The sequence below is a fragment of the Pseudomonas sp. S2_A05 genome (assembly GCF_054668485.1).
This window is the reverse complement of the sequence record NZ_CP162775.1, coordinates 2294958-2408362: the sequence shown is the minus strand read 5'-3', so window position 1 is coordinate 2408362 and position 113405 is coordinate 2294958. Positions and strand designations below refer to the sequence as shown.

The window sequence follows — 113405 nt, the reverse complement described above, 5'->3', positions numbered from 1 at the left end:
GAAAGTCCAGGACAAGTACTTCGACTTTGACGTGTACGGCCATTAATACGCCGTGAAAAAAAGTGGCCCCGTTTGCGCGGTGGCCACTTTTTTTATGCTTTTTTATTTATGGAAATTCTCTGTGGGAGCGAGCCTGCTCGCGAATGCGGTCTGACATTCGATATTGTCATCGTCTGACCTGACGCATTCGCGAGCAGGCTCGCTCCCACAGGGTTTTACGTAACCCAGCTATTCAGGAGTTTTTCATGCAACGCATCGACCACGTTCTGCCCTGGAGCCACTTGGGCAGCGAGCGCTCCCTCAGCGTGTTCCGCTACGGCGCCGGCAGCCGCAAGGTGTATATCCAGGCCAGCCTGCACGCTGATGAACTGCCGGGCATGCGTACCGCGTGGGAACTCAAGCTGCGCCTGAACGAACTGGAACGGCAGGGCCGTTTGCAGGGCGTTATCGAACTGGTGCCGGTGGCCAATCCGATCGGCCTGGATCAGCATCTGCAAGGCAATCACATGGGCCGCTTCGAATTGGGCAGTGGCAAGAACTTCAACCGCGCGTTCGTCGAGCTCAGCGCCCCGGTGGCGGCACTGGTTGGCGAGTGTCTGGGCGCGGATGCCGAGGCCAACGTCGCGCTGATTCGCCAGGCCATGGCTCAAGTCTTCGAAGAATTGCCGGCGCCGGCCTCGCAACTGGAGGCCTTGCACCGCTTGTTGCTGCGCCACGCGTGCGACGCCGACATCACCCTCGATCTGCATTGCGACTTCGACGCTGCGATTCACCTCTATGCGCTGCCGCAACACTGGCCGCAGTGGCAATCGCTGGCGGCGCGGCTGAAGGCGGGCGTGGCATTGCTTTGCGAAGACTCCGGTGGCAGCTCGTTCGATGAGTCCTGCTCGACGCCATGGTTGCGTCTGGCCAAAGCATTCCCGCACGCGGCGATTCCGGCGGCGAATCTGGCGACGACGCTGGAGCTGGGCAGCATGGGCGACACCCGCGTCGATCAGGCTCAGGCCAACTGCGAAGCGATTCTGGGCTTTCTCGCCGAGCAGGGTTTCATCAGCGGTGAGTGGCCGGCGGCGCCGAGCGAATGTTGTGAAGGTCTGCCGTTCGAAGGCACCGAATACCTGTTCGCCCCGCACCATGGCGTGGTCAGTTTCTTGCGCAATGCCGGCGAGTGGGTAGAGCAGGGCGATGCGCTGTTCGAGGTTGTTGACCCGTTGCAGGATCGCGTGACCACCGTGCGCGCCGGCACCAGCGGTGTGCTGTTCGCGATTGATCGCGGGCGTTATACCGAGCCGGGGATCTGGCAGGCGAAAGTGGCGGGGCGGGTGCCTTTTAGAACCGGGAAGCTCACCAACGACTGATGGCTCTTCGCTGAATTTGCTGACCCCATCGCTGGCAAGCCAGCTCCCACAGGGTTGCGGTTGATCCCAGATTTTGTAGACGCCGTAATTCTTGTGGGAGCTGGCTTGCCAGCGATAGCGGCATCAGCCGCACCACAAAATTTGGATCCTCAGCCGAGAATGTTAGGCTCCCCCGCGAACCCGACACTCTGTGAAGGAACGCTGCAATGCTGAAATTGTTCGCCCTGCTGACCCTGCTCGCATCCACCGCCGTTCACGCGCAAACCACCCTGCAATCCGATCTGCCACTCAAGTACCTCGAACAGGTCCACGCCGACGCTGAACCACGTCCGCTGGTGATTTTCCTGCACGGTTACGGCAGTAACGAGGCCGATCTGATCGGCATGAAATTTCAGCTGCCGGCGCAGTACAACTACCTTTCCGTGCGCGCGCCGATGACGTTGGGTGAAGGACGTTTCCAGTGGTTTCGCAAGAAAGGTGAAGGCGCCTACAACGGCGAGACCGATGATCTGAAGGTCAGCGGCCAGAAGCTGCGCGACTTTATCGCCCAGGCGGCGAAGAAATATCACGCCGCGCCGGACAAGGTGTACCTGATCGGCTTCAGCCAGGGCGCGATGATGAGCTACGAAGTGGGCCTGCGCGCGCCAGCGGTCGTGGGCGGGTTTGCCGCGTTGAGCGGGCGCTTGTTGCCGGTGCTCCAAGCCGAACTCAAGCCTGGGCAAGCGCCGCTGCCGCTGCGCATTTTTATCGGCCATGGCACCGCTGATGATCCGGTGCCTTACCGTCACGGCACCGAGGCCAACGCGCTATTGCAGAAACTCGATTACCAGCCCGAGTTTCACGCTTATCCGGGCGTCGGCCACAGCATCAGTGCGGCCGAATTGCGCGATCTGAATGGCTGGTTGCAGCGGCTCAATCCTTGACGATGGCTTTGATCAAGGCATCGTGAGCTTTCTTGTCGCTGGCGCGGGAAATCACCTGCACCAGCGCCATCTTCGTCCCCGAGCCGGCCAGCAGCGTGGTGTTCAGGGTTTGGCCACCGCCCTGAGTGGCGGTGCTGTCAACCTGACGCAGCCCCAGGCCGGTGCCTTTCTGGGTCAGGCTTTTCTCGCTGAGCTTGTTGAAGTCCGGCAGGGCCTTGCGCTGATCGTCGATGAAACTCGACACGCTGCCGTCGAGAAACTCACCGTCGTTGTCCTTGACGTTCTGCCCTGCGGGAATCTGGTTTTCGGCGGCGATGACCACGGTCTTGGTGGTCTGGTTGGTGTACATCGTGCCCTTGGCACCGCTCGGGCTGGCGGGCAGCGGGTCGGCGACAAAGCCTTTGGGCAGGACAAAGGCAAACTTACCGTCGAGCAGCGAGACCTTCTCGGTTTTGACTTTTTCCTTGGCGGCGTGCGCGTTGATCGCGGCGAAACCAGCGACGGCCGCCAGCATCAGGACGACGGCTTTTTGCTCAACAATGACATGTGAATCTCCGGTGAATGGTCGCGCGAGGCGGGCGATCATCCCACGGAGCGTGCCGGCCGTTCCAGCGCGATTCGTCCGGGCGGTTATTGCGCTTGCGCCTTGGCCACTGGCCGCGCCAGCAGACGCCGGGTCACCCCGAGCATCGCCACCGACACTGCCACTCCCACTGCGAAGCCGCTGAGGCCCATGGTCGGCAGCGTCAAGGCCGACACCAGGCAGAACGCCGAGAACGAATACATGCCGGTCGCCGTTGCGCGTAATAACGCAGCGGTAAACGCCGGGCCGCGGGTTTGTTGCGAGAACACCGCCATGACGCTGCCGAGCACCGGGAACACCGCGAGAAGGCCGCTCCAGCGTTCGCCGACGGTGCTGGCGAGCATCGTCACCACCAGCGTCAGCGCCGCACCGGCGATCATCCGCCAGATCAGTTTGTCCGATTTCGGTGCTGGCCCGTGCAACACCGGCTGCACCTCGGGGAACAGATAAGGCGAAGCGAGCAGTGCCACCGCTGCCGCAATCACCGAGAACGGTAAGGACGCCGGGATCACCGACAAGACCGCCGCCAGCGCGGCCCAAACCGCCAGTGAAATGGTCAACGCCCACGGCCAGTTCGCCCGCTGCGCCACCTGCGCATAAGTGATGCAGAAAGCGATCATCGCGAACATTGCCGACAGCGCCGCCACCGCCGATTGCGCGGCAAACTGCGGCCCTTGTTCAATCGCCAGAAAGAACAGAATCGGCCCGACCACTACCGGCAATCCTGACAGCCACCCGGCCACGCTCGGCCCCCAACGTTTGCCTGCCAGGGAAATCAGCAGGAGAAAACCGGGTATCAGCAGCAGTTTGAGGATCAGCACGCGGGTGTCTCCATCGGGTCAGGATGAGCCACGTTAGCACTGCCGATTAAAGATTGCTGCCTATGTTCGCAGTTTTTGTATACAAAAATTCAGGCGCGAATCCGGCTATGCTTTGATCATCAGAATGCAGCGGAGACGATACGGCGATGAACAGAACACCCAAGCTCGTACGTGGCTGTTGTGGCATCGGCTTGTGGGCACTGTTGCTGACGCCGACGTGGGCCAATTGGCAGGACGCTGTGCCAGGGGCGCAAATCATCGGCAGTGGCGATTTCAGCGTGTTCGGCTTCGATTTTTACAGCGCGCGGTTGTGGAGTGCCGTGCGGCCTCTGGCGGACGGCCAGCCGTTTGCTCTGGAGCTGATCTACCGGCGCAACATCTCGCGAGACGATCTGGTCAGCACCAGCGTCGATGAGATCAAACGCCTGGCCGGTCCCCGGGTCACTTCAGCGCAATTGGCCGGCTGGCAGGCGCAGATGCAGCAATCCTTTGTCGACGTTCAGGCCGGCACGCGGATTACCGGCGTGTATCTGCCGGGGCAGGGCGCGCGGTTTTTTGTCGGGCAGAAGCTCCAGCATGAGATCGAGGATCCGCAGTTTGCCAAGGCGTTTTTCGATATCTGGCTGGATCCGCGAACACGCAGTCCCGAGTTGCGCGAGCAGTTGCTGGGGGTGAACCCATAGGTTCAGTGATCTTTGCGCTTCAAGGCATCAGGCGAAACGACTAAGCTGCCGGGCTCCCGTTTTTGTTTCTGGATGTGTGCGTGAAATTCAGTCTGCCCAAAATCGCCACCGCGCCGTTTTGCCCGCCGGAAGTGGCTGGCAGTGTTGCGGTTGATCCGACTGCCTCGTTCTTCAAACGTGTGCTGCGTTTCGCCGGTCCCGGTTTGCTGGTGTCGATCGGCTACATGGACCCGGGCAACTGGGCGACCGCGATCGAGGCCGGTTCGCGTTTTGGCTACAACCTGTTGTTCGTCGTGTTGCTGGCCAGTCTGGCCGGTATGGTGGTGCAGTGCCTGTGCTCGCGGTTGGGCATCGCCACCGGGCGCGATCTGGCGCAGCTGTCCCGCGAGCGCTACAGCACGCCGACCGCGCGCCTGCAATGGATACTGGCGGAGATCTCGATCATCGCCACCGACCTCGCCGAAGTGCTTGGCTGCGCTCTCGCATTTCACTTGCTGCTCGGTTGCTCGCTGACCTTCGGCATCGCTCTGACGGCTTTCGACACGCTGCTGGTGCTGGCCCTGCAGAACCGGGGATTCCGTCGTCTCGAAGCGATCATGCTGGTGCTGGTCGCGACCATCGGTGTTTGTTTTTTCGTCGAATTGTTGTTGATCAAACCGTACTGGCCAGACGTGGCGCTGGGCTTCAAACCCTCGCTGTCCGCCATCAGCGATGCCGCGCCGCTGTATCTGGCCATTGGCATCCTCGGCGCCACAGTGATGCCGCATAACCTTTACCTGCACACCTCGATCGTGCAGACGCGGATGATCGGCAAGGACCTGGCGAGCAAGCAGGACGCGGTGAAACTCGCGCGTATCGACACCATTGGTTCGCTGGCCCTGGCGCTGCTGGTCAACGCGGCGATCCTGATTCTCGCGGCGGCGGCGTTTCACCAGTCCGGACACACCGATGTGGTCGATATTCAGGACGCGTATCACCTGCTCGACCCGCTGGTTGGCGGTGCGCTGGCCAGTGTGCTGTTCGGCGTGGCGCTGCTCGCGTCGGGGCAAAGTTCGACCTTCACCGGGACCATCGCCGGGCAGGTCATCATGGAGGGCTATCTGAACCTGCGCATCCCGTGCTGGCAGCGGCGTTTGATCACTCGCGGGCTGGCGCTGATTCCGGCGTTCATCGGCGTCTGGCTCATGGGCGATAACGCGATCGGCAAGTTGCTGGTGTTGAGCCAGGTGGTGTTGAGTCTGCAGTTGCCGTTTGCCCTGTTCCCACTGATCCGCATGACCAACGACAAACGGCTGATGGGGCCGTTTGTGAATCGCTGGCCCACGCGGGTGCTGGCCTGGGGGCTGTTCGTGTTGATCAGCGGGGCGAACAGCTGGTTGATATTGCAGTGGGCGGTTTGATCGCTGAGTTGCGGTGACTGGCAGGGCCTCTTCGCGAGCAGGCTCGCTCCCACAGGTTTTCGCGGGCGGCCACAATTCAGCTGGCCAGCCGACGAGGGGTCATCCATCAACTTGTTTCGCGGCGGGCGAGCCTATACTGTATATGCACACAGTAAAGAGTCCGTGCCATGCAAATCATCGACAAGCTCAGCATCCTCGCCGACGCCGCCAAGTACGACGCCTCCTGCGCCAGCAGTGGTGCGCCCAAGCGCAGCTCCGAGGGCAAGAGCGGGCTCGGTTCGACGGATGGCATGGGCATCTGTCACAGCTACACGCCGGACGGGCGCTGTGTGTCGTTGCTGAAAATCCTGCTGACTAACTTCTGCCTTTACGATTGCCAGTATTGCGTCAACCGCCGTTCCAGCGATGTGCCGCGTGCGCGCTTCACCCCGGAAGAAGTCGTGACGCTGACCATGGATTTCTACCGGCGCAACTGCGTCAGCGGCCTGTTTCTCAGCTCCGGGATCATCCGCTCGGCGGACTACACCATGGAGCAACTGGTGCGCGTGGCGAAGTTGCTCCGTGAAGAGCATGAGTTTCGCGGCTACATCCATTTGAAGACCATTCCCGAAGCCGATCCTGCTTTGATCGAAGAAGCCGGGCGTTATGCCGACCGTCTCAGCGTCAACATTGAATTGCCCACCGATGCCAGCCTGCAGACGCTGGCGCCGGAGAAGGACATCACCTCGATCAAGCAAGCGATGAACACCATCTACACCGGCGTGCAAACAGTGTTGAACGAGCCGCGCTCGGCGAAATTCGCCCCGGCCGGGCAGAGCACGCAATTGATCGTCGGTGCCGATGACACCGACGACAGCACCATCCTCCAGAGCGCCCAGTCCCTGTACGGCAACTTCCGTTTGCGCCGGGTCTATTACTCGGCGTTCAGCCCGATCCCCGACAGCCCGAAAAGCGTACCGCTCGCCGCGCCTCCGCTGATGCGCGAGCACCGTTTGTATCAGGCTGATTTCCTCCTGCGCAGCTACGGCTACAGCGCTGACGAATTGCTTAAAGGCCCGGGCAATCTGGCGCTCGATATCGACCCGAAGCTGGCCTGGGCGCTGGAAAATCGCGAAGTGTTTCCGCTGGACCTGAACCGTGCCGACGCGACGTTGATCGCGCGCATCCCCGGCATCGGCTTGCGCACCACCGAGCGCCTGGTCGAGTTGCGTCGCCAGCGCCGCATCCGTTACGAAGACGTGGCGCGGATGCGCTGCGTGCTGGCCAAGGCGAAGCCTTTCATCATCACCAGCGATTACCACCCGCAACAGGCGGAAGTCACCAGCCACATGCTCTATCAGCAATTGCGCGACCGACCGATGCCGCAGCAGATGGGGTTGTGGGGATGATCAGTCTCGATTGTGACGATCTGTTCGACACATGGCGCCAGCAGGCGCGCTGGTTGCTCAGCCATGAAATCGATCCGAGTCTGGTGAGCTGGGCGGCGGAAGGGGCGGGCGATCTGTTTGCCAGTGATGAACAGGTGCCCGAAGGGCAGGGGCCGTTTCAGGCGCGTATTCCCCGCGCGCTGCTCGCCACCCTTGAGCAAGCGGCGCGCTATCGCGGCGAACAGCGCTGGAGCCTGTTGTATGAAGTGCTCTGGCGCGTCAGTCACGGCGACCGCACGGCGATGATGGCCGGCGACAAACTCGGCAGCGAGTTGCAGCGGCGCATCAAGCAGGTCAGCCGCGAGGCCCATCATCTGCATGCATTCGTGCGTTTCATCGAGCGGTCGAAGGATCTGCCCGGTCCACAATACGTGGCGTGGCATGAGCCGGCGCATGACATTCTGCACAGCGCCAGCGAGCACTTTATCGGGCGCATGGGCCAGCATCGCTGGTTGATCGCCACACCGCGTGACGGCGTTTATTACGACGGTGAGCAATTGATTCACGAGCGGCAGTGCCCGATTGAGTGGCAGCAACTGGCGCAGAACGTCGACGATCCCCACGGCGATTTGTGGTTGACCTACTACAGCCACATCTTCAACCCGGCGCGGTTGAACCCGAAGGTCATGCAAGGGCATCTGCCGGTGCGGTTCTGGAAGAATCTGCCGGAGGGGGAGTTGATACCGGGATTGATCACCCAGGCGCGGATGGGCAAGCAACAGAATGGGCAGGCGAGCGGGATTGCTGATCGACTTGGTAAACGGATTGCCTTGAAGAGCGAAAAGCCTACCCTCACCCCAGCCCTCTCCCGGAGGGAGAGGGGGAGCCGACCGAGGTGTTCTTGCGAACTCCATCGACCTGAATGGCCGAGGTGAACGCGATTTTTGAAAAGCGCACAAGTCGGCTCCCTTTCCCCCTCGCCCCCTTGGGGGAGAGGGCTGGGGTGAGGGGGTGACGTTTTTCAATACGACACCAGAGCCCAGCCCTACAAAAAAGCCCCCCACCAATCACTCGGTGGAGGGCTTTGAGCATCAGCAGTCGTCAGATCAAACCTTGACGATCCAGCCCGCTGGCGCTTCGATGTCGCCGGTCTGCACGCCAGTCAGCTCTTTGTAGAGCTGCTGGGTTACCGGGCCTACCTCGGTTTCGCTGTGGAACACATGCAGGTGGTCGTTGTAGCTGATGCCGCCAATCGGCGTGATCACCGCAGCGGTACCGCAGGCACCGGCTTCCTTGAAGTCCGACAGCTTGTCGATCAGCACGTCGCCTTCAACCACTTCCAGGCCCAGACGCGATTTGGCCAGTTCGATCAGCGACAGGCGGGTGATGCCTGGCAGGACCGATGGCGAGTTCGGGGTGACGAACTTGTTGTCGTGGGTGATCCCGAAGAAGTTTGCCGAACCGACTTCTTCGATCTTGGTGTGGGTCATCGGATCGAGGTAGATCGCGTCGGCGAAGTTGGCTTTCTTGGCTTTCGAGCCCGGCATCAGGCTGGCAGCGTAGTTGCCACCGACCTTGGCCGCACCGGTGCCTTGCGGGGCCGCGCGGTCGTAGCTGGAGATCTGGAAGTTGTGCGGGGTCAGGCCGCCCTTGAAGTAGGCGCCGACCGGGATGCAGAAGATCGAGAAAATGAATTCGGGCGCGGTGCGTACGCCGATGTTGTCACCGACGCCGATCACGAACGGGCGCAGGTACAGCGCGCCGCCGGTGCCGTACGGCGGGATGAAACGCTCGTTGGCGCGAACCACGGCTTTGCAGGCTTCGATGAACTGCTCGGTGTCGACCGTCGGCATCAGCAGACGCGCGCAGCTGCGTTGCATGCGCAGGGCGTTCTGGTCCGGGCGGAACAGGTTGATCGAGCCGTCCTTGCAGCGATAGGCCTTCATGCCTTCGAAGCACTGCTGACCATAGTGAAGGGCGGTGGAGCCTTCGCTGATGTGCAGGACGTTATCTTCGGTCAGGGTGCCTTTGTCCCACTCGCCATCGCGAAAGTACGACAGATAGCGCTTGTCGGTCTTGATGTAGTCAAAACCCAGCTTGTCCCAATTGATGCTTTCGTTACCCATGACACCCTCTATCACTGAACAACCGCCGAAACGGTTCAAGGCTTCTGACGTTTTTTTGGATGGGCACAACAATACTTCATTCTTGAGCGGTTTCGCAGCCCGGACTATCGGATGACACTCAGATAAATAGTGTTGCCCTCAAGAATTCGCGAGCAGGCTCGCTCCCACATTTGAAATGCATTCCCATTGTGGGAGCGAGCCTGCTCGCGAAGGGGCCATCACTGCCACCGCACATCACAGATGCAGCGCATGCCCCAGCGCCCGCAACGCCGCTTCCTGCACCGCTTCGCCCAAGGTTGGGTGCGCATGAATGGTGCCGCCGATGTCTTCCAGTCGCGCGCCCATTTCCAGGCTCTGCGCAAAAGCCGTCGACAGTTCGGAAACCCCAACGCCCACCGCTTGCCAGCCGACAATCAGATGATTGTCGCGACGTGCGACCACGCGCACGAAGCCGCTTTTCGATTCCAGGGTCATCGCCCGGCCGTTGGCGGCGAACGGGAAGCTGGAAACGATGCAGTCCAGCCCGGCAGCCTTGGCCTCGTCTGGAGTTTTGCCGACCACCACCAGTTCCGGGTCGGTAAAGCACACGGCGGCGATGGCGGTCGGGTTGAACTCACGGCTCTTGCCACTGATCAGCTCGGCAACCATTTCGCCCTGAGCCATGGCGCGGTGGGCCAGCATCGGTTCGCCGCTCACATCGCCAATGGCGTAGACGTTGCGCATGCTGGTCTGGCAACGGCTGTCGTTCTTGATCGCCGAACCGTTCATGTCCAGATTCAGCGCTTCGAGATTAAATCCCTGCGTATTGGGTTTGCGGCCGACGGCAACCAGTACCTGATCGGTTTCCAGATTGAGGGTTTCGCCTTCGGGATCGCGCACCTGCAACGTGCCGTCGAAACCGAGCACGCTGTGCTTGAGGTACAGCTTCACGCCCAACTGCTTCAGCGCGTCGTGGACCGGTTGTGTCAGCTCCGCGTCATAGGCCGGCAGAATCCGGTCCTGCGCCTCGACCACGCTGACTTCGGCGCCGAGCTTGCGATAAGCGATGCCCAGCTCCAGGCCGATGTAACCACCGCCGACCACCACCAGACGTTTCGGCACAGACGTCGGTGCCAGCGCTTCGGTGGAGGAGATTATCGGCCCGCCAATCGGCAGGATCGGCAGGTTGACGCTGGTCGAACCGGTGGCCAGCACAAGATGTTCGCACTGGATGCGCGTATCGCCGACTTCCACGGTTTTGCCGTCGATGATTTTCGCCCAGCCATTGATGACCTGGACCTTGTTTTTCTTCAGCAGCGCGGCGACGCCAGTGGTCAGGCGATCAACGATGCCGTCCTTCCACTCGACGCTTTTGCTGATATCCAGGGTCGGCGCGGCAACGCTGATGCCGAGCGCCGAATGCTGGCTGTGATGCTGCGTCTGATGAAACTGCTCAGCCACATGAATCAGCGCTTTCGACGGAATGCAGCCGATATTCAGGCAGGTGCCGCCCAACGATTGGCCTTCGACCAGAATGGTCGGAATACCCAATTGCCCGGCGCGGATCGCGGTCACGTAACCGCCGGGGCCGCCGCCGATAATCAGCAGCGTGGTGTTCAGAGATTGCATTCGGGCTTACTCCACAAACAAGGTAGCGGGTTGTTCGAGCAAGCCACGAATGGCCTGAATGAAGAGCGCCGCGTCCATGCCGTCGACCACGCGGTGATCGAAGGAGCTGGAGAGGTTCATCATCTTGCGGATCACCACTTGGCCTTTGACCACCATTGGCCGTTCGACAATTTTGTTCACGCCGACAATGGCCACTTCCGGCAGGTTCAGCACCGGCGTGCTGACAATGCCGCCCAATGCGCCGAGGCTGGTCAGAGTGATGGTCGAACCGGACAGCTCATCGCGGCTGGCCTTGCCATTGCGCGCGGCGTTGGCCAAACGCGAAATTTCCGCGGCGCTGTCCCACAGGCTGCGCGCTTCGGCGTGACGCACGACGGGCACCATCAGGCCGACATCGCTTTGCGTGGCGACGCCGACATGCACCGCACCGAGGCGAGTGATGACTTGCGCTTCGTCATCGTAACGGGCGTTCATCTGCGGGAAGTCGCGCAGGGCGACGACCAGCGCGCGAACGAGGAACGGCAACAAGGTCAACTTGCCACGGCTGGCGCCATGTTTTTCATTCAGATGCGCGCGCAGTTCTTCGATTGCGGTGACGTCGATTTCCTCGACATAACTGAAGTGCGCGGCACGCTGAGTAGCATCTTGCATGCGCTGGGCGATCTTGCGGCGCATGCCGATCACTTGAATCTGTTCTTCGTCGTGGCGCTGGGCATAAGCGGCAGCGGCCGGCGCCGAAGCGTTCGACTGACCTTGCGCCAGATAGGCTTCAAGGTCTTCGTGCAACACGCGACCGGCCGGGCCGGAACCGCGCACCAAGCGCAATTGAATGCCCAGATCCAGCGCATGTTTGCGCACGGCTGGCGAGGCTAGCGGGCGTTCATCCGCTTCGCGAGCGACCATCGGGCCCTGGCAAACGGCAGCCGGACGTGGTGCGGCGGCTGCGGCGGGTTTGCTTTCGACAGCGGTCTCAACTTTCGGCGCAACCGGTGCTTCTTTGACCGGCGCGGGTGCGGCGGACTCTTTAAGGTTGCCAGCACCTTCAACCTCGATGCTGATCAACACACTGCCAACCGCCATGACTTCACCCGGCTGACCACCGAGCGCAATCACTTTCCCGTGCACCGGCGACGGAATATCGACCATCGCCTTGTCGGTCATCACATCCGCCAGCACCTGGTCTTCAACCACCAGATCGCCAACCTTGACGTGCCACTGCGACAGTTCTACTTCTGCGATGCCTTCGCCGATGTCCGGCATCTTGATAACGTGCGTGCCCATTCAGACCTCCATGACCCGTTTCAACGCCGCGCCCACGCGGGACGGCCCTGGGAAATACGCCCACTCCTGCGCGTGCGGGTAGGGCGTGTCCCAACCGGTGACGCGTTCGATCGGCGCTTCCAGGTGATGGAAGCAATGCTCTTGCACCAGCGACACCAGCTCGGCGCCGAAACCGCAGGTACGGGTGGCTTCGTGAACCACCACGCAGCGGCCGGTTTTCTTCACCGACTTGACGATGGTTTCCAGGTCCAGCGGCCACAGGCTGCGCAGGTCGATGACTTCGGCATCGACGCCGGATTCTTCGGCAGCGACTTGCGAGACGTAGACGGTGGTGCCGTAGGTCAGCACGGTCACGTCCTTGCCCGGGCGAGTGATCGCGGCGACGTCCAGCGGCACGGTGTAGTAACCGTCCGGCACCTGGGCTTGCGGGTGTTTCGACCACGGGGTTACCGGGCGGTCGTGGTGGCCGTCGAACGGGCCGTTGTACAGGCGTTTCGGCTCAAGGAAGATCACCGGGTCATCGTTTTCGATGGAGGCGATCAGCAGGCCTTTGGCGTCGTACGGGTTGGACGGCATGACCGTGCGCAGACCGCAGACCTGAGTGAACATCGCCTCGATGCTCTGGCTGTGGGTCTGGCCGCCGTAGATGCCGCCGCCGCAAGGCATGCGCAGGGTCATCGGTGCGGTGAATTCGCCAGCCGAGCGATAACGCAGACGCGCCGCTTCGGAAATGATCTGGTCGGAGGCGGGGTAGACGTAGTCGGCGAACTGGATTTCGGCGACCGGGCGCAGTCCGTAAGCGCCCATGCCGACAGCCACGCCGACGATGCCGCTTTCCGAAATCGGTGCGTCGAACACCCGCGAGGTGCCGTACTTCGTCTGCAGGCCTTCGGTGCAGCGGAACACACCGCCGAAGTAACCGACGTCCTGGCCGAAGACGACGACGTTGTCATCACGCTCAAGCATCACATCCATGGCCGAGCGCAGGGCCTGGATCATGGTCATGGTGGTCGTGGTCATGGCGGTTTCCAACTGAATATTGTTGTTGTGATCGTTCATGTCAGATCCCCAACTGCTGACGCTGGCGCTTCAAGTGCTCCGGCATCTCTTTGTAGACGTCTTCGAACATGGTCGCGGCGCTTGGAATCTGACCGCCGGCGAGGGTGCCGTACTGTTCGGCCTGTTTCTGCGCGGCAATCACTTCGGCTTCAAGTTCAGCGCTGACGGCGGTGTGCTCTTCCTCCGACCAGTGACCGACCTTGATCAGGTGCTGTTTCAGACGCGCGATCGGATCGCCGAGCGGGAAGTGGGTCCAGTCATCGGCAGGGCGGTATTTCGATGGGTCGTCGGAGGTCGAGTGCGGGCCGGCGCGGTAGGTGACCCATTCGATCATGGTCGGGCCGAGGTTGCGCCGGGCGCGTTCGGCAGCCCAGGCGGAAGCGGCGTAGACCGCGTAGAAGTCGTTGCCGTCGACACGCAGCGAGGCGATGCCGCAACCGACGCCGCGTCCGGCGAAAGTCGTGGCTTCACCGCCGGCTATGGCCTGGAAGGTGGAAATCGCCCACTGGTTATTCACGACATTGAGGATCACCGGCGCGCGATAAACGTGGGCGAAGGTGAGGGCGGTGTGGAAGTCCGATTCGGCGGTGGCGCCGTCACCGATCCACGCCGAGGCGATTTTCGTATCGCCCTTGATCGCCGAGGCCATGCCCCAACCGACGCCCTGAATGAATTGGGTGGCGAGGTTGCCGGAAATGGTGAAGAAGCCAGCGTCCTTGACCGAGTACATGATCGGCAACTGGCGGCCCTTGAGCGGATCGCGCTCGTTGGACAGCAACTGGCAGATCAGGTCGACCAGCGGCACCTCGCGGGCCATGAGAATGCTTTGCTGGCGGTAGGTCGGGAAGCACATGTCGTCGATGTTCAGCGCCAGAGCCTGAGCGCTGCCGATGGCTTCCTCGCCAAGGCTCTGCATGTAGAACGACATCTTTTTCTGCCGCTGGGCGACGACCATGCGGTTGTCGTAGATGCGCGTCTTGAGCATCGCGCGCATGCCTTTGCGCAGGATCTCGACCGGCACGTTTTCGGCCCACGGGCCGAGGGCGTTGCCCTGATCGTCAAGCACGCGAATCAGGCCACGGGCGAGGTCGGCGGTATCGGCAGGTTCTACATCGACAGGAGGTTTGCGCACCGTACCGGCATCGGTCAAATGCAGGTAGGAAAAATCGGTTTTGCAGCCGGGACGGCCCGAGGGTTCAGGGACGTGCAGGCGCAGCGGTTCATACGCTTGGGTCATGGCTTCTACGCTCGATCTTGTGAATTTCTTGTAGTGAGCTGGCAGTCATTCCCGGGTAGGGGAAATCTTGTCCTACAACAATCATAGGCGTGGCCAAGAAGAATATTTCTCTGTGTTTCGTTGCGCTGGCGACCATTTGCAGATAGAAATTCTGCATAAACATAAAAAACAGGTGGTTTTGTCTCATGCGCAAACTGGACCGTACCGACATCGGCATTCTCAACAGCCTTCAAGAGAACGCGCGGATCACCAATGCCGACCTCGCCCGTTCGGTGAACCTGTCGCCGACGCCATGCTTCAACCGGGTCAAGGCCATGGAAGAATTGGGTCTGATTCGCGAGCAGGTCACGTTGCTGGATGCCGATCTGCTGGGGCTGCATGTGAATGTGTTCATTCACGTCAGCCTGGAAAAGCAGGTGGAGGAAGCGCTGCAGCACTTCGAGGAGGCGATTTCTGATCGGCCGGAGGTGATGGAGTGCTACTTGATGGCGGGTGATCCGGATTATCTGATTCGCGTGCTGGTGCCGAGCATCCAGTCGCTGGAACGCTTCATGATGGATTTTCTGACCAAGGTGCCGGGGGTGGCGAACATCCGATCGAGCTTTGCGCTGAAGCAGGTGCGTTATAAGACCGCGTTGCCGTTGCCTGCGAACGGTTTGACGTTGGGGACGTGAAGATCAAAACATCGCAGCCTTCGGCAGCTCCTACAGTTGCACCGTATTCCAAATGTAGGAGCTGCCGAAGGCTGCGATCTTTTGACGTTAAAGTTTGTTGAGCGGAATCTTCAGGTAAACCACGCCGTTGTCTTCCGCCGTCGGCATATTCCCCGCCCGTACATTCACCTGGATCGCCGGGAGCAGCAACGTCGGCATGCCTAACCCAGCGTCACGTGTCGTGCGCATCTCCACGAACGCCGCTTCATCGATCCCGTCATGCACATGAATATTGCTTTTGCGCTGTTCGCCGACAGTGGTCTGGCACTGCGAGGCGCGGCCTTCGGTGGGTAATCGTGGCAAACGTAAAGCTTCACGCTCGCCGGAAAAGCCAACAGCTTCTGGATCGACTTGAACAATTGCTGCGCATTGCCGCCAGGGAAATCACAGCGCGCGGTGCCGACATCGGGCATGAACAGCGTGTCACCAACCAGGATCTGCTCGCCGTCGACCAGGTAGGCCATGTCCGCTGGCGTATGGCCGGGGACGTGCAGGGCGGTGGCCTTGAGGTTGCCGATCATGAATGACTCGTTCGGCGCGAACAGGTGATCGAACTGCGAGCCATCGACGCAAAATTCCGGCTCCAGATTGAACAGCGCCTTGAACACATTCTGCACTTTGCTGATCGATTCACCTATGGCGATCTTGCCGCCCAGTTCTCGACGCAGGTACGGCGCGGCAGACAGGTGATCGGCGTGGGCGTGGGTTTCCAGTAGCCATTGCACTTGCAGCCGATGCACACGCACGAAAGCGATGATCTTGTCCGCCTGCGCCGTGCCGGTGCGCCCGGCGGCGCCATCGTAATCGAGCACCGGGTCGACGATCGCGCACTGGCCGCCGTCGGCTTCGTAGACCACGTAGCTGTAGGTCGAGGAGGCGGGGTCGAGGAACGCTTCAATCAGGGCGGGCATGGCGAAAACCTGTGCTGGGTAATTTCGGGTTGCAACACTTTATGTAAAAACATAATGTTCGCAGCTTAAGTGACCTTCAAGGCCTCGTGCAAATGCAATCCAGTCTGACCGAATGTGAAGTCGCCCAACTGCGCGCCTCGGCGTCCAAAGCCTGCGCGTTGCTCAAAGCCCTGGCCAATGAGGATCGCCTGTTGATCCTCTGTCAACTGACCCAGGGCGAACGCAACGTCGGCGAACTGGAAAAAATGACCGGCGTACGCCAGCCGACGCTGTCCCAGCAACTGGGCATCTTGCGCGATGAAGGCCTGGTCGCGACCCGCCGCGAAGGCAAATACATTTTCTATGGCCTGGCCAGTCACGAAGTGATCCAGGTGATGAAAACCCTCTCGGGGCTGTATTGCGGAGCGGTACTCAAGAGCTGGGAACAGCCATAAATGCCAGCCCTCACAAACATCTCCTGTGGGAGCGAGCCTGCTCGCGAAGGCGGCGTGTCAGCCGACGAATAGTTGACTGAGCCACCGCTTTCGCGAGCAGGCTCGCTCCCACATTGGTTGTTGTGGTGAGCCAAAAAAATCCTTGCGTGCAGCAAAAGGAACAAGCAATGAACGATCAACACTGGGGCCTATCCATCAGTGCGGACATCGTGGTCATCGGCGGTGGCACGGCCGGCATCGGTTTTGTCGCCAGCCTGCTCAAGCGTGACCCGCAGCTCAAAGTCACCGTGATCGAACCGAGTTCACAGCACTACTATCAACCGGCGTGGACGCTGGTCGGCGGTGGCGCGTTTGACGTGAAGGACACGGTCAGGCCGATGAGCAAAGTCATGCCGCGTCAGGCGACGTGGATTCAGGCCAGTGTCAGCGCTATCGACCCGCAAAGCCGCCAACTCACCCTCGACGACCAGCGCACCGTCAGATATCAGAACCTGATCGTCTGCCCCGGCCTGCGCCTGGCCTGGGAGAAAATCGAAGGCTTGCGGGAAAGCCTCGGTCAGCACGGCGTCACCTCCAACTACAGCTATCAACACGCCCAGTACACCTGGGATCAAGTGCAGAAACTGCGCGATGGCCGGGCGCTGTTCACCCAGCCGGCGATGCCGATCAAATGCGCCGGCGCGCCGCAAAAAGCCCTGTACCTGTCTTGCGATTACTGGCGCAAATCCGCTGTGCTGAAAGACATCAAGGTTGAATTCAATCTCGCTGGCGCTGCGCTGTTTGGCGTGCCGACCTTCGTGCCGCCGTTGATGAAGTACATCGAACAGTACGACGCGCAACTGGCGTTCAACTCGAATCTGGTCAAAGTCGACGGCCCGGCGAAAACCGCCTGGTTTGACGTCAAGGACGCCGATGGCAATGTCAGCCGGGTCGCGAAAACCTTCGACCTGCTGCACGTCGTGCCGCCACAAGTCGCGCCGGATTTCATCTCACAAAGTGCGCTGGCCGATGCCGGCGGTTGGTGCGAGGTCGATCCGCACAGCCTGCAGCATCCGCGTTATCCAGACGTGTTCGCACTGGGCGATATCTGCGGCACCAGCAATGCGAAAACTGCCGCAGCGGTGCGCAAGCAGGTGGTCGTCGTTGCGCAAAATCTGCTGGCCGCGCGCAAACAACAGCCGCTGCCGCTCAAGTACGACGGCTACGGTTCCTGCCCGCTGACGGTGGAGAAGGGCAAGGTGATCCTCGCCGAGTTCGGCTATGGCGGCAAACTGCTGCCGACCTTCCCGCTGGACCCGACCGTGGCCCGCCGTTCGGCATGGTGGCTGAAGGCGACGCTGCTGCCGTGGTTCTACTGGCACGGCATGCTCAAGGGCCGCGAGTGGCTGACGCGTCTGTCCAGGATCGACTGAGAAAACCCCTATGTTGCTGGCAAGTCTGTTTGGCGTGGTGATGGGGTTGGTCCTCGGCCTGACCGGTGCGGGCGGCGGGATTCTCGCGGTGCCGGCGCTGGTGCTCGGGCTCGGCTGGACGATGACGCAAGCGGCGCCGGTGGCCTTGTTTGCGGTCGGCAGCGCGGCAGCGGTCGGTGCGATCGATGGTTTGCGCCATGGCCTGGTGCGTTACCGCGCGGCGCTGTTGATCGCCGCGTTGGGCGCAGTGTTTTCGCCGCTGGGGATCTACTTCGCGCATCAGTTGCCGGAAAAGATTCTGATGATTCTGTTCAGCCTGCTGATGGTCCTGGTCGCCTGGCGAATGTTCAGAAAGGACCGTCAGCAAGCGGGGCCGAGCGATCACGGCCACGCCAGTTGGGGCCAGAAAAACTGCATGCTCAACGAGCAGACCGGGCGCTTCGACTGGACCGCCAAATGCACCGCCACTCTGGCTGCACTGGGCGCGATTACCGGCGTGGTTTCGGGTTTACTCGGCGTCGGCGGCGGCTTTCTGATCGTGCCGGCGTTCAAGCAACTGACCGATGTGCAGATGCGCGGCATCGTTGCGACGTCGTTGATGGTGATCAGTCTGATTTCCGCGATCGGGGTGATCGGCGCGTTTCATGCGGGGGTGCGTATCGACAGTCAGGGCGCGGCGTTCATCGTTGCCAGCATCGTTGGCATGATCGTCGGTCGCAGGCTGTGCGCGCAGGTGCCGGCGCGGGCGTTGCAGGTGGGGTTTGCCAGTGTCTGTCTGGTGGTGGCGGGGTACATGCTGGTGCGGGCGTGAAGATCAACAGATCGCAGCCTCGTTGCACTCGACAGCTCCCACAGGGGTATGCGATTCCTGCAGGAGCTGCGATCTTTTCAGCGGGTTACAACACCAGGTGCGGCAGCCACAGCGAAATCGCTGGAACGTAGGTCACCAGCAGCAGCACCAGGAACAGCACGCCATAGAACGGCAGCAGCGCTTTTACGGTGCTTTCGATACTGACCTTGCCCACCGCCGAGCCGACGAAGAGCACGGCGCCCACCGGCGGTGTTATCAATCCGATCCCCAGGTTGACCAGCATGATCATGCCGAACTGCACCGGATCGACACCGATGCCCATGATCACTGGCATCAGGATCGGCGTGAGGATCAGAATCAGCGGCGCCATGTCCATCACCGTGCCCAACAGCAGCAACATCACGTTGATGCACATCAGGATCACGTAACGGTTGTCCGACAGGGTCAGGAACAGCGTGGTGATCTTCGCCGGGATCTGCATCAGGGTCATGATATAGCCGAAGCTGGCGGCGAAACCGATCAGGATCATCACAATGGAGATGGTGCGCACCGTGCGGTGCATCAGCTTGGGCAGTTCGCTCCATTTGTAGTCGCGGTAGATGAACATGGTCACGAAGAATGACCAAAGTACCGCGATGGCCGCCGATTCAGTGGCGGTGAAAATCCCTGAGAGAATGCCGCCGAGGATGATCACCATCGCCATCATGCCCCACAGGGCTTCGCCGACGATCTTCAGCGCCTGGCGCATCGGAATCACTTCGCCCTTGGGGTAGTTGCGCTTTTTCGCGAAGATCAGGCACAGCACCATCAGGCAGGCGCTCATCAGCAGGCCCGGGACGATGCCGGCCATGAACAGCGAAGCGATCGACACCGTACCGCCAGCGGCCAGCGAGTAGAGCACCGAGTTATGGCTTGGCGGGGTCAGCAGGGCTTGCACCGAACCGCTGACGGTCACGGCGGTGGAGAAGTCCCGTGGATAGCCCTTGCGTTCCATTTCCGGGATCAGCACCGAGCCTACCGACGCGGTGTCGGCCACCGAAGAACCGGAGATCGCGCCGAAGAACGTCGAGGCAACGATGTTGACCAGTGACAGGCCACCACGGACGAAACCTACCAGCACGCCGGCACACGCCACCAACCGCCGGGACATGCCGCCCTCGGCCATGATCGCGCCGGCCAGGACGAAGAACGGAATGGCCAGCAGCGAGAATTTGTTCACCCCCGAGGCGACCTGGATCATCACCGCCTGGAATGGAATGTCGATCCACCAAGCGCCGATCAGCGCAGCGGCGCCCAACGCGTAGGCGACCGGCATGCCGATCAGGATCAATACGATAAAACTGCCCAGCAGAATCAGAGCGTCCATTAAGCGGCACCTTCACTTTCTTCAACCAGGTCGAACTGCACGACCCGCCGTTTGCTCTGGTCACCGAGCAAGAGTTTTTCCAGAACAAAAATCAGCGTCAGCAGGCCGCCCACGGGGATCGGCAAATACGTTACGCCAACGCGCAGATCGGGCAGGGCGGCCATGAACTGGTTCCAGGTGGAGATGCACAGCTTGGTGCCCCAGATGGTCATGAAGATGCAGATTGCCGCCATCAGCAGTTGCGAAAAAATCGCTGCTGCGGATTTCAGCTGCGGTGGCATGCGGTCGGTGAGCATGGCCACGGCCATGTGCGCACCGGCGCGGTAACTGGCGGCGGCGCCGATGAAGGTGAACACCATCATCAGCAGGATCGCCGTCGGCTCTGGCCAGCTGGAGCCGGTGCCGAGCACGTAGCGGGCGAAGACGCCCCAGGGAATCATCAGGGAAATCGCCAGGACGGAAAGGCCGGCGACCCAGATGCACGTCATGTAGATCTTGTCGTTGATACGCAGCAGCAGATTCTTCATCGGGTTCCACCGTAACCGGGCGCGCCTGAACCGCTGGCGCGCCGGGCCTTTTTCATGAGTACGGAGCGGGAGGTGTTACTGAACGGCTTCGATCTTTTTGATCAGATCTGCGTACTTCGCACCGTACTTTTCACGTACCGGAGCGGTGGCGTCGTAGAAGGGTTTCTTGTCAACGGTGATGAACTCGACGCCGGCGGCCTTGAGTTTTTCTTCACTGGCGGCGGACTTCTTGTCCCACAACACGCGTTCTTCAGCCTGGGCAGCCTTGGCCGCCGTTTTCACCATCTTCTGTTGATCCGGAGTGAGTCTTTCCCAGGTGATTTTCGACATCACGATCGGCTCTGGCAGGATCAGGTGACCGGTCAGGCTGTAGAACTTGGCGTTCTGGAAGTGGTTGTGTTCGAGCAGGGTCGGCGGGTTGTTTTCCGCGCCGTCGATCACGCCGGTTTGCAGGGCGCTGAAGATTTCGCCGGTGTCCATGGCGATGCCGTTACCGCCCATGGCGTTCATCATGTCGATGAACATCGGGTTGCCTTGTACGCGGATTTTCATGCCCTTGAGGTCTTCGAGCTTGCGCACCGGTTTCTTGGTGTAGATGTTGCGCGTGCCGCCGTCCATCCACGCCAGGGCCACCAATTTGAATTCGGAGTTGGTGATCTTGTCGAGAATCTCATCGCCCACCGGGCCATCGATGACGTTACGCATGTGTTGCTGGTCCCGGAAAATGAACGGCATGTTGAACACGTTCACATCCGGCACCACGGGGCCGACGATACCCAGGCTGACCCGGGACATCTGTATCGCGCCGACTTGCATCTGCTCGATGACTTCCTTCTCGGAACCGAGCACTCCGCCCGGGAAGTACTGGAAGGTCAGCTCGCCGTTGGTTTCCTTTTCAAGCGTTTTGCCCATGCTCTTTTCGGCCACCACAGTTGGGTAACCGTCTGGATGAATATCAGCGAATTTGAGTTTCATATCTGCCTGAGCGCCACCAGCAAAGGTGAACATCAGCGGGAGTGCAGCGGCGAGCAAGGTGCGTTTGAAGTTCATGGGGGGTGAGTCTCCAGTCTTGTTATTTTTGTGTTCAAGGCGCAGCGGTGCAGCAGAGGGTCTAAAGCAAATCGTTGAATTGCGGTTCGGCGAGGCCCTTGACGCCTGGCTTCAGGGCGAACACGCCGCCGGCCAGGGATTGCGGATCGTGGTCATCGCCGGGGCGAATCGAGGCGACAAACAAGGTGTCCAGGTTGCTGCCGCCGAAGGCACACATGGTCGGTTTCTTCACCGGTACTTCCAGTGAAAAATCCAGACGACCGTCCGGGGCGAAGCGGTGAATCAGGCCGGCGTCGTTGGCGCAGATCCAGTAGCAGCCTTCGGCATCCACGGCAGCGCCATCGGGGCGGCCGGGGAAGTGATTCATGTCGACGAAGATTCGGCGATTCGATGGCGTGCCGGTCTCGGTGTCGTAATCGAAGGCCCAGATCAGTTGCACGTTGGGGTGCGAATCCGACAGATACATGGTTTTGCCGTCGGGGCTGAAGGCGAGGCCGTTGGGTACGATGAAGCCATCCAGCTGCGCTTCGATCACGCCAGTCTGCCCGGCGCCGTAGCGATAGAGCCGGCCTTCAGGCGCGTTCTGGCCCATATTCAGCACCATGCTGCCCGCCCAGAAACGACCTTGGCGATCACAGCGACCGTCGTTGAGGCGCATGTCCGCGCGGCTGTGCCCGACGGTGGCGAGCAATTCGCTGTCGAGGCTGCCGTCGCTGTGCGGGTGCAGGCGATAGAAACCGCTTTCCATGCCGGCGACCCAGCCGCCACTGCGGTGGCGGCTGATGCAGGCGAGCATTTGCGGGGCTTTCCACGAGGCGACGTGCCCGGTGTCAGCGCTCCAGCGTTGCAGCCCGCCGTTGGGAATATCGACCCAGTACAGGGCGTTTTCCTGCGGCACCCAGACCGGGCTTTCACCGACCGCGTTGCGGGCGTCGACGATCAATTCGGCTTGCATACTCATTCCCATGGTTTTTATTGGAGGGGGATCAAGTCGAGCGATCAATCGCCAAACGGGCCTGCTGCGACGAAGGCGCCGCCCTGATAGATCCGCGCCGGATCATCGTCGGCTGGCATCGGTTGCGCTTCGACCTTGTCGCGGAACACTTCCGAGGTGTCCTTGGCTTCGAAACCGAGGTGGCTGGCGTAGCGGTTGTCCCACCAGACGTCTTTGTTGGCGGACATGCCGTAGACCACGGTGTGGCCGACATTTGGGGTGTACAGCGAGCGTTCGAGCAGTTGCGTGAGATCGTCGAAGCTCAGCCAGGTGTGCATCATCCGGCGGTTCTGCGGTTCGGGGAACGAGGAGCCGATGCGGATGCTGACGGTTTCGATACCGTAGCGATCGAAGTAGAAACTGGCCATGTCTTCGCCGTAGGACTTGGACAAGCCGTAGTAACCGTCGGGGCGGCGTGGAGATATGGCGTCGAGTTTCTCGTCCTGTTTGTAGAAACCGATGACGTGGTTGGAGCTGGCGAAGATCACCCGCTTCACACCGTGCTTGCGTGCCGCTTCGTAAATGTGGAACACGCCGCAGATGTTGGCGCCGAGGATTTCTTCGAACGGCCGCTCAACCGAAACGCCGCCGAAATGCAGGATCGCATCGACTCCTTCGACCAGTTGATGCACGGCTTGCTTGTCGGCGAGGTCGCAGAGCACGACTTCTTCGTGGTCATCGACGGCCGGGGCGAGGGCTGCAATGTCGGACAGGCGCAGCACCTTGGCATAAGGGCGCAGGCGTTCGCGCAGGACTTTGCCCAGGCCTCCGGCGGCACCGGTCAGCAGCAGGCGATTGAAAGGAGCGCGGGGGTAGAGGTAGACGTCATGGCAATCCCTGAACACATTGTTATTAGGTTTGTTGTAGGTTGTCGTATGACTGCGCTGAAGTATCGGTAGGGTTTCCGGATCTTGTCAACGCGACTTTTGGTGTAGATGACGGAAGGGGCGATTCATTTTTTCAACACCCGATACCTGCCTTGCAATGCAATCCCCTTGTGGGAGCGAGCCTGCTCGCGAAGGCGTTGTGCCAGTCAGAACAAGTCGACTGGTCCGGCGCTTTCGCGAGCAGGCTCGCTCCCACAGGGCAAACCGCCAACCGTTACAACAACGAAATCGGATAGCTGATAAAGATCCGGTTCTCGTCAAATTCGTTGGTGCTGAAGTCCCGGCGAATGGTCGCGTTGCGCCATTTCACGTTGAGGTTCTTCAGCGGGCCGCTCTGCACGGTGTAGGCCAGCTCCGATTCGCGGCCCCATTCCTTGCCGTCGTTGGTGGTGGCGGTGTGTACGTTATCGCCGCTGATATAGCGGTTCATCAGGGTCAGGCCAGGCACGCCCAGCGCAACGAAGTTGTAGTCGTGACGCACCTGCCAGGAGCGCTCTTTGGCGTTGTCATAACTGGCGTTGTAACTGTCGTTGGCCAGGGTGCCGCCGCTGGTGCCGTTGACGCGCATCCAGGCATCGTCGCCGGTGAGTTTCTGCAGGCCGACGTAGAAGGTGTTGCCACCATATTTCGCCGAGAGCAGGGCGAACGCGGTCTTGTTGTCGAGGTCGCCGGCCTGAGCGCTGCCGTCTTCCTTGCCGGTGAAGAAACCGAGGTTAGCGCCCAGCGTCCAGTCGCCCATCGGCTGGCTGTGGCTGAGGTTGAAATACTGCTGCTGATAGATGTCGGTGAGCTCGGCGTACCACACGCCGACCATCGTGCGTTTTTCGTTGAAGCTGTATTCGCCGCCGCCGAAGTTGAAGCGATCGGAGGTGAATGCACCGCGGCCGTTCATCGACATGTCTTCCATGCTCGCGTCGTTGCGCGGGCTGTTGCCACGGAACTGGCCGCCGTAAACGGTCAGGCCGTTGATCTCGGTGGACGTGATCTGGCCGCCGCGAAAGGTCTGCGGCAGGGAGCGGCCGTCGTCGGAGCGCAGGATCGGCAATACCGGCATCCATTCGCCGACCTTCAATTCGGTCTTCGAGACTTTGGCTTTCAGCGCCACGCCGAGGCGACCGAAATTGTCGGCCGGGCGACCGTCATCATGAATCGGCAACAACTGTGTACCGCCAGTGCCTTTGCCGCCATCGAGCTTTTGCGAATACAGCCCGAGCACATCGAGGCCGAAGCCGACGGTGCCTTGGGTGAAGCCGGATTTGGCGTCGAGAATGAAGCTCTGTGTCCACTCTTCAGCCTTGCCCTGCGGATAGGCCGGGTTGACGAAGTTGCGGTTGAAGTAGGCGTTGCGCAGGTTCAGCGTGGCTTTGCTGTCGTCGAGGAAGCCTTCGGCATCAGCGCTCATGGGCAGGGCCAGGGCTAGGCTGCTGCAACCGATCAGGCTGAGGGTCGAACGCGGCTTGAAATGGGCAAAACGTGAAGGGCGGACGGAATTGCGGGCGAGTGGGCTCACTGTGACGCTCCCTGGATCGTTTGTTGTTTTTATTATTTGTCATACGTCGTCGTACAACATCGATGCGGATATTTCCCAGATTTTCAGGGATTGTCAACTGGAAGTTATACGATGACCTCCCGTGCGACGCCGAACCCATGTGGGAGCGAGCCTGCTCGCGAATGCGGACTTTCAATCAATGAAGTTGTCGACTGACACAGCGCTTTCGCGAGCAGGCTCGCTCCCACAGGGTTCCTTGGTGTCTGTCGAGTCGTGTGTTGCCCGTGAAATTGCGGCAAACTTCCCTCACCCCCAGCACCAGGCCGCTCCATGGATAAATACGCCCCGCGCAACTGGCAACCCCACGAAAAGCCCAGCCTGCCCGGTTCTCCGTCGACACCGCTGCACTCCACGCCCAAGCGCCTGGCGTACGCGGCGGTTGGCGTGCTGGTGGCGGTGACCGGTGGATTAGGCAACTCGCTGGTGGTTGCCAACCTGCCTTACCTGCAAGGCTCGCTCGGCGCGACCACGGCGGAAATGGCCTGGTTGCCGGCGGCGTATGTGATGACCAACGTGTCGATGAACCTGCTGCTGGTGAAGTTTCGCCAGCAATTCGGCTTGCGCGCGTTCACCGAAGTGTTTCTGGTGCTGTATGCGCTGGTGACCTTCGGCCATTTGTTCGTCAACGATCTCAACTCGGCAGTGGCGGTGCGGGCTGCCCACGGCATGGTCGGTGCGGCGCTGAGCTCGCTGGGTCTGTATTACATGGTGCAGGCGTTCCCGGCGAAGTGGCGGCTCAAAGCGTTGGTACTCGGCCTCGGCACGTCGCAACTGGCGTTACCGCTGGCGCGGCTGTTTTCCGAAGACCTGTTGCAGATCGCCGAATGGCGCGGTCTGTACCTGTTCGAATTGGGCATGGCCCTGCTGTCACTCGGCTGTGTGTTGCTGCTGAAGCTGCCGCCCGGTGACCGCTTCAAGACCTTCGAAAAACTCGACTTCCTGACCTTCGCCATTCTCGCCACCGGTGTGGCGTTGTTGTGCGCGGTGCTGTCGCTGGGGCGCATCGACTGGTGGCTGGAGGCGGACTGGATCGGCGTGGCGCTGGCCTGTTCGATCGCGCTGATCATTATGGGCCTGGCCATTGAGCACAATCGCAGCAACCCGATGTTGATGACCCGCTGGCTGGGCAGCGGAACGATGATTCGCCTGGCGCTGGCGGTGACCCTGATTCGCATGGTCACCTCGGAGCAATCCACCGGCGCGGTCGGCTTCATGCAGAACCTGAACATGGGCTATGAGCAGTTGCACAGTCTGTATGTGGTGATGCTGATCGGCAGTATCGCCGGGCTTGCCACCAGCGCACTGACCATCGACCCCAAACACTTGCTGATGCCATTGATCATCTCGCTGGCGCTGATGGCCACCGGTTCGGTGATGGACAGTTTTTCCAACAACCTGACCCGCCCGCAAAATCTCTACTTCAGCCAGTTCCTGCTGGCGTTCGGCAGTACGTTTTTTCTCGGCCCGACCATGGTCTTCGGCACGCGTAACGTGCTGACCAATCCGCGCAACCTGGTGAGTTTTTCCGTGCTGTTCGGGATCTGCAATAACCTCGGCGGACTGCTCGGCGCGGCGTTGCTCGGCACTTTTCAGATCGTGCGGGAGAAGTACCATTCCAGCCACATCGTCGATCATCTGGTGATGTCCGACCCGTTGGTGGCCGCGCGGGTGCAGAGCGGCGGTTCGGCCTACGGCGGTTTGCTCGCCGACCCGAGCCTGCGCAATCTGGCCGGCATGCGCAGTCTCGCCAATGCGGCGACACGCGAAGCGAACGTGCTGGCCTATAACGATGTCTTCATGCTGATCGCGGTCATTGCCGTCCTGACCATGATCTGGCTTTCGATTCGCGCGTTGTGGCTGATGAGCACCACCAAAGCCATTGAACCGACACCTTCCGTACCACCCAGCGGTGCCACTTCTTCATGACCGAACCGACCACCACAACTACCAATGCCATTGCCGCCACGCCTGAAGGTGAGGCGCCGCCATCGTCACCCAATACCGCGCCGCGTTCGCTGCGGGTGCGGATCATTTCTTCGCTGGGCTTTGCCGCAATCGCCATCGTCGGTGTCCTGATCGTGCTGTATGCGTGGCAACTGCCGCCGTTCAGCAGTGCGGTCGAAACCACCGAAAACGCCTTGGTGCGCGGGCAGGTGACGATCATCGGCCCGCAGCTCAGCGGCTATGTGTTCGAGGTGCCGGTGCAGGACTTCCAGTACGTCAAGGCCGGGGATCTGCTGGTGCGTCTGGACGACCGCATTTATCAGCAACGCCTCGACCAGTCCCTGGCACAACTGGCAGTGCAGAAGGCCGGGCTGGCCAACGTCGTGCAGCAACGCAACAGCGCTGAAGCGACGATCAAATTGCGCCAGGCGGTGTTGGCCGACAGCCAGGCGCAGTTGCGCAAGAGCGAGGCCGATCTGCGGCGTAATCAGGAACTGGTGCGCGACGGCTCGGTGTCCAAACGCGAGTTCGACGTGACCCTTGCTGCCAACGCGCAGAGCACGGCTTCTGTGGCGCAGGCCAAGGCCAATCTGGAAATTGCCCGGCAGGATCTGCAAACGGTCATCGTCAATCGCGGCTCGCTGGAAGCCGCCGTGGCCAGTGCTGAAGCAGCGGTGCAACTGGCGCGGATCGATCTGTCGAACACGCGGATTGTCGCCCCGCGCGACGGCCAGCTCGGGCAGATCGGCGTGCGCCTCGGCGCCTACGTCAACTCCGGCGCGCAGTTGATGGCGTTGGTCCCGGACCAGAAATGGGTGATCGCCAACATGAAGGAAACCCAGATGGCCAACGTACGTGTCGGGCAACCGGTGCGCTTCACCGTCGACGCCTTGAACCACCGCAGATTCACCGGCCATGTGCAGCATATTTCGCCGGGCACCGGCTCGGAATTTGCCTTGCTGCAGGCCGACAACGCCACCGGCAACTTCGTCAAGATCGCCCAGCGCGTGCCGGTGCGCATCACCATCGATCCCGATCAGCAGGAAGCAGAACGCTTGCGGCCGGGGATGTCAGTTGTTGTCAGCATCGACACCGCCGCCGGCGACACCCAACCCCACTGATCAATGCATAACCCTGTGGGAGCGAGCCTGCTCGCGAAAGCGTCGTATCAGTAACATTTCTTTATCTGACACACCGCTTTCGCGAGCAGGCTCGCTCCCACAGGATTAGTGCTCACGGGGCTCTATTCATTCGGGCGAGGGGGTGACCCGGCAACTTTTGCGGTTGCGAATCTGCTCGTCGCTGGGCCTCTCGCGGACGAATTCGAAGCGCGGTTCGCCTTCGCTGTAATGCACCAGCCAGCCCCATTCCAGTTCGCTTTCGTCCTGTCCGGGATGTGGTGGCCGGGCCCACCAGGGTTCTTTGCTGAGGATCTCGCGCATGGCAGCCTCCGGTTGATGGCAATCCCTGAACTATAGCTTCCTGTCGCGAGTCGTCAGAACAGGCTGTGTAGAATCTGCGTGATCATGACGAACAGGGGGCAGGGCAATGATTGATGGGGTGCGCAAGGATGAACCTGCAAAGCGGCTGTTCTTTGCCCTGGATTGCCCGCCGGCGCAGCGCAAGGCAATCGCCCAGTGGCGCGCGGAGCTGGGCCTGCGCAGCGGCAAACCGGTGCCGGCGGATAACTTTCATCTGACTCTGCTGTTCCTCGGTGCGGTGCCGTTGGCGCAGATTCACGGCGTCTGCGAAGCAGCGGGCAGTGTGCGTATTCCGGGCGAAACGTTGCGTATTGAGCTGGATCGCTTGCAGGTCTGGCATCGCGCCGGTGTGCTGTCGCTGGCGCCCGAGCAGGCACCGCCGGCGCTGTTGCGCCTGGTTTACGCGCTGGAGCAGGCGATGCTGCCGTTCGGTTTTGAACAACCCACCCACGAGTTCCGTCCGCACTTGACGCTGGCCCGCGAGTACCGCGCGCCGGAGCCGGAAGCGCGCACGCCGCCGGAGTTCTTTCTGCGCCCTGAACGCTTCGGCTTATTCGAATCGCACAAGGGCCGCTATCGAGTTGTGCAGGACTGGCCGCTGATCTGAACGGACAAAAAAAGGCGCCCGAAGGCGCCTGCAAATTCACCCGAGCCGAGGGAGCCGGGTGAGGCCGTTCAGATCAGGGTGCAGCGGTGGTAAGGCGCTGCGTGAACGGAAATCTGGCAATGTCCGAATTCGATCGAAAACCTGTGGGAGCTGGCTTGCCAGCGATGGGGCCAGCGCATCTAGCGTCATCGTTGTCTGACCCACCGCCATCGCTGGCAAGCCAGCTCCCACAGGGTTTATCAGTGTTGACTGGTGTTTTTATTTACCGAGCTTCACCCGCGTCCAGCCGCGCGTCATGATCCGCTGCGTGGCAATTGGCTGATCCGGCACTGCATACAACGTCGCCATCACCGCTTGCGACGGATACGAGCCCGGTTCGTTGCGGATCGCTTCGTCCACCAATGGCGTGGCCGCTGCGTTGGCGTTGCTGTAGCCGATGCTGTTGGTGACTTCGGCGATGATGTCCGGGCGCATCAGGAAATCCATGAACAGGTAGGCGTTGTCGACGTTCGCCGCATCACGGGGGATGGCGACCATGTCGTAGAAACTGCCGGCGCCTTCCTTGGGAATGCTGTAGTCGATCACCACGTTGTTGCCCGATTCCACCGCGCGGGCCTTGGCCTGCAGGACGTCGCCGGAGTAACCGACCGCCACGCAGATGTTGCCGTTAGCCAGATCGGAGATGTACTTCGAGGAATGGAAGTACGCCACGTAAGGGCGGATTTTCATGAACAGCGCTTCGGCTTCGGCGATGTGCGCCTTGTCCTTGTCGTTCACCGGATAGCCCAGGTAGTGCAGGGCGGCCGGGAGCATCTCGGTCGGCGAATCGAGGAAGCTGATGCCGCAGGCTTTGAGTTTTTCCGCGTTCTCCGGTTTGAACAGCAAGTCCCAGGAGTTGGTCGGGGCGTTGGCGCCGAGCACTTCCTTGACCTTCGCCGGGTTGAAACCGATGCCGATCGAGCCCCACATGTACGGGAACGCATGCGCGTTGTCCGGATCACTGGCGGAAGCGTTTTTCAGCAATACCGGGTTGAGATTCTTCCAGTTCGGCAGCTTCGACTTGTCCAGCGGCTGGTAGACGCCGGCTTTGATCTGCTTGGCCAGAAAACTGTTCGACGGCACGACGATGTCATAGCCGGATTTGCCTGCGAGCAGGCGCGCTTCAAGGGTTTCGTTGCTGTCGAAGACGTCGTAGGTCACGCGAATGCCGGTCTCGTCTTCGAATTTCTTCACGGTGTCCGGCGCGATGTAATCGGACCAGTTGTAAACACGCAGCACCTTGTCGTTGGCCTGGGCGCCCATGACCATCGCGCCCATTAAGGACAGTGTCAGCAGAGTCCTGCCAAACATTTTCATCGGTACAACTCCCTTCTTCTTATTCAAAAACACAAAAGCTCGGTGCACTTGAACCTTGTGGCGAGGGGATTTATCCCCGCTCGGCTGCGTAGCAGTCGCAAAACCTGAATACGGAGTCTTCAGGTAGAACTGCAGGGGCCGCTTCGCAGCCCAACGGGGATAAATCCCCTCGCCACAGTTGTTCATCGGTGTTGCTCAGGCAGTCGCCGTTGCCGGTTGCTGCCACGACTCGTTCGCGGTCTGATCCATCGCTTCCTGAATCGCCCGTTTGCGGTTGGCCTCTGCCTTGCGGCCGAAATACCAGACGAGGAAAGTCACCAGCGATACCGCCAGTAGAATCAGGCTGGCCACGGCGTTGATCTCGGGTTTAACGCCCAGGCGCACCGCCGAGAACACTTCCATCGGCAGCGTCGTCGAGCCCGGCCCGGAAACGAAACTCGCCAGCACCAGATCGTCCAGCGACAAGGCAAACGACATCATTCCGCCGGCGGCCAGCGACGGCGCGATCATGGGAATGGTGATCAGGAAAAACACCTTGAATGGTTTGGCGCCGAGGTCCATCGCCGCTTCTTCGATCGACAGATCCAGCTCGCGAAGGCGCGCGGAGACTACCACCGCGACATAGGCTGCACAAAACGTGGTGTGGGCGATCCAGATGGTGACGATGCCGCGCTCCTGCGGCCAGCCGATCAGTTGCGCCATCGCCACGAACAGCAGCAACAGCGACAGACCGGTGATCACTTCCGGCATCACCAACGGCGCGGTCACCAGACCACCAAACAGCGTGCGGCCCTTGAAGCGCGTCACCCGCGTCAGCACGAACGCCGCCAGCGTCCCCAGTGCCACAGCGGCAATCGCGGTGTAGCAGGCGATCTCCAGCGAGCGCAGCACCGAGCCCATCAGTTGCGTGTTGTCGAGCAGGCCGACATACCACTTCACTGACCAGCCACCCCACACCGTCACCAGCTTCGAGGCGTTGAACGAGTAGATCACCAGAATCAGCATCGGCAGATAAATGAACATCAAGCCGAAGATCAGCATGAACTTGGAAAAGTTGAAGCGTTTCATCCCCGTGCCTCCATCTCTTTGGCCTGGCTGCGGTTGAACAGCAGAATCGGCACAATCAGGATCAACAGCATCACCACCGCCAGCGCGGAAGCCACCGGCCAGTCGCGGTTATTGAAGAACTCCTGCCACAGCACGCGACCGATCATCAGCGTCTCCGGGCCACCCAGCAGTTCCGGAATCACGAACTCGCCGACCACTGGAATGAACACCAACATGCAGCCCGCGATGATGCCGTTCTTGGCCAGCGGCACGGTGATCTTCCAGAAGTTGTTGAAGTTACTCGAGCCCAGATCCTGCGCGGCTTCCAGCAGGCTGTTGTCGTGCTTGACGAGGTTGGCGTAGAGCGGCAGAACCATGAACGGCAGATAGGCGTAAACCACACCGATATAGACGGCAGTGTTGGTGTTGAGGATCTCGATCGGGTGGTCAGTGAGTCCGGTCCACATCAGAAATCCGTTGAGCAACCCGTTGTTGCTGAGGATGCCCATCCACGCATACACGCGGATCAGGATCGCCGTCCAGGTCGGCATCATGATCAACAGCAGCAGGACGTTTTGCGTTTCCTTGCCGGTCTTGGTGATCGCGTACGCCATCGGGAAACCGATCACCAGGCACATCAGCGTGCTCAATGCCGCGACCTTCAGCGAGCCGAGATATGCCGACAGGTACAGCTCGTCTTCGCCGAGCAGGGTGTAGTTGCCGATGTTCAGCAGCAGCTGGAATTTCTGTTCGGCGAAGGTGTAGATCTCCGAGTACGGCGGGATCGACAGCGCGGCTTCCGAGAAGCTGATCTTCATCACCAGAAAGAACGGCAGCATGAAGAACAGGAACAGCCAGATGAACGGAATGCCGATCACCAGTTTTCGTCCGCTGGGCACCAGGCGCAAGAATTGCTGATTGAAAGTTCTCATGAGCGCAGCACCACGCCGCTGTCGTCTTCCCACCAGACGTAGACCTTGTCGTCCCAGGTCGGCCGCGCGCCACGCCGCTCGGCATTGGCCATGAACGACTGGACGATCTTGCCGCCGGGCAGCTCGACGTAGAACACCGAGTGGCCGCCGAGGTAGGCGATGTCATGCACCTTGCCTTCGGACCAGTTGTAGCGGAACTCCGGCTGGGTGGTGCTGACGAGCATTTTCTCCGGGCGGATGGCGTAGGTGATCGACTTGTCCTGCACCGAGGTGCTGACGCCGTGACCGACATAGATCTTCTGCTGCAAGTCGGGGCTGTGAATGATCGCGTGGCCTTCCAGATCTTCCACCACAGTGCCGTCGAAGGCGTTCACGTTGCCGATGAATTCGCAGACCATGCGGCTGACCGGCGCTTCATAAATGTCCACCGGGCTGCCGATCTGCGCGATCCAGCCCAGGTGCATGATCGCTATGCGCTGGGCCATGGTCATGGCTTCTTCCTGGTCGTGGGTGACCATGACGCAGGTCACGCCGACGCGCTCGATGATCTCCACCAGCTCCAGTTGCATCTGCGAACGCAGCTTTTTATCCAGCGCGCCCATCGGCTCGTCGAGCAGCAACAGTTTCGGCCGTTTGGCCAACGAGCGGGCGAGGGCCACGCGCTGACGCTGGCCGCCGGACAACTGGTGCGGGCGGCGCTTGGCGTATTGGGTCATGTGCACCAGCCGCAGCATTTCTTCGACGCGGGCATCGATTTCGCTGGCCGGCAAACGATCCTGCTTGAGGCCGAAGGCAATGTTCTGCGCCACGGTCATGTGCGGGAACAGCGCGTAGGACTGGAACATCATGTTGATCGGCCGCTCGTACGGCGGCATGTCGGTGATGTCCACGCCATCGAGCAGAATCCGCCCCTCGGTCGGCCGCTCGAAACCGGCGAGCATGCGCAGCAGCGTCGATTTGCCCGAACCGGAACCGCCCAGCAGCGCGAAGATTTCGCCCTGATGGATCTCCAGGGACACATCGTCCACGGCCACGGTTTCGTCGAACTTCTTGGTGACACGATCGACTTTCACCAGCACCTTTTTCGGTTGCTGATGACCTTCGAGTGCCTTGCGGTAAGTGCTGGAGGCGTTTGCCATGTGAAACTCCCAACAGGTGTCGTGTGCCTGGCCAATGTGGCCGGGCTTAAGTGGATTGCGGAACGGTCCGGAATGCCTGTCAGCTGGCGCAGAACCTGTGGGAGCGAGCCTGCTCGCGAATACGGAGTGTCAGTCGACATCATCGTTTGCTGATACACCGCTTTCGCGAGCAGGCTCGCTCCCACAGGGGATATGCGTTGACCTGAGTGGCCTTTGTCCGTACCGATCCGGCTTGTTCGGCGCCGCCGTCCTGGCTGCCTGGGTCGTACTTGTTGTTATTACGGGTGTCGCTGTTCACGAATGACGGATGTGCGCAGGCACACCCGACGTCCGTGGGGGCAGTAAATCGTTATGGATTCTTGGGTTGAGTCAGCGTTGGTTGCGCTTCGCCGCCCGTTGCCGGCACGCTGCGCCGAACGTCTGGAAAATCTTCAGGTAGTTCGGGTTGTCCAGCACTTGCCATTCCGGGTGCCATTGCACGCCGAGGGCGAAGGTCGGGCTGTGCTCGACCGAGATCGCCTCGATCAAACCGTCCGGCGCCACGGCTTCAGCACGCAGGCCGGGAGCGAGGCGGTCGATGCCTTGGCTGTGAATCGAATTGACCTGAAATTTGTCGGGCAGCCCCAACGCTTCGAACACGCCGCCAGCGATCACGCTGACCGCATGGGCCGGTGCATATTGCACGGCCACATCCGGGCTGTCGGCTTCGCGGTGGTCGAGCATGCCGGGCAGCTCATGCACCTTTTGATGAAGGCTGCCGCCGAACGCCACATTCATCTCCTGGAAACCACGGCAGATGCCGAGCACCGGAACGCCCGCCGCGATGGCTGCACGCAATAAAGGAAGGGTGGTGGCGTCGCGGGCCGGATCGTGATCCGTGCCGGGGGCGCTGGCCGGGCCTTGATAGTGGAAGGGCTCCACGTTCGAGGGCGAGCCGGTAAGCAAAAAACCGTCGAGTTGACCGAGCAGGTCTTCGATTTCAGTCAAGTTGCCGAGGGAAGGAATGACCACTGGCAACCCTTCAGCGCCAACGCTGACAGCACGTACGTACTTGTCGCCGCTGATGTGATAGGGGTGCAGGCCAATCTGTTTGACGCACGCAGTAACGCCGATCAATGGCTTGAATGCCATTTTTATTCACCTCGAAGTCTGTCACTTGAACGAGCTTTTCCGGAGCTTAGCCTCGTTGATTTTAATTAACAACTGTCATGTAAAAAATTCTAAACGCCGTTCATCAAATCGCTTAGGTTTACCGGGATTTTCCGGCGGATATGGCTCGAGAGTGTTAAGAAAAGCCCGAAAAATAAAGGCTGCAGGGCAGGGTGTTCGCTATTGACTTCACTTTGCCTTTCGGATTGACTGGCTGCGCAACACGGTGGTGAACATAATAATTAACAGCTAAATAGGTGCATCATGTCGGTCCCTCTGCGTACCGTTCAACTCAACGAAGCCAACGCATTCCTTAAGAAATATCCTGAGGTTTTGTACGTCGACCTTCTGATTGCGGATATGAACGGTGTGGTGCGCGGCAAGCGCATCGAACGCACCAGTCTTCATAAGGTGTACGAAAAAGGCATCAACCTGCCGGCGTCGCTCTTTGCGCTGGACATCAACGGCTCGACGGTGGAAAGCACCGGTCTGGGCCTGGATATCGGCGATGCCGATCGCATCTGCTACCCGATCCCCGGCACCCTGAGCATCGAGCCGTGGCAAAAACGCCCGACCGCTCAACTGCTGATGACCATGCACGAGATCGAAGGTCAGCCGTTCTTCGCCGACCCGCGTGAAGTACTGGCCAACGTTGTGCGCAAATTCGACGACCTCGGCCTGACCATCTGCGCGGCGTTCGAACTCGAGTTCTACCTGATCGACCAGGACAACGTGAATGGCCGTCCGCAATCGCCACGTTCACCGGTATCCGGTAAGCGTCCGGTGTCGACCCAGGTTTACCTGATCGACGATCTCGACGAATACGTCGATTGCCTGCAAGACATCCTTGAAGGCGCGAAAGAGCAGGGCATCCCGGCGGATGCCATCGTCAAGGAGAGCGCCCCGGCGCAGTTCGAAGTCAACCTGCATCACGTCTCCGACCCGATCAAGGCGTGCGATTACGCGGTCCTGCTCAAGCGTCTGGTGAAGAACATCGCCTACGACCACGAGATGGACACGACTTTCATGGCCAAGCCTTATCCGGGCCAGGCCGGCAATGGTTTGCACGTGCACATCTCGATTCTGGACAAAGAAAGCAACAACATCTTCGCCAGCGAGGATCCCGAGCAGAACGCCGCACTGCGTCACGCGATCGGCGGTGTGCTCGAGACCCTGCCGGCGCAAATGGCGTTTCTCTGCCCGAACGTCAACTCGTACCGCCGCTTCGGCGCACAGTTCTATGTGCCGAACTCGCCGAGCTGGGGCATCGACAACCGCACCGTGGCCGTGCGCGTGCCGACCGGTTCAGCGGACGCCGTGCGCATCGAGCACCGCGTCGCCGGTGCCGATGCCAACCCGTACCTGCTGATGGCGTCGGTGCTGGCCGGTATCCACCACGGGCTTACCAACCAGATCGAGCCAGGCGCCCCGGTCGAAGGTAATAGCTACGAGCAGAACGAGCAGAGCCTGCCGAACAACCTGCGCGACGCCTTGCGCGAGCTCGACGACAGCGAAGTCATGGCGCGCTACATCGACCCGATGTACATCGACGTATTCGTCGCGTGCAAGGAAAGCGAGCTGGCCGAGTTCGAGAACTCGATTTCTGACCTTGAGTACAACTGGTATCTGCATACGGTCTGAAGATCAAAAGCCCCTCACCCTAACCCTCTCCCGGAGGGGAGAGGGGACTGACCGCGTCGTCTGGAGATATCCGGCGACCTGAACGATCCAGTCGATGATGGATTCGGCAAAGATTTTTCAGGTCGGCGCAGTTACCAGACATCCCCCGATCGGTCCCCTCTCCCTCTGGGAGAGGGCTAGGGTGAGGGCAGCGATTCCCGGCCAGACAAAGCAACCAGACCAACCCCCAAATTCCCCCTTGTCGAGCTCAAAACAATGACCACAATCCGCAACGACTGGGAACAACGCTTCCAGTCTCTGTCCATCGAATCCCGCGCCTTCATCAACGGTGAATATCGCCCGGCGATCAGCGGCGACACCTTCGAATGCCTGAGCCCGGTCGACGGCCGCTTTCTTGCCGCCGTCGCCAGCACCGATGAAGCCGATGCCAACCTGGCCGTCGAAGCCGCGCGCCAGTCCTTCAACTCCGGCATCTGGGCGAAAAAAGCCCCGGCCGAGCGCAAGCGCGTGCTGATCCGCTTCGCCGATCTGATCCTGCAGCACCAGGAAGAACTGGCACTGCTGGAAACCCTCGACATGGGCAAGCCGATCAGCGATTCGATGAGCATCGACATCCCGGCGACCGCCAACGCGATCCGCTGGAGCGCCGAGGCCATCGACAAGATTTACGACGAAGTCGCCGCCACCCCGCACGACCAACTTGGCCTCGTCACCCGTGAGCCCTCGGGTGTGGTCGCGGCGATCGTGCCGTGGAATTTCCCGCTGATCATGGCCAGCTGGAAGTTCGCCCCGGCGCTGGCGGCGGGTAACTCGTTCATCCTCAAACCTTCGGAAAAATCACCGCTGACCGCCATCCGCATCGCGCAACTGGCGCTGGAGGCGGGCATTCCAAAGGGCGTGTTCAACGTGCTGCCGGGCTACGGCCACACCGTCGGCAAGGCACTGGCGTTGCACATGGACGTCGACGTGCTGGCCTTCACCGGCTCCACGGCGATCGCCAAGCAACTGATGATCTACGCGGGCCAAAGCAACATGAAACGCGTCTGGCTTGAGGCTGGCGGCAAAAGCCCGAACGTGGTGTTCGCCGACGCACCGGATCTGCGCGCAGCTGCTCAAGCGGCGGCCAGTGCCATCGCCTTCAACCAGGGCGAAGTCTGCACTGCCGGCTCGCGTCTGCTGGTCGAGCGCTCGATTCGCGAACAGTTCATCCCGCTGCTGGTGGAAGCCTTGCAAGCCTGGAAACCGGGGCATGCACTGGATCCGGCGACCACCGTCGGCGCCGTGGTCGACCAGCGTCAACTGGACAACGTCCTGCGCTACATCAGCATCGGCCGCGAGCAGGGCGCCGAGTTGATTGCCGGCGGTCAACGCACCCTCGAAGAAACCGGCGGCCTCTACGTGCAGCCAGCGATTTTCGACGGCGTGACCAATGCGATGACCATCGCTCAGGAAGAAATCTTCGGCCCGGTGCTGTCGCTGATCACCTTCGACACTGCCGAAGAAGCCCTGCAGATCGCCAACGACAGCATCTTCGGCCTCGCCGCCGGGGTGTGGACCAGCAACCTGAGCAAGGCGCACACCTTCGCCCGCGGCCTGCGCGCCGGCAGCGTCTGGGTCAACCAGTACGACGGCGGCGACATGACCGCGCCATTCGGTGGCTTCAAGCAATCGGGCAACGGTCGCGACAAATCGCTGCATGCGTTCGACAAGTACACCGAACTGAAAGCGACCTGGATCAAGCTCTGACTCTTTTACAGCGGCGGCCGCCCCTGGTTGGCGGCCCTCGGAGAAACCTATGAAACAGCAACACGTAAACAGCTACTACGCCGCCACCCGCAACGAAGTCATCGACTTCCCGATTCTCGAAGAAGCGCTGGACTGCGACGTCTGCATCATCGGCGCCGGTTATACCGGCCTGTCCTCCGCGCTGTTCCTCAGCGAAGCCGGCTACAAAGTCACGGTGCTGGAAGCGGCGAAAGTCGGCTACGGCGCCAGCGGTCGCAATGGCGGCCAACTGGTCAACTCCTACAGCCGCGACGTCGATGTCATCGAAGAGCGCTACGGCGACAAGACTGCAGAAATCCTCGGCAGCATGATCTTCGAAGGCGCCGATATCATTCGTTCGCGCATCAAGGATTACGACATCAAGTGCGACTATCGCCCGGGCGGCATCTTCGCGGCGATGAACAAGAAACAACTCAATGGCCTGGCAGAGCAGAAGCGCAACTGGGAACGCTACGGCAACCGCAATCTGAAGATGCTCGATGCAGCGGATATTCGTCGCGAAGTCGGCTCCGACGCCTACGTTGGCGGCTTGCTGGACATGCAGGGTGGCCACGTTCATCCGTTGAATCTGGCGCTAGGAGAGGCCGCTGCCATCGTGCGTTTGGGCGGCAAGATCTACGAACAGTCGGCGGCGGTGGAAATCACCTACGGCGAGCCGATCAGCGTGCGCACCGCCAAAGGTCTGGTCCGCGCCAAATATTTGCTGATTGCCGGCAACGCTTATCTGCCGCAAGGCCTCGACAATCGCGTCACCGCGAAAAGCATGCCGTGTGGTTCGCAGATCGTCGTCACCGAACCGCTGACCGAGCAGCAGGCGCGCAGCCTGATCACCAATAATTACTGCGTCGAGGACTGCAACTATCTGCTGGATTACTACCGCCTCACCGCTGACAACCGCCTGCTTTACGGTGGTGGCGTGGTGTATGGCGCGCGGGAGCCGGACGATATCGAGCAGCTGATCCGGCCGAAGATCCTCAAGACCTTTCCGCAGCTCAAGGACGTGAAGATCGACTACCGCTGGACCGGCAATTTCCTGCTGACCATGTCGCGCATGCCGCAATTCGGCCGCATCGAAAAGAACGCCTACTACATGCAGGGCTACAGCGGCCACGGCGTCACCTGCTCGCACCTGGCCGGCAAACTGATCTCGGAAATGATCCGCGGCGACGCCGAACGCTTCAACGCCTTCGCCTCGCTGCCGCACATGCCAATGCTCGGCGGCCGCACCTTCTCCGCACCGCTTACCGCGCTTGGCGCCGTCTACTACTCCCTGCGCGACCGTTTCGGCGTCTGACTTACTTCCCGGCGGCGGTCCGAAAGACCTCGTCGGTTTTTCACTTATGCAAAACCACTGATGTCCACTGTGGGAGCGAGCCTGCTCGCGAAGAGGCCATATCAGGCGACATCGATTCGCCAGACACTACGCTTTCGCGAGCAGGCTCGCTCCCACAGTGGCTGTATTGCCAAGGCCAACAGGACTTTTGCCGCACCATCCATCGAACCTGCTGAGCAACACCGGCAAACGTGATTTAATAGCCGCCTTTCACGGTTCCGGGACACGGGAGCAACGTGATCCGCGCGACCTGCGCGTCACCCGCCACCCACCCCCATCGCCCTTAAGTCGCTCTTACATAAGGCTGTCATGGATACGGGTTCTCGACTCAAACTAGTACGCGAAAGCTACAAACTCTCCCAGCGCGAGCTCGCCCGGCGTAGCGGCGTGACCAACGCGACCATCTCGCTGATCGAACAGAACCGCGTCAGCCCCTCCGTCAGCTCGCTGAAAAAGCTGCTCGAAGGCATACCGATGTCCCTGGCCGACTTCTTCACCTTCGACCAGCCCCCACGCGAACACCAATACGTATTCCGCGCCAACGAACAACCCGACCTCGGCCGCCATGGCCTGCGTCTGCTGCTCATCGGCGCTTCCGTGCCTAGCCGGCAGATGCGCCTGCTCCGCGAACAATACGCCCCCGGCGCCAGCTCCGGCGAAGAGCCGATCGTGCATGCCGAAGGCGAAGAGTGCGGGCTGGTCACGCGCGGCACGGTGGAACTGACCGTGGACGGGCAGGTGAGTGTGCTGAGTGCCGGGGATGGTTATTACTTTCCGACGACGTTGCCGCATAAGTTTCGCAATATCGGGGCGGATGAGGCGGAGATTATTAGTGCGAATACGCCGGCGAATTTTTGAAAAGCCTAAAATATTGACGGCGGATGGTGATTATCCAATATCGCCATGCGGTTTCTTAGCCTGCCTCGTCCCAGCGTTTGTAATGTTGACGGTGATCGCTGGCGCTTTGCGTAGAAAAATTCTCCGGTTATATCCTTTCTTAGGGATTGATTATGTCTAGATCTCAAATGGAGCTTGAGCTGATTGACGAGCTTTCAGGTTATAAGAAAAAAATCATTGCTGATGCGGGCAAGGCTTGGGAGAGTTGCGACTTTACGGTTAGCGAGCCCAATCTGGTAAGAAGCTTTGCAATGGATCAAGGTAAGGGCGTTGACTATCTGAACTCTACTTTAGCTTCGAATTTCAATTTGGCTCAGAATCGTTATGTTTTAAAATTTGCCGCCGCATTTACACATCAGCGGCCTTATGTCAGGCGTAAGAGTTCGAACGTTCAATTGCGAAAAGGCACAAACCCTACGGAACAATGCGAGCTCGCTGACTTGGGTTTTATATCTGTTTTTGTCGATTGCAATAAAACTGTGATCGCGTCTCGCTCGACTTTTTTTCAAGCTAAAAAAGAGGAGTGCATCGATAACTTAACTCAGCAATGGCTTTACGATTTTGACGACGGCTTTGAATATAGACACTCCTCCTTTTGGGAATTGACCAATTGCGTTTCTCCGATACGGGACTTTCCGGATTGGAGTGAGGGCCGTTCCACTGCCTTCCAATATTTGCTTCTTCTAGACAGTAAGAAGGTAAGGGTGCGATTAAGCCCTTGGAAAGTGGATCATACGCATGATTTTGGCTTCTTTTTTTATCGGTTATTGACTCTCGGAGCCGGCGTGTCTTATCTGCCCGCAGACAGTAAAGCAGGGGGGTTTTCATCTATCGTCAATGATGTCTTGCGCATGGCATCTGGTCATATGGCAGGCAAGGGTCGAGGTAGTATAGATCTAGATAAGGTTGTCGATTTTTTCAATGATTTTAGAGAGCATGAAAAGTATTTTGCTGACTCGCCGTCTGGGGAAGGGTTTCCGATGTTCATTGCGATAATGCAGGATACTGACCGCAGGTTGAAGGCTGAGAATTGATGGCTGGTTTCACAATAAGCAAAGGGTGACACGATTCAATATGAAAAGTGATCTGTCACCCTAGGGAGCGGTTACGTGGGGTAGCTTTCGTTTGATTTTTGTGGATCTAAATCTCTCGAGCGTGGAAAAATTAACTTGCTTCGATAGTAGAGAACACGAGTCAAACTAGAGAATCAAACCCCCGACGCTCAATCACCCGAAACACATCACTAACATCCTGAACCATGATCCTGGCGATGTTGGTGACGGTGTTGATGTCGTGTTCGGCATAGTCGGGGAGGCTGGTGCAGGCGATGAGGTCGAGGTATTTGAGAACGGCGTTGAGGCGTTCGGAGAGACAGGCGTGGAGGTCGCGTAGCGGTGCGTCTTCGTTGATGAGGAGGACAGGTTGCTCCGTGGCGGGGTGAGACATGTGTGAATAGTGGTGAAGTGGCGGATGGTTCATCGGAACACCTTTAGCTCATTAGGAATTTGCCACCGCTCGCTGCGAAACGAGGTGGGTGGCAGCTATGCGCGGGTTCGCAGACCGAGGAGCTAAGACCCGGCAGACCCGAAGGTCTCCCACGCACAGCCGCCATTAAATGAAGCACAGGCATGCTGCCGGGCCGTATTTTGCCGGGTGTGAACTTAACTCGCTAGGGCTGCGAAACCCTTTCGCCAACTGAGGTCGGCGACGGGTTCACTTTAGGCAGTGATTTCGCCTGTCGCAACCGGCCTGTAGGACGCAGAACCGCTGCTTGTAGCGACCGGGCTTCTTCAACCTTTTATAAGGAGTCAGCGTAATTTGGGCCGTATAGCGTTGCTAACGAAATGGATTAACCATTATTGATCCCGGTTCGCAGCCCATCAGTCGCAAGCTCCCTCGCCAAGCGGTGCGTTTTCCTACGCATTTTTCAGAATTTGAAGTTTGTGGACATTGCCATTCGTCAGCCCCTCTGCATTTTCGCCGCTCGCCTGATTCCAATGCATACCTTACCCCCGCAAAGGAACCGCCAACATGCGCCCAGTCAAACTCGCAGCACTGACGCTAGCCACGCTGTTATCCGCCACCTCGCTCTACGCGACAGCCGCCAGCGACACCCCGGCACCCACCGCCAACGACGGCAACAGCCAGACCAACCCGAGTGCGCCGGAAGATATTCATTCCAACGGTGCCACCGTGCCCAAAGGCACACAGGGCAACACCACCAACAATGACGGCTCTACACCTTCGGGTTCCAAGCCCAGTGGTTCGAAGCAATCGAACGACAGCGGCACCAGCAGCGGTGCTGGTCAAGGTTGAAGCTGTTTGCAGATACAGCAAGCCCGGCATCAAGCCGGGCTCTCTGTCAGGCAATCCTCGATGACCGAGGTTACTTAGCCTTCCAGTTCCCGCCGCTGTTTTCACAATCAATCTTCGCCTGCGCCAAGTGCTCACCGTTGTAGTAATACGTGGTGACTTTGGCGTTGTCGGGCATGTTCAGCGGTTTGGCGCTTTTGTCTTTGCTGGTCGAGTGCGGGTTGGCCAGGGATTCCTGGGTGAGGCGGGCGGTGCAGGTGGCCTGGTAGTGGTCATCGCAGCGATCGACTTTTTTCTTGGTGGCGTTGAGGGTGTCCTTGCTTTCGTTGCTGCAGGACCAGTTGATGGAGTCCACGGGCATGCCTTCGTATTCGTAGCAGCTGTGGGTTTCCACCGCTGGCACCGAGGCGCTGGAGGAGCGGGTCTGCACGTCGCAGCCTTCGGCCATGACACAGGTGGGGATGATGGCAAACGTGGCGATCAGGAGCAGCAGTCGGGTTTTCATCGGCAATTCCTCTCCAATGGCGCCGCGTCTGATCGGTGATTTGGCGCTTGTCTGGTTTCGAGGTGGCGAGGGCGGGCAAGGTTCAATCGGTTTGCGCTGAGCGATCTTCGCGTACACTGCGCAACAATCAGAAACATACAGCGCAGGATTCGATTCCCATGGCCCAAACCCTCGAACGCGCTATCGCCATTGCCGCCACGGCCCACACCGGGCAGGTGGACAAGGGCGGGGCGCCGTACATTCTGCATCCGCTGAAAGTCATGTTGCGCATGAATACGCTGGAAGAACGCATCGTCGCTGTGCTGCACGATGTGGTCGAGGATTGTGGGGTGAGTCTGGATGATTTGCGCGGGGAAGGATTCAGCGAAGAGGTGCTGGCGGCGATTGCGGCGGTGACCAAAGTGTCCGGTGAGTCCTACGAGGATTTTGTCGACCGCGCCGCGCAAAACCCGATCGGCCGGGTGGTGAAGCTGGCGGATCTGGAAGAGAACAGCGATATCTCGCGGATCGCCTCGCCGAGTTGGGAGGATCTGGAGCGGATCGAGAAATATCGGCGGGCGATTGCACGCTTGCGTATGTAAGACGTATTGGATTCTTGTGGGAGCGAGCCTGCTCGCGAAGGCGATAGATCAGTTATTTATCTGTGACTGGCAGGACGCTTTCGCGAGCAGGCTCGCTCCCACAAGTGGAATGGTGGTGTGTCAGATAAATAGCCAGGAAGGCGAACCATGAAATCCATTGTGTGCTTGTTGATTGCGGCTGGTTTTGGCGCGTTGTTGCAGTTTGAAGGCGTACCCCACGGCTTGCTGCTGGGCTCGATTGTCGTTACCGCGTTGTTTGCCAGCAAAACCGGCATCGCCCCGGCAACTCCTTATGGCTTGGGCTACATCCAGGTCACGCTGGGCATCGCCACCGGGCTGATGTTCGAAGCATGGGACAGCGAAACGGCGACGACGATGCTGCCCAGCCTTGGCGTGTTGCTGATCTGCCTGACCGTACAAATTGCACTCGCCGGATGGTGGCTGACACGCGGTGCCGGATGGAATCGCACCAATGCACTGCTGGCGGTGTATCCCGGCGCATTGGCCGCAGTGTTCGATTTGCTTGAGTCGGAAAAGGCTTCGAGCAAAGTCATCATCGTGCATCTGATGCGGCTGCTGTTGATCACCGTACTGGTGAGTTTGCTCATTCCCGGGCAAGCAGCGGTGGCTGAAGTGGCCAGCGATCCGTTGACCACAGGCATGGCGCTGACCGCGTGCTCAGTCATCGCTTTGAGCGTATTGCTCGGCCGCCTGTTGTTGCTGGTCGGCGTCCCGGCACCATTCATGCTTACCGCGATTCTCATAACCGCTGTATTTGTGAAGTCGGGATGGCTGCACGGTTTTCACATGCCGGAGTGGAGCCTGAACCTGGCCGCACTGATTCTCGGCGTGCGCATCGGCTCACGTTTTCAGGGACTCGGCATCGCAGAGCTGGCGCGGCATGGGCGCACGGCGTTGGTCTCGGTGGGTTTGATGATCGTCGTTGCAGCGGTGTTTGCCGAGGTGGCTGCGCGCTGGCTGGGCGGTGATCCGCTGTCCCTTTGGCTGGCGTACATGCCGGGCGCGATCGAGACGATTGCGATTGTCGCGTTTGGCGGCGGGCTGAATGTGGTGTTTATCCTGACGCATCATCTGAGCCGGATGGTGCTGCTGCATTTTGCCCCGGCGTTGTTGGTGCAGGTCAGGCGTGGCCCAAGGCAATCGCGAACGACACGACGATCATGCAGGCGAAGGCGAAATTGAGATTCATGGGCTGTTCATCCTGAGCTTTTGAGAGTGGGGCCATTGTGAACAGGCGCAACGCAAAGAAAAAATTCGCCGTGTTGATTCCAATGATCGAAAGCATTGATAGCCGCTGCGTTTGTATTTGCCCGAGACTTTCGCTAGTGTCGCTGAAACCTGCAACTACAAGCACAAACAGGCACAACCATGCACGATCACTCCATCGCTGAATTGCCGTCCCTGCGTCGGCAGAAAATCCTTTTGCTTCTCGAACGTGACGGCAAGGTCATGGCTTCCGAGCTGAGCCAGCATTTCGCGGTGTCCGAAGATACTATCCGCCGCGACCTTGCCGAACTGGACAACGCCGGGCTGGTGCAGCGCGTGCATGGCGGGGCGTTGCCGCGACCGAAGGACTCGGGCAAGGATTACTTCACGCGTCTGGATGAGACCGACGAGGTCAAGGTGCGCCTGGCGCAATTGGCGGCGCAGCACATCGAGGACGGGCAGATTGTGCTGTTCGATTCCGGCTCGACCACCTTGCAGGTGGCGCGCGCGCTACCCGCCAACATCCGCATCACCGCCGTGACCGCTTCCCCACTGACGGCGATTGCCTTGTCCGAATATAAAGGTGTGAAAGTGATTCTGGCGGGTGGTGAATTGAATCCGCATTCGATGTCGGCCAGTGGTCAGGAAGCGCTGCGACTGTTGGCCGGAATCAAGGCGGATCTGGCGATTACCGGGGTGTGTGCGATTCATCCCGAGGTCGGGATTACCTCGCTGCATTTCGATGAAGTGCCGATCAAACAGGCGATGCTAGACAGTGCAGCGCGGGTGATTGCAGTGACTACGGCAGACAAGCTGGGTGCGGTGGAGCCGTTTGTGGTCGCGCCGTGCACGCGCCTGCATAGGTTGATTACCGAGCGGCATCCCGGGTCGGGGAATGTCGAGGATTATCGGCGGTTGGGGATTGTGGTGGAGCAGTTGCCGGATTGAATTTTGTGTGGGGTTTGAGGGCCTCTTCGCGAGCAGGCTCGCTCCCACAGGGTGTTGTGTCGTGCACAAATCCAATGTGGGAGCGAGCCTGCTCGCGATAGGGCCAGTGAATTCAGCGCAACCGCTCAAGCATCTGGTAATACCACATCCCCGCCGCCAGCAACGGATTGCCCAGCAGGTCGCCCATTGGCACGCGGATGTGCTGGCACGCGGCGAAGGTGTCGAATTGCTCCATTTGCCCGGTGATCGCGCGGCTCATGATCTCGCCCATGATGTGCGTGGTGGCGATGCCATGTCCCGAGTAGCCTTGGCAATACCAGACGTTGTCCGAGAGCTTGCCCAGTTGCGGGATGCGGTTGATGACGATGCCCATCGCGCAGCTCCACTGGTAATCGATCGGCACGCCTTTTAGCGCCGGGAACGTGCGTTCGATACACGGGCGCAGTTCCGCAGCGATGTCGCGCGAATCCTTGCCGCTGTAGTTGGCGCCGCCGCCGAACAGCAAACGGCCGTCGGCGGTGAGCCGGTAGTAATCGAGGACGAAGCGGCAGTCGTACACGGCGAGGTCTTCGGGGTTGATCTGTTGCGCCAGATCACCGAGCGGCGCGGTGGTGACGATGCCGCCCATGGCCGGGAAGATCTTGCCCTTGAGCTGACCCGGTTCGAGCTTGTGATAGACGTCACCGGCGAGCATCACCTGATTGGCGTCGATCTGACCGTGAGCGGTGCGCACGCCGGGTGTGTCGCCGTGAATGATCTCCAGCACTTCACTGTTTTCGAAGATCTGCGCGCCCAGGCTTTCGGCTGCGCGTGCTTCGCCAATGCACAGGTTGAGCGGGTGCAGGTGCATGTTGCGGGTGTTCTTGATGGCGCCGTGGTAGAGCTCGCTTTGCAGCAGGTCGCGAACCTGGCTGCGGTCGAGCAGGCTCACTTCATCGCCCAATCCGCGACGCACGGCTTCGTCGTAATCCTTGCGCAGATCGACCATGTGGCTCGGCTTGTACGCCGCGTGCAAGTGGCCGTGTTTGAGGTCGCACTGGATCGCATATTTCTCGACGCGCTCGCGGATGATTTCATGCCCGCGCCAGCGCAGATGCCAGATGAAATCGTCCACGTCATCGCCCAGTTTTGCACGCATCTGCTTGCGCATCGCGCCGTCGCCGGAAAGGCTGCCGGTAACTTGCCCGCCATTGCGCCCGGTGGCGCCCCAGCCGATCTTGTGGCTTTCGACGATGGCGACTTTCAGGCCTTTTTCCGCCAGCTCGACGGCAGTGGCGACGCCAGTGAAACCGCCGCCGATGATCACCACATCGACTTTGTGCCGGCCTTGCAGGGTCGGGTAATCGGTGTCGTGGTTGAGGGTGGCGGTGTAGTAGGAATTGCAGCGAATGGTCATGTCGGGGTCCACAAAAAATTCAGGTTCGAAGTGCATTCCCTGTGGGAGCGAGCCTGCTCGCGAAAGCGGTGTGTCAGTCACCCAAAATGTTGAATGTGATGACGCCTTCGCGAGCAGGCTCGCTCCCACAGGTTCGGTGTTGGATCTTTAAGCCTCGGTCAGATACCACCGCCAATCCTGCTCACCCACTTCAGCCATGAACTGCCGATACTCGGCACGCTTTACCGCCAGATACACCCCAAGGAATTCCTGCCCCAATGCCTCCCGTGCCCACGTGGAATTTTCCAGCGCCTGCAACGACGTCAGCCAATCGGTCGGCAGCAGTTCTTTCGCCTGGGCATAACCATTGCCCTCGACCGGTGCCCCCGGATCCAGCTCTTCACGAATGCCACGATGAATGCCGGCGAGGATCGCTGCCGCTGCCAGATACGGGTTGGCGTCGGCGCCGCAGATGCGGTGTTCGATGTGTCGCGTAGGGGCCGGGCCACCGGGTACGCGCAGGCTGACCGTGCGGTTGTCGACGCCCCAGGTCGGCGCCAGTGGCGCATAGCTGTTGGCCTGGAAACGCCGGTAGGAGTTGGCGTTGGGGCAGAACAGCAGCAGCGAATCGAGCAGCGAGGCGAGCATGCCGCCAATCGCCGTGCGCAACAGTGGTGTGCCGGCCGGGTCTTCAGAAGCGAACAAATTACGCCCCTCGGCATCGGCCAGGCTGACGTGCATGTGCATGCCGGTGCCGGCCAGATCATCGAACGGCTTGGCCATGAACGTCGCCTGCATGCCGTGCTTGTGCGCCACGCCTTTGACCAGACGTTTGTAGCGTACCGCCTGATCCATCGCCTCCAGTGCGTCGCCATGTTCGAGGGTGATTTCGACCTGACCCGGCGCGTATTCGGAGATCGCCGTGCGCGCCGGAATGCCGTGCAGTTTGCACGCGCTGTAAAGGTCGGCGAGAAACGGCTCGATCTGTTCCAGCTCGCGCAAACCGTAGACTTGCGTGTGTCGCGGTCGCCCGCCGTCAGCGTCCCGCGCCGGTTGCGGGCGGCCGTTGTGATCGCGTTTGGCGTCGAGCAGATAGAACTCCAGCTCGCAGGCCATGATCGGGTGATAACCCTCGGCCTTGAGCCCGTCGATCACCTTGATCAGCAGGTGCCGAGGGTCAGCGATGCTCGCCGGCATGCCCTCGCTCGGGTGCATGCTGACCTGCACCGCAGCGGTTGGAATCTGTCGCCACGGCAGGCGCACCAGACTGCCTTGCAGCGGATAGGCGCGGCAGTCGATGTCGCCCACATCCCAGACCAGCCCGGAGTTCTCGACGTCCTCGCCTTGTACAGTCAGACCAAGGATGGTGCTCGGCAGCGGTCGGCCGCTTTCGTACACGGCGAGCAGTTCTTCGCGATGCAACAGCTTACCGCGCGGCACGCCGTTGGCGTCGAGGATGAACAGTTCGATCATGTCGATATCGGGGTTCTGTTCGAGGAACAGGCGTGCGTCTTCGATGGCTGCGAATTTCATGGCAAATCACTCACGGTGGCGCCGCACAGGCGCGCAGATTCGGCCGGACACGACGCGACAAAATGGCGTAAGTGTCCCGGCAGGGATATCAGGAAAATCGGGAAATTGACTGTCGCGGTTTCAGCTCACGCGATCAGGCAGGAATGGCGATATCCGGCGGGCGTGCGGAGTGACGCAGCTTGGAGCGGCGCAGGGCCATGGGCAGATTGACGATGCGGTTCATACGCGGCCCCTGTTGCAGTGGGCGCGTACAGCAGAGACGTGCAACCTTTGAGGTTGTTGTGGTGACGTACTCATAACGCGTGTTTCCGTTGGCGGAAAGCGTCGGCGGCAGGGCAGGCCCGGCGACCGGTGTGCCCGGATAGTAAGGGGGAATTCGCGCGCGTGTAAACGGAAGATTCGTCGGTGGCGCTTTCCACCGTTTGGGCTAATTGACCGAGTTGCCTTTTTCGCGAGCAGGCTCGCTCCCACAGGAGAATGCATTGCAACTGTGGGAGCGAGCCTGCTCGCGAATGGCCGCACCTCGGTCCCGAGCGGACGCGCCGGGCCATCTCGTTGTTTGCCGCTGAGCCATTCAGCGCAGCACGTAGTCGTCCGGCTCCGGCGCGGGGGGCAATGGCGAGACGCCCAGTTCGTACAGCACATCGCGCTCCAGGGTGCGCACCAGTGCATCGGTCGGCAGATCGTTTTCATCGCGCCCGAACGGGTCTTCGAGTTCATCGGCAATCGCGTCGAAGCCGAAAAAGGTGTAGCTGACAATTGCCGTGAACAGCGGCGTCAACCAACCCAGCGATTGCGCCATGGCGAACGGCAGCAGCAGGCAGAACAGGTAGATGGTGCGGTGCAGCAGCAGGGTGTAAGGGAAGGGCAGTGGTGTGTTCTTGATCCGGTCGCACACCGCTTGGGCCTGGCTCAGACAGGTCAGGTGATTGGCCAGCAATTGATAACGCCATGGCGACAGCACACCGGCCGTTTCCAGCTCGGAACACTGGCGCCCGAGCTGATGAAGGATCTGTCCGCAGTGATCCGGCGCAGCCCCATCGATCGGTGGGCTGACCCAGTCGGCACTGGCCTGCTCCTCACTGTCTCCACGCAACCGCGCATTCAACGCGTGGGCGAAACCGCACAGGTTGCGCAACAGTTGCCCACGCAGGCGGGTGTCATCGAGGCCTTGGGTTTCGCGCATCACCGCGCGCACCCGCAACAGCACCTCGCCCCAGGCCTTGCGCCCCTCGTACCAACGGTCATAACAAGCGTTGTTGCGAAAGCTCAGGAAAATCGACAGCGACAGGCCGAGCAGGGTGAACGGTGTCGAATTGATCTGGGCGAAGTAGCTCGGCACCAGTAGTTCGATCAGCACAATCGCCGCCGCCAGCAGTGTCAGCATCAAAGTGCGCACGGCGATGCGCTTGGCGATCGAGCCTCTGAGGGTGAACAGCACGGCGAACTGATTGGGTCTCGGTCTGACGATCATCTCGCGGTCCCGGTTGCGCGGCGAATCAGCCGCCGGTCATGTTCATGAAACGCACCACTTGCACGTCGTCGTTGACTTCGAAATTGTGTCGATACGGCTTGAGTTTCATCGCCTCGATGATCGCGTTTTCCAGGCGTTCCGGGTGGCCGGGATGGGCGCGCAACACCGCTTTGAGGTCCATCGAATGCTCGTTGCCCAGACACAGCAGCAAGCGACCTTCGACGGTCAGGCGCACGCGGTTGCAGGTACCGCAGAAGTTGTGGCTGTGCGGCGAAATGAAGCCCAGACGAATGTTCGGCGCCTCGGCCACGCGCCAGTAGCGCGACGGCCCTTGCGTCGATTCGGTCGAGTCGATCAGCGTGAAGCGTTCGGCAATGCGTTCGCGCACTTGCGCGCTGGAGTAGAAGGATTCGGCGCGGCTATGTTCGGCGATCGCGCCCAGCGGCATCTCTTCGATGAAGGAAATATCCAGATCACGCTCGATGGCGAAACTGACCAGATCGTTGATCTCGTGATCGTTGCGGCCCTGCATCACCACGCAATTGAGTTTGGTACGGGTGAAACCGGCGGCACGTGCGGCATCGATGCCGTCGATGACCTGCGCCAGATCGCCGGTACGGGTCAGCTCTTTGAAGCGCTGCGGATCGAGGCTGTCGAGGCTGATGTTGAGACGCTTGACCCCTGCGTCGAACAGCGGCCTGGCCAGTCGGCCCAGCTGCGATCCATTGGTGGTCAGGCACAGCTCGCGCAGGCCGGGCAGGGCGGCGATCTGTTCGCAGAGTTGCACGACGCCGGGGCGGATCAGCGGCTCGCCACCCGTGAGGCGGATCTTGCGCGTGCCGAGGGCGACGAAGCTTTGCGCCACCTGGAACAGCTCTTCGAGGGTGAGGATCTGCTGGCGCGGCAGGAACTGCATGTCCTCGGCCATGCAATAGACGCAGCGAAAATCGCAGCGGTCGGTCACCGACAGACGCAGATAATCCACGCGGCGGTTGTGACCATCGATCAATTCACGCTGTGTCATGGGCTCGCCTCATGGATGTGGAGCGCCGTCAGCGGGCGCAGATCGCGCAGGGTAGGCTGCGTTCGCCATGCCGTCCAATCACTCTGGCTGACCGAGTGATTGACGGCGTCGATGATGCCTTACGGTGCGCCAAACATTGCCGTCCAGTAAATGCCGGCGTTGCTTTTCGGATCGGTCGCGTAAGCGGCGCCCAGTTCCTGATATTGCGGATTCATCAGATTGGCGCAATGCCCGGGGCTGGCGAGCCAGCCGTCAACGACCTTGCCGACGGTGTCTTGCCCGGCGGCGATGTTCTCGCCGACCAGTTGCCCACTGTAACCGGACAGTTCGGCGCGGTCGCCCGGCGTGCGGCCGTCGCGGTCCTTGTGGTCGAGGTAATTGTTGTTGGCCATGTCGCGGCTGTGATCCTGAGCGACAGTGCCCAGCGTGGCATTCCACGCCAGCGGTGCTGCCGCCGCGAAGGACTGGCCGCCGCACTGGCGCGCCTGGCTGCGCGCGGTATTGAGTTGCGCCAGCAGCTTTTGCCCTTCGCTTTGTGCATCGCCGAGTTTCGCCGTCAGCAACGGCCGCGCGAGGACGATGCGCCAGTCGCGGTCAACGCGGTTGACACCGATATCGACAAACTGCGGATCGAGCACCACCTGACAGAAGCTTTCCTGAATCGCCTTCATTGCTGACGCCGCATCGCGCGGGCCGTTGAGGGTGATCGCCTGCACGTTGACCATCGGGTAGTGGGCGCTGGTCATGGCCTGCTGCAGATCAACCGCGCCGCTGGCCGGCAGGCGCAGCCGTGGATCGGCCGACAGCGGTGGCAACTCGTTTGACGCCTGCGTGCCGCAACGCTGGGGCTGGCTGCGATAGCTGTTGATCGACTCGATCAATTGCAGTTCATCGGCGGCCAGCGCCGAGGTGGCGAACACCACGCCCAGCGACAATGCGGCACTACGCAAAACGGACGGCATGAAGCGCATGGAAATCTCCCTTGAGCTGAATGCGCCCATGATGCGCGAAAGGCCCCCGGTGAGTGAATGTGTTTTTCTTTGCGGCGGATTTTTTCTGCGCTGGTGTGGCCGCGCATTTGCTCGCTACACTCTGCGAAGACCCCGCAAACCGGGCGTCTCACCGACGTAACATCTTGCCCCGGGCGGGCGCTGACGGAAGAATCGACATGGGATCGAAAGGCTTGGCGGGCGGTTTGTTGTGGATCTTTTTGACCGGCGCGGCATGGGCCGGGGCGCAGGCGCCGATCGAGGCCAAGGCCGAACAGAAAGCCGAGATGCTTGAAGAGAAAGCGGCGGATAAAGTCAGCGCTGCTCCGGCGCCGAAATCCGAGGCCATCACCCCCACCGAAGCGCAGGCGGTAGACCCGGCCGGTGCCGCGCCGCTGGACGATCCGCTGACCTGTCTGGCGCGCAGTATTTACTGGGAAGCCAAGGGCAAGGACACCCCGGAAATGGAAGCCGTCGCCAGCGTGGTGATGAATCGCCTCGGCCATGACGGCTTTCCCGACACGGTATGCGCGGTGGTCAAGCAAGGTTCGGAAAGCGGCAATTGCCAGTTTTCCTGGTGGTGCGATGGCAGGCCCGATCAGGTCAAGGAAGACGCCGAATACGCGCTGGCCAAGGAAATCGCCGGCAAGGCGTTGAACCGTCAGCTCAAGGACCGCACGCGCGGTGCCCTGTATTTTCACGATCGCGGCGTGCACCCGAGTTGGGCCAAGGCCTATCGCAACACGGCGCAGACCGGCAGGTTCCTGTTCTACAAACCCGCCGGAGGCGACGCGCGTTAACTGGCGTGGGTGTTGAGAATGCTCGCCACCTGCTGCGGCTGGCAGTTCAGATACGGTGACTTCTGCAACCAGCGTTGATCCGGATACCAGGAAAACATGAACTGGCCGTTCTTCAGGCGATCGATCACCTGTTTGGCGATCTGCGGCCGCACGGCGGGGCAACCCTGACTGCGGCCGATACGCCCCTGACGCTTGCTCCACAGCGGGTTCACGTAACTGGCGGCATGAATCACGATCGCGCGATCGCGGGCCAGATCATTGAAACCGGGCTCCAGACCGTCCATGCGCAGCGAGTAGCCGTGAGTACCTTCGTAGCTTTCCTGAGTGCGGAACAGGCCGAGGCTGGACTGATAACTGCCTTCGCGATTGGAAAACTGCGTGGCGAAGTTTTCCCCGGAGTTGGAACCGTGGGCAACCAGATCGCGCAGCACCAGCTTCTTTTTGCTCAGGTCGAAGATCCACAGGCGGCGTTCGGTGGACGGTTGCGAATAATCGATGATCGCCAGATGCCGCGAGGGTTTCGCGCCGTTGTTGACCGCGCATTGCATGGCGTTCAATGCACCTTTGAGCGCTTGGGGATTGAGTTCCGGCGCGGCGTGGGCGAGGCTGTTGTAGAGAACCGGCGATGGCTTGCCGGCGGCAAATACTGGGCTGGTCACGGCGACAAGGGTCGCGGTGCTCAACAGAAGTCGGCGCAAAAACGTCAACATTTTATAAAGTGTCCTCAACTTGCTACATAAACGGCACTTTGGCTCCTGACTCCCAGTCAATACCCGCAGGCTCGCGGTTCGAGCCTGACTGTTCAGCGCACCTGATGTAAGGTTGACCGTCATCTGGACGGCCATGGATTGGAGTAAAGCAGTTGTTCAAAAAGTACGCATGCTACTTGAGCATTTGTTTGCTCGCTGCGCCGTTTGTCGCTTGCGCCGATGAGCCGCTGCCCCCGCTCGAAACCCTGCCGACGCCTGAAACGCAATTGCCGGTCGAGCCGCGCAGCCCGTTGCAGGCAGTTTTGATCAGCCTGGCGCAGTCGTGCCCGGCGATCGCTCCGCGCCTCAATGGCCCGGCGTTGAGCCAATTGCAGGCGTTTTATGAACAGCAGGACTGGATGCCGGTGTGGGCGAGTGAGTCCGCACGCTTGCCGGCATTGCGCGCGCAATTGCAGCTGTTGGCCGATGATGGGTTGAATCCGAATCGCTACGCCGTGGCCACTACGCCGCCGCAGGACGGCGAGCTGTGCGCCGACATCGACATCAGCCGCAACTACTTGCAGGCCTTGCAGGATCTGCATTACGGCCGTCTGTTGCAGTCGCATTTCGAACCGCTGTGGCGTGTCGACGGCCCGCCGACCGATCGTCAGGCGCAATTGCTCAGCATTGCCGTGCCGGGCATGAACGATATCGCTGCGGCGTTCAACCTGGCGCGTCCGCATCTGCCGCAATATCAGAGCCTGCGTCAGCTGTATGCCGCGCAACGCTTGCAAGCCTTGCCGCAATGGCAGCCGGTGGGCAACGGCCCGTTGCTGCGTCCGGCGATGGAAGACCCGCGCGTGCCGGAACTGGCCCGTCGTCTGTACAGCGAAGGCTATCTGCCACACGCACTGGTGCCGCCGGACAACGCCTACGATGACGTGCTGGTGGAGGCAGTGAAGCACTTTCAGGCCAGCCATTCGTTGCAAGCTGACGGCGTGGTCGGGCCGGGCACCATTGCCGAGCTGAACATCAGCCCGCTGACCCGCCGCGATCAGCTGCGCGTCAATCTCGAACGTTTCCGCTGGATGGCCCAGGACATGGAGCCCAGTGGTCTGGTGGTCAATGTCGCCGCCGCTGAGCTGACGCTGTATCAGGGCGGTCAACCGGTGTGGCAGACCCGCACCCAGGTCGGCCGCGCCGAACGCCAGACACCGCTGCTCAAATCCCGCGTCACCCGCCTGACGCTGAATCCGACCTGGACCGTACCGCCGACTATCTGGAAGGAAGACAAGCTGCCGGAAATCCGCAAGGACCAGACCTTCCTCAGCCGCCAGAATCTGCAAGTGCTCGACGCCAACGGCCAGCCTCTGGCGGCGGCGGATATCGACTGGGACAACCCCGGCAACATCCTCCTGCGCCAGGACGCCGGCCCGCGCAATCCGCTGGGGCAAATGGTCATCCGTTTCCCCAACCCGTTCTCGGTGTACCTGCACGACACTCCGAGCAAGGCGCTGTTTGAAAAAGGCCCACGGGCGTTCAGCTCCGGTTGCGTGCGCGTCGAGCACCCGCTGCAACTGCGCGATCTGCTGCTGTCCCCGGCGGAAAAAGCCCGTACCGATACTTTGCTGGCGACCGGTACCACCCATGAATTTCGCCTGTCGGCGCCAGTGCCGATCCTGATGACTTACTGGACGGCGCAAGTCGACAGCAGCGGCCAGGTGCGTTATGCGCCGGATATCTACAGCCACGACAGCGCATTGCTGGCGGGGCTGGATCGGGCGCATTGAGTCCGGCACCAGCACGGCAGTCAAAGATCTGAGTTCGATGAGTGATTTCAGGTCGACGAATCCCGTACAGACACCTCGGTCAGTCCCCTCTCCCTCGGGAGAGGGCTAGGGTGAGGGGCCGATTTCAAGCCGAACCCATTACTCAAAATCTCACCGCCTCAGCTCCTCCACCAACCACGGCAAAAGCTCCTCACACGACCCTTCAATCTTCAAATCCAGCAAATCATCCGCCCGGGTCTTGCCCAGATTGATCGCCATCAACGGTTTGCCACGCTCGGCGATCACCCGACACAAGCGAAACGCCGAATACGCCATCAACGAAGATCCCACCACCAGCAACCCCGCCGCATTCTCGGCGGCGGCCAGCGCGCGTGCCGCTGTCGTCGGCGCCACGTTCTCGCCGAAGAACACCACATCCGGTTTCATCCGCTCACCCGCGCAATGCGGGCACTGCGGTACCCGGAAGCGCGCTTCAAATGCCGGGTCGAGCAAGGTATCGCCATCCGGCGCCTGCACCGCATCAACACCACTCAGGTAGGGATTCTGTGCCTCCATCTGCTGCTGGATCGCATCGCGCTCGCTGCGTTGCCCGCAATCCAGGCACAGCACCCGATGCAGACTGCCATGCAGCTCGATCACATCCTGGCTGCCGGCCTGATCGTGCAAGGTATCGACATTCTGCGTGATCAAATCGCTGATCCGGCCGCGCTGCTGCAACGTCGCCAGCGCCTCATGCGCCGCGTTCGGTCGGGCCTGACGGACGCGCGGCCAACCGAGCATGGCCCGCGCCCAATACCGCCGGCGTGATTCCGGGGCGGCGAGAAATTCCTGATACATCATCGGCTGCCGCCCGCGACGCACGCCGTCACTGTCGCGATAGTCCGGAATGCCCGATGGCGTGCTGATGCCGGCGCCGGTCAATATCAGCAAGTTATCATCGGCCATGGCCTGCAACAGCGTATCGAGATGTTCGCGGATCGGGCTATCGAGCATGCTCAGCACTCCAGAATGGGCAGTGCCCCGCAGGTTAGCACGCGATCCGTACGGGTTACTTGCGCGCCTCCAGTATCAGGTTGAAAGGCGTTTGCGTGGCGCGGCGGAACTGCTTGAACCCGGCCTCGACAAAGACTTTGCGCAGGCGCATTTCCCCAGCCTGCGCACCGAGCCCGAGGCCGACTTCCTGGGACAGCGAATTGGGCGTGCAGATAAACGTCGAGGCGGCGTAGAACAGGCGCCCGACCGCGTTGAGATTGTCGTCCAGTTTGTCGTTGGCGAACGGTTCGACCAGCAACACCGTGCCATCACCTTTCAGCGACTCATAAGCGTGGCGAGCGGCGCCGACCGGGTCGCCCATGTCGTGCAGGCAGTCGAAAAAGCAGATCAGGTCGTAGTCGCCGCCGGGATAGTTTTTCGCCGTGCCCTCGAAAAATCTGGCGCGATTGCCCACGCCACCTTCTTCGGCCCGTTGCGTGGCGACGGTGACTGACGGCGCATGGAAGTCGAAGCCGACAAACTGCGATTTCGGAAACGCCTGGGCCATGATCACCGTCGAGGCGCCGTGGCCGCAGCCGATGTCGGCAACTTTGGCGCCGCGTTCCAGCTTCGCCACCACGCCGTCGAGCGCCGGAAGCCATTCGGCAATCAGGTGACCTTTGTAGCCGGGGCGGAAGAAACGTTCGGTGCCGCTGAACATGCACGGATGGTGATCGCCCCACGACAAGGCGCCATTGCCGCGCATGGCCTTGACCAGTTTGTCCTTGTCATGGAAAAACGACGCCACAACGCCGAGACCGCCAGCAACGTACACCGGCGAATCCTCTACGGCCAGCGCCAGTGCCTGTTCTTCAGGCAAGCGAAATTGACCGTCAAGGTGTTCCATATAGCCCGATGCGGCATGGGCGCTGAGCCATTCACGCACCAGGCGCGGATTGCAGGTGGTTTTGGCTGCGAGGGCTTCGGGGCTGATCGGTTGGCTGTCGGCCATCGCCCGGTACAGACCGAGTTCTTCGCCGACAATGACATTGGCCAGCATCGCCGCGCCGCCCATGTCGTTGACCAGTTTGCCCATGAATTCGTTGAGCTTCGCCTCATTCATCACGTGTGCTCCTGAAACAGGATCACCGTCCGGCGGCGTTGAATGTCGAGGCAGGCGCCACCGGGCGGTGGTCACGGATTGGGGCAGGGCACAGCAGACGTCCTGCGGCCCCCTCGACTGGGTAATGAATGAGTCTAGTCGGTGTTTTTCTCAGCGTGGCAGCGGCAACTTCAGTTCAGCGCACAACCCGCCACCTTCACGATTGCTCAACAGCAGCGAGCCACCCAGCGCCAACGCCAATTGCTGGGCGATCGCCAACCCGAGCCCGGTGCCGCCGGTATCACGATTGCGCGAGTTTTCCACGCGGTAGAACGGTTCCAGCACCTGCGCCAGTTCGGCCTCGGCGATGCCCGGGCCGCGATCGAGGACTTTCACCGACAGGCTGTTGCCCTGCGCTTCGACCTGCAATTGCGCGGCGCCGGCGAATTTCAGGGCGTTGTCGGTCAGGTTCACCAGCACCCGGCGCAGGGCCTGCGGGCGGGTTTCGATTACCGCTTTGCTTTTGCCGCCGAGCTGCACGTCCTTGCCCATGTCCTGATAGTCGAAGACCAGGCTGTCGAGGAACGAGTCGAGATCAGTACGCCGGCTTTCTTCGGTGGCGCCGTGAACGCTGCGAGCGTAAGCCACGCCTTCGCGCACCAGATGCTCGATTTCGCCGAGATCGCTGCTCAGTTTGTCTTTCTCGACCGAGTCGTCCATGAACTCTGCGCGCAATTTCATTCGGGTGATCGGCGTTTGCAGGTCGTGGGAAATCGCCGCGAGCAGTTGCATGCGTTCTTTCAGGTAGGCGGCGATGCGCGTCTGCATGGCGTTGAACGCCCGTGCCGCATGGACGACTTCGGTCGGCCCTTGCTCGTCGAGCTTGATCGGGTGAGCGTTGGGGTCGAGGGTTTCCACGGCGTTGGCGAGGCGGGTGAGGGGACGGATGGCGATGCGCACGGCGAGCCAGGTGCAGAGGATCAGCAATGCCAGTTGGCCCAGCAGCACCACCGGCAACCACGGCGACAACGGCACCATTGCCGGGCGGATATCGATGGTCACCGGGCTGCCGTCGCTCAGGCGCAGGTGGCCCCGGAAATGTTGTCTCGGACCGCCGGGAACTTCGGTAAACACGATGGGATAAGTGTCGCCGATCGCCGCCGTAATCGAGGCGATCGCGACGGACTTTTCAGCCGAGGTCACCGGCATGCCCGGTTCGCCCTCGTTGAGCAGGTAGCCGTAATTGCGCCGGGCCAGACGCGGCAGCCGGGCCTCGCGTTCGGCGGCGGGCAGGCGATCGAGGATCGCCATCGACGTCGAGACGTCGGTTTCGAGGTTGCCGAGCATGGTGCTTTTCGCGCTCTGGTAACGCTCGTAATACTGCGCGCCGAACGACAGACCCTGCGCCAGAATCAGCCCGATCAGAAAGATCAGCGACAGGCGCGAGGCGAGGGTGCGCGGCCATTGCAGCTTGAGTTTCATGCCGACGCCCCAAGCAGTTCGACCGGCAGCGAGAACACATAACCTTCACTGCGCACGGTCTTGATATAGGCCGGCTCGCGAGCATCGTCCAGCAGGCGTTGACGCAGGCGACTGACCAGCAGATCAATGGAACGGTCGAACAGATCGGCCTCGCGCCCTTGGGTCAAATTGAGTAACTGATCACGGCTGAGCACCCGTTGCGGATGGTCGAGGAACACCCGCAGCAAGCGGTATTCGGCACCGCTGAGGGCAACCATGGTGCCGTCGCTGTCGAGCAGGTGGCGGGCCGAGGTGTCCAGCTGCCAACGACCGAACGCCAGCAGGCGTCCGGCTTCGGTGACCACCAGGTTCGGCGGCAACATGCGTGTGCGGCGCAACACGGCGTTGATCCGCGCCAGCAGCTCGCGGGCGGCGAAAGGTTTGGTCAGGTAATCGTCGGCGCCCATTTCCAGACCGATGATGCGGTCGGTCTCATCGTTGCGCGCGGTGAGCATCAGCACCGGCGTGGCCTTGTGTTTGCCCACGCGCAATTCACGGCACAACTGCAGGCCATCGTCGCCGGGCATCATGATGTCGAGCACGATCAGGTCGACGGTGTTGGCATCAAGGAAGCTGCGCATCTGTCGGCCATCGGCGACCACTGTCGTGCGCAGGCCGTTCTTCTTCAGGTAGTTGCCTACCAGTTCACGGATCTCGCGGTCGTCGTCGACGATGAGAATGTGATCGACATGTTCCATCGGTTCAAGCCTCTGTCAAAGGGGGAATGCCGTGCAGTCTATAGCGCCGCTGACCGCACGCCTGCCTGCCTTTGTATTGCAGTGTATCTGTCGCGACGGCGGATACACACCGACGCAAAATCACGATTTTTTCGGGGTTTTGTATCGCTCTGTATCTACACACTGCATGGATACACAACGAGTGATTCTCGTCCTTTCCTGACACAGACGCGATACCTCGAAGGCCTCAAATAGGCTCCATCGAGGCACACACACAGACCGCCTCGGCTCAAACCCACTGAAGCCTTGAGGACTACACCATGAACAATAAATCCGTATTCGCCGCCTGCCTGTTCGCCGCTCTGAACATCTGCACCCTGTCGGCCCACGCCGAAGCTGACGTCAGCCGGCAAACCTACACCTACGGCACCCATCTGGATATCCAGAAAGTGCTGTCGATGACTGAAGACACTTCCGTGACCTGCGGCATCACCGAGGCGCGCATGACCTACCTCGATTCCGCCGGCAAAACCCGCGAGCTGGATTACAGCAAATTCGCTGACGGCTGCAACAACCAGAACTGAGTCATCCCTACTTTTTCTGCAAGGAGTTTTGCCATGAACAACGTCTCGCGCTTTTTGACCGCAGCAGCCTTCGCCTTCACCGGTGCCGCCGCCCACGCCAACAGTGCCTTGGAGCAGAGCAGCTGCGCCAGCAGCACCTGCTTCCAGCTGACCACGGTCGCGAAGGAGGGCAGCGATGCACTGATCGCCGCTGATGGTTCCAGCCGCACGCCGCAGGGGCAGATGGTTGCCGCTGACGGGTCGAGCCGCACGCCGCAGGGCCAGATGGTTGCCGCTGATGGATCGAGCCGCACGCCGCAAGGCCAGATGGTTGCTGCTGACGGATCGAGCCGCACACCGCAGGGCCAGACGGTTGCCGCTGATGGTTCCAGCCGCACACCGCAAGGCCAACTGGTCGCGGAAAACGGTGCCAGTCGCACGCCTCAAGGGCAGTTGCTCGACGGCCAGACCGCATGAGCCACGGCGTGAATAAAGCAGGCTAGCGAGGGGGCGTTTCCCTCGCTGCCCGGTTGCGTGCCCAGCCCCCCACATTCAAGGTGACCCCGTTATGTACCTCATCGCATTTCTCGGCGGTCTGCTGACCGTTCTCAGTCCGTGCATCCTGCCGGTGGTGCCGTTTCTGTTCGCTGGCGCCAACCGTACCCGCTCCTCGATCCTCCTGACTCTCGCCGGCATGGCGCTGACCTTTGCGCTGATCTCCAGCCTTGCCGTGGTCAGCAGCGAGTGGGTGATTCAGGCCAGCAACACCGGCCGCCACGTTGCCTTGTTCGTCATGGCGCTGTTCGCCCTGTCGCTGATCTCGGCCCGCGTCGGTGACTGGCTGACCAGGCCCTTCGTCGCCCTGGGCAATCGTCTCGATCAGGACACGCGTAAACGAGCCGGACCGATGGGCTCGATCATGCTCGGCGTCGCCACCGGCCTGTTGTGGGCGCCCTGTGCCGGGCCGATCCTTGGGGTGATTCTGACCGGCGCAATGTTGCAAGGCGCCAATGCCCAGACCAGCCTGTTGCTGCTGGCTTACGGCGTCGGCAGTGCCTTGTCGCTGGGAACGTTGATCTTCGCCGGGCGCGGTCTGGTCAATCGGCTGAAACCGTCGATCCCGTTCAGCGGCTGGTTGCGTCGTGGTGCCGGGGTTGCTGTGCTTGCGACAGTCGCGGTGATTTCCACGGGCGCCGATAAGACTCTGCTTGCCAACACCTCTTCCGAAGGCGTGGCCAGCGTCGAGAAAAACGTCCTGGAAAACGTGCCGAAAGTGGTCGACTACTTTGTCAGCAAGGTCCGCGCCGATTCGATGATGGACGAGGCGCGGGGCGCGATGCCGTCGCTGTCGGGCGCTGTGCAGTGGCTCAATTCACCGCAGCTCAGCGCCGAATCCCTGCGCGGCAAAGTGGTGCTGGTGGACTTCTGGACCTACGACTGCATCAACTGCCAGCACACCCTGCCGTACGTCAAAGACTGGGCGAAGAAATACGAGAAGGACGGCCTGGTGGTGATCGGCGTGCACACACCCGAGTATGGCTACGAGCGCATCATCAACAACGTCAAGGATCAGGTGAAAAAACTCGGCATCACCTACCCGGTGGCGATCGACAACGACTACGCAATCTGGCGCAACTTCGACAATCAATACTGGCCGGCGCATTACCTGATCGACGCCAAGGGCCAGATGCGTTACAGCCACTTTGGCGAAGGTCGCTATGCGGAGCAGGAGCAGATGATCAAGCAGTTGCTGGAAGAGGCGAAAGCTCCGGCAGCCTGATCAAAACAACGCAATGGCTCAGAGGTCGCGGACCATGAGCCATTGTGTTTTCTCCCACGCCTGGAAACGCTCCAAAAGCTGCCAGCCGCGTTTACCGTAGTAGTCGTGTTTGTCTTGCGTGTGCAAGTACAACCGCGACACCCCACGCTGCTTTGCTGCCTCGCAAATCCCTTCAATCAGCTGCTCCGCCAAGCCTCGCCCGCGCGCCTCGGGGTCAACGAATACGCAGGCGAGCCATGGGCCGAGATCGGCGCGATCAGCCAAGTCGTTGCGGGCCAGTGCGGCACCACCGAGCAGGCGTTCACCGTCCATGGCAATCAGGCACGACCATTCACCATTGCTTTGGCCCTCGGCAAATTCGCGCTGCCATTGAGCCAGGGGCTGGTCGGCGTATTCGTAGTGGAATTGTTGGTGAATCCACGCCGCGTAGCGATCGCTGTGTTGCATGTGCGCGGCGAGCCAGTCGAGGTGCAGTGACATCGGTCGAGTCCTTTGCGTGGGCGAGCCCGCATCAGAAACCAATCCCGCGACGCTGACAATGCGCAAGGTGTATCAGGTGCTTGACAGATTTGCGCCACTCATCGGCAAAGTGCCGGGTTTATGGGGCTGGCGGACGATTGGCAGGGACGCCGGGCAGCCTCGGCGCGATAGTGAGCAAGCACGGTCCGCGTCGTAGCCTGTGCATTCTCTCTGCCACGGAGCTCGCTGTCATGAGTACCCCGATTGATCTCACTGCCCTGAAGGAACGTCAGAAAGTCGCTTGGGCCAGTGGCGACTACGCCGTGATCGGCACCACATTGCAAATTGTTGGGGAAAACCTCGCCGAGGCTTGCGATCTGCGTTGTGATGAACAGGTGTTGGATGTCGCTGCCGGCAACGGCAATGCAACCCTGGCAGCGGCGCGGCGCGGGTGTGTAGTGACTTCGACCGATTATGTGGCGGCATTGCTGGAGCGTGGTCAGGATCGCGCCCGGGCCGAGCATCTGGAGGTGATTTTTCAGGTGGCCGATGCCGAGGCTTTGCCTTTTCCCGATGAAAGCTACGACGCCGTGTTGTCGACGTTCGGCGTGATGTTCGCGCCTGACCAGGTCACCGCCGCTGCTGAACTGGGGCGGGTCTGTCGTCGCGGCGGACGGATCGGTATGGCGAACTGGACGCCGGAGGGCTTCGTCGGCCAGATGTTCAAGACTCTCGGCCAGCATCTGCCACCGCCAGCGGTTGCACAGCCTCCATCGAACTGGGGCTCGGATGCGTGGCTGCACAAGCATTTCGATGACCGCGATTTTGTCGTGCGCGTGACCCGCAGCCACTTCAACTTCCGCTACCGCTCGGCGGCGCATTTCATTGACATCTTTCGGCACTGGTATGGGCCGGTGCACAAGGCTTTTGCGGTGTTGCCGGCGGAGGCCGGGCAGGCGCTGGAGGATGATCTGACCGAGTTGCTCAACCGATCGAATCGCGCCGGGGAGGCGTCGCTGGTGGTGCCGAGTGAGTATCTGGAGGTGGTTATTACCAAGCGCTAGTCCCCATCGGATCTCCTGATCGATGAAGATCTCTGTGGGAGCGAGCCTGCTCGCGAAAGCGGTGTGCCAGCCAACCTTGATGTTGATGGAACGACCGCATTCGCGAGCAGGCTCGCTCCCACAGGGAATGTGCTTATTTCAAATGGCCGCGATCAAACCACTCCAGCGCCGTGCGCCAGATGCAGATCCCCAGGAAATAAGCCGACATCAGCAGCCACAAGCCCATCACCAGCGGGTTGATCACCGGGTGATTGAGCACCAGCGACAGGCTGCACAACAGCCAGATCGCCGTCACCGCAATATTGATTGGCATGAAACGCCGCACGCGAAACGGGTGCAGGAACTTCATCCGCGTCACCGTCAGCAGCGCCAGCCCGATCACGGTGAGAAAGGTAATCCACGGCCCCGGGCCAATGATGTACAGGCACAGCGCTACCACGTTCCAGGCCGCCGGGAAGCCGACAAAATAGTTGTCCTTGCTCTTCATGTTGACGTTGCAGAAGCAGAACAGCGACGACACCAGAATCACCGACACCGTCAGCAACAGGGTGTAATCGGGCAGGGGAATGTAGCGGTAGATAAACAGTGCCGGGATGAATACATAAGTCAGGTAATCGATGACCAGATCGAGGATCGAACCGTCGAAACTCGGCAGCACCGATTGCACATTGACCTTGCGCGCCAGTGCGCCGTCCAGGCCGTCGACGATCAGCGCAACGCCCAGCCACATCAGGCAATGGATCGGCTGGTTTTCCAGCAGGGCGAGTGTGGCGAGGAAGGCGGTGACCACGCCGGTCGCGGTAAAACCATGGGCGCCCCATGCTTTCAGCCTGGCGATGTGTACGGTTGATATCACGAGGGCGTTCTCCAGAAAGTGAAGCAAGCCGGTTATCGCCCATCATCAGAAAGGGCGTCGGCAAACCGGGTCGGGTTGCAGCTATCGACCGGTTTAGCCGGGATAAGGTTCACCACCCCTGAATCTTAGCTGGCTGGCGAAAATTTTCTCGCGTGGCGATTCAACGGTGATCGGGCGTCAGCCCAACGGTGCTGGCGCTATGGCTGCGTCGGTCTATCGTTGCCTGACGCGATCGGGCCGTGGCCTCGGAGGATAACGTCATGAACACCAGCGATTTGCTTGAACAACTGCTGCGAGGCCAGGCCTCGGCGGGACAACAACGCGGAGCTTCGGCCGGTGACGGCCTGGGCGGTTTACTTGGTGGACTGTTGGGCGGCGGCAGTCAGTCCGGAGCGGGTGGCGCGGCTGCTTCGGGTGGCCTCGGCGGCCTGGGTGGTTTGCTCGGTGGCTTGCTCGGCGGCGGTGGCTTGGGAAGCGCCCTCGGTGGCGGTAGCAGAAGCCGTACCGGCGGGACCAGTTACGCGGCGCTCGCATCGCTGGGCATGATGGCTTACCAAGCGTACCAAGCCTGGCAACGCAGCCAGGCCAGTAACGCGCCGCAGGAGCTGCCACAAACCGCCGACCTGCTCGCCGGCCCGCAAATCGAAACCCACAGCCACGCGGTACTGCGCGCCCTTATCGCCGCCGCCAAGGCTGACGGCCGCATCGACGACGCAGAAAAGCATCTCATCAGCAGCGAAATCGGCAAACACACCGCCGACCCGCAGTTGCAGCAATGGCTCGACGCCGAAGTCGCCAAGCCGCTGGATGCCCGCGAAGTGGCGCAATCCGCTAACGGCGATCCGGCCGTAGCCGCCGAAATGTACCTGGCCAGCGTCATGCTGGTAGACGATCAACAGGACGCCGAACGCAGCTATCTCGATGAGCTGGCCGCCGCCTTGAACATCGATCCCGACTTGCAGGTGCATCTGGAACAGCAGGCGAAAGGGCAAGCCTGACCCGCTGTAAAAATCCCTGACACTCCCAGCCCCGGCCGCTCCATCCGTCCGGGGCTTTTTTACCTCGATTGAATTTTTCCGCCGCCGAGTTGCTCTTCTGCATAACAGAACCCGTCTGCCATCGGTGTGCTCATGAACAGGAACCTCGACGATTACAACCGCATGCGTGATTTTTCCGCGACGTCGGAGCCGGCCGCAGTCAAGCGCTCGGGCCGTAAGTCGGCCAAGGATCATGCCTTGCAGTTCTGCATCCAGAAGCACGACGCTTCGCACCTGCATTACGACTTTCGCCTCGAGCTCGACGGCGCCCTGAAGAGCTGGGCGGTGCCGAAGGGGCCGTCGCTGGACCCGTCGGTCAAGCGTCTGGCGATTCATGTCGAGGATCATCCGCTCGATTACGCGACGTTCGAAGGCAGCATTCCCGAGGGGCATTACGGCGCCGGTGATGTGATTGTCTGGGATCGCGGCGTGTGGATTCCGCTGGAGGATCCGCACAAGGCCTATGCCAAGGGCCGACTGAAGTTCGAGCTGCAGGGCGAGAAGCTCGGCGGCGTGTGGAATCTGGTGCGCACGCACATGCCGGGCAAGAAAGAACAATGGTTCCTGATCAAGCATCAGGACAACGCCGCGCGCCCGCAGGATGATTTCGACGTGCTGGTCGCCGAGCCCGACAGCGTGCTCAGCGAGCGCACGATTGTCGGCAAATCAGCGGCGGCCGCCGATAAGGCCAAACCGGTGAAAAAAGCCCCGGCCAAGCCGCGCAAGCAGGCGTCCGGGCAGCTTACCGGCGCACGCAAGGCCAAGCTGCCGGCGCTGATCAAGCCGGAACTGGCGACGCTGGTTGACAGCGCGCCCGAAGGGCAGTGGAGCTACGAGATCAAGTTCGACGGCTACCGGATCATGGCGCGGATCGATCACGATGAGGTGCAGCTGTTCACCCGCAACGGCCATGACTGGACGCACAAGCTGCCGCAGCAGGCCAAGGCGCTGGCGGCGCTGGGTCTGGAATCGGCCTGGCTCGATGGCGAAATGGTCGTGGCCAACGAGCAAGGCGTGCCGGATTTTCAGGCGTTGCAGAATGCTTTCGATGCCGGGCGCAGCGGCAACATTGTTTATTACCTGTTCGACGTGCCGTATCTGAATGGCGTCGACCTGCGCGATGTGCCGGTGGAAGAACGCCGCGCCGCGCTGAGCACCATCCTCGGTGCGCAGAAAGAATCGTCAACGCTGCGCTTCTCCGAAGCCTTCGAAGAAACCCCGGACGCGCTGCTCAACAGTGCCTGCCAAATGCAGATGGAAGGCCTGATCGGCAAGCGGCTCGGCTCGCCTTATGTGTCGCGGCGCAGCGGCGACTGGATCAAGCTCAAGTGCAAGCATCGCCAGGAGTTCGTCATCGTCGGCTACACCGATCCGAAAGGTGCGCGCAGTGCCTTCGGTGCCTTGCTGCTCGGCCTGCACGACCGTGACAGCGGCGAGTTGCGCTATGCCGGCAAGGTCGGCACCGGGTTCAACGAAACCACGTTGAATAGCATCCTCGCCCAACTCAAGCCGTTGCAGACCAAAAGCGCGGCAGTGGTCAATCCGCCCAGCGGTTTCGAGGCCAAAGGCGTGCACTGGCTCAAACCCAAACTGCTGGCCGAAGTGGCATTCGCTGAGATGACCAAGGACGGCTCGGTGCGGCATGCCGTGTTCCATGGTTTGCGCGATGACAAACCGGCCAAGGACATTACCGAGGAGCGAGCGAAGCCTGTGAAAGCTGCCAAGCCCGAAAAGACCGAAAAACCCAAAAAGACCAAAACCGCCGACAAGCAGCCGGCAAAGAAAACCGCCGCCAGCAAAAAAGCCGAAACCGCGCCTTCGCAAGCAGGTCTGGCCGGCGGCAAGGTACGCATCACTCACCCCGATCGAGTGATCGATGCGGTCAGCGGCACAACCAAGATGCAACTGGCGCAGTATTACGCCAGCGTTGCCGAACACATCCTGCCGCAACTCAAGGATCGTCCCGTGGCCTTAGTGCGTGCACCGGACGGCATCGCCGGCGAACTGTTCTTCCAGAAGAACGCTGATCGCCTGGCCATTCCCGGCATCACCGCCCTGGACAAGGACGTCACCGGGCAGCCAGTGATGATGATCAACAATCCCGAAGCGCTGGTCGGCGCGGTGCAGATGAGCACCGTCGAACTGCACACCTGGAACGCGACGAAGGTGGATCTGGACAAACCCGATCGCTTCGTCCTCGACCTCGACCCGGATCCTGCGTTGCCATGGAAAAGCATGGTTGAAGCCACCGCGCTGACCCTCACTGTGCTCGACGAGTTGGGTCTCAAAGCCTTCCTGAAAACCAGCGGCGGCAAAGGCATTCACCTGGTGGTGCCATTGACGCGCAAGCATGGCTGGGACGAAGTGAAAGACTTCAGCCACGCCATCGTCAGCCACATGGCCAAGTTGCTGCCGGACCGGATTTCAGCGGTGTCCGGGCCGAAAAACCGCGTCGGGCGGATCTTCATCGATTACCTGCGCAACGGCCTCGGTGCCACCACCATTTGCGCCTACGCCGCACGCGCGCGGGAAGGCATGCCGGTGTCGGTGCCGCTGTACCGAGAGGAAGTCGCTGAAATCAAGGGCGGTAATCACTGGAACATCTACAACGTTCACGAGCGTCTGACCGAAGTCGGCGATGAGCCTTGGGCGGACATGAGGAAAACCCGTCAGACCATCACCGCCGAGATGCGCAAGCGCGTCGGCATGAAAAAGTGATCAGGTGTCGCGCAGCAAGTCGTGGGCGTTGAGCAGTTCGAAGGCGATTTGCGGGTGGTTTTCCAGGCCCTTGCGAATCGCCGCCGGGATTGCCGCGCGAGTCTTGCGACACAGGCCTGGCAGCTCGTCGATCTGAATGGCAATGCCGCGCATGGTGCGCACTTCATTGAAACCGGGGGCGACGTCGACACGGATGCCGAGTTGCTCGTACATACGCTGTTGCAGGCGTTTGAGGTCGGCGAGGTCTTTGAGTTGTTCCAGGCGCGCCAGAAGAATTTTTTCCTCAGCGCGGGTCAAGCGCAGGATGCGCAGATCGGCTCCGGGCGTTTCCAGCAAGGATCGCGCCCGCAGATGCAGGCGCCGGGTGGGCAGGGTGAGCGCAAGGGCACGGTCGTCGTCATGGCCTCCATCATAGAGGCCGTCGGACATGTTTGCCTATGTGCACTCAGCGGCCGTCCATCGGCCGCTGCTTCCCTCGTGACTACTGCTGCACGCCTTCGTATTGCACCAGAATGGCGTTGGCCAGGTCTTCATCACTGGCGTTCAAGCCAGGGTTGGCCTGGCGCACCTGTTGCAGTACCGACTCAAGATAAACCCCACGAATGGCCCCGCCGCTGGCAACGAACGCAGACACGTCGTCACGGGCCGGAATGACCATTTTGTCGTCCTTGAAGGTCGAGTACAGCGACGCGGAGACACCTGCCGAGGTGGCGACGTCACCCGCGTCAACGCGGGCCAGCGCCGAACCGACCGGCAGGCAAAGCATTAAAGAAGAAATCAGGACTAACTTGCGCATGACGTGTTCCTCCACAAGCGCTAAGCAAAAAGGGAAGGGACTACATAACGTCAGAGGTGAACGGCGCGCGGGAGTTCCGTGAGCGGTGAAAAGCCGTGAGTCAGCGTTTTCACCGCTCAGTCGGTTCAGATCACCCCACAGGCCATGCGATCGCCGCCACCGCCCAGTGGCTTGGGCATGTCGGAATGGTTATCGCCGCCGGCGTGAATCATCAGGGCGTGGCCCTTGATCTCGGAAATCTTCTTAAGGCGCGGTGCCAGCACCGGATAGTTGGCGACCCCGTCAGCCGTCACATACACCGCTGGCAGATCACCCAGGTGCCCGTCGGCGTAAGGGCCAAGGTGCTTGCCGGTTTTCGCCGGATCGAAGTGTCCGCCAGCGGCCAGTGCTGCGCCTTTGACGCCATCCTTCATGCCCGCTTCGCAGCTGCCGTTTTCATGGACATGGAAACCGTGAATGCCGGCCGGCAATGATTTCAGCTCGGGTGTGAACAGCAGGCCGTACGGCGTTTCGCTGACAGTGACAGAGCCGATCGCCTGCGGCGCGCCGTCGGCGCTGACCAGATTGATTGCGACTTTCTCCGTTGCTGCCTGTGCGGTGCCGATTGCCAACGTGCCGAGCAGACCAAACCACAGTGCGCGTTTCATAAGCGTTTCCTTCAGCTGCATGAATGTTCGTAGCCATGGATTGATAGCCTGCCGGGGTTAACCAGCGATGAAGGCGTTATCCATCGGCGCTGCAAGGTGTGACCGGGTTCACGCTTGAAAAGTTTTGCCGGATTCAAGTCGCCCCTGACATCAGCCGATACGCTCTGTGTCGGCAGTTCCCTGCACATAGGCTTAACTGAAATCCGACAAGCGCAATCCAGCGTGCCCACGGGAGATTCCACGGTGTCGATCAAACTGCGTTTGGTGTTGCTGATTGCGACCAGCCTGCTGACGGCGCTGATCGTGAGCCTGGTCAGTTACGTCGGCAATCTGCGGATGGCCACGGCGGTCGGCGATAACACGGTAAGCATGAGCGCGCTGCGCAATCACATGGAAGCGGACATGATGCACGACGCCCTGCGCGCCGATGTCTATTCGGCGATGCTGGTCGGCCTGGGCAAGAGCACCGCCACCGCCACAGAAGTGCGCGATTCGCTGGCCGAGCACGCCGGGCATTTTCGTGAAGTGCTGGATGACAACCTGAAACTGCCGATCAACCCGCAGCTGCGCACGGCGCTGGAGCAGATCAAGCCGAGCCTCGACACCTACATCAAATCCGCCGAGCAGATCGTCGGCGTGGCGCTGGACAAGCCGGATGCCGCCCAGCAGCAGCTCGGCACGTTCAATGCCGCGTTCAGCCAGCTCGAAGAGCAAATGGCGACGCTCAGCGAATTGATTGAAAGCAACACTCGGCAAACCAGCGAAGGCACCGAAGCGGCCATTAGCAATGCCAATCTGGCCCTTGGTGTGGTGCTGATCGCCAGTCTGTTGCTGCTGCTGATTCAGGGGCGCTGGGTGATCCTGAGTATCATGGGGCCGCTCAAATCCGCCAGCCGCATCGCTGAAAGCATTGCCCATGGCAATCTCAGCGAACCGATTGTTGAACCCGCCGGCAAGGACGAAGCCAGTGTGCTGATCCGCACATTGGCGACCATGCAACGTGACTTGCGCAACATGATCGACGTGGTCCGGCGCAACGCCCACGGTGTCAGCGGCATGAGCGAGCAGCTCAGTCAGGGCTGCCATCAGGTCGCCGACAGCAGCCAGCAGCAAAGCGTTGCCGCCGGGACCATGGCGGCCGCCGCCAGTCAGATGACCGCCAGCATCGAGGAAATCACCCGCCACGCCGAACGTGCCCTGAGCATGGCCAATCAGGCGGAAACTCTAGCGAAGGAGGGCGGCGGGGTGATTCATCAAGTGGTCAGCGACATGGACGACATCGCCCGCTCGGCACAGCAGTCGGCGCAGGTGATTCGCACGCTGGATCAGGAATCCGAGGCGATCTTCAACATCATTCAGGTGATCAAGAGCATCGCCGACCAGACCAACCTGCTGGCCCTCAACGCCGCGATCGAGGCGGCGCGGGCAGGAGAGCAGGGCCGTGGCTTTGCCGTGGTCGCGGATGAAGTGCGCAGTCTGGCCGCACGCACCAGCGCCTCGACCCAGGAAATTGCCGCAATGGTCGCGCGCATCCAGAGCAGCACGCGCGAGGCGGTCACCAGCATGGAGGCCGGCGTGGCGCAGGTCGACAAGGGCATGGCGGTGACGGCGGAAGTCGAGCGGGCGATTCGGGAAATCCTCGACGCCACGCTGAACACCACGCAACTGGTCAACGACATCACCCGCACGATTGGCGAACAGAGCCAAGCCAGTAACGAGATCGCCCATCAGGTGGAGATGATTGCCGGGATGAGCGAAGGCAACAGTCGGGTGATCGGGCAGACCGCGACGACCACCGATGAATTGTCGAATCTGGCGGGGCAGCTGGCGCGGTCGGTGGATCGGTTTCGGTTGTGATAGCGGTAGGACTGGTGTCTATCACGGCCTTATCGCTGGCAAGCCAGCTCCCACAGGGTCTGATGTTGTGAATGCAACGGTGTGCACACCATCATCCACTGTGGGAGCGGGCTTGCCCGCGATTAGGCCAGCTCGGGCAACACTGAATCAAGCCTATGTGCCCTTAATCAGAACCTGAACGCCTGCCGCCCCACCAACAACCATTTCCCGCCCTGTTTCTGCCAGATCTGGAAATTCTCGATCTCGGTCGGAATCACCTCAGTCCCTTTCAACGCCTGCGCGGAGAAGTGGTGGCGCACCAATGCGGTATCGCCGGACAGAGTAATGGTCTGCTTCTGCATCTCCAGGGTCTTGAATGCGCTGCGGCCGGTCTCGATGTCGGCGATGAATTCCTGCTTGTCCTGAATCTTGCCGCTGGAGTGGCCGTAGGTCAGGTTCGGCGCGGTCAGAGCGTTCAGTTCGGCGATGTCTTTGTGCAGCATCGCCTGGGTCAGGTGATCCACCGCTTGGGCCACTTCCTTTTCCGCCGGGGCAGGGGCGGCCATGGCGCAGGCGCTGAAGGCGCAGAACAAACCGATGAGGAGGCGGGATTGGGTCATGTTGTTTCCTTGTTGTTATTGAGTCGGAATGACTGGCTTAGTTTGTCAGTCATCGTACAACGTAGCAGGTTATTTTCTGCTTGAACAACGAGCCGTTCGCAATGATTTATCAAGTTGCGATGCGTATCGCGCAAAAAACTTTGCAGGCCAATGCCTGATCACGGTCATGTTTGGTGGCCTATGGCCGATAAGCCCCAGAGCGGAAAAAGACTTTCAAGTCGGGAACAGACGCGCGGGTTCGCCCTGACGTGATATTCTCCGCGCCAAATTTGCTTTGACTTAATTCGGTTGGCTGGCCTTTCAGGCGGGCCGACGGGATCCCTGTCGCTCAAGCAGCTGAAGCCAATAACGATAAGAAGTCAGTTCAGAAGGGACATTAACTGAGGTCGATGCCACATGTCGGCCTTGTGTGCCCACCCGTCAATATTGAAGTGTGCCGGATTGCGCGACGCCAGCCTGAGCGTCAACAAAGCGCAACGCAGACTGATAACAACGACGGGCGGAAGGCGTTTTATCATAGGTGCAACAGATGTTTAAGAAAGTGAACACAGCCTTGCTCGGTCTGGCTTTGGCGATGGGGATGTCGTCTGCCAATGCTGCCGAAGCCAAGAAAGTTGATGTCCTGCTGATCGGCGGCGGCATCATGAGCACCACCCTGGGTGTGTGGATCAATGAGCTGGAACCGACCTGGTCGATGGAAATGGTCGAGCGCCTCGATGGCGTCGCCCTGGAAAGCTCCAACGGCTGGAACAACGCCGGTACCGGTCACTCCGCCCTCGCCGAGCTGAACTACACCCCGGAAGACGACAAGGGCAACGTGACGATCCCGAAAGCCGTCGAGATCAACGAAGCGTTCCAGGTTTCCCGTCAGTTCTGGGCGTGGCAGGTTCAGCAGGGCGTGCTGAAGAACCCTCGTTCGTTCATCAACACCACACCGCACATGAGCTTCGTGTGGGGCGATGACAACATCAAGTTCCTGAAAAAGCGCTACGAAGCGCTGCAGGCAAGCCCGCTGTTCGCTGGCATGCAGTATTCCGAAGATCCGGCTGTGATCAAGAAGTGGGTACCGCTGATGATGGAAGGGCGTGATCCGAACCAGAAAATCGCGGCCACCTGGAGCCCGCTGGGTACGGACATGAACTTCGGCGAAATCACCCGCCAGTTCGCCGCTCACCTGCAAACCAAACCCAACTTCGATCTGAAACTGTCGAGCGAAGTTGAAGACATCACCAAGAACGCCGATGGCACCTGGCGTGTGAGCTACAAAAACCTCAAGGACGGTACCAAGACCGAAACCGACGCCAAGTTCGTGTTCATCGGCGCTGGCGGCGGTGCTCTGCACCTGCTGCAGAAGTCGGGCATTCCTGAAGCCAAGGAATACGCAGGCTTCCCGGTTGGCGGCTCGTTCCTGGTGACCGAGAACCCGACGATTGCCGAGCAGCACCTGGCCAAGGCCTACGGTAAAGCTTCGGTTGGCGCGCCACCGATGTCCGTTCCGCACCTGGACACCCGTGTTCTGGACGGCAAGCGCGTCATTCTGTTTGGCCCGTTCGCGACCTTCAGCACCAAGTTCCTCAAGGAAGGTTCGTACTTCGACCTGCTGACCAGCACCACCACCCACAACATCTGGCCAATGACCAAGGTCGGCATCAAGGAATACCCGCTGGTCGAGTACCTTGCCGGGCAGTTGATGCTGTCGGATGAAGACCGTCTGAACGCGCTGAAGGAATACTTCCCGAACGCCAAAGCCGAAGACTGGCGCCTGTGGCAAGCCGGCCAGCGCGTGCAAATCATCAAGCGTGATGAAGCCGCTGGCGGCGTGCTGAAACTGGGCACCGAGATCGTTGCTTCGCAAGACGGCTCGATCGCCGGCCTGCTGGGCGCATCGCCAGGCGCGTCGACCGCTGCACCGATCATGCTGAGCGTGCTGCAGAAAGTCTTCAAAGACAAAGTCGCAACCCCTGAGTGGCAGACCAAGCTGCACCAGATCGTGCCAAGCTACGGCACCCAGCTGAACAGCGATCCGGCCAAAGTGGCTGCCGAGTGGGCTTACACCGCGAAAATCCTCGAACTGCCGACGCCTCCAGCGATCGGTCAGGTAGCTGCTCCGGCGGCACCTGCGGCTGACAAAGCCGTAGCGCCGAAGGAAAACGCTGCACGTGACATGGCTCTGTAAGCAGAACCCTGACACACAAAACCCACTGAACCGGCGACGGTCAGTGGGTTTTTTTATACGCCGGACCTGTAGGAGCTGACGAGTGCAACGAGGCTGCGATCTTTTGACTTTGACTTTGACTTTGACTTTGACTTTGACTTTGACTTTGACGTTTGAAGATCAAGATCAAGATCAGGATCAAAAGATCGCAGCCTCGTTGCACTCGTCAGCTCCTACGCTCCTACGGTCCGGGGTGGATTCAGGCTTTTGCGGACGCGAGATAGGCCCCAGGCGCCGACCCATTTCTTCGCCCAGTGCTTGCAACCCGCTCAGCGGCCGCACCATCACTTCAAACTCGACAATCTTGCCGTGTTCATCGAAGCGAATCATGTCGATGCCTTTGAGTTCCTTGCTGCCGACCCCGGCGCTGAATTCGAGAATCACATTCAGGCCATCCGCCGTCGCAAACTCACGGTGATAGGCGAAATCTTCGAAGACTTCAAACACGGTGTTGAGGATCATCGCCACCACCGGCGCGCCGGGGTAGGGCGTGTGGGCCATGGGCGAGCGGAACACAGCTTGCGGATCGAGCAGTTCGGGCAGGGCTTTGAGATTGCCGCTGCGGATCATCGCGTGCCAGCGCGCGAGGGATGCGGCGACGTTGGGCTGCAAGGCAAGGTCGGGCATGGTCACTCCGGTTTTTATTGTTGTCGGTCGGCAATGACTGTAGATCAACCGCGCCGAAAGTGAATCCCCAAGTCTCAGGCTGAATATCTGTTCATGCCCGAAGCGGATCAGATGCGCATCTGATCCGTATTTTTCTGTTTCATCTGCCTCTGTATTCAGTACAGCCACAGGCTCAGAATGCCCCGGCAGTGCGGCCAATCACCCTCCGACCTCATTCCGAAGCGTCCGGTGCACCGCACACCCCGCATCAAGGAGCGCGACATGTACAAGATGGCAATTTTTCTCGGCGGTTTTCTGACCTTGACCATTCTGATCGGCGTGCTGGCGACGATCTCTCCAGTCTGATCCGCGCGCATTTTTTCGAACTCCGCCGTTCTCCTGCTTTCAGTTGCAGAACAGGGCCAGCATGCGCCCGTTACTGAAGTTCGAGGAGTGAAACATGCGTACGACAACCTCGCAGGGACGTTGGGTTCCCATTGGTTTGATGGTCGCCGCGCTGACTGGCTGCGCGATGAGCAACACCGAGTCACCGGTGCAGACACCGGGTCAGGCCAAGGCCTCCGATACTGAAATGCTCGAAGTCGGCGCGCAGTGGTTGCAGGACAAACCGCCGATCCGCGCGTTGAACATGTACCTTGATGGCTTTCATTTTTACAACGGTCATCCCGGCGCGCAGATGGAAGCGCACCATTACTGCTCGGCGCTCAATGAGGAAGTGTTCCAGTGCGTGATCTACGACGGCAACACGGCTGAAGCGAAGTTGATGGGCGTGGAATACATCATCAGTCAGCGCCTGTTTACGCAATTGCCGGCAAAAGAAAAAGCCTTGTGGCACAGCCATGCTCACGAGGTGACTTCCGGCCAGTTGGTCGCGCCGGGCATCCCGCAAGTGGCGGAAAAGCGCCTGATGGAAAAACTCGCCAATACTTACGGCAAGACTTGGCACACCTGGCACACCGATCAGGACAAGCAACTGCCGCTGGGCGTGCCGCAGTTGATGATGGGCTTTACCGCTGACGGTCAGGCCGATGCACAAATGGTCCGCCAGCGCGATCAGCGTCTGGGCATTGATAGCGCCGAAAAGAAAAAGGCTCGTGCCGGGATCAAACCGGCGCCTGTCGCAACGGGGGCTGATGCGTGGCAGAAGGGTAATGTCATCCAGCTCAACGACCCGACCGGCCATCAACACGTCATGCCGCGCCCGGCCACCTCTGGCGATGAAAATGCCCGGAGCGGCAGTCAGCCTTAGCTTTGGACAATAGCTGGAAATGGTGTTGTCTGTACCGGCGTCATCGCGAGCAGGCTCACTCCTACATTTGAAATGCGTTCCCCCGGAGGAGTGAGCCTGCTCGCGATGGCGTCCGTCTGATCGCTACATCCTTCAGCGATTCAACACATCCACAATCCACTGCAAATATTGCTCGCGCTCGGAAATCGAGTTATGCCCCGAGTCCGGCACCACCTTCAGCGTCGCCACGCCCGCGGGAAAACTCTCGAACAAGCGCTGCGTGCTGCTGCGCCCAATCACTTCGTCATCACTGGCCGCCAAGAGCAACGTCGGTGCGCGAATATGCGCCGCGTATCTGCCTGATTCGAAACGATCCTTGAGCAACCACTTCACCGGCACCCACGGGTATTGCCGTTCGGCGATTTCCTCAAGGCTGTTGAACGGCGTCACCAGGATCAGATTCTGCACCGGCCGCTGACTGGCCAGGCGCACCGCCACCCCCGAACCGAGGCTGCGTCCGATGACAGCAATCTGCGGGTGGCTGGCATAGACCTGATCGAACAGCGCCAGCGCATCTTCGGCAATCGCGGCTTCCGATGGCGAGCCGGTGCTGCCACCAAAGCCCCGATAGTGCAGGAAATACAGCGCGTAGTCGGGAAACGCCTCGGCGAATTCCGGCAGATTTCGCGATACGTCCTCGGCATTGCCGCCGAAATAAATCAGTGCGCGCGATCCGCTGCGCTCTCGGGTTGTCACCCAGACCTCGGCATCCGGCATCGGCAGTTTCATTCGCGAGTCCGCTGCAACCACGGCGGCAGGCTGGGGAAACCAGATCAGCGAGCGCTGAAACACGAACAGCGCGGCGCACAGCACCAGGTACACGGCAACAATGAAAACGACGAGTGACATCAGGGTTCGGGACATTCGGCTACTTTTAACGGGGAGAAAGGTTGGCTGTGGCAGTGTAGTTCAGCGACTGCGCCTGACAGCCGGCGCACACACCGTGCAACAGATCCGCGCAACAGGAGGACTCGCATGCGCCACACTGAGGGTTACTCACGTCGCCGCTTGCTCACGCTGGCTGCCCAAGCTGCGGCGCTGCTCACCATTGATCGGGCGTTGGCCGGCAGCGTGGCGCCGACCGAAACTGTGCTGCCCACGGCAGGAGACCAGACCATGCAGACCCGCGCCATCCCTTCCAGCTCCGAGGCACTGCCCATGGTCGGGTTGGGCACCTATCGCGGTTTCGACGTCGCGCCTGGCGATCCGGTTTACCGGCAATTGCCCGCCGTCCTCGAAGCGCTGTTCAGGAAGGGCGGCACGCTGATCGACAGCTCGCCGATGTACGGCCGCGCCGAGCAGACCACCGGTGAACTGCTGTCGATTCACGAACCACGCTCGCCGGCGTTTCTCGCCACCAAGGTGTGGACGCGCGGGCGCGATGAAGGCATCGCGCAGATGGAGCAGTCGTTCAGACTGCTGCAAACCGAGCGCATCGACCTGATGCAGATTCACAACCTGCTCGACTGGCAAACCCACTTGCCGACCCTGCGCGAATGGCAGGAGCAGGGGCGGATTCGCTACATCGGCATCACCCATTACACCTCGTCGGCCTACGACGAGGTCGAGGCCGTGCTGAAAGCCGAAAAGCTGGATTTTCTGCAGATCAACTACGCCCTCGATGATCGCGCGGTCGAGAAACGCATCCTGCCGCTGTGCCGTGAGCGTGGGGTGGCGGTGATTTGTAATCGGCCGTTTGGCGGCGGCGATTTGCTCGCCCGGCTCAAGGGCAAGCCGCTGCCGGCGTGGGTCTCGGATGTACAGGTCAACAGTTGGCCGCAACTGGCACTGAAATTTCTCCTGGCGCACCCGGCGGTGACCTGTGTGATTCCCGGGACCAGCAATCCGCGCTACATGGCTGACAACGCCGGAGCCGGTTTTGGGCCGATGTTGACCGATGCGCAACGGCATCAGTTGATTGCGTTGCTGGGCTGAGCCGGGTCAACCGCGATAGCGCAACGCCTCCAGCAACAACGCAAACGCCGGCGCTGCCTGGCGTCGGCTCGGGTAGTACAGGTGATAACCGGAAAATGCCGGGCACCAGTCTCCCAGCACCTGGAACAGGCGACCGTCCGCCAGAAACGGCGCAACGACGTTTTCCGGGATGTAGCTCAGACCGAAACCGTCCAGCGCGGCGTCGAGCAATGGGTACACGCCATTCAGGGTGACCTGGCCGGAGACGCGCACTTTCAGGCTTTCACCATCCTTTTCGAACTCCCACGAATACAGTCCGCCATTGGTTGGCAGGCGCAGGTTGTTACAGGCGTGGTCGGTCAGGTCGCGCGGGGTTTGCGGCGCAGGGCGCCGGGCGAAGTAGGCGGGTGAGCCGACCACCGCCATGCGCATGTCCGGACCGATACGGGTGGCGATCATGCCTTGGGCGACGTCTTCGCCCAAGCGCACACCGGCATCGAAGCCTTGGCCGGCGATGTCGACGAAGCCATAGTCACAGCAAACCTCGACGGACACATCCGGGTACTGCGGCAGGAAATGCTGCAACACCGGACGCAGGATCCAGTTCAGCGAATGGTCGGTGGCGCTGATGCGGATCTTTCCCGCCGGGGTTTCGCGCAGGTTGCTCAGTGCGGCCAGTTCCACTTCGATTTCCTCGAAGCGCGGGCCGATGGTTTGCAGCAAGTGTTCGCCGGCCTCGGTCGGCGACACGCTGCGCGTGGTGCGGGTCAGCAGGCGCAGGCCGAGTCGCGCCTCGAGACTGCGAATGGTGTGGCTGAGCGCCGATTGCGACACGCCGAGTTTGGCTGCGGCCTTGGTGAAACTGCGTTCACGGGCGACGGCGAGAAAGGCGAGCAGGTCGGTGGCGTTTTCCCGGAGCATTGATGATCGTCCTGCATAAGTTTTTTCGGATTCTAGTCGATTATCCAAAGAGTGCGGATCGCTACAGTGGTTGCATCATTTATTGGAGGAAAAGCCATGAACCCGATTGCTGCTTCTGCGCTGACGCTCTCGCTGCTGGCTGGCGAGGTGTATGCCACTGAAAATCCGCGTGTCACGGTCACACCGAATGGCTCGCAACCGTCGGCCAAAGGCCCGGCTGACTGGTTTACCGGCACGGTGCGGGTGGATGCGCCGTTCAAAGGTACCGACGAGGCGCGGGTCAGTGGTGCGACCGTAACGTTTGAGCCTGGCGCGCGAACGGCGTGGCATACCCATCCGCTGGGGCAGACACTGATCGTCACCTCGGGGGCAGGGTTCGTGCAGGAGTGGGGCCAGCCGGTTCGTGAAATCCGCCCGGGCGATACCGTGTGGATTGCCCCGGGCGCCAAGCACTGGCACGGAGCGGCACCGACGACGGCGATGAGTCATATCGCGATTGCCGAAGTGCTGGATGGCAAGGTGGTGGACTGGATGGAGCAGGTCAGTGATGAGCAATATCCAAAGACCGAGTGAAACCGCGCCCCTCACCCCAGCCCTCTCCCGAGGGAGAGGGAGCCGATTGGGGGATGCTCGAGACGTTCGGCATTCTGCAAGCGTGGTGGTGAATCCACTCGACCCCTAGCACCCCATGCAGGTGCGCTAACAGCATGCCACTCACCCCAGGCGTCTCCCGGGGAGTGGGAGCCGACCGAGGTGTCTTGCGATGTGCATCGACCTGAACTTACCGTTGCGATTAAGGATACACAGAAAGACTTTCACGTCGCTGCACATCCTGAATATACCCGGATCGGTCCCCTCTCCCTTTGGGAGAGGGCTAGGGTGAGGGGCTTTTCGCTTCAGATCATCTCCGGCAACGAATCAAGAATCTTGTCCAGCGTAATCGGATACTCCCGCACCCTCGCGCCGGTGGCGTTGTAGATTGCATTCGCCACCGCCGCACTCACGCCGCAAATCCCCAATTCACCCACGCCCTTGGCTTTCATCGGCGATGAAATCGGGTCGGTCTCTTCGAGGAAGATCACTTCCTGATGCGGTATGTCGGCGTGCACCGGCACCTCATACCCGGCGAGGTCATGGTTGACGAAAAAGCCCAGACGCTTGTCCACCGCCAGTTCTTCCATCAATGCGGCGCCGACGCCCATGGTCATCGCGCCGATGACCTGACTGCGCGCCGACGTCGGGTTGAGAATTCGCCCCGCCGCGCACACCGCGAGCATGCGCCGCACGCGGACTTCGCCAGTGGCAGCATCGACCGCGACTTCGACGAAATGCGCGCCGAAGGTCGATTGCTGATACTTCTCGGCCAGATCACCGAACTCGATGCTGTCCTCGCCGACCAGTGCGCCGCCTTCAGCCGCGTTGCGCAGCGGCAGGCTCTTGCTGCCGACGCGCACCTGACCATCGGCGAACTCCGCCTGATCCGCCGCGAGTCCCAGCTTCTGCGCCACCGCTTCACGCAGTTTCACACAGGCGGCATAGACGCCCGAGGTCGAGCAGTTCCCACCAAACTGACCGCCAGAACCAGCCGAAACCGGAAAGTCCGAGTCGCCCAGACGCACGACTACATCATCGAGACCAACGCCCATCATCTCGGCAGCGGTCTGCGCGATAATCGTGTAGCTGCCGGTGCCGATATCGGTCATGTCGGTTTCGACGACGACTTTGCCGTCACGCTCCAGGCGCACACGGGCGCCGGACTTGACCAGCAGGTTGTTGCGAAACGCCGCCGCCACACCCATGCCGATCAGCCAACGGCCTTCACGACGGCTGCCCGGTTGCGCCTTGCGCTGATCCCAGCCGAATTTCTCCGCGCCGATCTGCAGGCATTTGACCAGTTGACGCTGGGAGAACGGCCGCTCGGTTTTCACCGGGTCGACTTGAGTGTCGTTAGCGATGCGGAACAGCACCGGGTCCATCTTCAGCTGTTCGGCCATTTCGTCCATGGCAATTTCCAGCACCATCAGCCCCGGCGCTTCACCCGGCGCGCGCATGGCGTTGCCTTCAGGCAGGTCGAGCGGGGCGAGGCGCATGCTGACGCGGCGGTTTTCTGCGGCATAGAGCAACTGGCTCGGTTGCGCGGCCAGTTCGACCTTGCCGTCAGCAAGGTTGCCTGACCAGCCTTCATGGGCGATGGCGGTCAGCTTGCCGTCCGCCGTTGCGCCCATGCGGATGCGCTGAATCGTAGCCGGGCGATGGGTGGTGTTGTTGGCCATTTGCGGGCGGGCGAGGGCGACTTTCACCGGCCGCCCCGCCATGCGCGCGCCGAGAGCGGCGAGGATTACGTCGGCGCGAATAAACAGCTTGCCGCCGAAACCACCGCCGATGTACGGCGAGACCAAACGCACTTTTTCCTTCGGCAGGCCGAGGGTTTTCGCAATGTCGCCGACACTCCAGGCGACCATCTGGTTCGACGTCCACACGGTCAGTTGATCGCCTTTCCACGCGGCCAGTGTGGCGTGCGGTTCCATCATCGCGTGGGACTGGTCTGGCGTGGTGTAGGTCTGATCGAACTGCACCGGCGCGGCGGTGAAGGCCTTGTCGAAGTCGCCGTGATTGACGTCGGGCAACTCGTCTTTCGGCTCGACGCCGAGGTCTTTGACGCTGGCCAGATCGAACTTGCCCTCGGTGGTTTCGTAATCGACCTTGACCAATTGCGCGGCGGCGCGGGCCTGTTCGAAGGTCTCGGCAACCACCAATGCAACGGCTTGCTGGTAATGCTGCACTTCGGGACCAGCGAGCAGATGCGCAGCGTTGTAATCACCCTTGTCGAGCTTGCCGGCATTCTCGGCAGTGACGATCGCCAGCACGCCGGGGGCCGCTTTGGCCTCGCCCAGATGAATGGCTTTGATCCGGCCTTTGGCGATCGCCGAATCGACCATGAAGCCGTAGGCCTGATTGGCCGCCGCTTCATGTTGTTCGTAGGCGTAAGTGGCCTGGCCGCTGGTTTTCAACGGGCCTTCGATGCGCTTGGTGGGCTGGCCGACGACCTTCAGGCGGTCGATGGGATTGGTGGTGGCGGGCGTGTCGAATTTCATGCGGTTTCCCTCGCTTGCGCCAACACCGAGGCCAGCGTGCGCTCGACCAGTGTCAGTTTGAATTGGTTGTCATCGGTGGGCGTCGCGCCTTCAAGCAGGCGTTCGCTGACTGCTTTGGCACCCTTGGGCAGCAACGCTTCAGCGGCTTCGACCCGCCACGGTTTCGGCGCAATGCCGCCGACGGCGACGCGGCCGGTGCCGTCCTTTTGCAGGATCAGACCGACCGAGACCAGGGCAAACGCGTAAGACGAGCGATCCCGCACCTTGTGATAAATGTGCGTGCCGCCAACCGGCGCCGGCAGGGTCACGGCGGTAATGAATTCACCGGGTGTGAGGCTGGTTTCGATGTGCGGCGTGCTGCCCGGCAACTGATGGAAATCGGCCATGGCAATGCTGCGCGTGCTGCCGTCAGGCTTGACCGTTTCGATCTGCGCATCCAGCGCGCGCATGGCGATGGCCATGTCGCTCGGGTGGGTGGCGATGCAAGCGTCGCTGACGCCGATGATCCCCAGCTGCCGGGTGACCCCGCCGATCGCCGCGCAGCCGCTGCCCGGATTGCGTTTGTTGCAGGCCTGGTGGGTGTCGTAGAAGTACGGGCAGCGGGTGCGTTGCAGCAGGTTGCCGGCGGTGGTCGCCATGTTGCGCAACTGTCCGGAAGCCCCGGCGAGCAAGGCGCGGGAGAGCAGGGCGTAGTCCTTGCGCACGCGCGCGTCGGCGGCCAGATCGGTGTTGCGCACCAGCGCGCCGATGCGCAGCCCGCCCTCGGGGGTGGCCTCGATCTGGTCCAGGCCGAGGTGGTTGATGTCGATCAGGTGGACTGGGGTTTCGATGTCGAGTTTCATCAGGTCGAGCAGGTTGGTGCCGCCGGCGATGAACTTGGCGCCTTCGACGTGCGCAGCCCGGGAAGCGGCTGCCGCAGGTGAGTCGGCGCGGCTGTAATTGAAGGCTCTCATGCCGGCACCTCCGCAACTTCAGTGATGGCTTCGATGATGTTCGAGTAAGCGCCGCAACGGCAGATATTGCCGCTCATGCGCTCCTGCAGTTCGGCGGCGATCAGCTTCGGCGGCTCGGTCAGGCTCGGGCTGACGTGGCTGGGAATGCCGTCGCGGATCTCTTTGAGCACAGCGACCGCCGAGCAGATCTGCCCCGGCGTGCAGTAGCCACACTGATAACCGTCGTGCTTGATGAACGCGGCCTGCATCGGGTGCAGCTTGTCCGGCATGCCGAGGCCTTCGATGGTGGTCACCTCACTGCCGTCGTGCATCACCGCCAGGGTCAGGCAGGAGTTGATCCGCCGACCGTCGGCGATCACCGTGCAGGCGCCGCACTGGCCGTGGTCGCAGCCTTTCTTGGTGCCGGTCAGGTGCAGGTGTTCGCGCAGGGCGTCGAGCAGGGTGGTGCGGGTGTCGACTTCGAGGGTTTGCGGTTTACCGTTGACTTGCAGGGTAACTTGACTCATGGCCGGTTGCTCCAGACTGGCCGCGTAGGCCTTGAGGCTGATAAAGGGGGGCATAGCGAACGCCGTCGCGGTTACGGCGCCGAGGATCATGAAGTTGCGTCGGGAAATCGGCATGGTTCGATTCCTTGTCTCTCATCGGGCGGCAGGATTGCAAAAGGCCCAAACGGGCGCGCCGGCATGCATGCCAGTCTCGTAAAAGGAGTGACCGCAGCGGGAGGGAAAAGGTTTTGTCGGATTTGCGCTAAAGAGTTATGTGCTGAACTCATCAATTGGCCTGTGGGAGCGAGCCTGCTCGCGAAAGCGTCGGGTCAGACCCAGCCGCTGCTGGATGTGCCGACCTCTTCGCGAGCAGGCTCGCTCCCACAGTGGAGTTGTGTTTTGCAGTTATGGCCCACCCACCACCATCGAGGTAAACGGTGCGACATACGCCTGCAACGTCACCAGCCCGCCGACCAGAATCGCCAGCACGATCGAGTGGAAGAACACGTAACGCAGGATCTCGCCCTCATGCCCGTACCAACGGGTCGCGGTGGAGGCGACGACGATCGACTGCGCGTCGACCATTTTGCCCATCACCCCACCGGAACTGTTCGCTGCCGCCATCAGCACCGGGCTGATACCCAGCTGTTCCGACGTTACCCGTTGCAATCCGCCAAACAGCACGTTTGACGCGGTATCGGAACCAGTCAGCGCCACCCCCAGCCAGCCGAGCAGCGTGCCGAACATCGGGTAGAAAATCCCCGTCGCCGCAAACGCCAGGCCCATGGTCGCATCCAGTCCCGAATAGCGGGTGAGGAAGCCCAGCGCGAGCATCGCCGCAATCGTGATCAGCGAAAACCGCACCACCCACAATGTGCGCAGGTACTGCTTGATCAATTGCGGGATCGAATAACCCATCAGCAAGCCGCCAACGATCGCCGCCAGCAAGATCCCGCTGCCGGTCGCGGTCAGCCAGGTGAACTTGTAAATCGCTTCCTCGGCTTTCGGCGCTGCGACAACCGGCGGTACTTTTTCTATTTGCAGATGCAGACCGGTGAAGGTCACCGCCGGGGCGAAGATCGGATTGGCCTCGCGCACCGGTTTGCCTTGCGGGTCGAGCTTGGCCGATTGCGTGACCGGGTCGATCACCGGGCGCGTATCGAACATGTTCTTGAAGCCCTGGGTGCCCCAGGCAAACACGAACACCGTGAGAATGATCCACGGCATCCACGCGCGCATCACCGCCGGGCGCGCCTGATCGCTGAACGCGGCGCTGGCGGTGACTGTTTCTTCGTCGACCTTGGAGTTGTCGACGCGCCCGGACAGCGCCGCCGAGGTATGGATCGTCGCCGGTTTCCATACCTTGAGGAACAGCGTCAGACAGGCCATGGAAATCAGCGCAGCGATGACGTCCACCAGCATCGGCCCGTGGTAGTTGGACACGAGAAATTGCGGGATGGCGAAACTCACCCCGGCCACCAGAATCGCCGGCCACACCTCGAGCATCTTGCGCCACCCGGCAAACGCCCAGATCAACCAGAACGGCACCAGCACCGAGAAGAACGGCAACTGCCGCCCGACCATCATCGACAGCTCCATCTCATCCAGCCCGGTGACTTTGGCCAAGGTGATGATCGGTGTGCCCAGCGCACCGAAAGCAACGGGTGCAGTGTTGGCGATCAGCGCTAGGCCGGATGCGGCCAATGGCGAAAAACCCAGGCCGATCAGAATCGCACCGGTCACCGCCACCGGCGTGCCAAAGCCTGCCGCGCCTTCGAAGAACGCACCGAAACAGAAGGCGATCAGCAGCAACTGCAAACGTCGGTCATCGGTGATGCGCGCGAGGGAATCCTGCAGCACTTTGAACGAACCGTTTTCGGTGGTCAGGCGATGCAGAAAGATGATGTTGAGGACGATCCAGCCGATCGGCAGCAAGCCATTCGCCGCGCCGAACAGCGCGGCCGAGCCGGCCATGCCCGCTGGCATGTCGAAGGCGAAGATCGAGATCAGCAGGGCGGACGCGAGCGCCAGCAAGGCTGCCAGATGTGCCTTGACGTGAAAGAACGCCAGCGCCGCGAGCATCACCACCACCGGCACCGCGGCCATCAGCGTGGAGAGCACCGGGTTGCCGAACGGGTCGTAGATTTGCTGCCAGACCATGGTCCACCTCTGCTTATTGTTATTGAGGGCGCAGATCCATTGCATGGGGGTTGGTTGCAAGCAGTATAGGTGGCATTCCGCCGCCGTTCGGGCATGGCGAACGGGCCGACCAACGGTCGATAGTGGCCACTGAATCAACGTGCTTTTGCCCGGTCGTATCTGCGGCTGCGCGCACTGCGTCCCGAAGACGCGGGCAGCGTGGCGATTTCCGTCGTCAAGACCTTGGGTTTTAGGGAAGTGTTGAATGAAGCAAGCGACAACGATGCTGCTCACTGTGACCGCCGCCGTATTGCTGAGCGGCTGTATTGCGGATTTTGATGATGACCACCGGCATGGCCGGCACTACGACCGCGACCACGGCCGCTATTACGACCATGACCGGCGTTGGGACGACCGCGATGACGACCGCCGCGATGGCCGTCGTTATCACCGTGATCGCGATGATGACTGATTGAAAGCAGAGGGCGTTCCCGTTAAAGGAACGCCCTCTGTGCATCAGCCTTCAGTTGAAAAAACGAGCGTTCGCCTGGACGCGGGATCGCGCAGGCACCGGGGCCTCGTGATCGAGCAGATGGGTGGCGAGTATGTCGCTCAGAAAACGGAACTGATCGTTGAGGCCGACCACTTCATTGCTGAAATGATTGCTGGCGGCGGGCATCAGCAGATCGTCGAAATCTTCGTTGAACACCAGTGTCTGCGCCTTGCGCGGCACGACGTGCTGTTGGTAGTAGTTGCTGCCGAACACCGGGAAACTCACGGAGAGGGTGACTTGGGTGTGGATCATGATGTGAACGCCTCGTTGTGTTTCGGATGAGTCAATCGTGCCTTTCATCATGGGAGGGCGGAAGGCAATCGTGGCGATGGTGGATATCGATGGTGGTGATGGTTGAGGTTTGCGGTGCTGCTGATGGCGCCTTCGCGAGCAGGCTCGCTCCCACAGGTGCAACACATTTCAAATGTGGGAGCGAGCCTGCTCGCGAAGAGGCCGGAACCTTCAGCATCGAAATCGACTGACCTGCCTATACTCAAACCAGCACCTCCCCAAGCCAAAGGACACCGCCACCGTGAACACGCGCGCGCTGGTCGTTGCCGCACTGTTTCTGCTGGCCGGCTGCGCCACTTCGGCCCGGGCGCCAGTGAGTGCGCCGCAGGCGGTGGTGGTGTCGGCGCAAACCTGGCAGCAGATCGACCGCGAGATCCTCAGCGCATCGCAACAGGCCACCGAGCAGGTCAAGCTGTTCGCCCGTGGCTCGATGGAACATTGGCGCACTCGGGTCTATCAGCAAACTGAAGAAAATTTCATTCCCTGGTTCAGCAGCTACTGGACCCAGGAATGGCTGTCGATGAAGGTCAGTTGGTACACGATCAGCGCCGGCGGTGAGCAGGATGCTTCGGCGAAACGGCTGGCGGCGTATCTGCTTGAGCAATATCAGGAAAAAGTCCTCGCGCCGGTCGCAGTGGAGATCGATCCGGATGCGATCCTGGCGCAGGCCACGGCGTTCTACGCGCAGTTGATGGCGCAGCAGATGCCGCTCATCGCCCAGCGTCACGGTGTGCCGATTGCGCAGCTCAACGGCCGCTTGCGGAAGATCCCGGCCATCGCCCTCGGCCCGCCGCCGGCGCGGGATGCTTCGCTGTTCAAAGTCATCAGCACCGAGCCGCTCAACACCCTCCCGGCGTACGCCGCACTGATCGACAAGATCCACACCGACGGCGGCGCCAAGGGCATTTCCTCCATCGACGCGGCCATGGCCCCGGTGGCCAAGCGCGCCAGCCAGCGCATCGAAGCCGAAATGGCCCCGCGCGGCGCCGCCAGTGCGGTGGCGGCAGCGGCGGGTAAACTCGCCGGGGCGATGATTTCGGTCGGCGTGGCCGGCATACGCGCAATCATCCAGGCCAACGACCGCCCTGACAGTGAAGCGCTGATTCGCAGCAGCCTCGGCAACACCTTCGACAAGGCCTGGCAGAAGCTGCTGCAAAATCCGACCACGGGCGTGATGGCCGGCACGTTGCACATGGCCGGGCAGGTCGAAGGCAATTTGGGCGTGAGTGAACCAACGCCTATCGGTGTGAGCGCTGTGCCATAGCGCCTGCACCTGTGAAGTTTTGTTGGCGGCGGTCGCGCCCGGATCAGAGCGGATGCTAGTCTTGCGCAACGCTGTTGTCAGGGAGCCCACATGGGCAATCACAAGATCGAGATTCGCCGCAGTAACGTCGAGAAAATCCTGCTGGCGGCGGAAAAGGTTTTCGCCGAAAAAGGCTTCGGCAGCACCGCCATGGCGGACATCGCTGCCGAAGTGCAGTTGCCGCGTTCCAATCTGCATTACTACTTCAGCACCAAGAGCGAGCTGTACAGCGCAGTGCTGTTCGATCTGCTGGAAGTGTGGAAGCAGGACGCGCTGTGCTTCGAGATGTTCGACGACCCGCGCGTGGTGCTGAGCAGTTACATCCGCGCCAAGATGAATCATTCGCGCAGCCGGCCCTATGGCTCGAAAGTCTGGGCCAACGAGATCATCCACGGCGCGCCGACCCTGGGCGAAGCGCTGGATGCGAGCCTGTATGACTGGGCGAAGATGAAGGAGGCGAAGATTCGCCAGTGGGTCGAGGACAAGCGGATCCTGCCGGTGGAGCCGTCGGGTTTGCTGTACATGATCTGGGCGTCGACCCAGCACTACGCCGACTTTGATCATCAGGTGAACATTCTCAATGATCACCAGCCGTTGTCGGATATGCAGTTCGAGCGTGCGGTGCAGACCGTGACAGGTGTGATTTTGCGCGGGATCGGGCTGGAGCCTTGAAGAGCACCATCAAGGGCTTACCCTCACCCCAGCCCTCTCCCCAGAGGGAGAGGGGGCCGACCGAGGTGTATTGAGAGGTACATCGACCTGAAAGACCGTGTCGATTATGGATTCACAACAACTCTTTCAGGTCGGCGAAGTTTGTCAGCATCCCCCAATCAGTCCCCTCTCCCTTTGGGAGAGGGCTAGGGTGAGGGGTTTTTTCAGACTGCAACGTGGTAGGGGTTGCGCGGATCATGATTCCAGTCCAGAAACGGCTTGCCCGTTTCCATCGGCACCATCTCGATGCAGTCGGCCACGGGGCAGGTGATCTGACACAGGTTGCAGCCTACACATTCCTCATCGATCACTTCATATTTATGCGTACCGTCGGCCTGTTTCAAACTGCCGATCGCCTGGTGTGACGTGTCTTCACAAGCGATGTGGCAACGCCCGCAACCGATGCACGCCTCTTGGTCGATCTTCGCGATCACCTGATAGTTGATATCGAGGTACTTCCAATCCGTGGTGTTGCCCACGGCGCGCCCGGAAAACTCGGCGATATTGGCGTAGCCCTGGCTGTCCATCCACCGCGACAAGCCGTCCTTCATCTCTTCGACAATGCGGAAACCATGCAGCATCGCCGCCGTGCACACCTGCACCGCGCCGCTGCCCAGCGCCATGAACTCCGCCGCGTCGCGCCAGCTGCCGATGCCGCCGATGCCGCAGATCGGCAAGCCCCGGGTCTGCGGATCTCGGGCGATTTCCGCGACCATGTTCAGCGCAATTGGCTTGACCGCCGAACCGCAATAACCGCCGTGGGTGCTTTTGCTGCCGACGGTGGGCAGGGCGACCATGTGGTCCAGGTCGACGCTGGTGATCGAGTTGATCGTGTTGATCAGCGACACCGCATCGGCGCCACCACGATGCGCCGCCCGGGCAGCGACGCGGATGTCGGTGATGTTCGGGGTGAGTTTGACGATCACCGGCAGCGAGCAGTACGTCTTGCACCAGCGCGTCACCTGTTCGACATACTCCGGCACCTGGCCGACCGCCGCGCCCATGCCGCGTTCGGGCATGCCGTGGGGGCAGCCGAAGTTGAGTTCGATGCCGTCGGCGCCGGTGGCTTCGACCAGCGGCAGAATGTGTTTCCACGACTCCTCGACACACGGCACCATCAGCGACACGATCAGCGCGCGATCCGGCCAATCCTTCTTCACCTGGGTGATTTCGCGCAGGTTGATTTCCAGCGAACGGTCGGTGATCAGTTCGATGTTGTTGATGCCCAGCACTTCGCGATTGGCACCGTAATGCGCCGAATAACGCGAGGAAACGTTGACCGCCGCCGGATCCTCACCCAGGGTTTTCCAGACCACGCCACCCCAGCCCGCTTCGAAGGCGCGGACCACGTTGTAGGCCTTGTCGGTGGGCGGCGCGGAAGCCAGCCAGAACGGGTTGGGCGCTTTGATACCGGCGAAGACTATCGAGAGATCGGCCATTTACGCAGCCTCCACGTTGAGCATCAGTTGAGCGTTGATCGCCTCGGCGGCGCGTTTGCCGTGCTGCACTGCTTGCACGGTGAGGTCCTGATCGAGGCTGGTGCAGTCGCCGCCGGCATACACGCCGGGGACGCTGGTGCGCAGGTTTTCATCGACCTCGATGCGTTCGCCCTGACGCTTGAGTTCGCGCGCCAGCGGATCGCTGAGGGTGCTGTCATCGAAGCTCTGGCCGATCGCTTTGAAGATCGCATCGGCAGCCAGCTCAAAGGTTTCTCCCGTGGTTTGCAGACGGCCTTCAACCAGATCGGTGCGGGCGAAACGCATGCCGCGCACGCGGCCCTGATCATCGAGCAACACCTGCTCCGGCTGCGCCCAGGTCAGCAATCGCACCTGATTGGCTTTGGCGATGTCCTGCTCATGGTGGGTGGCGCCCATGTCTGCCGCACCACGGCGATACACCAGATTGACGTCGCGCGCGCCGAGGCGGGCCATCTGCACGGCCATGTCGATCGCCGTGTTGCCAGCGCCGAGAACGATGCAGCGCTCAGCCAAGGGCAGTTGCGTGAGGTCATTGGCCTGGCGCAGTTCGCGGATGTAGTCGGTGGCGGCGAGCAGGCCCGGCGCGTCTTCGTGGGCCAGACCGAGTTGCTTGCTGGCATTCAGGCCGAGGCCGAGGAATACCGCGTCAAACTGCTGATGCAGTTCGCTCAGGGTCAGGTTTGCACCGAGTTTCTGGCCGTGGCGGATTTCTATCCCGCCAATCTGCAGAAGGAAATCCAGCTCCTTCTGCGCGTAGTCATCGACCAGTTTGTACTTGGCAATGCCGTACTCGTTGAGCCCGCCGGCTTTTTCCCGTGCTTCGAAAATCACCACGTCATGCCCGTGCATTGCGCTGCGATGGGCGCAGGACAACCCGGCCGGCCCGGCGCCGACCACGGCGATACGTTTGCCCGTGGCCGGGGCGCGCTGGAACGGGTGTTCAGCGAAATGCGCATTGTCTACGGCATAACGTTGCAGCAGACCAATCAGCACCGGCGCGCATTCCTGCGCGTTGTTGCGCACGCAGGCCTGCTGGCAGAGGATTTCCGTTGGACAGACCCGCGCGCAACTGCCGCCGAGGATGTTTGCCGAAAGGATCTTCTGCGCCGCGCCCTGTACGTTGTCCTGATGGATGTTGCGGATGAACGACGGGATATCGATTTCGCTGGGGCACGCATTGACGCAAGGCGCGTCGTAGCAATACAGGCAGCGCGAGGCTTCCAGATGCGCCTGCCGGGTATTGAGCGGCGGCGCCAGATCAGTGAAATGGCCGGCGAGGGCGGCCGCGCTTTCGTGCGGGTGGGGAAGGTGGTTCAGGGTCTCGATCACGGTTCATGGCCTCATGGCTAATTGAGGTGCTGCCTCTGGTGGGCAGTGGTTGATCGTTCCCATGCTCTGCGTGGGAATGCCTCAAGGGACGCTTTGCGTTCCAATGGGACGCAGAGCGTCCCGGCTGCATTCCCACGCAGAGCATGGGAACGATCACTAGGGGTCAGCGTTTAACGGCAGTCGGTTTATGCAACTCCGCCCGCTTGCTCAACAAATCAAACACCGCCGGATAGGCCGGCCGTTCGATGTAGCGTCCGGCGCCGCGTTCGGCGCGCAGGTCGCCGTTGGCCCAGACCACGCGGCCCTGGCTGACGGTGTGGCTCGGCACGCCGCGCACGGTCTTGCCTTCGAAGATGTTGAAGTCCACCTGCTGATGGTGGGTCTTGGCGGAAATGGTCCGTGTGCCTTGCGGATCCCACAGCACCAGATCGGCATCGGCGCCCACGCGGATCGCACCTTTGCGTGGATAGAGATTGAAAATCTTCGCTGTGTTGGTGGAGGTCAGCGCAACGAAATCCTGCATCGACAATCGTCCGGAGTTGACGCCTTCGTCCCACAGCACTGCCATGCGGTCTTCGATGCCGGCGGTGCCGTTGGGAATCTTGCTGAAGTCGTCGCGCCCGGCAGCTTTCTGCTCGGCGCAGAAACAGCAGTGGTCGGTGGCGGTGGTATGCAGATTGCCGTTCTGCAGCCCGTGCCACAGCGCCTCCTGATGGCCGCGCGGACGGAACGGCGGGCTCATCACGTAGCCGGCGGCGGTCTGCCAGTCCGGGTGTTGATAGACGCTGTCGTCGAGCAGCAGATGCCCGGCCAGGACCTCGCCGTAAACCGGCTGGCCTTTGCTGCGTGCGTAGGTGATTTCGTCGAGGGCTTCCTTGGTGGAAACGTGCACCAGGTACAACGGCGTGCCGATGGTTTCGGCAATGCGGATCGCCCGGCTCGCGGCTTCACCTTCGACCTGCGAAGGTCGCGACAGCGGATGCGCTTCCGGCCCGGTAATGCCCTGGGCCATCAACTTGCGTTGGAGGTGATAGACCAGCTCGCCATTTTCCGCGTGCACGGTCGGCACCGCACCGAGTTCCAGACAGCGCTCGAAACTCGCCACCAAGGTATCGTCGGCGGCCATGATCGCGTTCTTGTAGGCCATGAAGTGCTTGAAGCTGTTGATGCCGTGGTGGCTGACCAGCTCGGCCATTTCCTCGCGCACCTGCTCGCTCCACCAAGTGATCGCGACGTGGAAGCCATAGTCCGACGCAGACTTTTGCGCCCAGCCGCGCCACTGATGAAACGCTTCCATCAGCGATTGCTGCGGATTGGGAATCACGAAATCGATGATCGAGGTGGTGCCGCCGGCCAGGCCGGTTGCAGTGCCGCTGTAGAAGTCCTCACTGGCAACGGTGCCCATGAACGGCAGTTGCATATGCGTATGCGGATCGACGCCGCCGGGCATCAGGTATTGGCCACTGCCGTCGAGCACTTCTGCGCCGGCGGGAATGTCGAGGTTTTCACCAATGGCTTTGATCACGCCGTCAGCGCAATAGACGTCGGCGCGGTAACTTTCATCATGGGTAACAACGGTGGCGCCACGGATCAACAGAGACATTCCGGATTCCTCGCAGGCATGACCGACTTGTGCCGGTTCTAGATGTTTTATTGAAGTACAGCGGCGCAGTTCGTATTCCTGTCATCGCTGTCAGGAATAGAAACTAGTCGCGATTTCAAGAATGATCAAGAATATTTTTTATAAGCTTATAGCTGTTTCAAGCTGTTGATAAATAAAGATAAAAACAATAAATCACCAAAATGGGTAGGGCGCTCACCATTTTGACGCACTTGACAGGATGGAAATATGAGCAAGATTTCCTATGTGAAATCAGCCGCTTGAAGTTGTGCTGCGGTTGCGGGTTCACCGACAAAAATAAATGCAGTGCACCAGTTTGAGTCCTGACACTTCGGACAACTTGCCCGACGTTTAGCCTGAGCGTTCAGACAAGTTTTCCCGGACTCAGCGAATATTCAATTAAAACTGATGAATATCAGAAAGTTGCAAAGCGTGCAGTGCACCGCCCAAGCGTTCAGCGCCAGACCCGGCACGTTTATTGATGCCGCCGCTGACACCATGGCCGGTGCGTGAAAGTTGTCAGTTCCTCCGGCCATCGTCCGGCTGGCGTCGTGCGCGCCAACCGCCTGATGAGCAAAAAATAATCAGAAGAATAGTGGAGCGGCCATGCAACAGATCAGATCACAAGTGACCGAGCGCGACGGCTTGTTCGAGCTCGAAGCCGGCAACGACGTCCTCGACAGCCCCCGTTACAACCACGACATGGCACCGACCAAGGTGCGTGAACGCACCTGGAACAAATGGCACATCACCGCCCTGTGGGTCGGGATGTCGATTTGCGTGCCGACCTACACCCTCGGCGGCGTGCTCACCGCTTATTTCGGCTTGAGCGTCGGCGAAGCGCTATTGGCGATTCTGTTTGCCAACGTCATTGTGTTGATTCCGCTGACCCTCAACGCCTTCCCGGGCACCAAGTACGGCATTCCGTTTCCGGTGCTGCTGCGCTCGTCGTTCGGCATTCTCGGTTCCAATGTGCCGTGCCTGATCCGCGCGTTGGTGGCGTGTGGCTGGTTCGGCATCCAGACCATGTTCGGCGGACTGGCGATTCACCTGTTCCTCGGCTCGGTGTTCGAGGGCTGGAAATCCCTCGGCGGAACCGGCGAGGTGATCGGTTTCATGGTGTTCTGGGCGCTGAATCTGTGGGTGGTGATTCGCGGCGCCGAGTCGATCAAATGGCTGGAAACCTTGTCGGCGCCGTTGTTGGTGGCGGTGGGCATCGGCCTGCTGGTGTGGGCGATGCCCAATGTGTCGATGACTGAATTGCTGGCGATCCCGCCCAAGCGTCCGGAAGGCGCCAGCGTGGTCAGTTATTTCGCGGCAGGGCTGACGGCAATGGTCGGCTTCTGGGCCACGCTGTCGCTGAACATTCCCGACTTCAGTCGCTACGCCAAGAGCCAGAAGGATCAGATTCTCGGGCAGATTTTCGGTCTGCCGCTGACCATGTTCCTCTTCGCTGCGCTGGGCGTGGTGATGACCGCCGCATCGGTGAAACTGGTCGGCGTCACCGTGTCCGACCCGGTCACGCTGATCGGCCATATCCAGAGCCCGGTGTGGGTGGCGGTGGCCATGGCGCTGATCATCGTTGCCACACTGTCGACCAACACCGCCGCCAATATCGTCTCGCCAACCAATGACTTCCAGAACATCGCGCCGAAGGTGATCAACCGCACCAAAGCGGTGTTGCTCACCGGTCTGGTCGGGCTGGTGCTGATGGGCCATGAACTGCTGAAAAAGCGTGGCCTGATCGTTTCCGACATCAGCCTGGAAACCGTGTACTCAAACTGGCTGCTGGGCTACTCGAGCCTGCTCGGGCCGATCGCCGGGATCATGGTGGTGGATTATTTCCTGATCAAGAAACAGCGACTGGACCTCGCCGGGCTGTACCGCGATGACGTGTATCCGGCGTGGAACTGGGCCGGTTTTCTCGCCTTTGGCGTGCCGGTGGCGCTGACCCTGCTGTCGCTGGGCAGCGACGCGTTCAGCTGGTTCTACAGCTATGGCTGGTTCACCGGCTCGGCGTTGGGCGGAATTATTTATTACGGGTTGTGCGTGATGCGGGCGCAGCCTTCTGCCGTGAAAACAGCGGTGTGAGCAAGAGCCTTTTCGCGAGCAGGCTCGCTCCCACATTGGAAATGCATTCTCACTGTGGGAGCGAGCCTGCTCGCGAAGGCGATGCTCCATACACCGCCGAAACTGATCGTTCCCACGCTCTGCGTGGGAATGCAGCCCGGGACGCTCCGCGTCCCAACAGCGGACGCAGAGCGTCCATGGATGAATGCCCACGCAGAGCATGGGCACTATCGGCATCAGCATTGAGGAGATCCCCATGAACGCAGCCGTAGACGTTCTGCAATCCACCCATCAGCACATCAACCGCGATCGCCTCTGGGCCTCGCTCATGGAACTGGCGAAACTCGGCGCCACGGTCAAGGGCGGCGTCTGTCGCCTGGCCCTGACCGACCTCGACCGCCAGGCGCGCGACCTGTTCGTGCAGTGGTGCAAGGACGCCGGTTGCAACGTCACGGTCGATGCCGTCGGCAACATTTTCGCCCGGCGCGCCGGGCGCAACCCGAGCCTGCCGCCAGTGATGACCGGCAGCCACATCGACACCCAGCCCACCGGCGGCAAGTTCGACGGTTGCTTCGGTGTGCTCGCCGGCGTCGAAGTGCTGCGCACCCTCAACGACCTCGGCGTGGAAACCGAAGCGCCGCTGGAAGTGGTGGTCTGGACCAACGAAGAGGGCTCACGCTTCGCCCCGTGCATGATGGGCTCAGGGGTCTTCGCCGAGAAATTCACCCTCGAAGAAACCCTCGCCAAGGTCGATGCCGACGGCGTCACGGTCGGCGAAGCACTGAATGCGATCGGCTATGCCGGTCCGCGCAAGGTTAGCGGGCACGCGGTTGGCGCGTATTTCGAAGCGCACATCGAACAAGGCCCGATTCTCGAGGACGAAGAGAAAACCATCGGCGTGGTACTCGGCGCGCTCGGGCAGAAGTGGTTCGACCTGAAATTGCGCGGCGTCGAAGCCCACGCCGGCCCGACGCCGATGCACCTGCGCAAGGACGCCTTGGTCGGTGCCTCGGTGATCGTCGGCGCCGTCAACCGCGCCGCCCTCGGCCATCAGCCCCACGCCTGTGGCACGGTCGGCTGCCTGCAAGCCTATCCCGGCTCGCGCAACGTGATTCCCGGCGAAGTGCGCATGACTCTGGATTTTCGCCACCTGGAGCCGGCGCGGCTGGATTCGATGATTGCCGAAGTGAAACAAGTGATCGAGGCGACCTGCGAAGAGCACGGCCTTACCTACGAACTGACCCCGACCGCCGACTTCCCGCCGCTGTACTTCGAAAAAGGCTGCGTGGAAGCGGTGCGCGGTGCTGCGAAAGGGCTGGGTCTGTCGCACATGGACATCGTCAGTGGTGCCGGGCATGACGCGATTTTCCTCGCCGAGCTCGGCCCGGCGGGAATGATTTTTGTGCCATGCGAGGGCGGGATCAGCCACAACGAAATCGAGAATGCCGCGCCGGATGATCTGGCAGCGGGGTGCGCGGTGTTGTTGCGGGCGATGCTCGCGGCGTCGGCGATGGTGGCGGCCAGCGAGCGTGCCGCCTAAGGTAAACACACCCAGTAAACCTGTGGGAGCGAGCGTGCTCGCGAATGCGCCGGGTCAGTCACCGAATGGTCTGTCTGACCCAGCGCTTTCGCGAGCAGGCTCGCTCCCACAGGGGTTTTTTGGCGATTTTGGGGTTGTGGCACGATCCCGAGCCGCCGCGGTCGTACTCTTCACCTAGCCGCATCACAGTGTGGAGATCCAATGAGCCAGGAAGTCCTGACCACCGAAACCAACCGTCGCCAGTTGCAGCAGATCATTGCCGGGCTGTCGGACGGGGTGATTCTGCTGGAACTCGACAAAAGCATTCTCTGGGCCAACGAAGCGGCGCTGACCATGCACGGTGTCAGCACCATCGGTGATCTGGGCAGTAACGCCGACGAGTACGCCAGACGCTTCACGCTGCGCTATCGCAATAATCATGTCTTGCCGCCGGACAACTACCCGATCAGCCGCGTCGCCCGCTGCGAGGCGTTCAATGATGTGCTGATCGAAGTTTCGTCCGTGGACGACCCGGAGCGGGTCTGGGTGCACAGTGTGCGCAGCATGGTCCTGACCGACCGCGTCGGCCAGCCCGAGTCGCTGGTGCTGATCATGAGCGACGTCACCGATTGGGCCAATGCTGAGCTGCGTTTCGAAAAAACCTTCAATGCCAACCCTGCACCGGCAGTGATCTGCCGACTCAGCGATTTGCGCTACATCAAGGTCAACCCGGGCTTTCTGGAAATGACCGGCTATACCCGCGATCAGGTGATCGGCACTTCGGCTTACGAAATCGATATCTTCGAGCAGGCGGATCAGCGCGATCTGGCTGTCCAGCGCTTGCGCGATGTCGCGACCATTCCGCAAATGCAGGCGGAGTTGCGCCTTCCCGACGGTGGCAGTAAACAGGTGATCGTTGCCGGTCAGCCGCTGCTGCTCAATGACGAGAATTGCATGCTGTTCTCCTTCGTCGACATGGAGCCTCGGCGCCGGGTCGAAGTGGCCTTGCGTCAGAGCGAGGAGCGCTTTGCCAAGGCTTTTCGTCTGACGCCGGTACCGATTTTGATCTGCACCGCTGACAAGCAGGAGGTCATCGACGTCAATCAGGCGTTCCTCGATACCCTGGCCTATGACAGCGATGACGTACTCGGCAAAACCGTGACGCAGCTGAGCTTCATCCACGATGACAGCGCGCGCACGCGCCTGCTGTCGGCGCTGGCGAAGAACGGTCGTGTGGATCGGGTCGACGTGCCCGTGCGCAAGAAGGACGAGGAGTTGCTGGAGTGTGCGGTCTCGGCTGACACCGTGAACATTCACGACACGTCCTGCTATCTGCTGGTGTTGATGGACATGACCGAGCGCAAGCGCACTGAGCTGGAACTGGTCGCGGCGATCGAAGAGGTGATGAAGGATGCGTCGTGGTTCAGCCGAACGCTGATCGAGAAGCTGGCCAACGTGAAGAAAATCAACTCGCCGCAGCTGCCCAGCGCCTCGTTCACCGACCTGACGGCCCGTGAGCGTGATGTGCTGGGTTTGATCTGTGAAGGTCTGGCGGACAAGGAGATCGCCGCGCGGTTGAAACTGGCGCCCAATACCGTGCGCAATCATGTGGCCACCGTGTACTCGAAAATCGATGTGCATAGCCGCAGCGAGGCGATCGTCTGGGCTCGCGAGCGTGGTTTGTTTTCGGGAGAGTGGGGCACCAAGGGGCAGCGCTGAGGGTGCAAATGCACTAGTTACAAGGGTGCAAATTCATGTATTGGCCAAGACGTTGTGTTCTTAGGCTGGTGGGGTGCGGTGTGGGCCATTTCGGGCCTGCGATCGTGCCCCTTTTGAAACAGTCATAGGAACAACGTCAATGATGAATCTTGCGCAGTTGCGCGCTCGGCTCGAGCACAGTTTTGCGCCGCTGGCTTGTGAGTGTTCGGTGGATGGTGATCATTCGCTGACGGTCAAGTTGTATCACCGGGATTCGGGGCAGGTGGATCTGGTGATCAGTGGGCTGGATCTGGCTTCGCTGCGTACGCCCGGGGCGGTTGAGGCGTTGGTGGATGAGTTGAGGTATGAGCTTGAGAGCAATTCCTTGCGTTCTTCGCGGGATCCGGATTTGGCTTAAGCGCGCTTTGGTCTTGGCGGCCTTTGGGCCGGCCATGCTCTGGGGGGGGGGGGTGTATATCCGTTTTTTTGGGTGTTGCGGCTGGCGGTTTCGCCCTTACGGCGAGTCCCTTTTGGCAAACGCCCCAAAAGGAACCAAAAGGTCTTCGCCCTGACGTTCGGCCCGCTCGCTTAGGCTCGGGGTTCCTTCGCTGCGGAATCGATCCTGGCGCAGCGGCTCCGGTTTGCTTCGCTGCACCTCCTTCCGCTGTGTACGACTGCGTCGTACGGTCGCTGCGCTCCCACGCCAGGATCAATCCCTCCACTCAGCCTGCCGACGGGCTCCAAGATCAAAAGCGGTACTCGAGCTAACGCTCATCGTGTGTAGGAGCTGCCGAAGGCTGCGATCTTTTGATTTTGATTTTGATTTTCTGTGGGAGCGAGCCTGCTCGCGAAGGCGGCCTGACAGCCGACCTGGTTGTTACTGAACTCACTCGATCAAAACTGTAGGAGTGAGCCTGCTCGCGATGAGGCCCTCGCCGACGACCATAATCCCAATCCAGGCTTCTGCTGGAAAATCTGCGCAAAACCGACAGCCCGAACTAGCCAATCTCCCCAATCCACTGGCGCTAACAAGGCGCTCAGCTATAAAGAATGAGTGGTCAGGTCTTCCGCGGCCGGTTGGGTTGCGGGAGTTTGTCTCTCTTTACCGCGGGTCGTCCTATGAATAATCCTGGGAAACGCGTATTGCCGTTGGCTTTTCTTGCTGTGCTGTTGGCCGGTTGTGCCAGTCCTCCACCCCCTGCGCCTGTCGCGCCGCCGCCACCGCCGGAACGTCGGTGTGAGGTGCTGGAAAATACTGAGGTTGCCGGGGATGTGTATGTGGATGGGCAGGTGACGCGTCACATCACCACTACGCGTTGCATAACCCAATAAGCCGGGCAATCCCGCGGATGCAGGAGTTCTGGATTTCGGCACCGCCCCTGTGGGAGCGAGCCTGCTCGCGAATGCGTGGTATCAGTCAAAACATAGCTGACTGACACCACGCTTTCGCGAGCAGGCTCGCTCCCACACGGGTTAGCAATTTGCCTTGGATATCAGGACAGGAATCCGCCATCCACATTCAGCGCCACGCCAGTGGTGTAGCTCGACGCATCGCTGGCCAGGTACAGCACCGCGCCGGCCATTTCGCTTGGATCGGCTACGCGTTTGAGCGGGATCTGGGTCAGTGCCTGTTTCAGAATCGCGTCGTTCTTGACCAGCGCCGAGGCGAATTTGGTGTCGGTCAGGCCGGGGAGCAGGGCGTTGCAGCGGATGCCGAATTGCGCGCATTCCTTGGCGAAGACTTTGGTCATGTTGATGACCGCCGCTTTGGTTACCGAATAGATGCCTTGGAAGATGCCCGGCGAGATGCCGTTGATCGACGCGACGTTGATGATGCTGCCGCCACCGTTTTCGCGCATGAGCTTGCCGGCTTCGACCGACATGAAGAAGTAGCCGCGAATGTTCACATCGACGGTCTTCTGGAACGCCCCCAGATCGGTGTCCAGCACGTTGCAGAATTGCGGGTTGGTCGCGGCGTTGTTGACCAGGATGTCGAGGCGGCCGAATTGTTCCTTGATCCCGGCGAAGACCTGGCTGATCTGCTCCATCTCACCGATGTGGCAGGCCACGGGTGTCGCCTTGCCGCCGGCGGCGATGATGGCGTCGGCGACGTGTTGGCAGCCTTCGAGCTTGCGGCTCGAGACGATCACGTGGGCGCCTTGCTGGGCCAGCAGTTTGGCGATGGCTTCACCGATGCCACGGCTGGCGCCGGAGACGAAAGCGATTTTGCCGTCGAGGTCGAACAACTGAGTCTTGGACATGGGTTTCCCTTGTTGAAAGTCTTGTTATTGGCCCGGATCAGAGGCTGGATTTCTGAATGACCTGCAGGCTCATCTGCTCCAGCAGTTTGTTCATGTGAATGAACTGCGCGAAGCGTTTGTCCTGCGTCTGGCCATGGTAGAAGCGGTAGTAGATCTGCTGCACGATGCCGGCCAGGCGGAACAGGCCGTAGGTGTAGTAGAAATCGAAATTGTCGATGCGGATGCCCGAGCGCTCGGCGTAGTAGTCGACGAATTCGCGGCGGGTCAGCATGCCCGGCGCGTGGCTTGGCTGGCGGCGCATCAGTTGCACCGGTGCCGGGTCGCCGGCTTCGATCCAGTAGGCGAGGGTGTTGCCCAGATCCATCAGCGGGTCGCCGAGGGTGGTCAGTTCCCAGTCGAGCACGCCGATAATTTGCATCGGATTGGCCGGGTCGAGAATGACGTTGTCGAAGCGGTAGTCGTTGTGGACGATGCTCGACGTCGGGTGGTCGGCCGGCATCTTGTCGTTGAGCCAGGCTTTGACCGCTTCCCAGTGCGGCGCGTCCGGGGTCAGGGCTTTTTCGTAGCGCTCGCTCCAGCCCTTGATCTGCCGGGCGACGTAGCCTTCAGGCTTGCCCAGATCGCCGAGGCCGCAGGCGTTGTAATCGACCCGATGCAGTTCGACGAAACGGTCGATGAAGCTTTTGCACAGCGCTTCGGTTTTCGCCGAGTCGAGGCCCAGCTCCGGCGGCAGTTCAGCGCGCAGGATGATGCCCTTGACCCGTTCCATCACATAGAACTCGGCGCCGATAACGGCTTCGTCGGTGCAATGCACGTAGGCCTTCGGGCAATACGGAAAGCCGTCGCGCAATCGGTTGAGAATGCGGAATTCACGGCCCATGTCGTGGGCGGATTTGGCTTTGTGGCCAAACGGCGGACGGCGCAGAACGAATTCTTGCTCGGGGTATTCCAGCAGGTAGGTCAGGTTCGACGCGCCGCCGGGAAACTGGCTGATCTGCGGCGTGCCGGTCAGGCCGGGAATGTGCGCCTTGAGGTACGGATCGATCAGGCTGGCATCGAGTTCTTCGCCCGCGCGGATCCGGGTGGACTGGTCAGTAAGCGCCATGCTTATCCCTTCTGCTTATTTTGGAGGCCAGACATCATTGGCTAATCTAATAGCGCGCTCGGGTGCTCACAAGCGCGGGTCGGTCTTATAGGTTAGCGTGTTGCTGGATAATCAACTTTGAGAATGGGGCAAAGATCGGCGCGGTTCGACGATGCCACGCGCGTTAATGCACGCGCTGGTTGTTCAACTTGGGCGGCAAGGCGACGGGAGTCAGCACCGGTTGCCCGGAGAAAAACGCCATCAGGTTTTTCCCCACCAGTTCAACGGTGCCTTGCGTGGCTTCAGGGGACAACCCGGCGACGTGTGGGGTTAGCACAACGTTGCTGAGGTGTTTCAGGGCGTCGGGCACTTCCGGTTCGTGATCGAACACGTCCAGCGCTGCGCCGGCGATACGACGTTGCTCAAGTGCGGTGATCAGGTCTGCCGTTGCGATAACGCTGGCGCGGGCGATGTTGACGATAAAACCCTTGGGGCCGAGCGCATCGAGCACTGCTCGCGTCACCAGATGTTGTGTAGCAATGCCACCGGGCGTGGCAACGACCAGAAAGTCCGAGGCTCGCGCCAGATCGGTGGGTGTCGAGCAGAACGCATAAGCGACTTCGCTGCGCACCTGGCGGCTGTGGTAGCTGATCTGCATGTCGAACCCGAGCTCCGCACGTTTGGCAATCGCCATGCCCACGGCGCCCAGCCCGAGGATGCCCAGACGCTTGCCGGCCAGCGACGGGCGCATGATTTTCGGCCATTCACCGCGGCGCACGGCTGCATCGCAGCGCGGGATATCGCGGACCAATGCCAGCAGCAACGCCATCGCATGATCGGCCACTGACGAGGCGTTGACTCCGGCGCCATTGGTGACGGTGATCCCACGGTCACTGGCCGCTTGCAGATCGACCTGTTCATAACCGGCGCCGATCACCGTGATGATTTTCAGGGCGGGCAGGGCGCTGATCTCTTGCGCGGTCAGACCCAGCGGGCCGCGAGTGAGCACGGCATCGATGCGACTGCCATGGGTGGCGATGGCTTGCGCACGTTCGGCTGGCGTTGGTGCGAGGATCAGGTGGAATCCCTGATGCTCAAGAATCGGCAGATAGTCATTGATCGTTTCAACCAGTACCAGAACGGTTGCGGGCATTGCGCGGCTCCTGTGATTGGCGGCGGGTGGGTCGCGAAAGTCGACTCAGAGTGCTGAATCCGCAGCGGCTTGGCAATCGTTGCATTCGCGCAGTGGTGCTTTGATTCTGGACGGGTTCGTGGAACAAGCAAGCACGCAGGCATGGACGCTGCGAATCAGCTGACGTATTGCGCAATGCCGTTGCCAAACGACCAGTTCTCTTTCTTTACCTCCAGCAGATTGATGAACACATCCTCCAGGCGAATACCCAGTTGCGCATGCAGGCTCTCGGCAATGGTCTTGAACAGCAATTGTTTCTTTTCCACGCTGCGCCCTTCGCTGATGGTGATCTGGATGAACACCACGCCGTCGCTGCGCTCGATGCCGAGGTATTGCGGGTCGTACACGAAGTGCTGGCCGTCGTGCTCGTTGAGAATCTGGAAGTTGTCGTGCTCGGGCACATCGATACAGGTGCGCAGGGCGGCGTAGATCTGTTCGCCGATGCGCCTGGCGAAAGTGGGGTCTGGGTTTTGCTGGATGTCGACGCGGACCAGTGGCATGGGAGGCTCCTTGGGTTATGGCTTCTCACACGCTAGATCAATGGCGGAGTTCTGGCAGGTAGTTGGTCTGGAATATTGCGGATCACTCGTATGAGGAGGCTTACGTGAATCGCGGATTTTGCCTACGGGGATGGCAGATGCGTCTGCTGGTCAGCGTGAATGGAACAGTTTGATGATAAGGGCATGACGATAGCCGTCGATGGGCATGCAAATGCTGACACCGATCCGCCAGCAGCCAAGGAGGGCAAATGTTCCATAACGATCGCGAAAATCTGGAGCTAGACAGGCTGGAAAACGAATCAAGGAAACTCGTGGCTGAATGGAAAAAGCTTCAGGCTGAAGAGAAAAAGTTATCAAGGGAGACGAAGCTCTATCCAATTGCAGTGTTTGGTGGAGTCTTGACTGCAATCACCGCAGTGGCAGGGTTTTTCTTCAAGTTGTGAGTCTTCATGCTTCACGACCGTCAGGCGCATTATTCAAAGGTTAATCAGTATGAGCACATATGACCGTAAGGCACGACTGGAGCAAATTGAGCGAGAGTTCGCAGAATATGACGAAGCGGTGCGCAATAGAGACAAGCGCGAAAATGGCAAGCTCTGGTTGCTTTTCGGCTTCGGGCTGTACTGCGTTTTATTGGGTTTCATGCTCGGCATATCGCTCTAGGCGCATTCGATGACGCATGGGTGGGTGCAAAACGTATCCGTTTGCGGCATCCGACGTATCCATAAACGACCTTGTTTTTTCTATAAACGACCATCCTTGGATCTGCTCCGCACAACCATTCCTCAGCTAAGTCTTTGCTTGCATTGATTTATCACGGAGAATCGCGCCCCTGTTTCGGCCGGAGCATGTCTGTCGGTTTTTTCCGACGCGTCCTGACCGAGTGGCAAGTGACCGGAATGCGGAGATCCGACCGGATGAATGATCAGGCCAATAGCCTCGAAAAGCGCTTCGACGCAGCAGCACCCGCTGAACTTTCGAGCTGGAATCGCCAGGACACCACCTGGATGCTGGGACTGTTTGGGACGGCCATTGGCGCCGGCACCCTGTTTTTGCCGATCAACGCAGGATTGGGTGGCTTCTGGCCGCTGGTGATCCTCGCGCTTTTGGCATTCCCGATGACGTTTTACGCTCACCGTGGCCTGACCCGTTTTGTCCTGTCCGGTCGCGAAGGCGCCGATATCACCGAAGTGGTCGAGCAGCATTTCGGTATCAAGGCCGGTGCCTTGATCACGCTGCTGTACTTCTTTGCCATCTTCCCGATCCTGCTGATCTACAGCGTCGGCCTGACCAACACGGTCGCCAGTTTCCTCGAACACCAACTGCACATCACGCCGCCACCGCGCGCATTGCTGTCGTTCGTGCTGATTCTCGGCCTGCTGGCTGTGGTTCGTTGCGGTGAGCAGGCGATCGTCAAGGCCATGAGCCTGATGGTCTATCCGTTCATCGTTGCGCTGCTGTTCCTTGCCGTGTACCTGATTCCGCACTGGAACGGCGGCATCCTCGCCACCGCCGCGCAAGTGCCGGCGCCGTCAGCGCTGCTGCACACGCTGTGGCTGGCGATTACGGTGATGGTGTTCTCGTTCAACCATTCGCCGATCATCTCGGCGTTCGCGATGGACCAGAAGCGTCGTTACGGTGTGCACGCCGACGAGCGCAGCTCACAGATCCTCGCGCGCGCTCATGCATTGATGGTCATTTTGGTGCTGTTCTTCGTATTCAGTTGCGTGCTGACCCTGTCGCCAGAGCAACTGGCTGAGGCAAAAGAGCAGAATCTTTCGATCCTGTCGTACCTGGCCAACCACTTCAGCAACCCGACCATCGAGTTTGCGGCGCCGTTGATTGCGTTTGTGGCGATCTCCAAGTCGTTCCTCGGTCATTACATCGGGGCCAGCGAAGGCCTCAAGGGCCTGATCGTCAAGAGCGGCAAACGTCCGGGCGCCAAAGCGCTGGATCGCATCGTGGCGGCGTTCATGCTGGTGATTTGCTGGATCGTCGCAACGCTTGATCCGAGCATCCTGGGCATGATCGAAACCGTCGGTGGGCCGGTGATTGCGGCGATTCTGTTCCTGATGCCGATGTACGCGATTCGCAAGGTGCCAGCGATGGCGCGCTATCGCGGTCAGGCGTCGAACGTGTTTGTTACCGCGGTGGGGCTGGTGGCGATTTCGGCGCTGGTTTACAAGCTGGCTGTGTGACCTGTCACTGATGACTGATCGTTCCCACGCTTTGCGTGGGAATGCCTCTTGTGACGCTCTGCGTCACGCTTGGGGACGCAGAGCGTCCGGGGCTGCGTTCCAACGCGGAGCGTGGGAACGATCAGAATGCTTGCCCGGCAGGCATAAAAAAAACGCCGCTCATCTCACGATGGGCGGCGTTTTTTATGGCCTTGCAGCGTTAGGCTTGAACGACCGGGATCTTGGCGTTCGCAGCAGCTTCACGGAACTCGGCGATCTGGTCGAAGGACAGGTAGCGGTAGACATCGGCCGCCATGCTGTCGATCTTGCCAGCGTATTCCATGTACTCCTCGACGGTCGGCAGGCGACCCAGGATCGAAGCAACGGACGCCAGCTCGGCCGAGGCCAGGTAGACGTTCGCGCCGTCGCCCAGACGGTTCGGGAAGTTACGGGTCGACGTCGACACCACGGTGCTGTTCGGCTCAACGCGTGCCTGGTTACCCATGCACAGCGAGCAGCCTGGCATTTCCATGCGTGCGCCGGCCTTACCGTAGATGCCGTAGTAGCCTTCTTCGGTCAGTTGGTGAGCGTCCATTTTGGTCGGCGGCGACAGCCACAGACGGGTTGGCAGCTGACCCTTGACCTGATCCAGCAGCTTACCGGCAGCGCGGAAGTGACCGATGTTGGTCATGCACGAACCGATGAACACTTCGTCGATCTTCTCGCCAGCAACGCTGGACAGCAGACGGGCGTCGTCCGGATCGTTCGGCGCACACAGCACAGGCTCGTTGATGTCGGCCAGATCGATTTCGATGATTTCGGCGTATTCGGCGTCGGCATCGGCTTCCATCAGTTCCGGGTTGGCGATCCAGGCTTCCATCGCTTGGGCGCGACGTTCCAGAGTACGCGCATCGCCGTAGCCTTCGCCGATCATCCAGCGCAGCAGGGTGATGTTGGACTGCAGGTACTCGGTGATCGACTCTTTCGACAGCTTGATGGTGCAGCCGGCAGCCGAACGTTCGGCCGAGGCGTCGGACAGTTCGAACGCCTGCTCGAGGGTCAGACCTTCCAGACCTTCGATTTCCAGGATGCGGCCGGAGAAGGCGTTTTTCTTGCCTTTCTTCTCGACGGTCAGCAGACCGTTCTGGATAGCGAAGTACGGAATGGCATGAACCAGGTCACGCAGGGTGATGCCAGGTTTCATCTTGCCTTTGAAGCGCACCAGGATCGATTCCGGCATGTCCAGCGGCATGACGCCAGTGGCAGCGGCGAACGCGACCAGACCGGAACCGGCCGGGAACGAGATGCCCATCGGGAAACGGGTGTGCGAGTCACCACCGGTACCGACGGTGTCCGGCAGCAGCATGCGGTTCAGCCACGAGTGGATGATGCCGTCGCCCGGACGCAGGGAAACGCCGCCGCGGGTCATGATGAAGTCAGGCAGGGTGTGGTGGGTGGTCACGTCGATCGGCTTTGGATAAGCCGCGGTGTGGCAGAACGACTGCATCACCAGATCAGCGGAGAAGCCCAGGCACGCCAGGTCTTTCAGTTCGTCACGGGTCATTGGACCGGTGGTGTCCTGAGAACCCACGGTGGTCATCTTCGGTTCGCAGTAGGTGCCAGGACGCACGCCTTGGCCTTCTGCCAGACCGCAAGCCTTGCCGACCATTTTCTGCGCCAGGGTGAAACCCTTGGTGCTTTCAGCCGGAGCTTCCGGCTTCTTGAACAGGTCGAACGGCGGCAGACCCAATTCGGCGCGAGCCTTCTCGGTCAGGCCACGGCCGATGATCAGCGGGATACGACCGCCGGCACGGACTTCGTCCAGCAGCACCGGGGTTTTCATTTCGAAAGTGGTGATGACTTCGTCGGTACCGTGCTTGCAGACTTTGCCAGCGTGCGGGTACAGATCGATCACGTCGCCCATGTTCATGTTCGACACGTCGAACTCGATCGGCAGGGCGCCGGCATCTTCCATGGTGTTGTAGAAGATCGGAGCGATCTTGCTGCCGAAGCAGAAACCGCCAGCGCGCTTGTTCGGCACGTACGGGATGTCGTCGCCGAAGAACCACAGCACCGAGTTGGTCGCCGATTTACGCGAGGAACCGGTACCCACCACGTCACCGACGTAGGCGATCGGGAAGCCCTGGCCGCGCATTTCTTCGATCTGCTTCATCGGGCCGGTCTTGCCTTGCTCGTCCGGAACGATGCCGTCACGGGCCATTTTCAGCATGGCCAGGGCGTGCAGCGGGATATCAGGACGCGACCAGGCGTCTGGCGCAGGGGAGAGGTCGTCGGTGTTGGTTTCGCCGGTGACCTTGAATACGCGCAGGCTGATCTTGTCGGCCAGCACCGGGCGCTTCTTGAACCACTCGCCGTCAGCCCAGGATTGCAGCACGGCCTTGGCGTGAACGTTGCCGTTCTTGGCTTTTTCAGCGACGTCGTGGAAGGCATCGAACATCAGCAGGGTGTGCTTGAGTTCTTCGGCGGCGACTGGCGCCAGCTCGGCGTCGTCCAGCAGTTCGACGAGGGTGACAATGTTGTAGCCGCCCTGCATGGTGCCGAGCAGTTCTACAGCGCGTTTCTTGTCCAGCAGAGGGGAGGTGGCTTCGCCCTTGGCCAGGGCAGACAGGAAACCGGCCTTGACGTAGGCGGCTTCGTCCACTCCAGGCGGTACGCGATTGGTGATCAGGTCAACGAGGAAAGCTTCTTCGCCAGCCGGAGGGTTCTTCAGCAGCTCGATCAGGCCTGCTGTTTGTTCGGCGTTAAGCGGCTGGGGAACGATACCCAGGGCTGCACGCTCTTCGATATGTTTGCGGTAGGCTTCAAGCACAGTTATTACCCTCATCAGTGGTCCCAAATGGGTGTCCGGGACGCTCATCCCGAAATTGCCGTACTCATGCGCCTCACGACGTTGTGGGTCGTTCGGCCAGAATTACCGGCAATTCCTTACAGAAGCTGCTTTCAAAGTTTTACGCCTGCAGAACGGGGAGCTGATGAGGGTTGGCGTTGGGCTTTTCCCCGCTGGAAAAACCCTTCGCCAACACCGCTCTGAAGGAACGACTGTGCTCGTGACGCTTTGAAAACAGCTTCTAACGGACATTGGCGCCTTAAAAGGCTGGCTGATTCTACGGCAAAAAAAATTTAAAGGTAAGTCGCGCTCTATTGGACTTTCGTGGCAATCAGCGCGGCCGGAGCAAACCTGCGACACTGGCGAGACCCTGTTGTTTGAGGGGGTGATCAATGCCCGACAAAGGGCTAACATGCCGGCCTGTTCCGCGTTTCAGTGTTCTGCCCATTTATGCCCAATCAGACCATCAAGACCCCCTGCGTCGGCCTCTGCTCCACCGTTTACGGTGACCTGGTGTGCCGTGGCTGCAAGCGTTTCCATCACGAAGTGATCCATTGGAACGGATACAACGAGGAGGAAAAACGTGCGGTGTGGCTGCGTCTGGAGCAATTGCTGTCACAAGTGATGGCGAGCAAAGTCGAGATCTTCGATCCGGCGCGCCTGCGCGAGCAGCTCGAACAGCGCAAGATCCGCTTCGTACCGCATCAGTCGGAATATTGCTGGGCCTATCAGCTGATCGCCCGGGGGGCGCGGGTGATCATTAATCTCGAGGCGTACGGGATGGTGTTGCTGCCGGAATTCCGCGACTGGAACCTGCCGGAACTGCGCGATGCCATTGATCGGGAATTCTTCCTGCTGTCGGAAGCGCATTATCAGCGCTATATCGCCCCCGGCTTTCTCAAAGACGCCTTTGGCGCCTGAACAGCAAAAGATCGCAGCCTTCGGCAGCTCCTACATGGGAATGCGTTCTACCTGTAGGAGCTGCCGAAGGCTGCGATCTTTTGCTCTTAATGTTTTACGGCCAGTTCCACCAGATGATCCTCAACCTCCTGCGGCTTGAGCACCAGCACATCGCTTTCCAGGGTATCCAGCACCGCTTCCGCCGTATTGCCGATTAACGCGCCTGACAAACCACTGCGCGCCACCGTGCCAATAACCGTTACTGCCGCCTGGAGCTTGTGCGCCATGAACGGGATCAACACATCCGCCGGGCCTTCCTCGATGTGCAGGTGCTCGTCATCGACATCGAACTCCGCCTGAAACGCCCGGCACTGCTCGCGGTATTTGGCTTCTATGGTCGATTTGAGCTGAAACGTCGGGTCTGCCGCCGAGAGCATCGGCGACGGATGCGCGGTGATCACATGCAGATGCGCCTTGGCCAGACTGGCGATGTCGTAGCCGTGATCAATGATGGTGCTGTGCAGATGCCGATGCTCACCATCGGCATTGCCGACATCGACGGCGGCGAGAATCACTTTGTCTTTCCACGAACCGGCGGTTTTGACCAGCAGCACCGGGGTAGGGCAGTGGCGCAGCAGCTTCCAGTCGGCCGGGGTCAGCAGGGCTTTTTTCAGCGAGCTGTCGGGGAAGTGCTGTTTGATCACCAGGCCGCAACCCTCGGCCTGCTGCACATCGATGATGGTTTCGTGCAGGCTCTCGTTCCATGCCTGTTCGGTGGTCACGCTGTACCCTTCGGCTAGCAACGCCGCCTTGAGCACACTGAGCAGGCCGGCGTGGTCATGCTTCTTGTCGCACACCAGAAGATGCAGATGGGCCTGAGTGACACCGGCGATCAGCTTTGCGCGTTTGAGCGCCGGGCTTTCTGCATGTTCAGGTTCGATGACCACCAGAATGCTGCGAATGGCTTGCATGAGCGGAGTCTCCAGCAAAGAAAAGGCACGGCGTTGCACAACTATAGTTGCTACCCGAACGTCTGCGACTTGATGCATATCAACAGCCGCCGCTGGTGGTCTGCGGGCAGGCCGGTATAATCGGCGCCCTTCGCTCGAACACCTTTTACCGTGAGCCCCATGATCCTTCCCGAAACCCACGAATTCCTTGGCTGCCGCACCCCCGACGCCTGGGTCCAGGCGGCACTGGCCGATCAGGAAACCCTGCTGATCGACCACAAGAACTGCGAGTTCAAGGCCGCCAGCACGGCGCTGAGCCTGATTGCCAAGTACCACGCCCATGTCGACCTGATCAACATGATGTCGCGCCTGGCCCGGGAAGAACTGGTGCACCACGAGCAGGTCATGCGCATCATGAAACGGCGCAAGATCGAGCTGCGTCAGCTGCACGCCGGCCGTTACGCCTCGGGCCTGCGCAAAGTGGTGCGCAGCCACGAACCGGTGAAACTGGTGGATACGCTGGTGGTTGGTGCCTTCATCGAAGCGCGCAGCTGTGAACGTTTCGAAGCACTGGTGCCGCATCTGGACGAAGAGCTGGGCAAGTTTTATTTCGGTTTGCTGAAAAGCGAGGCGCGGCATTTTCAGGGTTATCTGAAACTGGCCTATCAGTATGGTGATGCCAAGGATGTCGCGCAGGTGATCGAGCGCGTCCGTGTGGCCGAGCAGGAACTGATCGAATCGCCGGACGAGGAGTTCCGCTTCCACAGCGGCGTGCCGGTCGCCGCATGATCGGGTAGGAGCTGCCGCAGGCTGCGATCTTTTGATCTTGTTGTTACAAATCGAAAATCAAAATATCGCAGCCTTCGGCAGCTCCTACAGAGGTCCGCAATTCAATCGGACATCATTGTCGGATTGTAAAAAAATCTTAAAAGTATGAAACATCACCGAAAACCGGCCCAAGTGGCCGGTTTTTGCTGTCTGCCGTGATCGCCTGTGCGATGAATGCCAGCATAATATCGGCCCTTCCACGTTTGGCTTGGCAACGATCGTTATGGATAACCTGGGTTTTGGCAAAGTCCTGCTGGTCGAAGACGATGAGCGTCTCGCCGCACTGATCGCACACTTTCTTGAACAACACGGCTACGAGGTGCGCACGGTGCTTCGCGGTGATCTTGCCGTGGCCGCGTTTCTTGAATTCAAGCCGAAAGTAGTGGTGCTCGACCTGATGTTGCCGGGGCAGAGCGGTTTGCAGGTCTGTCGGGAAATTCGCAGTGTCTCGGACACGCCGATCGTGATCCTCACCGCCAAGGAAGACGATCTCGATCACATCCTCGGTCTGGAGTCCGGCGCTGACGATTACGTGATCAAACCGATCAAACCGCCGGTATTGCTTGCGCGGCTACGGGCGCTGCAACGGCGGCAGACGCCGGACACCAGCGTGGTGAGTTTTCTTGAGTTCGGGCAATTGAGCATCGACCGCAGTTGCCGTGAAGTGCGCCTGGCCGGTGAGCTGATCGAGCTGACCACCATGGAGTTCGAATTGCTCTGGTTGCTCGCCAGCGCGGCAGGCAAAATTCTTTCCCGCGATGACATTCTCAATCGCATGCGCGGCATCGCTTTCGACGGCCTCAACCGCAGCGTCGACGTCTACATCAGCAAACTGCGCAACAAACTCAAGGACAATCCCCGCGAGCCGGTGTGCATCAAGACCGTGTGGGGCAAGGGCTATCTGTTCAATCCGTTCGCGTGGGAGCTGTAGATGCTGCGTTTGTTCCTCGGGCTGTTTCTGGTGATGACGGTAGGGCTGGTGCTGGCGTTGCAGACGGTCGAGCACACCTTCAACGCCTTGCTCGACAGCCAGACGCAGGATTACAACCGTGAAGCCGTGCGCGGTCAGGCGTGGTCGCTGGTCGATCATCTGCAAGGCCGCCAAGGGGCCGAGCGTGAACAGAAACTCGATTCATTGCGCGCGCACTATGGTCTGTCGCTGAGTCTGGTCGAGGCCGATCAACTGGCCCTGACACCGCAGGAAAAAGCCGAGCTCGCGCGGAACCTGTTGGTGATCCGCGACGATTACACGCAGTTCATCAGCAACATCGATGGCGGCTCGCAATTGCTCAGCATCAAGCTGCCGCCGGAGCCGAGCCTGATGCCGTTCTACATCACCGCGGCGTACATGATGCTCGCAGTGCTGATCGGCATCGTCCTGTTTTTCTGGGTGCGTCCACACTGGCGCGATCTGGAAAAGCTGCGGCTGGCGGCCGAGCGTTTCGGCGACAACGATCTGTCGGTGCGCATCCAGTTGTCGCGGCGCTCGAACATCCGCGATCTGGCCGAGCACTTCAATCTGATGGCGGCGCGCATCGAGGGCTTGATCGCCAATCAGCGCGAGCTGACCAATGCGGTGTCCCACGAATTGCGCACACCGATCGCGCGGCTGTCGTTCGAGCTCGATCAGCTTAAACAGCAACCCGACGCGAGCCAGAATCGCGAGCTGATCGCCGACATGTACGCGGACCTCGGTGAGCTGGAGGAGATGGTCTCGGAGCTGCTGACCTACGCCAGCCTCGAGCACGGCGCGACAGTGATCAAACGGGAGAATATTCACGCGGCCGACTGGCTAGACAGCGTTGTCGGCAGTGTGGCGCTTGAGGCCGAAGCAGTGGGCGTGCAGTTGTCGATCGCCGGTTGCCAGGTCGACACTGTAAGCATCGAACCGCGCTTCATGGCGCGGGCGGTGATCAACCTTTTGCGCAATGCCATTCGCTATGCCGAGCAGCGCGTTGAGGTGTCGCTGCTGCGCAATGGCGATGACTATGAAGTGCGGGTAAGTGATGACGGGCCGGGCGTGCCGCTGGAGGGACGGGAGAAAATCTTCGAACCGTTTTCCCGACTGGATGCCAGCCGGGATCGGCGTACTGGCGGTTTCGGGCTGGGCCTGGCGCTGGTGCGGCGGGTTTCGCAGTCCCATGGCGG

102 protein-coding genes and 4 pseudogenes (2 of these 106 cut by a window edge) are annotated in these 113405 nt (G+C 60.6%); 51 read left to right on the top strand and 55 right to left on the bottom strand.

Annotated elements, in window-relative coordinates:
* From AB4O12_RS10965 to AB4O12_RS10955, 3 genes are all read left to right on the top strand, one after another.
* Positions 1-46: the 3' end of an ABC transporter substrate-binding protein gene (locus tag AB4O12_RS10965; protein WP_095182017.1), read on the top strand. It extends 734 nt beyond the left edge of the window; only the last 46 of its 780 coding nucleotides appear in the window; the start codon falls outside the window, past its left edge; it ends in the stop codon at positions 44-46.
* 199 nt (positions 47-245) lie between these two features.
* A complete protein-coding gene (locus AB4O12_RS10960; protein ID WP_460061877.1) occupies positions 246-1358 on the top strand; it encodes a succinylglutamate desuccinylase/aspartoacylase family protein in 1113 nt (370 codons plus the stop codon).
* A 206-nt stretch (positions 1359-1564) separates the two neighbouring features.
* Complete coding sequence (locus tag AB4O12_RS10955; RefSeq protein ID WP_460061875.1) at positions 1565-2281, top strand: alpha/beta hydrolase; 717 nt, start codon at positions 1565-1567, stop codon at positions 2279-2281.
* On the opposite strand, the gene AB4O12_RS10950 is transcribed toward AB4O12_RS10955, so the two are convergent.
* Positions 2271-2867 carry a DcrB/PsbP domain-containing protein gene (locus AB4O12_RS10950; protein ID WP_460061872.1) on the bottom strand — a complete coding sequence of 199 codons (597 nt, stop codon included), beginning with the start codon at positions 2865-2867 and terminating at the stop codon, positions 2271-2273. The genes AB4O12_RS10955 and AB4O12_RS10950 overlap by 11 nt on opposite strands.
* A 44-nt stretch (positions 2868-2911) precedes the next feature.
* The gene (locus tag AB4O12_RS10945) at positions 2912-3685 is read right to left on the bottom strand and encodes a hypothetical protein (protein WP_460061870.1); all 774 of its coding nucleotides are present in this window, start codon (positions 3683-3685) and stop codon (positions 2912-2914) included.
* Between the two features lie 146 nt (positions 3686-3831).
* On the opposite strand from AB4O12_RS10945, the gene AB4O12_RS10940 reads away from it, so the two are divergent.
* From AB4O12_RS10940 to AB4O12_RS10925, 4 genes and pseudogenes are all read left to right on the top strand, one after another.
* Positions 3832-4368 (top strand): chalcone isomerase family protein, encoded by a 537-nt coding sequence (locus tag AB4O12_RS10940; RefSeq protein WP_460061868.1) that lies wholly within the window; start codon positions 3832-3834, stop codon positions 4366-4368.
* An 80-nt stretch (positions 4369-4448) separates the two neighbouring features.
* Complete coding sequence (locus tag AB4O12_RS10935) at positions 4449-5768, top strand: Nramp family divalent metal transporter (RefSeq protein WP_150741104.1); 1320 nt, start codon at positions 4449-4451, stop codon at positions 5766-5768.
* 167 nt (positions 5769-5935) lie between these two features.
* Entirely contained in the window at positions 5936-7156 is a 1221-nt protein-coding gene (locus tag AB4O12_RS10930) for a putative DNA modification/repair radical SAM protein (protein ID WP_252882244.1), read from the top strand.
* A pseudogene (locus AB4O12_RS10925) lies at positions 7153-7971 on the top strand (TIGR03915 family putative DNA repair protein); the annotation flags it as partial. The gene AB4O12_RS10930 and the pseudogene AB4O12_RS10925, both read left to right, overlap by 4 nt.
* A gap of 270 nt (positions 7972-8241) precedes the next feature.
* Here the strand turns inward: AB4O12_RS10925 and AB4O12_RS10920 are convergent.
* The 5 genes from AB4O12_RS10920 to AB4O12_RS10900 form a co-directional block, all read right to left on the bottom strand.
* A complete protein-coding gene (locus AB4O12_RS10920) occupies positions 8242-9261 on the bottom strand; it encodes a branched-chain amino acid aminotransferase (RefSeq protein ID WP_016775201.1) in 1020 nt (339 codons plus the stop codon).
* Between the two features lie 234 nt (positions 9262-9495).
* Positions 9496-10869: a dihydrolipoyl dehydrogenase gene (lpdA, locus tag AB4O12_RS10915; protein ID WP_460061864.1), complete on the bottom strand. Its 1374-nt coding sequence runs from the start codon at positions 10867-10869 to the stop codon at positions 9496-9498.
* Between the two features lie 6 nt (positions 10870-10875).
* On the bottom strand, positions 10876-12150 hold the full coding sequence (locus AB4O12_RS10910) for a dihydrolipoamide acetyltransferase family protein (RefSeq protein ID WP_056789044.1): 1275 nt from the start codon (positions 12148-12150) through the stop codon (positions 10876-10878).
* Complete coding sequence (locus tag AB4O12_RS10905) at positions 12151-13209, bottom strand: alpha-ketoacid dehydrogenase subunit beta (RefSeq protein ID WP_003224000.1); 1059 nt, start codon at positions 13207-13209, stop codon at positions 12151-12153. It lies immediately after the preceding gene.
* 1 nt (position 13210) lies between these two features.
* The gene (locus AB4O12_RS10900) at positions 13211-14446 is read right to left on the bottom strand and encodes a thiamine pyrophosphate-dependent enzyme (RefSeq protein ID WP_460061862.1); all 1236 of its coding nucleotides are present in this window, start codon (positions 14444-14446) and stop codon (positions 13211-13213) included.
* A 185-nt stretch (positions 14447-14631) separates the two neighbouring features.
* Between AB4O12_RS10900 and bkdR the strand changes: the two genes are divergently transcribed.
* A complete protein-coding gene (gene bkdR / locus AB4O12_RS10895) occupies positions 14632-15120 on the top strand; it encodes a Bkd operon transcriptional regulator BkdR (RefSeq protein ID WP_039762201.1) in 489 nt (162 codons plus the stop codon).
* An 87-nt stretch (positions 15121-15207) separates the two neighbouring features.
* Here the strand turns inward: bkdR and AB4O12_RS10890 are convergent.
* A pseudogene (locus AB4O12_RS10890) lies at positions 15208-16070 on the bottom strand (MBL fold metallo-hydrolase).
* 92 nt (positions 16071-16162) lie between these two features.
* Between AB4O12_RS10890 and AB4O12_RS10885 the strand changes: the two are divergent.
* The 3 genes from AB4O12_RS10885 to AB4O12_RS10875 all read left to right on the top strand — a co-directional run bounded on the left by AB4O12_RS10885 (position 16163) and on the right by AB4O12_RS10875 (position 18727).
* A complete protein-coding gene (locus AB4O12_RS10885; protein WP_016775194.1) occupies positions 16163-16504 on the top strand; it encodes an ArsR/SmtB family transcription factor in 342 nt (113 codons plus the stop codon).
* A gap of 167 nt (positions 16505-16671) precedes the next feature.
* On the top strand, positions 16672-17916 hold the full coding sequence (locus AB4O12_RS10880; protein WP_460061859.1) for an NAD(P)/FAD-dependent oxidoreductase: 1245 nt from the start codon (positions 16672-16674) through the stop codon (positions 17914-17916).
* Between the two features lie 10 nt (positions 17917-17926).
* Positions 17927-18727: a sulfite exporter TauE/SafE family protein gene (locus tag AB4O12_RS10875; protein WP_150634990.1), complete on the top strand. Its 801-nt coding sequence runs from the start codon at positions 17927-17929 to the stop codon at positions 18725-18727.
* An 85-nt stretch (positions 18728-18812) separates the two neighbouring features.
* Here the strand turns inward: AB4O12_RS10875 and AB4O12_RS10870 are convergent, their stop codons facing one another.
* The 6 genes from AB4O12_RS10870 to AB4O12_RS10845 form a co-directional block, all read right to left on the bottom strand.
* Complete coding sequence (locus tag AB4O12_RS10870) at positions 18813-20093, bottom strand: TRAP transporter large permease (protein WP_016775191.1); 1281 nt, start codon at positions 20091-20093, stop codon at positions 18813-18815.
* Complete coding sequence (locus tag AB4O12_RS10865; RefSeq protein WP_056789065.1) at positions 20093-20620, bottom strand: TRAP transporter small permease; 528 nt, start codon at positions 20618-20620, stop codon at positions 20093-20095. The genes AB4O12_RS10870 and AB4O12_RS10865 overlap by 1 nt, the downstream gene beginning before the upstream one ends.
* A gap of 75 nt (positions 20621-20695) precedes the next feature.
* Positions 20696-21670, bottom strand: coding sequence for a TRAP transporter substrate-binding protein (locus AB4O12_RS10860; RefSeq protein WP_150634991.1), 975 nt, complete (start codon positions 21668-21670; stop codon positions 20696-20698).
* Positions 21671-21731: 61 nt separating this feature from the next.
* Positions 21732-22625: an SMP-30/gluconolactonase/LRE family protein gene (locus AB4O12_RS10855; RefSeq protein WP_460061856.1), complete on the bottom strand. Its 894-nt coding sequence runs from the start codon at positions 22623-22625 to the stop codon at positions 21732-21734.
* A 44-nt stretch (positions 22626-22669) separates the two neighbouring features.
* Positions 22670-23509: an NAD-dependent epimerase/dehydratase family protein gene (locus AB4O12_RS10850; RefSeq protein WP_460061853.1), complete on the bottom strand. Its 840-nt coding sequence runs from the start codon at positions 23507-23509 to the stop codon at positions 22670-22672.
* A 256-nt stretch (positions 23510-23765) separates the two neighbouring features.
* Complete coding sequence (locus tag AB4O12_RS10845) at positions 23766-25061, bottom strand: OprD family porin (protein WP_016775185.1); 1296 nt, start codon at positions 25059-25061, stop codon at positions 23766-23768.
* 309 nt (positions 25062-25370) lie between these two features.
* Here AB4O12_RS10845 and AB4O12_RS10840 point away from each other — a divergent pair, with 309 nt between their 5' ends.
* Both AB4O12_RS10840 and AB4O12_RS10835 read left to right on the top strand, forming a co-directional pair.
* Positions 25371-27026: an MFS transporter gene (locus tag AB4O12_RS10840; RefSeq protein WP_056789076.1), complete on the top strand. Its 1656-nt coding sequence runs from the start codon at positions 25371-25373 to the stop codon at positions 27024-27026.
* Positions 27023-28165 (top strand): HlyD family secretion protein, encoded by a 1143-nt coding sequence (locus AB4O12_RS10835; RefSeq protein ID WP_041480937.1) that lies wholly within the window; start codon positions 27023-27025, stop codon positions 28163-28165. The genes AB4O12_RS10840 and AB4O12_RS10835 overlap by 4 nt, the downstream gene beginning before the upstream one ends.
* A gap of 126 nt (positions 28166-28291) precedes the next feature.
* Here the strand turns inward: AB4O12_RS10835 and AB4O12_RS10830 are convergent, their stop codons facing one another.
* Entirely contained in the window at positions 28292-28486 is a 195-nt protein-coding gene (locus AB4O12_RS10830) for a hypothetical protein (protein WP_024013337.1), read from the bottom strand.
* Between the two features lie 106 nt (positions 28487-28592).
* Between AB4O12_RS10830 and thpR the strand changes: the two genes are divergently transcribed.
* Positions 28593-29132 (top strand): RNA 2',3'-cyclic phosphodiesterase, encoded by a 540-nt coding sequence (thpR, locus tag AB4O12_RS10825; RefSeq protein ID WP_305381020.1) that lies wholly within the window; start codon positions 28593-28595, stop codon positions 29130-29132.
* 258 nt (positions 29133-29390) lie between these two features.
* Here thpR and AB4O12_RS10820 read toward each other — a convergent pair whose 3' ends face one another.
* From AB4O12_RS10820 to AB4O12_RS10800, 5 genes are all read right to left on the bottom strand, one after another.
* Positions 29391-30488: a polyamine ABC transporter substrate-binding protein gene (locus tag AB4O12_RS10820; protein ID WP_024013335.1), complete on the bottom strand. Its 1098-nt coding sequence runs from the start codon at positions 30486-30488 to the stop codon at positions 29391-29393.
* Between the two features lie 195 nt (positions 30489-30683).
* Positions 30684-31556, bottom strand: coding sequence for an ABC transporter permease subunit (locus AB4O12_RS10815; RefSeq protein ID WP_056789082.1), 873 nt, complete (start codon positions 31554-31556; stop codon positions 30684-30686).
* Positions 31553-32467, bottom strand: a complete 915-nt coding sequence (locus AB4O12_RS10810) for an ABC transporter permease subunit (RefSeq protein ID WP_024013334.1) — start codon at positions 32465-32467, stop codon at positions 31553-31555. Before AB4O12_RS10810 ends, AB4O12_RS10815 begins: the two co-directional genes overlap by 4 nt.
* Positions 32464-33606, bottom strand: coding sequence for an ABC transporter ATP-binding protein (locus AB4O12_RS10805; protein ID WP_039763289.1), 1143 nt, complete (start codon positions 33604-33606; stop codon positions 32464-32466). The genes AB4O12_RS10810 and AB4O12_RS10805 overlap by 4 nt, the downstream gene beginning before the upstream one ends.
* A 369-nt stretch (positions 33607-33975) precedes the next feature.
* Entirely contained in the window at positions 33976-34737 is a 762-nt protein-coding gene (locus AB4O12_RS10800) for a gamma-glutamyl-gamma-aminobutyrate hydrolase family protein (RefSeq protein WP_375122346.1), read from the bottom strand.
* Between the two features lie 282 nt (positions 34738-35019).
* On the opposite strand from AB4O12_RS10800, the gene AB4O12_RS10795 reads away from it, so the two are divergent.
* The 5 genes from AB4O12_RS10795 to AB4O12_RS10775 all read left to right on the top strand — a co-directional run bounded on the left by AB4O12_RS10795 (position 35020) and on the right by AB4O12_RS10775 (position 41445).
* Positions 35020-36396 carry a glutamine synthetase family protein gene (locus AB4O12_RS10795; protein ID WP_460061846.1) on the top strand — a complete coding sequence of 459 codons (1377 nt, stop codon included), beginning with the start codon at positions 35020-35022 and terminating at the stop codon, positions 36394-36396.
* A gap of 255 nt (positions 36397-36651) precedes the next feature.
* Positions 36652-38142: an aldehyde dehydrogenase gene (locus AB4O12_RS10790; RefSeq protein WP_460061843.1), complete on the top strand. Its 1491-nt coding sequence runs from the start codon at positions 36652-36654 to the stop codon at positions 38140-38142.
* A 49-nt stretch (positions 38143-38191) separates the two neighbouring features.
* Positions 38192-39475 carry an NAD(P)/FAD-dependent oxidoreductase gene (locus AB4O12_RS10785; RefSeq protein WP_041480928.1) on the top strand — a complete coding sequence of 428 codons (1284 nt, stop codon included), beginning with the start codon at positions 38192-38194 and terminating at the stop codon, positions 39473-39475.
* Between the two features lie 348 nt (positions 39476-39823).
* On the top strand, positions 39824-40372 hold the full coding sequence (locus tag AB4O12_RS10780) for a cupin domain-containing protein (protein ID WP_011333561.1): 549 nt from the start codon (positions 39824-39826) through the stop codon (positions 40370-40372).
* Between the two features lie 167 nt (positions 40373-40539).
* A complete protein-coding gene (locus AB4O12_RS10775) occupies positions 40540-41445 on the top strand; it encodes a hypothetical protein (protein ID WP_460061840.1) in 906 nt (301 codons plus the stop codon).
* Between the two features lie 160 nt (positions 41446-41605).
* On the opposite strand, the gene AB4O12_RS10770 is transcribed toward AB4O12_RS10775, so the two are convergent.
* Complete coding sequence (locus tag AB4O12_RS10770; protein ID WP_406226771.1) at positions 41606-41890, bottom strand: fructose-bisphosphate aldolase; 285 nt, start codon at positions 41888-41890, stop codon at positions 41606-41608.
* Between the two features lie 552 nt (positions 41891-42442).
* Here AB4O12_RS10770 and AB4O12_RS10765 point away from each other — a divergent pair.
* Entirely contained in the window at positions 42443-42727 is a 285-nt protein-coding gene (locus AB4O12_RS10765) for a hypothetical protein (RefSeq protein WP_252884419.1), read from the top strand.
* Positions 42728-42797: 70 nt separating this feature from the next.
* Here the strand turns inward: AB4O12_RS10765 and AB4O12_RS10760 are convergent, their stop codons facing one another.
* Positions 42798-43229: a hypothetical protein gene (locus AB4O12_RS10760; RefSeq protein ID WP_252867823.1), complete on the bottom strand. Its 432-nt coding sequence runs from the start codon at positions 43227-43229 to the stop codon at positions 42798-42800.
* Between the two features lie 158 nt (positions 43230-43387).
* Between AB4O12_RS10760 and AB4O12_RS10755 the strand changes: the two genes are divergently transcribed.
* From AB4O12_RS10755 to AB4O12_RS10745, 3 genes are all read left to right on the top strand, one after another.
* A complete protein-coding gene (locus tag AB4O12_RS10755) occupies positions 43388-43810 on the top strand; it encodes an HD domain-containing protein (protein ID WP_252867822.1) in 423 nt (140 codons plus the stop codon).
* A gap of 147 nt (positions 43811-43957) precedes the next feature.
* Complete coding sequence (locus tag AB4O12_RS10750; RefSeq protein WP_252867821.1) at positions 43958-45013, top strand: AbrB family transcriptional regulator; 1056 nt, start codon at positions 43958-43960, stop codon at positions 45011-45013.
* Positions 45014-45199: 186 nt separating this feature from the next.
* Positions 45200-45985 carry a DeoR/GlpR family DNA-binding transcription regulator gene (locus tag AB4O12_RS10745; protein WP_252867820.1) on the top strand — a complete coding sequence of 262 codons (786 nt, stop codon included), beginning with the start codon at positions 45200-45202 and terminating at the stop codon, positions 45983-45985.
* Between the two features lie 112 nt (positions 45986-46097).
* Here AB4O12_RS10745 and AB4O12_RS10740 read toward each other — a convergent pair whose 3' ends face one another.
* The 5 genes from AB4O12_RS10740 to AB4O12_RS10720 form a co-directional block, all read right to left on the bottom strand.
* Positions 46098-47381 (bottom strand): NAD(P)/FAD-dependent oxidoreductase, encoded by a 1284-nt coding sequence (locus AB4O12_RS10740; protein ID WP_323164387.1) that lies wholly within the window; start codon positions 47379-47381, stop codon positions 46098-46100.
* A 147-nt stretch (positions 47382-47528) separates the two neighbouring features.
* Positions 47529-48893 carry a glutamine synthetase family protein gene (locus tag AB4O12_RS10735; RefSeq protein WP_122691892.1) on the bottom strand — a complete coding sequence of 455 codons (1365 nt, stop codon included), beginning with the start codon at positions 48891-48893 and terminating at the stop codon, positions 47529-47531.
* Between the two features lie 574 nt (positions 48894-49467).
* Positions 49468-50367, bottom strand: coding sequence for a bestrophin family protein (locus AB4O12_RS10730; protein WP_150741085.1), 900 nt, complete (start codon positions 50365-50367; stop codon positions 49468-49470).
* A 25-nt stretch (positions 50368-50392) separates the two neighbouring features.
* Positions 50393-51391, bottom strand: a complete 999-nt coding sequence (gene moaA / locus AB4O12_RS10725) for a GTP 3',8-cyclase MoaA (protein ID WP_041480911.1) — start codon at positions 51389-51391, stop codon at positions 50393-50395.
* Positions 51392-51510: 119 nt separating this feature from the next.
* Positions 51511-52362, bottom strand: a complete 852-nt coding sequence (locus AB4O12_RS10720) for a CAP domain-containing protein (protein WP_016775168.1) — start codon at positions 52360-52362, stop codon at positions 51511-51513.
* 197 nt (positions 52363-52559) lie between these two features.
* Between AB4O12_RS10720 and AB4O12_RS10715 the strand changes: the two genes are divergently transcribed.
* Entirely contained in the window at positions 52560-53180 is a 621-nt protein-coding gene (locus AB4O12_RS10715) for a cell wall hydrolase (RefSeq protein WP_095181987.1), read from the top strand.
* On the opposite strand, the gene AB4O12_RS10710 is transcribed toward AB4O12_RS10715, so the two are convergent.
* Positions 53177-53890 carry a murein L,D-transpeptidase catalytic domain family protein gene (locus AB4O12_RS10710; protein ID WP_016775166.1) on the bottom strand — a complete coding sequence of 238 codons (714 nt, stop codon included), beginning with the start codon at positions 53888-53890 and terminating at the stop codon, positions 53177-53179. The two genes, AB4O12_RS10715 and AB4O12_RS10710, sit on opposite strands and share 4 nt — an antisense overlap.
* Before the next feature lie 152 nt (positions 53891-54042).
* Between AB4O12_RS10710 and AB4O12_RS10705 the strand changes: the two genes are divergently transcribed.
* On the top strand, positions 54043-55659 hold the full coding sequence (locus tag AB4O12_RS10705; RefSeq protein WP_460061832.1) for a L,D-transpeptidase family protein: 1617 nt from the start codon (positions 54043-54045) through the stop codon (positions 55657-55659).
* A 150-nt stretch (positions 55660-55809) separates the two neighbouring features.
* On the opposite strand, the gene AB4O12_RS10700 is transcribed toward AB4O12_RS10705, so the two are convergent.
* The 4 genes from AB4O12_RS10700 to AB4O12_RS10685 all read right to left on the bottom strand — a co-directional run bounded on the left by AB4O12_RS10700 (position 55810) and on the right by AB4O12_RS10685 (position 59952).
* Positions 55810-56652 carry an NAD-dependent protein deacetylase gene (locus tag AB4O12_RS10700; RefSeq protein WP_258706862.1) on the bottom strand — a complete coding sequence of 281 codons (843 nt, stop codon included), beginning with the start codon at positions 56650-56652 and terminating at the stop codon, positions 55810-55812.
* Positions 56653-56707: 55 nt separating this feature from the next.
* Positions 56708-57754 (bottom strand): class I SAM-dependent methyltransferase, encoded by a 1047-nt coding sequence (locus AB4O12_RS10695; protein ID WP_122691888.1) that lies wholly within the window; start codon positions 57752-57754, stop codon positions 56708-56710.
* A gap of 150 nt (positions 57755-57904) precedes the next feature.
* Positions 57905-59215, bottom strand: a complete 1311-nt coding sequence (locus tag AB4O12_RS10690; protein WP_460061829.1) for an ATP-binding protein — start codon at positions 59213-59215, stop codon at positions 57905-57907.
* Positions 59212-59952 carry a response regulator gene (locus tag AB4O12_RS10685; protein WP_039762337.1) on the bottom strand — a complete coding sequence of 247 codons (741 nt, stop codon included), beginning with the start codon at positions 59950-59952 and terminating at the stop codon, positions 59212-59214. The genes AB4O12_RS10690 and AB4O12_RS10685 overlap by 4 nt, the downstream gene beginning before the upstream one ends.
* 299 nt (positions 59953-60251) lie before the next feature.
* Here AB4O12_RS10685 and AB4O12_RS10680 point away from each other — a divergent pair, with 299 nt between their 5' ends.
* The 3 genes from AB4O12_RS10680 to AB4O12_RS10670 all read left to right on the top strand — a co-directional run bounded on the left by AB4O12_RS10680 (position 60252) and on the right by AB4O12_RS10670 (position 62274).
* Positions 60252-60515, top strand: coding sequence for a DUF2790 domain-containing protein (locus tag AB4O12_RS10680; protein ID WP_016775158.1), 264 nt, complete (start codon positions 60252-60254; stop codon positions 60513-60515).
* Between the two features lie 33 nt (positions 60516-60548).
* Positions 60549-60971, top strand: coding sequence for a hypothetical protein (locus tag AB4O12_RS10675; RefSeq protein ID WP_460061825.1), 423 nt, complete (start codon positions 60549-60551; stop codon positions 60969-60971).
* A 91-nt stretch (positions 60972-61062) separates the two neighbouring features.
* On the top strand, positions 61063-62274 hold the full coding sequence (locus AB4O12_RS10670) for a cytochrome c biogenesis protein DipZ (RefSeq protein WP_460061823.1): 1212 nt from the start codon (positions 61063-61065) through the stop codon (positions 62272-62274).
* 18 nt (positions 62275-62292) lie between these two features.
* Here AB4O12_RS10670 and AB4O12_RS10665 read toward each other — a convergent pair whose 3' ends face one another.
* Positions 62293-62754: a GNAT family N-acetyltransferase gene (locus AB4O12_RS10665; RefSeq protein WP_375122338.1), complete on the bottom strand. Its 462-nt coding sequence runs from the start codon at positions 62752-62754 to the stop codon at positions 62293-62295.
* A gap of 230 nt (positions 62755-62984) precedes the next feature.
* On the opposite strand from AB4O12_RS10665, the gene AB4O12_RS10660 reads away from it, so the two are divergent.
* Positions 62985-63797 (top strand): class I SAM-dependent methyltransferase, encoded by an 813-nt coding sequence (locus AB4O12_RS10660; RefSeq protein ID WP_256809297.1) that lies wholly within the window; start codon positions 62985-62987, stop codon positions 63795-63797.
* A gap of 133 nt (positions 63798-63930) precedes the next feature.
* Here AB4O12_RS10660 and pcsA read toward each other — a convergent pair whose 3' ends face one another.
* Positions 63931-64653, bottom strand: a complete 723-nt coding sequence (gene pcsA / locus AB4O12_RS10655; RefSeq protein WP_039762346.1) for a phosphatidylcholine synthase — start codon at positions 64651-64653, stop codon at positions 63931-63933.
* A gap of 260 nt (positions 64654-64913) precedes the next feature.
* Between pcsA and AB4O12_RS10650 the strand changes: the two genes are divergently transcribed.
* Positions 64914-65651 carry a tellurite resistance TerB family protein gene (locus AB4O12_RS10650; protein WP_252876508.1) on the top strand — a complete coding sequence of 246 codons (738 nt, stop codon included), beginning with the start codon at positions 64914-64916 and terminating at the stop codon, positions 65649-65651.
* A 132-nt stretch (positions 65652-65783) separates the two neighbouring features.
* On the top strand, positions 65784-68408 hold the full coding sequence (gene ligD / locus AB4O12_RS10645) for a DNA ligase D (protein WP_460061819.1): 2625 nt from the start codon (positions 65784-65786) through the stop codon (positions 68406-68408).
* Here ligD and AB4O12_RS10640 read toward each other — a convergent pair.
* From AB4O12_RS10640 to sodC, 3 genes and pseudogenes are all read right to left on the bottom strand, one after another.
* Positions 68409-68809 (bottom strand): annotated as a pseudogene (locus AB4O12_RS10640) (hypothetical protein).
* Positions 68810-68889: 80 nt separating this feature from the next.
* The gene (locus AB4O12_RS10635) at positions 68890-69204 is read right to left on the bottom strand and encodes a DUF2388 domain-containing protein (protein WP_016775151.1); all 315 of its coding nucleotides are present in this window, start codon (positions 69202-69204) and stop codon (positions 68890-68892) included.
* 125 nt (positions 69205-69329) lie between these two features.
* A complete protein-coding gene (gene sodC / locus AB4O12_RS10630) occupies positions 69330-69851 on the bottom strand; it encodes a superoxide dismutase family protein (protein ID WP_056789153.1) in 522 nt (173 codons plus the stop codon).
* 222 nt (positions 69852-70073) lie between these two features.
* Between sodC and AB4O12_RS10625 the strand changes: the two are divergent.
* Together AB4O12_RS10625 and AB4O12_RS10620 are read left to right on the top strand one after the other, a co-directional pair.
* A pseudogene (locus AB4O12_RS10625) lies at positions 70074-70802 on the top strand (MCP four helix bundle domain-containing protein); the annotation flags it as partial.
* Positions 70803-70844: 42 nt separating this feature from the next.
* The gene (locus tag AB4O12_RS10620) at positions 70845-71708 is read left to right on the top strand and encodes a methyl-accepting chemotaxis protein (protein WP_370593542.1); all 864 of its coding nucleotides are present in this window, start codon (positions 70845-70847) and stop codon (positions 71706-71708) included.
* 167 nt (positions 71709-71875) lie between these two features.
* Here AB4O12_RS10620 and AB4O12_RS10615 read toward each other — a convergent pair whose 3' ends face one another.
* The gene (locus AB4O12_RS10615; RefSeq protein WP_460061816.1) at positions 71876-72307 is read right to left on the bottom strand and encodes a nuclear transport factor 2 family protein; all 432 of its coding nucleotides are present in this window, start codon (positions 72305-72307) and stop codon (positions 71876-71878) included.
* Between the two features lie 529 nt (positions 72308-72836).
* Here AB4O12_RS10615 and mqo point away from each other — a divergent pair.
* The gene (gene mqo / locus AB4O12_RS10610; RefSeq protein WP_041480875.1) at positions 72837-74483 is read left to right on the top strand and encodes a malate dehydrogenase (quinone); all 1647 of its coding nucleotides are present in this window, start codon (positions 72837-72839) and stop codon (positions 74481-74483) included.
* A 177-nt stretch (positions 74484-74660) separates the two neighbouring features.
* Here mqo and AB4O12_RS10605 read toward each other — a convergent pair whose 3' ends face one another.
* On the bottom strand, positions 74661-75149 hold the full coding sequence (locus tag AB4O12_RS10605; RefSeq protein WP_460061813.1) for a nuclear transport factor 2 family protein: 489 nt from the start codon (positions 75147-75149) through the stop codon (positions 74661-74663).
* A gap of 439 nt (positions 75150-75588) precedes the next feature.
* Between AB4O12_RS10605 and AB4O12_RS10600 the strand changes: the two genes are divergently transcribed.
* Positions 75589-76398, top strand: a complete 810-nt coding sequence (locus AB4O12_RS10600) for an OBAP family protein (protein WP_460061811.1) — start codon at positions 75589-75591, stop codon at positions 76396-76398.
* Between the two features lie 132 nt (positions 76399-76530).
* On the opposite strand, the gene AB4O12_RS10595 is transcribed toward AB4O12_RS10600, so the two are convergent.
* Positions 76531-77301: an alpha/beta hydrolase gene (locus tag AB4O12_RS10595; RefSeq protein WP_460061809.1), complete on the bottom strand. Its 771-nt coding sequence runs from the start codon at positions 77299-77301 to the stop codon at positions 76531-76533.
* A gap of 111 nt (positions 77302-77412) precedes the next feature.
* On the opposite strand from AB4O12_RS10595, the gene AB4O12_RS10590 reads away from it, so the two are divergent.
* Complete coding sequence (locus AB4O12_RS10590) at positions 77413-78372, top strand: aldo/keto reductase (RefSeq protein ID WP_205869281.1); 960 nt, start codon at positions 77413-77415, stop codon at positions 78370-78372.
* Positions 78373-78378: 6 nt separating this feature from the next.
* Here the strand turns inward: AB4O12_RS10590 and AB4O12_RS10585 are convergent, their stop codons facing one another.
* Complete coding sequence (locus AB4O12_RS10585; RefSeq protein WP_460061807.1) at positions 78379-79272, bottom strand: LysR family transcriptional regulator; 894 nt, start codon at positions 79270-79272, stop codon at positions 78379-78381.
* A 96-nt stretch (positions 79273-79368) separates the two neighbouring features.
* On the opposite strand from AB4O12_RS10585, the gene AB4O12_RS10580 reads away from it, so the two are divergent.
* Positions 79369-79845 (top strand): (R)-mandelonitrile lyase, encoded by a 477-nt coding sequence (locus AB4O12_RS10580; RefSeq protein WP_460061804.1) that lies wholly within the window; start codon positions 79369-79371, stop codon positions 79843-79845.
* Positions 79846-80168: 323 nt separating this feature from the next.
* Here AB4O12_RS10580 and paoC read toward each other — a convergent pair whose 3' ends face one another.
* The 4 genes from paoC to AB4O12_RS10560 form a co-directional block, all read right to left on the bottom strand.
* Positions 80169-82367 (bottom strand): aldehyde oxidoreductase molybdenum-binding subunit PaoC, encoded by a 2199-nt coding sequence (gene paoC, locus AB4O12_RS10575; protein ID WP_460061802.1) that lies wholly within the window; start codon positions 82365-82367, stop codon positions 80169-80171.
* A complete protein-coding gene (locus tag AB4O12_RS10570; RefSeq protein WP_460061798.1) occupies positions 82364-83320 on the bottom strand; it encodes an FAD binding domain-containing protein in 957 nt (318 codons plus the stop codon). Before AB4O12_RS10570 ends, paoC begins: the two co-directional genes overlap by 4 nt.
* Positions 83317-83940, bottom strand: a complete 624-nt coding sequence (gene paoA, locus AB4O12_RS10565) for an aldehyde dehydrogenase iron-sulfur subunit PaoA (RefSeq protein ID WP_041480864.1) — start codon at positions 83938-83940, stop codon at positions 83317-83319. Before paoA ends, AB4O12_RS10570 begins: the two co-directional genes overlap by 4 nt.
* A 270-nt stretch (positions 83941-84210) precedes the next feature.
* Positions 84211-85965, bottom strand: a complete 1755-nt coding sequence (locus AB4O12_RS10560) for an L-lactate permease (protein ID WP_056789178.1) — start codon at positions 85963-85965, stop codon at positions 84211-84213.
* A 244-nt stretch (positions 85966-86209) separates the two neighbouring features.
* On the opposite strand from AB4O12_RS10560, the gene AB4O12_RS10555 reads away from it, so the two are divergent.
* A complete protein-coding gene (locus AB4O12_RS10555) occupies positions 86210-86416 on the top strand; it encodes a hypothetical protein (RefSeq protein ID WP_016775135.1) in 207 nt (68 codons plus the stop codon).
* Between the two features lie 51 nt (positions 86417-86467).
* Here the strand turns inward: AB4O12_RS10555 and AB4O12_RS10550 are convergent, their stop codons facing one another.
* Positions 86468-86749 (bottom strand): hypothetical protein, encoded by a 282-nt coding sequence (locus AB4O12_RS10550; protein ID WP_236168640.1) that lies wholly within the window; start codon positions 86747-86749, stop codon positions 86468-86470.
* A gap of 280 nt (positions 86750-87029) precedes the next feature.
* On the opposite strand from AB4O12_RS10550, the gene AB4O12_RS10545 reads away from it, so the two are divergent.
* Both AB4O12_RS10545 and AB4O12_RS10540 read left to right on the top strand, forming a co-directional pair.
* Positions 87030-88052, top strand: coding sequence for a hypothetical protein (locus tag AB4O12_RS10545; protein WP_460061794.1), 1023 nt, complete (start codon positions 87030-87032; stop codon positions 88050-88052).
* A 90-nt stretch (positions 88053-88142) separates the two neighbouring features.
* Entirely contained in the window at positions 88143-88763 is a 621-nt protein-coding gene (locus AB4O12_RS10540) for a TetR/AcrR family transcriptional regulator (RefSeq protein WP_024013291.1), read from the top strand.
* A 203-nt stretch (positions 88764-88966) separates the two neighbouring features.
* Here the strand turns inward: AB4O12_RS10540 and preA are convergent, their stop codons facing one another.
* The 3 genes from preA to hydA all read right to left on the bottom strand — a co-directional run bounded on the left by preA (position 88967) and on the right by hydA (position 93212).
* Positions 88967-90241: an NAD-dependent dihydropyrimidine dehydrogenase subunit PreA gene (gene preA / locus AB4O12_RS10535; RefSeq protein WP_460061792.1), complete on the bottom strand. Its 1275-nt coding sequence runs from the start codon at positions 90239-90241 to the stop codon at positions 88967-88969.
* Complete coding sequence (locus AB4O12_RS10530; RefSeq protein WP_460061790.1) at positions 90242-91609, bottom strand: NAD(P)-dependent oxidoreductase; 1368 nt, start codon at positions 91607-91609, stop codon at positions 90242-90244.
* A 163-nt stretch (positions 91610-91772) separates the two neighbouring features.
* Entirely contained in the window at positions 91773-93212 is a 1440-nt protein-coding gene (hydA, locus tag AB4O12_RS10525) for a dihydropyrimidinase (RefSeq protein WP_460061788.1), read from the bottom strand.
* Between the two features lie 624 nt (positions 93213-93836).
* Here hydA and AB4O12_RS10520 point away from each other — a divergent pair.
* From AB4O12_RS10520 to AB4O12_RS10505, 4 genes are all read left to right on the top strand, one after another.
* On the top strand, positions 93837-95321 hold the full coding sequence (locus tag AB4O12_RS10520) for an NCS1 family nucleobase:cation symporter-1 (RefSeq protein ID WP_460061786.1): 1485 nt from the start codon (positions 93837-93839) through the stop codon (positions 95319-95321).
* Positions 95322-95556: 235 nt separating this feature from the next.
* Entirely contained in the window at positions 95557-96840 is a 1284-nt protein-coding gene (locus AB4O12_RS10515) for a Zn-dependent hydrolase (protein WP_071172868.1), read from the top strand.
* Between the two features lie 201 nt (positions 96841-97041).
* Positions 97042-98538: a helix-turn-helix transcriptional regulator gene (locus tag AB4O12_RS10510; RefSeq protein ID WP_095180256.1), complete on the top strand. Its 1497-nt coding sequence runs from the start codon at positions 97042-97044 to the stop codon at positions 98536-98538.
* Between the two features lie 139 nt (positions 98539-98677).
* Positions 98678-98935, top strand: a complete 258-nt coding sequence (locus AB4O12_RS10505) for a DUF1652 domain-containing protein (protein WP_024013284.1) — start codon at positions 98678-98680, stop codon at positions 98933-98935.
* Positions 98936-100010: 1075 nt separating this feature from the next.
* Here AB4O12_RS10505 and AB4O12_RS10500 read toward each other — a convergent pair.
* The 4 genes from AB4O12_RS10500 to AB4O12_RS10485 all read right to left on the bottom strand — a co-directional run bounded on the left by AB4O12_RS10500 (position 100011) and on the right by AB4O12_RS10485 (position 103554).
* On the bottom strand, positions 100011-100778 hold the full coding sequence (locus tag AB4O12_RS10500; RefSeq protein ID WP_460061783.1) for an SDR family oxidoreductase: 768 nt from the start codon (positions 100776-100778) through the stop codon (positions 100011-100013).
* Between the two features lie 37 nt (positions 100779-100815).
* The gene (locus AB4O12_RS10495) at positions 100816-101883 is read right to left on the bottom strand and encodes a phosphotransferase family protein (protein ID WP_460061781.1); all 1068 of its coding nucleotides are present in this window, start codon (positions 101881-101883) and stop codon (positions 100816-100818) included.
* Positions 101884-102046: 163 nt separating this feature from the next.
* Complete coding sequence (locus AB4O12_RS10490) at positions 102047-103015, bottom strand: 2-hydroxyacid dehydrogenase (protein WP_095180254.1); 969 nt, start codon at positions 103013-103015, stop codon at positions 102047-102049.
* A gap of 155 nt (positions 103016-103170) precedes the next feature.
* Positions 103171-103554, bottom strand: coding sequence for a tautomerase family protein (locus tag AB4O12_RS10485; RefSeq protein WP_252876491.1), 384 nt, complete (start codon positions 103552-103554; stop codon positions 103171-103173).
* A 248-nt stretch (positions 103555-103802) separates the two neighbouring features.
* On the opposite strand from AB4O12_RS10485, the gene AB4O12_RS10480 reads away from it, so the two are divergent.
* The 3 genes from AB4O12_RS10480 to AB4O12_RS10470 all read left to right on the top strand — a co-directional run bounded on the left by AB4O12_RS10480 (position 103803) and on the right by AB4O12_RS10470 (position 105752).
* On the top strand, positions 103803-103997 hold the full coding sequence (locus tag AB4O12_RS10480; protein ID WP_056789207.1) for an FtsB/FtsL family cell division protein: 195 nt from the start codon (positions 103803-103805) through the stop codon (positions 103995-103997).
* A 49-nt stretch (positions 103998-104046) separates the two neighbouring features.
* Positions 104047-104217, top strand: a complete 171-nt coding sequence (locus AB4O12_RS10475; RefSeq protein ID WP_163032915.1) for a hypothetical protein — start codon at positions 104047-104049, stop codon at positions 104215-104217.
* Between the two features lie 254 nt (positions 104218-104471).
* A complete protein-coding gene (locus AB4O12_RS10470) occupies positions 104472-105752 on the top strand; it encodes an HAAAP family serine/threonine permease (RefSeq protein ID WP_095180251.1) in 1281 nt (426 codons plus the stop codon).
* A 199-nt stretch (positions 105753-105951) separates the two neighbouring features.
* Here the strand turns inward: AB4O12_RS10470 and acnB are convergent, their stop codons facing one another.
* A complete protein-coding gene (gene acnB, locus AB4O12_RS10465; RefSeq protein WP_252878185.1) occupies positions 105952-108561 on the bottom strand; it encodes a bifunctional aconitate hydratase 2/2-methylisocitrate dehydratase in 2610 nt (869 codons plus the stop codon).
* Between the two features lie 468 nt (positions 108562-109029).
* Between acnB and AB4O12_RS10460 the strand changes: the two genes are divergently transcribed.
* A complete protein-coding gene (locus AB4O12_RS10460) occupies positions 109030-109500 on the top strand; it encodes a DUF1289 domain-containing protein (protein ID WP_024013275.1) in 471 nt (156 codons plus the stop codon).
* Between the two features lie 86 nt (positions 109501-109586).
* Here AB4O12_RS10460 and AB4O12_RS10455 read toward each other — a convergent pair whose 3' ends face one another.
* On the bottom strand, positions 109587-110450 hold the full coding sequence (locus tag AB4O12_RS10455) for a universal stress protein (RefSeq protein ID WP_460061776.1): 864 nt from the start codon (positions 110448-110450) through the stop codon (positions 109587-109589).
* Positions 110451-110609: 159 nt separating this feature from the next.
* Here AB4O12_RS10455 and AB4O12_RS10450 point away from each other — a divergent pair, with 159 nt between their 5' ends.
* The 3 genes from AB4O12_RS10450 to AB4O12_RS10440 form a co-directional block, all read left to right on the top strand.
* Complete coding sequence (locus AB4O12_RS10450) at positions 110610-111218, top strand: MiaE family protein (RefSeq protein ID WP_252884395.1); 609 nt, start codon at positions 110610-110612, stop codon at positions 111216-111218.
* A gap of 262 nt (positions 111219-111480) precedes the next feature.
* The gene (locus AB4O12_RS10445) at positions 111481-112188 is read left to right on the top strand and encodes a winged helix-turn-helix domain-containing protein (protein ID WP_423664624.1); all 708 of its coding nucleotides are present in this window, start codon (positions 111481-111483) and stop codon (positions 112186-112188) included.
* Positions 112189-113405: the 5' portion of an ATP-binding protein gene (locus tag AB4O12_RS10440; RefSeq protein ID WP_460061772.1), read on the top strand. It continues 70 nt past the right edge of the window; only the first 1217 of its 1287 coding nucleotides appear in the window; its start codon is at positions 112189-112191; its stop codon lies beyond the right edge, outside the window. It begins immediately after the preceding gene.

Excerpts from the sequence above, each read along its gene's own strand:
- AB4O12_RS10960 (WP_460061877.1), top strand. The coding sequence starts at position 246 with ATGCAACGCATCGACCACGTTCTGCCCTGGAGCCACTTGGGCAGCGAG.
- AB4O12_RS10955 (WP_460061875.1), top strand. The coding sequence starts at position 1,565 with ATGCTGAAATTGTTCGCCCTGCTGACCCTGCTCGCATCCACCGCCGTT.
- AB4O12_RS10950 (WP_460061872.1), bottom strand. The coding sequence starts at position 2,867 with ATGATCGCCCGCCTCGCGCGACCATTCACCGGAGATTCACATGTCATT.
- AB4O12_RS10940 (WP_460061868.1), top strand. The coding sequence starts at position 3,832 with ATGAACAGAACACCCAAGCTCGTACGTGGCTGTTGTGGCATCGGCTTG.
- AB4O12_RS10930 (WP_252882244.1), top strand. The coding sequence starts at position 5,936 with ATGCAAATCATCGACAAGCTCAGCATCCTCGCCGACGCCGCCAAGTAC.
- AB4O12_RS10920 (WP_016775201.1), bottom strand. The coding sequence starts at position 9,261 with ATGGGTAACGAAAGCATCAATTGGGACAAGCTGGGTTTTGACTACATC.
- lpdA (WP_460061864.1), bottom strand. The coding sequence starts at position 10,869 with ATGCAATCTCTGAACACCACGCTGCTGATTATCGGCGGCGGCCCCGGC.
- AB4O12_RS10910 (WP_056789044.1), bottom strand. The coding sequence starts at position 12,150 with ATGGGCACGCACGTTATCAAGATGCCGGACATCGGCGAAGGCATCGCA.
- AB4O12_RS10905 (WP_003224000.1), bottom strand. The coding sequence starts at position 13,209 with ATGAACGATCACAACAACAATATTCAGTTGGAAACCGCCATGACCACG.
- AB4O12_RS10900 (WP_460061862.1), bottom strand. The coding sequence starts at position 14,446 with ATGACCCAAGCGTATGAACCGCTGCGCCTGCACGTCCCTGAACCCTCG.
- bkdR (WP_039762201.1), top strand. The coding sequence starts at position 14,632 with ATGCGCAAACTGGACCGTACCGACATCGGCATTCTCAACAGCCTTCAA.
- AB4O12_RS10885 (WP_016775194.1), top strand. The coding sequence starts at position 16,163 with ATGCAATCCAGTCTGACCGAATGTGAAGTCGCCCAACTGCGCGCCTCG.
- AB4O12_RS10880 (WP_460061859.1), top strand. The coding sequence starts at position 16,672 with ATGAACGATCAACACTGGGGCCTATCCATCAGTGCGGACATCGTGGTC.
- AB4O12_RS10875 (WP_150634990.1), top strand. The coding sequence starts at position 17,927 with ATGTTGCTGGCAAGTCTGTTTGGCGTGGTGATGGGGTTGGTCCTCGGC.
- AB4O12_RS10870 (WP_016775191.1), bottom strand. The coding sequence starts at position 20,093 with ATGGACGCTCTGATTCTGCTGGGCAGTTTTATCGTATTGATCCTGATC.
- AB4O12_RS10865 (WP_056789065.1), bottom strand. The coding sequence starts at position 20,620 with ATGAAGAATCTGCTGCTGCGTATCAACGACAAGATCTACATGACGTGC.
- AB4O12_RS10860 (WP_150634991.1), bottom strand. The coding sequence starts at position 21,670 with ATGAACTTCAAACGCACCTTGCTCGCCGCTGCACTCCCGCTGATGTTC.
- AB4O12_RS10855 (WP_460061856.1), bottom strand. The coding sequence starts at position 22,625 with ATGCAAGCCGAATTGATCGTCGACGCCCGCAACGCGGTCGGTGAAAGC.
- AB4O12_RS10840 (WP_056789076.1), top strand. The coding sequence starts at position 25,371 with ATGGATAAATACGCCCCGCGCAACTGGCAACCCCACGAAAAGCCCAGC.
- AB4O12_RS10835 (WP_041480937.1), top strand. The coding sequence starts at position 27,023 with ATGACCGAACCGACCACCACAACTACCAATGCCATTGCCGCCACGCCT.
- AB4O12_RS10830 (WP_024013337.1), bottom strand. The coding sequence starts at position 28,486 with ATGCGCGAGATCCTCAGCAAAGAACCCTGGTGGGCCCGGCCACCACAT.
- thpR (WP_305381020.1), top strand. The coding sequence starts at position 28,593 with ATGATTGATGGGGTGCGCAAGGATGAACCTGCAAAGCGGCTGTTCTTT.
- AB4O12_RS10820 (WP_024013335.1), bottom strand. The coding sequence starts at position 30,488 with ATGAAAATGTTTGGCAGGACTCTGCTGACACTGTCCTTAATGGGCGCG.
- AB4O12_RS10815 (WP_056789082.1), bottom strand. The coding sequence starts at position 31,556 with ATGAAACGCTTCAACTTTTCCAAGTTCATGCTGATCTTCGGCTTGATG.
- AB4O12_RS10810 (WP_024013334.1), bottom strand. The coding sequence starts at position 32,467 with ATGAGAACTTTCAATCAGCAATTCTTGCGCCTGGTGCCCAGCGGACGA.
- AB4O12_RS10805 (WP_039763289.1), bottom strand. The coding sequence starts at position 33,606 with ATGGCAAACGCCTCCAGCACTTACCGCAAGGCACTCGAAGGTCATCAG.
- AB4O12_RS10800 (WP_375122346.1), bottom strand. The coding sequence starts at position 34,737 with ATGGCATTCAAGCCATTGATCGGCGTTACTGCGTGCGTCAAACAGATT.
- AB4O12_RS10795 (WP_460061846.1), top strand. The coding sequence starts at position 35,020 with ATGTCGGTCCCTCTGCGTACCGTTCAACTCAACGAAGCCAACGCATTC.
- AB4O12_RS10790 (WP_460061843.1), top strand. The coding sequence starts at position 36,652 with ATGACCACAATCCGCAACGACTGGGAACAACGCTTCCAGTCTCTGTCC.
- AB4O12_RS10785 (WP_041480928.1), top strand. The coding sequence starts at position 38,192 with ATGAAACAGCAACACGTAAACAGCTACTACGCCGCCACCCGCAACGAA.
- AB4O12_RS10780 (WP_011333561.1), top strand. The coding sequence starts at position 39,824 with ATGGATACGGGTTCTCGACTCAAACTAGTACGCGAAAGCTACAAACTC.
- AB4O12_RS10775 (WP_460061840.1), top strand. The coding sequence starts at position 40,540 with ATGGAGCTTGAGCTGATTGACGAGCTTTCAGGTTATAAGAAAAAAATC.
- AB4O12_RS10770 (WP_406226771.1), bottom strand. The coding sequence starts at position 41,890 with ATGAACCATCCGCCACTTCACCACTATTCACACATGTCTCACCCCGCC.
- AB4O12_RS10765 (WP_252884419.1), top strand. The coding sequence starts at position 42,443 with ATGCGCCCAGTCAAACTCGCAGCACTGACGCTAGCCACGCTGTTATCC.
- AB4O12_RS10760 (WP_252867823.1), bottom strand. The coding sequence starts at position 43,229 with ATGAAAACCCGACTGCTGCTCCTGATCGCCACGTTTGCCATCATCCCC.
- AB4O12_RS10755 (WP_252867822.1), top strand. The coding sequence starts at position 43,388 with ATGGCCCAAACCCTCGAACGCGCTATCGCCATTGCCGCCACGGCCCAC.
- AB4O12_RS10750 (WP_252867821.1), top strand. The coding sequence starts at position 43,958 with ATGAAATCCATTGTGTGCTTGTTGATTGCGGCTGGTTTTGGCGCGTTG.
- AB4O12_RS10745 (WP_252867820.1), top strand. The coding sequence starts at position 45,200 with ATGCACGATCACTCCATCGCTGAATTGCCGTCCCTGCGTCGGCAGAAA.
- AB4O12_RS10740 (WP_323164387.1), bottom strand. The coding sequence starts at position 47,381 with ATGACCATTCGCTGCAATTCCTACTACACCGCCACCCTCAACCACGAC.
- AB4O12_RS10735 (WP_122691892.1), bottom strand. The coding sequence starts at position 48,893 with ATGAAATTCGCAGCCATCGAAGACGCACGCCTGTTCCTCGAACAGAAC.
- AB4O12_RS10730 (WP_150741085.1), bottom strand. The coding sequence starts at position 50,367 with ATGATCGTCAGACCGAGACCCAATCAGTTCGCCGTGCTGTTCACCCTC.
- moaA (WP_041480911.1), bottom strand. The coding sequence starts at position 51,391 with ATGACACAGCGTGAATTGATCGATGGTCACAACCGCCGCGTGGATTAT.
- AB4O12_RS10720 (WP_016775168.1), bottom strand. The coding sequence starts at position 52,362 with ATGCGCTTCATGCCGTCCGTTTTGCGTAGTGCCGCATTGTCGCTGGGC.
- AB4O12_RS10715 (WP_095181987.1), top strand. The coding sequence starts at position 52,560 with ATGGGATCGAAAGGCTTGGCGGGCGGTTTGTTGTGGATCTTTTTGACC.
- AB4O12_RS10710 (WP_016775166.1), bottom strand. The coding sequence starts at position 53,890 with ATGTTGACGTTTTTGCGCCGACTTCTGTTGAGCACCGCGACCCTTGTC.
- AB4O12_RS10700 (WP_258706862.1), bottom strand. The coding sequence starts at position 56,652 with ATGCTCGATAGCCCGATCCGCGAACATCTCGATACGCTGTTGCAGGCC.
- AB4O12_RS10695 (WP_122691888.1), bottom strand. The coding sequence starts at position 57,754 with ATGAATGAGGCGAAGCTCAACGAATTCATGGGCAAACTGGTCAACGAC.
- AB4O12_RS10690 (WP_460061829.1), bottom strand. The coding sequence starts at position 59,215 with ATGAAACTCAAGCTGCAATGGCCGCGCACCCTCGCCTCGCGCCTGTCG.
- AB4O12_RS10685 (WP_039762337.1), bottom strand. The coding sequence starts at position 59,952 with ATGGAACATGTCGATCACATTCTCATCGTCGACGACGACCGCGAGATC.
- AB4O12_RS10680 (WP_016775158.1), top strand. The coding sequence starts at position 60,252 with ATGAACAATAAATCCGTATTCGCCGCCTGCCTGTTCGCCGCTCTGAAC.
- AB4O12_RS10675 (WP_460061825.1), top strand. The coding sequence starts at position 60,549 with ATGAACAACGTCTCGCGCTTTTTGACCGCAGCAGCCTTCGCCTTCACC.
- AB4O12_RS10670 (WP_460061823.1), top strand. The coding sequence starts at position 61,063 with ATGTACCTCATCGCATTTCTCGGCGGTCTGCTGACCGTTCTCAGTCCG.
- AB4O12_RS10665 (WP_375122338.1), bottom strand. The coding sequence starts at position 62,754 with ATGTCACTGCACCTCGACTGGCTCGCCGCGCACATGCAACACAGCGAT.
- AB4O12_RS10660 (WP_256809297.1), top strand. The coding sequence starts at position 62,985 with ATGAGTACCCCGATTGATCTCACTGCCCTGAAGGAACGTCAGAAAGTC.
- AB4O12_RS10650 (WP_252876508.1), top strand. The coding sequence starts at position 64,914 with ATGAACACCAGCGATTTGCTTGAACAACTGCTGCGAGGCCAGGCCTCG.
- ligD (WP_460061819.1), top strand. The coding sequence starts at position 65,784 with ATGAACAGGAACCTCGACGATTACAACCGCATGCGTGATTTTTCCGCG.
- AB4O12_RS10635 (WP_016775151.1), bottom strand. The coding sequence starts at position 69,204 with ATGCGCAAGTTAGTCCTGATTTCTTCTTTAATGCTTTGCCTGCCGGTC.
- sodC (WP_056789153.1), bottom strand. The coding sequence starts at position 69,851 with ATGAAACGCGCACTGTGGTTTGGTCTGCTCGGCACGTTGGCAATCGGC.
- AB4O12_RS10620 (WP_370593542.1), top strand. The coding sequence starts at position 70,845 with ATGCAACGTGACTTGCGCAACATGATCGACGTGGTCCGGCGCAACGCC.
- AB4O12_RS10615 (WP_460061816.1), bottom strand. The coding sequence starts at position 72,307 with ATGACCCAATCCCGCCTCCTCATCGGTTTGTTCTGCGCCTTCAGCGCC.
- mqo (WP_041480875.1), top strand. The coding sequence starts at position 72,837 with ATGTTTAAGAAAGTGAACACAGCCTTGCTCGGTCTGGCTTTGGCGATG.
- AB4O12_RS10605 (WP_460061813.1), bottom strand. The coding sequence starts at position 75,149 with ATGCCCGACCTTGCCTTGCAGCCCAACGTCGCCGCATCCCTCGCGCGC.
- AB4O12_RS10600 (WP_460061811.1), top strand. The coding sequence starts at position 75,589 with ATGCGTACGACAACCTCGCAGGGACGTTGGGTTCCCATTGGTTTGATG.
- AB4O12_RS10595 (WP_460061809.1), bottom strand. The coding sequence starts at position 77,301 with ATGTCCCGAACCCTGATGTCACTCGTCGTTTTCATTGTTGCCGTGTAC.
- AB4O12_RS10590 (WP_205869281.1), top strand. The coding sequence starts at position 77,413 with ATGCGCCACACTGAGGGTTACTCACGTCGCCGCTTGCTCACGCTGGCT.
- AB4O12_RS10585 (WP_460061807.1), bottom strand. The coding sequence starts at position 79,272 with ATGCTCCGGGAAAACGCCACCGACCTGCTCGCCTTTCTCGCCGTCGCC.
- AB4O12_RS10580 (WP_460061804.1), top strand. The coding sequence starts at position 79,369 with ATGAACCCGATTGCTGCTTCTGCGCTGACGCTCTCGCTGCTGGCTGGC.
- paoC (WP_460061802.1), bottom strand. The coding sequence starts at position 82,367 with ATGAAATTCGACACGCCCGCCACCACCAATCCCATCGACCGCCTGAAG.
- AB4O12_RS10570 (WP_460061798.1), bottom strand. The coding sequence starts at position 83,320 with ATGAGAGCCTTCAATTACAGCCGCGCCGACTCACCTGCGGCAGCCGCT.
- paoA (WP_041480864.1), bottom strand. The coding sequence starts at position 83,940 with ATGCCGATTTCCCGACGCAACTTCATGATCCTCGGCGCCGTAACCGCG.
- AB4O12_RS10560 (WP_056789178.1), bottom strand. The coding sequence starts at position 85,965 with ATGGTCTGGCAGCAAATCTACGACCCGTTCGGCAACCCGGTGCTCTCC.
- AB4O12_RS10555 (WP_016775135.1), top strand. The coding sequence starts at position 86,210 with ATGAAGCAAGCGACAACGATGCTGCTCACTGTGACCGCCGCCGTATTG.
- AB4O12_RS10550 (WP_236168640.1), bottom strand. The coding sequence starts at position 86,749 with ATGATCCACACCCAAGTCACCCTCTCCGTGAGTTTCCCGGTGTTCGGC.
- AB4O12_RS10540 (WP_024013291.1), top strand. The coding sequence starts at position 88,143 with ATGGGCAATCACAAGATCGAGATTCGCCGCAGTAACGTCGAGAAAATC.
- preA (WP_460061792.1), bottom strand. The coding sequence starts at position 90,241 with ATGGCCGATCTCTCGATAGTCTTCGCCGGTATCAAAGCGCCCAACCCG.
- hydA (WP_460061788.1), bottom strand. The coding sequence starts at position 93,212 with ATGTCTCTGTTGATCCGTGGCGCCACCGTTGTTACCCATGATGAAAGT.
- AB4O12_RS10520 (WP_460061786.1), top strand. The coding sequence starts at position 93,837 with ATGCAACAGATCAGATCACAAGTGACCGAGCGCGACGGCTTGTTCGAG.
- AB4O12_RS10515 (WP_071172868.1), top strand. The coding sequence starts at position 95,557 with ATGAACGCAGCCGTAGACGTTCTGCAATCCACCCATCAGCACATCAAC.
- AB4O12_RS10510 (WP_095180256.1), top strand. The coding sequence starts at position 97,042 with ATGAGCCAGGAAGTCCTGACCACCGAAACCAACCGTCGCCAGTTGCAG.
- AB4O12_RS10505 (WP_024013284.1), top strand. The coding sequence starts at position 98,678 with ATGATGAATCTTGCGCAGTTGCGCGCTCGGCTCGAGCACAGTTTTGCG.
- AB4O12_RS10500 (WP_460061783.1), bottom strand. The coding sequence starts at position 100,778 with ATGTCCAAGACTCAGTTGTTCGACCTCGACGGCAAAATCGCTTTCGTC.
- AB4O12_RS10495 (WP_460061781.1), bottom strand. The coding sequence starts at position 101,883 with ATGGCGCTTACTGACCAGTCCACCCGGATCCGCGCGGGCGAAGAACTC.
- AB4O12_RS10490 (WP_095180254.1), bottom strand. The coding sequence starts at position 103,015 with ATGCCCGCAACCGTTCTGGTACTGGTTGAAACGATCAATGACTATCTG.
- AB4O12_RS10485 (WP_252876491.1), bottom strand. The coding sequence starts at position 103,554 with ATGCCACTGGTCCGCGTCGACATCCAGCAAAACCCAGACCCCACTTTC.
- AB4O12_RS10480 (WP_056789207.1), top strand. The coding sequence starts at position 103,803 with ATGTTCCATAACGATCGCGAAAATCTGGAGCTAGACAGGCTGGAAAAC.
- AB4O12_RS10475 (WP_163032915.1), top strand. The coding sequence starts at position 104,047 with ATGAGCACATATGACCGTAAGGCACGACTGGAGCAAATTGAGCGAGAG.
- AB4O12_RS10470 (WP_095180251.1), top strand. The coding sequence starts at position 104,472 with ATGAATGATCAGGCCAATAGCCTCGAAAAGCGCTTCGACGCAGCAGCA.
- AB4O12_RS10460 (WP_024013275.1), top strand. The coding sequence starts at position 109,030 with ATGCCCAATCAGACCATCAAGACCCCCTGCGTCGGCCTCTGCTCCACC.
- AB4O12_RS10455 (WP_460061776.1), bottom strand. The coding sequence starts at position 110,450 with ATGCAAGCCATTCGCAGCATTCTGGTGGTCATCGAACCTGAACATGCA.
- AB4O12_RS10450 (WP_252884395.1), top strand. The coding sequence starts at position 110,610 with ATGATCCTTCCCGAAACCCACGAATTCCTTGGCTGCCGCACCCCCGAC.
- AB4O12_RS10445 (WP_423664624.1), top strand. The coding sequence starts at position 111,481 with ATGGATAACCTGGGTTTTGGCAAAGTCCTGCTGGTCGAAGACGATGAG.